This is a genomic window from Candidatus Ruthia endofausta, assembly GCF_013342985.1.
Lineage (GTDB): Bacteria > Pseudomonadota > Gammaproteobacteria > PS1 > Pseudothioglobaceae > Ruthia > Ruthia endofausta.
The window spans coordinates 629889-740950 of the sequence record NZ_CP054490.1; the positions used below are offsets into that span (position 1 = coordinate 629889).

Annotated in this window: 139 protein-coding genes, 4 tRNA genes, 10 pseudogenes and 1 riboswitch (2 of these 154 cut by a window edge); of the genes and pseudogenes, 52 read left to right on the forward strand and 101 right to left on the reverse strand. The window is 36.4% G+C overall.

From position 1 onward, the window contains the following. Nucleotides 1-359, forward strand: the end of a protein-coding gene (gene moaA / locus HUE58_RS03430) for a GTP 3',8-cyclase MoaA (RefSeq protein ID WP_174605641.1). 637 nt of this gene lie to the left of the window's left edge; only the last 359 of its 996 coding nucleotides appear in the window; its start codon lies off the left edge, out of view; its stop codon occupies nt 357-359. Nucleotides 360-393: 34 nt separating this feature from the next. Then, entirely contained in the window at nt 394-630 is a 237-nt protein-coding gene (gene moaD / locus HUE58_RS03435; protein ID WP_174605642.1) for a molybdopterin converting factor subunit 1, read from the forward strand. A gap of 533 nt (nt 631-1163) precedes the next feature. On the opposite strand, the pseudogene HUE58_RS03440 reads toward moaD, so the two are convergent. From HUE58_RS03440 to HUE58_RS03455, 3 pseudogenes are all read right to left on the reverse strand, one after another. Then, nucleotides 1164-2602: pseudogene (locus HUE58_RS03440) on the reverse strand (molybdopterin dinucleotide binding domain-containing protein); the annotation flags it as partial. Between the two features lie 205 nt (nt 2603-2807). Next, nucleotides 2808-3078, reverse strand: a pseudogene (locus tag HUE58_RS06860) (hypothetical protein); the annotation flags it as partial. A 123-nt stretch (nt 3079-3201) separates the two neighbouring features. Then, nucleotides 3202-3493, reverse strand: a pseudogene (locus HUE58_RS03455) (MFS transporter); the annotation flags it as partial. Nucleotides 3494-4148: 655 nt separating this feature from the next. On the opposite strand from HUE58_RS03455, the gene mog reads away from it, so the two are divergent. Further along, complete coding sequence (mog, locus tag HUE58_RS03460) at nt 4149-4679, forward strand: molybdopterin adenylyltransferase (protein WP_174605644.1); 531 nt, start codon at nt 4149-4151, stop codon at nt 4677-4679. Between the two features lie 3 nt (nt 4680-4682). Here mog and HUE58_RS03465 read toward each other — a convergent pair whose 3' ends face one another. The 4 genes from HUE58_RS03465 to HUE58_RS03480 form a co-directional block, all read right to left on the reverse strand. Then, entirely contained in the window at nt 4683-5084 is a 402-nt protein-coding gene (locus tag HUE58_RS03465) for a hypothetical protein (RefSeq protein ID WP_174605645.1), read from the reverse strand. Beyond that, the gene (locus tag HUE58_RS03470) at nt 5084-7330 is read right to left on the reverse strand and encodes a nitric oxide reductase activation protein NorD (RefSeq protein WP_174605646.1); all 2247 of its coding nucleotides are present in this window, start codon (nt 7328-7330) and stop codon (nt 5084-5086) included. Before HUE58_RS03470 ends, HUE58_RS03465 begins: the two co-directional genes overlap by 1 nt. 15 nt (nt 7331-7345) lie before the next feature. Beyond that, entirely contained in the window at nt 7346-8155 is an 810-nt protein-coding gene (locus HUE58_RS03475; protein WP_174605647.1) for a CbbQ/NirQ/NorQ/GpvN family protein, read from the reverse strand. 103 nt (nt 8156-8258) lie between these two features. Then, nucleotides 8259-9641, reverse strand: a complete 1383-nt coding sequence (locus HUE58_RS03480; protein ID WP_174605648.1) for a ribulose-bisphosphate carboxylase — start codon at nt 9639-9641, stop codon at nt 8259-8261. 332 nt (nt 9642-9973) lie between these two features. Between HUE58_RS03480 and HUE58_RS03485 the strand changes: the two genes are divergently transcribed. After that, nucleotides 9974-10183, forward strand: a complete 210-nt coding sequence (locus HUE58_RS03485) for a hypothetical protein (RefSeq protein WP_174605649.1) — start codon at nt 9974-9976, stop codon at nt 10181-10183. Between the two features lie 478 nt (nt 10184-10661). Here the strand turns inward: HUE58_RS03485 and HUE58_RS07460 are convergent, their stop codons facing one another. From HUE58_RS07460 to HUE58_RS06865, 6 genes are all read right to left on the reverse strand, one after another. Further along, the gene (locus HUE58_RS07460; protein ID WP_479722972.1) at nt 10662-10778 is read right to left on the reverse strand and encodes an ACT domain-containing protein; all 117 of its coding nucleotides are present in this window, start codon (nt 10776-10778) and stop codon (nt 10662-10664) included. A gap of 127 nt (nt 10779-10905) precedes the next feature. Continuing rightward, the gene (argJ, locus tag HUE58_RS03490; protein WP_174605650.1) at nt 10906-12135 is read right to left on the reverse strand and encodes a bifunctional glutamate N-acetyltransferase/amino-acid acetyltransferase ArgJ; all 1230 of its coding nucleotides are present in this window, start codon (nt 12133-12135) and stop codon (nt 10906-10908) included. Nucleotides 12136-12232: 97 nt separating this feature from the next. Beyond that, the gene (locus HUE58_RS03495; protein ID WP_174605651.1) at nt 12233-13840 is read right to left on the reverse strand and encodes an ABC transporter permease; all 1608 of its coding nucleotides are present in this window, start codon (nt 13838-13840) and stop codon (nt 12233-12235) included. Nucleotides 13841-13932: 92 nt separating this feature from the next. Next, on the reverse strand, nt 13933-14949 hold the full coding sequence (locus tag HUE58_RS03500) for an extracellular solute-binding protein (RefSeq protein WP_174605652.1): 1017 nt from the start codon (nt 14947-14949) through the stop codon (nt 13933-13935). 44 nt (nt 14950-14993) lie between these two features. After that, nucleotides 14994-15644, reverse strand: a complete 651-nt coding sequence (locus HUE58_RS03505; RefSeq protein WP_174605653.1) for an ABC transporter ATP-binding protein — start codon at nt 15642-15644, stop codon at nt 14994-14996. Between the two features lie 129 nt (nt 15645-15773). Further along, entirely contained in the window at nt 15774-15851 is a 78-nt protein-coding gene (locus HUE58_RS06865; protein ID WP_246260863.1) for a multicopper oxidase domain-containing protein, read from the reverse strand. Between the two features lie 1404 nt (nt 15852-17255). Here HUE58_RS06865 and HUE58_RS03515 point away from each other — a divergent pair. After that, on the forward strand, nt 17256-18410 hold the full coding sequence (locus HUE58_RS03515; protein WP_174605654.1) for a cation diffusion facilitator family transporter: 1155 nt from the start codon (nt 17256-17258) through the stop codon (nt 18408-18410). Here the strand turns inward: HUE58_RS03515 and ruvC are convergent. Beyond that, on the reverse strand, nt 18407-18877 hold the full coding sequence (ruvC, locus tag HUE58_RS03520) for a crossover junction endodeoxyribonuclease RuvC (protein ID WP_174605655.1): 471 nt from the start codon (nt 18875-18877) through the stop codon (nt 18407-18409). The two genes, HUE58_RS03515 and ruvC, sit on opposite strands and share 4 nt — an antisense overlap. A gap of 91 nt (nt 18878-18968) precedes the next feature. Here ruvC and HUE58_RS03525 point away from each other — a divergent pair. After that, nucleotides 18969-19331, forward strand: a pseudogene (locus tag HUE58_RS03525) (thioredoxin family protein). Nucleotides 19332-19334: 3 nt separating this feature from the next. Here HUE58_RS03525 and HUE58_RS03530 read toward each other — a convergent pair. The 13 genes and pseudogenes from HUE58_RS03530 to HUE58_RS03590 form a co-directional block, all read right to left on the reverse strand. After that, complete coding sequence (locus HUE58_RS03530) at nt 19335-19667, reverse strand: Spx/MgsR family RNA polymerase-binding regulatory protein (protein WP_174605656.1); 333 nt, start codon at nt 19665-19667, stop codon at nt 19335-19337. Further along, nucleotides 19664-20296, reverse strand: a complete 633-nt coding sequence (locus HUE58_RS03535; protein ID WP_174605657.1) for a hypothetical protein — start codon at nt 20294-20296, stop codon at nt 19664-19666. Before HUE58_RS03535 ends, HUE58_RS03530 begins: the two co-directional genes overlap by 4 nt. Before the next feature lie 3 nt (nt 20297-20299). Further along, nucleotides 20300-20710 carry a PGPGW domain-containing protein gene (locus tag HUE58_RS03540; protein ID WP_174605658.1) on the reverse strand — a complete coding sequence of 137 codons (411 nt, stop codon included), beginning with the start codon at nt 20708-20710 and terminating at the stop codon, nt 20300-20302. Between the two features lie 31 nt (nt 20711-20741). Next, nucleotides 20742-21098: pseudogene (locus HUE58_RS03545) on the reverse strand (D-aminoacyl-tRNA deacylase). Nucleotides 21099-21140: 42 nt separating this feature from the next. Beyond that, nucleotides 21141-23219 (reverse strand): glycine--tRNA ligase subunit beta, encoded by a 2079-nt coding sequence (gene glyS / locus HUE58_RS03550; RefSeq protein ID WP_174605659.1) that lies wholly within the window; start codon nt 23217-23219, stop codon nt 21141-21143. 25 nt (nt 23220-23244) lie between these two features. Next, complete coding sequence (locus HUE58_RS03555) at nt 23245-23757, reverse strand: septum site-determining protein MinC (RefSeq protein ID WP_174605660.1); 513 nt, start codon at nt 23755-23757, stop codon at nt 23245-23247. After that, the gene (locus tag HUE58_RS03560; RefSeq protein WP_174605661.1) at nt 23754-24146 is read right to left on the reverse strand and encodes an antitoxin Xre/MbcA/ParS toxin-binding domain-containing protein; all 393 of its coding nucleotides are present in this window, start codon (nt 24144-24146) and stop codon (nt 23754-23756) included. Before HUE58_RS03560 ends, HUE58_RS03555 begins: the two co-directional genes overlap by 4 nt. Further along, the gene (locus HUE58_RS03565) at nt 24146-25027 is read right to left on the reverse strand and encodes a TonB C-terminal domain-containing protein (RefSeq protein WP_174605662.1); all 882 of its coding nucleotides are present in this window, start codon (nt 25025-25027) and stop codon (nt 24146-24148) included. Before HUE58_RS03565 ends, HUE58_RS03560 begins: the two co-directional genes overlap by 1 nt. After that, on the reverse strand, nt 25027-25479 hold the full coding sequence (tolR, locus tag HUE58_RS03570) for a protein TolR (RefSeq protein ID WP_174605663.1): 453 nt from the start codon (nt 25477-25479) through the stop codon (nt 25027-25029). The genes HUE58_RS03565 and tolR overlap by 1 nt, the downstream gene beginning before the upstream one ends. Before the next feature lie 3 nt (nt 25480-25482). Beyond that, complete coding sequence (gene tolQ, locus HUE58_RS03575) at nt 25483-26151, reverse strand: protein TolQ (protein ID WP_174605664.1); 669 nt, start codon at nt 26149-26151, stop codon at nt 25483-25485. Next, entirely contained in the window at nt 26144-26542 is a 399-nt protein-coding gene (locus HUE58_RS03580; RefSeq protein WP_174605665.1) for a YbgC/FadM family acyl-CoA thioesterase, read from the reverse strand. Before HUE58_RS03580 ends, tolQ begins: the two co-directional genes overlap by 8 nt. After that, nucleotides 26539-27567 carry a Holliday junction branch migration DNA helicase RuvB gene (gene ruvB, locus HUE58_RS03585; protein ID WP_174605666.1) on the reverse strand — a complete coding sequence of 343 codons (1029 nt, stop codon included), beginning with the start codon at nt 27565-27567 and terminating at the stop codon, nt 26539-26541. The genes HUE58_RS03580 and ruvB overlap by 4 nt, the downstream gene beginning before the upstream one ends. Before the next feature lie 22 nt (nt 27568-27589). Further along, a complete protein-coding gene (locus tag HUE58_RS03590; protein ID WP_174605667.1) occupies nt 27590-28102 on the reverse strand; it encodes a lipoprotein insertase outer membrane protein LolB in 513 nt (170 codons plus the stop codon). A 77-nt stretch (nt 28103-28179) separates the two neighbouring features. Here HUE58_RS03590 and hemA point away from each other — a divergent pair, with 77 nt between their 5' ends. Both hemA and prfA read left to right on the forward strand, forming a co-directional pair. Beyond that, nucleotides 28180-29430, forward strand: coding sequence for a glutamyl-tRNA reductase (gene hemA, locus HUE58_RS03595; protein ID WP_174605668.1), 1251 nt, complete (start codon nt 28180-28182; stop codon nt 29428-29430). Beyond that, nucleotides 29430-30521, forward strand: coding sequence for a peptide chain release factor 1 (prfA, locus tag HUE58_RS03600; RefSeq protein WP_174605669.1), 1092 nt, complete (start codon nt 29430-29432; stop codon nt 30519-30521). The genes hemA and prfA overlap by 1 nt, the downstream gene beginning before the upstream one ends. On the opposite strand, the gene HUE58_RS03605 is transcribed toward prfA, so the two are convergent. Together HUE58_RS03605 and fur are read right to left on the reverse strand one after the other, a co-directional pair. After that, nucleotides 30513-31301 (reverse strand): metal ABC transporter permease, encoded by a 789-nt coding sequence (locus tag HUE58_RS03605; protein ID WP_174605670.1) that lies wholly within the window; start codon nt 31299-31301, stop codon nt 30513-30515. The genes prfA and HUE58_RS03605 overlap by 9 nt on opposite strands. A gap of 6 nt (nt 31302-31307) precedes the next feature. After that, complete coding sequence (gene fur / locus HUE58_RS03610) at nt 31308-31715, reverse strand: ferric iron uptake transcriptional regulator (RefSeq protein ID WP_174605671.1); 408 nt, start codon at nt 31713-31715, stop codon at nt 31308-31310. A gap of 54 nt (nt 31716-31769) precedes the next feature. On the opposite strand from fur, the gene HUE58_RS03615 reads away from it, so the two are divergent. Continuing rightward, a complete protein-coding gene (locus tag HUE58_RS03615) occupies nt 31770-32195 on the forward strand; it encodes an outer membrane protein assembly factor BamE (RefSeq protein ID WP_174605672.1) in 426 nt (141 codons plus the stop codon). Between the two features lie 154 nt (nt 32196-32349). Here HUE58_RS03615 and HUE58_RS03620 read toward each other — a convergent pair whose 3' ends face one another. Then, a complete protein-coding gene (locus tag HUE58_RS03620; protein ID WP_174605673.1) occupies nt 32350-33297 on the reverse strand; it encodes a S49 family peptidase in 948 nt (315 codons plus the stop codon). A gap of 15 nt (nt 33298-33312) precedes the next feature. On the opposite strand from HUE58_RS03620, the gene ccmA reads away from it, so the two are divergent. From ccmA to miaB, 9 genes are all read left to right on the forward strand, one after another. Continuing rightward, nucleotides 33313-33909 (forward strand): cytochrome c biogenesis heme-transporting ATPase CcmA, encoded by a 597-nt coding sequence (gene ccmA / locus HUE58_RS03625; RefSeq protein ID WP_174605674.1) that lies wholly within the window; start codon nt 33313-33315, stop codon nt 33907-33909. After that, a complete protein-coding gene (gene ccmB, locus HUE58_RS03630; RefSeq protein WP_174605675.1) occupies nt 33906-34571 on the forward strand; it encodes a heme exporter protein CcmB in 666 nt (221 codons plus the stop codon). The genes ccmA and ccmB overlap by 4 nt, the downstream gene beginning before the upstream one ends. Before the next feature lie 155 nt (nt 34572-34726). Continuing rightward, entirely contained in the window at nt 34727-35860 is a 1134-nt protein-coding gene (gene metK / locus HUE58_RS03635; protein WP_174605676.1) for a methionine adenosyltransferase, read from the forward strand. 23 nt (nt 35861-35883) lie between these two features. Continuing rightward, a riboswitch (S-adenosyl-L-homocysteine riboswitch) is annotated at nt 35884-35955 on the forward strand. A 26-nt stretch (nt 35956-35981) separates the two neighbouring features. Next, nucleotides 35982-37352 (forward strand): adenosylhomocysteinase, encoded by a 1371-nt coding sequence (gene ahcY, locus HUE58_RS03640; RefSeq protein WP_174605677.1) that lies wholly within the window; start codon nt 35982-35984, stop codon nt 37350-37352. A gap of 96 nt (nt 37353-37448) precedes the next feature. After that, the gene (glyQ, locus tag HUE58_RS03645) at nt 37449-38342 is read left to right on the forward strand and encodes a glycine--tRNA ligase subunit alpha (protein ID WP_174605678.1); all 894 of its coding nucleotides are present in this window, start codon (nt 37449-37451) and stop codon (nt 38340-38342) included. 29 nt (nt 38343-38371) lie between these two features. Then, entirely contained in the window at nt 38372-38944 is a 573-nt protein-coding gene (locus HUE58_RS03650) for a YqaA family protein (protein WP_174605679.1), read from the forward strand. Next, entirely contained in the window at nt 38934-39470 is a 537-nt protein-coding gene (locus HUE58_RS03655) for a murein hydrolase activator EnvC family protein (RefSeq protein WP_174605680.1), read from the forward strand. Before HUE58_RS03650 ends, HUE58_RS03655 begins: the two co-directional genes overlap by 11 nt. Nucleotides 39471-39499: 29 nt before the next feature. Next, entirely contained in the window at nt 39500-40525 is a 1026-nt protein-coding gene (locus tag HUE58_RS03660; protein WP_174605681.1) for a mechanosensitive ion channel family protein, read from the forward strand. Nucleotides 40526-40531: 6 nt separating this feature from the next. After that, the gene (gene miaB / locus HUE58_RS03665) at nt 40532-41851 is read left to right on the forward strand and encodes a tRNA (N6-isopentenyl adenosine(37)-C2)-methylthiotransferase MiaB (RefSeq protein WP_174605682.1); all 1320 of its coding nucleotides are present in this window, start codon (nt 40532-40534) and stop codon (nt 41849-41851) included. 528 nt (nt 41852-42379) lie between these two features. Here miaB and HUE58_RS03670 read toward each other — a convergent pair. From HUE58_RS03670 to HUE58_RS03685, 4 genes are all read right to left on the reverse strand, one after another. Continuing rightward, nucleotides 42380-43060 carry an SCO family protein gene (locus HUE58_RS03670; RefSeq protein ID WP_174605683.1) on the reverse strand — a complete coding sequence of 227 codons (681 nt, stop codon included), beginning with the start codon at nt 43058-43060 and terminating at the stop codon, nt 42380-42382. A gap of 204 nt (nt 43061-43264) precedes the next feature. After that, the gene (locus HUE58_RS03675; protein ID WP_174605684.1) at nt 43265-43426 is read right to left on the reverse strand and encodes a hypothetical protein; all 162 of its coding nucleotides are present in this window, start codon (nt 43424-43426) and stop codon (nt 43265-43267) included. A 197-nt stretch (nt 43427-43623) separates the two neighbouring features. After that, nucleotides 43624-44121 (reverse strand): copper chaperone PCu(A)C, encoded by a 498-nt coding sequence (locus tag HUE58_RS03680; RefSeq protein ID WP_174605685.1) that lies wholly within the window; start codon nt 44119-44121, stop codon nt 43624-43626. A gap of 116 nt (nt 44122-44237) precedes the next feature. Beyond that, nucleotides 44238-44582, reverse strand: coding sequence for a hypothetical protein (locus HUE58_RS03685; protein ID WP_174605686.1), 345 nt, complete (start codon nt 44580-44582; stop codon nt 44238-44240). A gap of 230 nt (nt 44583-44812) precedes the next feature. Here HUE58_RS03685 and HUE58_RS07345 point away from each other — a divergent pair, with 230 nt between their 5' ends. The 13 genes and pseudogenes from HUE58_RS07345 (at nt 44813) to ispD (ending at nt 52127) form a co-directional block, all read left to right on the forward strand. Then, nucleotides 44813-44977 (forward strand): hypothetical protein, encoded by a 165-nt coding sequence (locus tag HUE58_RS07345; RefSeq protein ID WP_174605687.1) that lies wholly within the window; start codon nt 44813-44815, stop codon nt 44975-44977. 84 nt (nt 44978-45061) lie between these two features. After that, nucleotides 45062-45124, forward strand: a pseudogene (locus HUE58_RS07350) (hypothetical protein); the annotation flags it as partial. A 95-nt stretch (nt 45125-45219) separates the two neighbouring features. After that, nucleotides 45220-45288 (forward strand): hypothetical protein, encoded by a 69-nt coding sequence (locus HUE58_RS07355; protein WP_422851485.1) that lies wholly within the window; start codon nt 45220-45222, stop codon nt 45286-45288. A 93-nt stretch (nt 45289-45381) separates the two neighbouring features. Then, nucleotides 45382-46473 carry a tRNA 2-thiouridine(34) synthase MnmA gene (mnmA, locus tag HUE58_RS03700; protein WP_174605688.1) on the forward strand — a complete coding sequence of 364 codons (1092 nt, stop codon included), beginning with the start codon at nt 45382-45384 and terminating at the stop codon, nt 46471-46473. Continuing rightward, a complete protein-coding gene (hflD, locus tag HUE58_RS03705; RefSeq protein WP_174605689.1) occupies nt 46474-47088 on the forward strand; it encodes a high frequency lysogenization protein HflD in 615 nt (204 codons plus the stop codon). Nucleotides 47089-47163: 75 nt separating this feature from the next. After that, a complete protein-coding gene (gene rpsT / locus HUE58_RS03710) occupies nt 47164-47424 on the forward strand; it encodes a 30S ribosomal protein S20 (protein ID WP_174605690.1) in 261 nt (86 codons plus the stop codon). A gap of 154 nt (nt 47425-47578) precedes the next feature. After that, nucleotides 47579-48061, forward strand: coding sequence for a Smr/MutS family protein (locus tag HUE58_RS03715; RefSeq protein WP_174605691.1), 483 nt, complete (start codon nt 47579-47581; stop codon nt 48059-48061). Between the two features lie 3 nt (nt 48062-48064). Next, on the forward strand, nt 48065-49465 hold the full coding sequence (gene xseA / locus HUE58_RS03720) for an exodeoxyribonuclease VII large subunit (RefSeq protein ID WP_174605692.1): 1401 nt from the start codon (nt 48065-48067) through the stop codon (nt 49463-49465). Then, nucleotides 49452-50282, forward strand: coding sequence for a peptidoglycan DD-metalloendopeptidase family protein (locus HUE58_RS03725; RefSeq protein WP_246260728.1), 831 nt, complete (start codon nt 49452-49454; stop codon nt 50280-50282). Before xseA ends, HUE58_RS03725 begins: the two co-directional genes overlap by 14 nt. Next, nucleotides 50272-50679, forward strand: coding sequence for an RDD family protein (locus tag HUE58_RS03730; protein WP_174605694.1), 408 nt, complete (start codon nt 50272-50274; stop codon nt 50677-50679). Before HUE58_RS03725 ends, HUE58_RS03730 begins: the two co-directional genes overlap by 11 nt. A gap of 76 nt (nt 50680-50755) precedes the next feature. Continuing rightward, nucleotides 50756-50995, forward strand: a complete 240-nt coding sequence (locus tag HUE58_RS03735; protein WP_174605695.1) for a hypothetical protein — start codon at nt 50756-50758, stop codon at nt 50993-50995. 17 nt (nt 50996-51012) lie between these two features. After that, nucleotides 51013-51366, forward strand: a complete 354-nt coding sequence (locus HUE58_RS03740; RefSeq protein ID WP_174605696.1) for an FtsB/FtsL family cell division protein — start codon at nt 51013-51015, stop codon at nt 51364-51366. A gap of 14 nt (nt 51367-51380) precedes the next feature. After that, entirely contained in the window at nt 51381-52127 is a 747-nt protein-coding gene (ispD, locus tag HUE58_RS03745; protein ID WP_174605697.1) for a 2-C-methyl-D-erythritol 4-phosphate cytidylyltransferase, read from the forward strand. A gap of 568 nt (nt 52128-52695) precedes the next feature. Here ispD and lon read toward each other — a convergent pair. The 7 genes from lon to HUE58_RS03780 form a co-directional block, all read right to left on the reverse strand. After that, nucleotides 52696-55032, reverse strand: a complete 2337-nt coding sequence (lon, locus tag HUE58_RS03750) for an endopeptidase La (protein ID WP_174605698.1) — start codon at nt 55030-55032, stop codon at nt 52696-52698. Next, the gene (gene hflX, locus HUE58_RS03755) at nt 54996-56321 is read right to left on the reverse strand and encodes a ribosome rescue GTPase HflX (protein WP_174605699.1); all 1326 of its coding nucleotides are present in this window, start codon (nt 56319-56321) and stop codon (nt 54996-54998) included. The genes lon and hflX overlap by 37 nt, the downstream gene beginning before the upstream one ends. A gap of 14 nt (nt 56322-56335) precedes the next feature. After that, a complete protein-coding gene (gene clpX, locus HUE58_RS03760) occupies nt 56336-57601 on the reverse strand; it encodes an ATP-dependent Clp protease ATP-binding subunit ClpX (protein ID WP_174605700.1) in 1266 nt (421 codons plus the stop codon). Nucleotides 57602-57605: 4 nt separating this feature from the next. Continuing rightward, nucleotides 57606-58202, reverse strand: coding sequence for an ATP-dependent Clp endopeptidase proteolytic subunit ClpP (clpP, locus tag HUE58_RS03765; protein ID WP_174605701.1), 597 nt, complete (start codon nt 58200-58202; stop codon nt 57606-57608). A 4-nt stretch (nt 58203-58206) separates the two neighbouring features. Continuing rightward, nucleotides 58207-59496: a trigger factor gene (gene tig, locus HUE58_RS03770; protein ID WP_174605702.1), complete on the reverse strand. Its 1290-nt coding sequence runs from the start codon at nt 59494-59496 to the stop codon at nt 58207-58209. A gap of 125 nt (nt 59497-59621) precedes the next feature. After that, the gene (locus HUE58_RS03775) at nt 59622-60266 is read right to left on the reverse strand and encodes a c-type cytochrome (protein WP_174605703.1); all 645 of its coding nucleotides are present in this window, start codon (nt 60264-60266) and stop codon (nt 59622-59624) included. A 289-nt stretch (nt 60267-60555) separates the two neighbouring features. Next, entirely contained in the window at nt 60556-60846 is a 291-nt protein-coding gene (locus tag HUE58_RS03780) for a c-type cytochrome (protein WP_174605704.1), read from the reverse strand. 75 nt (nt 60847-60921) lie between these two features. On the opposite strand from HUE58_RS03780, the gene yihA reads away from it, so the two are divergent. The 3 genes from yihA (at nt 60922) to HUE58_RS03795 (ending at nt 65370) form a co-directional block, all read left to right on the forward strand. Further along, a complete protein-coding gene (gene yihA, locus HUE58_RS03785) occupies nt 60922-61521 on the forward strand; it encodes a ribosome biogenesis GTP-binding protein YihA/YsxC (RefSeq protein WP_174605705.1) in 600 nt (199 codons plus the stop codon). Beyond that, complete coding sequence (locus HUE58_RS03790; protein WP_174605706.1) at nt 61511-63988, forward strand: PD-(D/E)XK nuclease family protein; 2478 nt, start codon at nt 61511-61513, stop codon at nt 63986-63988. Before yihA ends, HUE58_RS03790 begins: the two co-directional genes overlap by 11 nt. A 1064-nt stretch (nt 63989-65052) precedes the next feature. Then, complete coding sequence (locus HUE58_RS03795; RefSeq protein WP_174605707.1) at nt 65053-65370, forward strand: HEPN domain-containing protein; 318 nt, start codon at nt 65053-65055, stop codon at nt 65368-65370. Between the two features lie 130 nt (nt 65371-65500). On the opposite strand, the gene HUE58_RS03800 is transcribed toward HUE58_RS03795, so the two are convergent. Further along, nucleotides 65501-65725 carry a type II toxin-antitoxin system RelE family toxin gene (locus HUE58_RS03800; RefSeq protein ID WP_174605708.1) on the reverse strand — a complete coding sequence of 75 codons (225 nt, stop codon included), beginning with the start codon at nt 65723-65725 and terminating at the stop codon, nt 65501-65503. A 44-nt stretch (nt 65726-65769) separates the two neighbouring features. Further along, complete coding sequence (locus HUE58_RS03805) at nt 65770-66858, reverse strand: tRNA nucleotidyltransferase/poly(A) polymerase-related protein (protein WP_174605709.1); 1089 nt, start codon at nt 66856-66858, stop codon at nt 65770-65772. Nucleotides 66859-66900: 42 nt separating this feature from the next. Here HUE58_RS03805 and msrB point away from each other — a divergent pair, with 42 nt between their 5' ends. From msrB to HUE58_RS03820, 4 genes are read left to right on the forward strand one after another with little or no spacing between them, the layout of a single operon-like run. Further along, nucleotides 66901-67266, forward strand: coding sequence for a peptide-methionine (R)-S-oxide reductase MsrB (msrB, locus tag HUE58_RS03810; RefSeq protein WP_174605710.1), 366 nt, complete (start codon nt 66901-66903; stop codon nt 67264-67266). Beyond that, a complete protein-coding gene (locus tag HUE58_RS06875) occupies nt 67266-67553 on the forward strand; it encodes a Mur ligase domain-containing protein (RefSeq protein WP_246260730.1) in 288 nt (95 codons plus the stop codon). Before msrB ends, HUE58_RS06875 begins: the two co-directional genes overlap by 1 nt. Before the next feature lie 18 nt (nt 67554-67571). Further along, complete coding sequence (locus tag HUE58_RS06880; RefSeq protein WP_246260732.1) at nt 67572-68099, forward strand: Mur ligase family protein; 528 nt, start codon at nt 67572-67574, stop codon at nt 68097-68099. Further along, on the forward strand, nt 68096-68695 hold the full coding sequence (locus HUE58_RS03820; RefSeq protein ID WP_174605711.1) for a flavin prenyltransferase UbiX: 600 nt from the start codon (nt 68096-68098) through the stop codon (nt 68693-68695). Before HUE58_RS06880 ends, HUE58_RS03820 begins: the two co-directional genes overlap by 4 nt. Before the next feature lie 66 nt (nt 68696-68761). Here HUE58_RS03820 and HUE58_RS06885 read toward each other — a convergent pair whose 3' ends face one another. The 47 genes and pseudogenes from HUE58_RS06885 to HUE58_RS04050 all read right to left on the reverse strand — a co-directional run bounded on the left by HUE58_RS06885 (nt 68762) and on the right by HUE58_RS04050 (nt 95366). Further along, a complete protein-coding gene (locus tag HUE58_RS06885) occupies nt 68762-68917 on the reverse strand; it encodes a hypothetical protein (protein ID WP_246260734.1) in 156 nt (51 codons plus the stop codon). Between the two features lie 9 nt (nt 68918-68926). Continuing rightward, the gene (locus HUE58_RS06890; RefSeq protein WP_340689637.1) at nt 68927-69103 is read right to left on the reverse strand and encodes a hypothetical protein; all 177 of its coding nucleotides are present in this window, start codon (nt 69101-69103) and stop codon (nt 68927-68929) included. Between the two features lie 210 nt (nt 69104-69313). After that, entirely contained in the window at nt 69314-69487 is a 174-nt protein-coding gene (locus tag HUE58_RS03830; RefSeq protein ID WP_174605712.1) for a hypothetical protein, read from the reverse strand. 351 nt (nt 69488-69838) lie between these two features. Further along, nucleotides 69839-70306: a LuxR C-terminal-related transcriptional regulator gene (locus tag HUE58_RS03835; protein ID WP_174605713.1), complete on the reverse strand. Its 468-nt coding sequence runs from the start codon at nt 70304-70306 to the stop codon at nt 69839-69841. A 314-nt stretch (nt 70307-70620) separates the two neighbouring features. Continuing rightward, the gene (locus HUE58_RS03840) at nt 70621-71067 is read right to left on the reverse strand and encodes a GatB/YqeY domain-containing protein (protein ID WP_174605714.1); all 447 of its coding nucleotides are present in this window, start codon (nt 71065-71067) and stop codon (nt 70621-70623) included. Nucleotides 71068-71098: 31 nt separating this feature from the next. Continuing rightward, nucleotides 71099-71314: a 30S ribosomal protein S21 gene (gene rpsU, locus HUE58_RS03845; RefSeq protein WP_174605715.1), complete on the reverse strand. Its 216-nt coding sequence runs from the start codon at nt 71312-71314 to the stop codon at nt 71099-71101. An 11-nt stretch (nt 71315-71325) separates the two neighbouring features. Continuing rightward, a complete protein-coding gene (gene rplQ / locus HUE58_RS03850) occupies nt 71326-71721 on the reverse strand; it encodes a 50S ribosomal protein L17 (RefSeq protein WP_174605716.1) in 396 nt (131 codons plus the stop codon). Nucleotides 71722-71731: 10 nt separating this feature from the next. Further along, nucleotides 71732-72712: a DNA-directed RNA polymerase subunit alpha gene (locus HUE58_RS03855; RefSeq protein WP_174605717.1), complete on the reverse strand. Its 981-nt coding sequence runs from the start codon at nt 72710-72712 to the stop codon at nt 71732-71734. 10 nt (nt 72713-72722) lie between these two features. After that, nucleotides 72723-73349: a 30S ribosomal protein S4 gene (gene rpsD / locus HUE58_RS03860; RefSeq protein WP_174605718.1), complete on the reverse strand. Its 627-nt coding sequence runs from the start codon at nt 73347-73349 to the stop codon at nt 72723-72725. A gap of 9 nt (nt 73350-73358) precedes the next feature. Continuing rightward, nucleotides 73359-73742 carry a 30S ribosomal protein S11 gene (gene rpsK / locus HUE58_RS03865; protein WP_277997988.1) on the reverse strand — a complete coding sequence of 128 codons (384 nt, stop codon included), beginning with the start codon at nt 73740-73742 and terminating at the stop codon, nt 73359-73361. A 15-nt stretch (nt 73743-73757) separates the two neighbouring features. After that, on the reverse strand, nt 73758-74111 hold the full coding sequence (gene rpsM / locus HUE58_RS03870) for a 30S ribosomal protein S13 (protein ID WP_174605719.1): 354 nt from the start codon (nt 74109-74111) through the stop codon (nt 73758-73760). 167 nt (nt 74112-74278) lie between these two features. Continuing rightward, nucleotides 74279-74392, reverse strand: coding sequence for a 50S ribosomal protein L36 (rpmJ, locus tag HUE58_RS03875; protein WP_174605720.1), 114 nt, complete (start codon nt 74390-74392; stop codon nt 74279-74281). Nucleotides 74393-74406: 14 nt separating this feature from the next. After that, nucleotides 74407-75705: a preprotein translocase subunit SecY gene (secY, locus tag HUE58_RS03880; protein WP_174605721.1), complete on the reverse strand. Its 1299-nt coding sequence runs from the start codon at nt 75703-75705 to the stop codon at nt 74407-74409. Between the two features lie 3 nt (nt 75706-75708). Next, the gene (rplO, locus tag HUE58_RS03885; protein ID WP_174606232.1) at nt 75709-76143 is read right to left on the reverse strand and encodes a 50S ribosomal protein L15; all 435 of its coding nucleotides are present in this window, start codon (nt 76141-76143) and stop codon (nt 75709-75711) included. A 13-nt stretch (nt 76144-76156) separates the two neighbouring features. After that, nucleotides 76157-76513, reverse strand: a complete 357-nt coding sequence (gene rpmD / locus HUE58_RS03890; RefSeq protein WP_174605722.1) for a 50S ribosomal protein L30 — start codon at nt 76511-76513, stop codon at nt 76157-76159. Next, entirely contained in the window at nt 76513-77031 is a 519-nt protein-coding gene (gene rpsE, locus HUE58_RS03895; protein WP_174605723.1) for a 30S ribosomal protein S5, read from the reverse strand. Before rpsE ends, rpmD begins: the two co-directional genes overlap by 1 nt. Nucleotides 77032-77074: 43 nt before the next feature. Beyond that, complete coding sequence (gene rplR, locus HUE58_RS03900) at nt 77075-77422, reverse strand: 50S ribosomal protein L18 (protein WP_174605724.1); 348 nt, start codon at nt 77420-77422, stop codon at nt 77075-77077. Between the two features lie 17 nt (nt 77423-77439). Further along, nucleotides 77440-77985, reverse strand: coding sequence for a 50S ribosomal protein L6 (gene rplF, locus HUE58_RS03905; RefSeq protein WP_174605725.1), 546 nt, complete (start codon nt 77983-77985; stop codon nt 77440-77442). A gap of 15 nt (nt 77986-78000) precedes the next feature. Further along, nucleotides 78001-78396, reverse strand: coding sequence for a 30S ribosomal protein S8 (gene rpsH, locus HUE58_RS03910; protein WP_174605726.1), 396 nt, complete (start codon nt 78394-78396; stop codon nt 78001-78003). Between the two features lie 11 nt (nt 78397-78407). Next, nucleotides 78408-78713 (reverse strand): 30S ribosomal protein S14, encoded by a 306-nt coding sequence (gene rpsN / locus HUE58_RS03915; protein ID WP_174605727.1) that lies wholly within the window; start codon nt 78711-78713, stop codon nt 78408-78410. A gap of 5 nt (nt 78714-78718) precedes the next feature. Then, the gene (rplE, locus tag HUE58_RS03920) at nt 78719-79258 is read right to left on the reverse strand and encodes a 50S ribosomal protein L5 (protein ID WP_174605728.1); all 540 of its coding nucleotides are present in this window, start codon (nt 79256-79258) and stop codon (nt 78719-78721) included. A 22-nt stretch (nt 79259-79280) separates the two neighbouring features. Then, nucleotides 79281-79592 (reverse strand): 50S ribosomal protein L24, encoded by a 312-nt coding sequence (rplX, locus tag HUE58_RS03925; protein ID WP_174605729.1) that lies wholly within the window; start codon nt 79590-79592, stop codon nt 79281-79283. Continuing rightward, on the reverse strand, nt 79592-79960 hold the full coding sequence (gene rplN, locus HUE58_RS03930; protein ID WP_174605730.1) for a 50S ribosomal protein L14: 369 nt from the start codon (nt 79958-79960) through the stop codon (nt 79592-79594). Before rplN ends, rplX begins: the two co-directional genes overlap by 1 nt. 28 nt (nt 79961-79988) lie before the next feature. After that, complete coding sequence (rpsQ, locus tag HUE58_RS03935) at nt 79989-80255, reverse strand: 30S ribosomal protein S17 (protein WP_174605731.1); 267 nt, start codon at nt 80253-80255, stop codon at nt 79989-79991. Further along, nucleotides 80252-80440: a 50S ribosomal protein L29 gene (rpmC, locus tag HUE58_RS03940; RefSeq protein ID WP_174605732.1), complete on the reverse strand. Its 189-nt coding sequence runs from the start codon at nt 80438-80440 to the stop codon at nt 80252-80254. Before rpmC ends, rpsQ begins: the two co-directional genes overlap by 4 nt. After that, the gene (rplP, locus tag HUE58_RS03945) at nt 80440-80850 is read right to left on the reverse strand and encodes a 50S ribosomal protein L16 (protein WP_174605733.1); all 411 of its coding nucleotides are present in this window, start codon (nt 80848-80850) and stop codon (nt 80440-80442) included. Before rplP ends, rpmC begins: the two co-directional genes overlap by 1 nt. A gap of 16 nt (nt 80851-80866) precedes the next feature. Then, nucleotides 80867-81559, reverse strand: coding sequence for a 30S ribosomal protein S3 (rpsC, locus tag HUE58_RS03950; RefSeq protein ID WP_174605734.1), 693 nt, complete (start codon nt 81557-81559; stop codon nt 80867-80869). 7 nt (nt 81560-81566) lie between these two features. Beyond that, nucleotides 81567-81899, reverse strand: a complete 333-nt coding sequence (gene rplV / locus HUE58_RS03955) for a 50S ribosomal protein L22 (RefSeq protein ID WP_174605735.1) — start codon at nt 81897-81899, stop codon at nt 81567-81569. A gap of 14 nt (nt 81900-81913) precedes the next feature. Then, nucleotides 81914-82183 (reverse strand): 30S ribosomal protein S19, encoded by a 270-nt coding sequence (gene rpsS, locus HUE58_RS03960; protein ID WP_174605736.1) that lies wholly within the window; start codon nt 82181-82183, stop codon nt 81914-81916. A 9-nt stretch (nt 82184-82192) separates the two neighbouring features. After that, the gene (gene rplB / locus HUE58_RS03965; protein WP_174605737.1) at nt 82193-83017 is read right to left on the reverse strand and encodes a 50S ribosomal protein L2; all 825 of its coding nucleotides are present in this window, start codon (nt 83015-83017) and stop codon (nt 82193-82195) included. 10 nt (nt 83018-83027) lie between these two features. After that, nucleotides 83028-83318: a 50S ribosomal protein L23 gene (gene rplW / locus HUE58_RS03970; RefSeq protein WP_174605738.1), complete on the reverse strand. Its 291-nt coding sequence runs from the start codon at nt 83316-83318 to the stop codon at nt 83028-83030. Further along, nucleotides 83315-83929, reverse strand: coding sequence for a 50S ribosomal protein L4 (gene rplD / locus HUE58_RS03975; protein ID WP_174605739.1), 615 nt, complete (start codon nt 83927-83929; stop codon nt 83315-83317). The genes rplW and rplD overlap by 4 nt, the downstream gene beginning before the upstream one ends. Before the next feature lies 1 nt (nt 83930). After that, a complete protein-coding gene (gene rplC / locus HUE58_RS03980) occupies nt 83931-84665 on the reverse strand; it encodes a 50S ribosomal protein L3 (protein ID WP_174605740.1) in 735 nt (244 codons plus the stop codon). 36 nt (nt 84666-84701) lie between these two features. After that, nucleotides 84702-85013 (reverse strand): 30S ribosomal protein S10, encoded by a 312-nt coding sequence (rpsJ, locus tag HUE58_RS03985; protein ID WP_174605741.1) that lies wholly within the window; start codon nt 85011-85013, stop codon nt 84702-84704. Nucleotides 85014-85103: 90 nt separating this feature from the next. Continuing rightward, nucleotides 85104-86294, reverse strand: coding sequence for an elongation factor Tu (gene tuf, locus HUE58_RS03990; RefSeq protein ID WP_174605066.1), 1191 nt, complete (start codon nt 86292-86294; stop codon nt 85104-85106). Between the two features lie 40 nt (nt 86295-86334). After that, nucleotides 86335-86412: transfer RNA gene (locus HUE58_RS03995), tRNA-Thr, on the reverse strand. Between the two features lie 22 nt (nt 86413-86434). After that, nucleotides 86435-86508, reverse strand: a tRNA-Gly gene (locus HUE58_RS04000). A gap of 17 nt (nt 86509-86525) precedes the next feature. Further along, nucleotides 86526-86610, reverse strand: a tRNA-Tyr gene (locus HUE58_RS04005). Between the two features lie 96 nt (nt 86611-86706). Further along, the gene (locus tag HUE58_RS04010; protein ID WP_174605742.1) at nt 86707-87927 is read right to left on the reverse strand and encodes a malic enzyme-like NAD(P)-binding protein; all 1221 of its coding nucleotides are present in this window, start codon (nt 87925-87927) and stop codon (nt 86707-86709) included. Between the two features lie 151 nt (nt 87928-88078). Further along, nucleotides 88079-88336, reverse strand: a complete 258-nt coding sequence (locus HUE58_RS04015; RefSeq protein ID WP_422851464.1) for a hypothetical protein — start codon at nt 88334-88336, stop codon at nt 88079-88081. A gap of 53 nt (nt 88337-88389) precedes the next feature. Beyond that, a pseudogene (locus tag HUE58_RS07360) lies at nt 88390-89380 on the reverse strand (fumarate reductase/succinate dehydrogenase flavoprotein subunit); the annotation flags it as partial. An 879-nt stretch (nt 89381-90259) separates the two neighbouring features. Then, nucleotides 90260-93074, reverse strand: a pseudogene (gene gcvP / locus HUE58_RS04025) (aminomethyl-transferring glycine dehydrogenase). 502 nt (nt 93075-93576) lie between these two features. Then, entirely contained in the window at nt 93577-93786 is a 210-nt protein-coding gene (locus HUE58_RS04030) for an MvaI/BcnI family restriction endonuclease (RefSeq protein ID WP_174605743.1), read from the reverse strand. Continuing rightward, nucleotides 93779-94162, reverse strand: coding sequence for a hypothetical protein (locus HUE58_RS04035; protein ID WP_174605744.1), 384 nt, complete (start codon nt 94160-94162; stop codon nt 93779-93781). The genes HUE58_RS04030 and HUE58_RS04035 overlap by 8 nt, the downstream gene beginning before the upstream one ends. 296 nt (nt 94163-94458) lie before the next feature. After that, nucleotides 94459-94563, reverse strand: coding sequence for a hypothetical protein (locus HUE58_RS07365; RefSeq protein ID WP_422851465.1), 105 nt, complete (start codon nt 94561-94563; stop codon nt 94459-94461). Between the two features lie 192 nt (nt 94564-94755). Next, on the reverse strand, nt 94756-94923 hold the full coding sequence (locus HUE58_RS04045) for a DNA cytosine methyltransferase (protein WP_174605746.1): 168 nt from the start codon (nt 94921-94923) through the stop codon (nt 94756-94758). Nucleotides 94924-95027: 104 nt separating this feature from the next. Then, entirely contained in the window at nt 95028-95366 is a 339-nt protein-coding gene (locus HUE58_RS04050) for a histidine triad nucleotide-binding protein (RefSeq protein WP_174605747.1), read from the reverse strand. Nucleotides 95367-95682: 316 nt separating this feature from the next. Here HUE58_RS04050 and HUE58_RS07370 point away from each other — a divergent pair. After that, nucleotides 95683-95980 (forward strand): annotated as a pseudogene (locus tag HUE58_RS07370) (molybdopterin dinucleotide binding domain-containing protein); the annotation flags it as partial. A 332-nt stretch (nt 95981-96312) separates the two neighbouring features. Here the strand turns inward: HUE58_RS07370 and HUE58_RS04055 are convergent. The 3 genes from HUE58_RS04055 to HUE58_RS04065 form a co-directional block, all read right to left on the reverse strand. Beyond that, on the reverse strand, nt 96313-97443 hold the full coding sequence (locus tag HUE58_RS04055; protein ID WP_174605748.1) for an NAD(P)/FAD-dependent oxidoreductase: 1131 nt from the start codon (nt 97441-97443) through the stop codon (nt 96313-96315). Between the two features lie 138 nt (nt 97444-97581). Further along, the gene (locus tag HUE58_RS04060; protein ID WP_174605749.1) at nt 97582-97749 is read right to left on the reverse strand and encodes a hypothetical protein; all 168 of its coding nucleotides are present in this window, start codon (nt 97747-97749) and stop codon (nt 97582-97584) included. 2 nt (nt 97750-97751) lie between these two features. Beyond that, nucleotides 97752-98180, reverse strand: a complete 429-nt coding sequence (locus tag HUE58_RS04065; protein WP_174605750.1) for a hypothetical protein — start codon at nt 98178-98180, stop codon at nt 97752-97754. A gap of 32 nt (nt 98181-98212) precedes the next feature. Between HUE58_RS04065 and HUE58_RS04070 the strand changes: the two genes are divergently transcribed. After that, entirely contained in the window at nt 98213-98794 is a 582-nt protein-coding gene (locus tag HUE58_RS04070) for a malonic semialdehyde reductase (RefSeq protein ID WP_174605751.1), read from the forward strand. A gap of 353 nt (nt 98795-99147) precedes the next feature. Here the strand turns inward: HUE58_RS04070 and HUE58_RS04075 are convergent, their stop codons facing one another. From HUE58_RS04075 to HUE58_RS04100, 6 genes and pseudogenes are all read right to left on the reverse strand, one after another. Beyond that, nucleotides 99148-99396, reverse strand: coding sequence for a hypothetical protein (locus HUE58_RS04075; protein WP_174605752.1), 249 nt, complete (start codon nt 99394-99396; stop codon nt 99148-99150). A 6-nt stretch (nt 99397-99402) separates the two neighbouring features. Continuing rightward, nucleotides 99403-99531, reverse strand: a complete 129-nt coding sequence (locus tag HUE58_RS07145) for a hypothetical protein (protein ID WP_277997990.1) — start codon at nt 99529-99531, stop codon at nt 99403-99405. A gap of 90 nt (nt 99532-99621) precedes the next feature. Beyond that, nucleotides 99622-99858: an MBL fold metallo-hydrolase gene (locus HUE58_RS06920; protein ID WP_246260744.1), complete on the reverse strand. Its 237-nt coding sequence runs from the start codon at nt 99856-99858 to the stop codon at nt 99622-99624. A 51-nt stretch (nt 99859-99909) separates the two neighbouring features. Beyond that, nucleotides 99910-100210, reverse strand: a pseudogene (locus tag HUE58_RS04085) (YciI family protein). 259 nt (nt 100211-100469) lie between these two features. Next, nucleotides 100470-101213: a 4-hydroxy-tetrahydrodipicolinate reductase gene (gene dapB / locus HUE58_RS04090; RefSeq protein WP_174605753.1), complete on the reverse strand. Its 744-nt coding sequence runs from the start codon at nt 101211-101213 to the stop codon at nt 100470-100472. Between the two features lie 1254 nt (nt 101214-102467). After that, nucleotides 102468-102665, reverse strand: a complete 198-nt coding sequence (locus HUE58_RS04100; protein ID WP_174605755.1) for an HRDC domain-containing protein — start codon at nt 102663-102665, stop codon at nt 102468-102470. Between the two features lie 154 nt (nt 102666-102819). Here HUE58_RS04100 and HUE58_RS07240 point away from each other — a divergent pair, with 154 nt between their 5' ends. The 5 genes from HUE58_RS07240 to HUE58_RS04125 all read left to right on the forward strand — a co-directional run bounded on the left by HUE58_RS07240 (nt 102820) and on the right by HUE58_RS04125 (nt 104776). Continuing rightward, nucleotides 102820-102954, forward strand: a complete 135-nt coding sequence (locus HUE58_RS07240; RefSeq protein ID WP_340689638.1) for a hypothetical protein — start codon at nt 102820-102822, stop codon at nt 102952-102954. Between the two features lie 193 nt (nt 102955-103147). After that, nucleotides 103148-103483: an EF-hand domain-containing protein gene (locus HUE58_RS04110; protein ID WP_174605756.1), complete on the forward strand. Its 336-nt coding sequence runs from the start codon at nt 103148-103150 to the stop codon at nt 103481-103483. A 32-nt stretch (nt 103484-103515) separates the two neighbouring features. Beyond that, nucleotides 103516-104055 (forward strand): sigma-70 family RNA polymerase sigma factor, encoded by a 540-nt coding sequence (locus HUE58_RS04115; RefSeq protein ID WP_174605757.1) that lies wholly within the window; start codon nt 103516-103518, stop codon nt 104053-104055. Between the two features lie 9 nt (nt 104056-104064). Then, on the forward strand, nt 104065-104349 hold the full coding sequence (locus HUE58_RS04120) for a hypothetical protein (protein ID WP_174605758.1): 285 nt from the start codon (nt 104065-104067) through the stop codon (nt 104347-104349). Beyond that, entirely contained in the window at nt 104342-104776 is a 435-nt protein-coding gene (locus HUE58_RS04125; RefSeq protein WP_174605759.1) for a hypothetical protein, read from the forward strand. The genes HUE58_RS04120 and HUE58_RS04125 overlap by 8 nt, the downstream gene beginning before the upstream one ends. Nucleotides 104777-104798: 22 nt before the next feature. Here HUE58_RS04125 and kdsA read toward each other — a convergent pair whose 3' ends face one another. After that, a complete protein-coding gene (gene kdsA, locus HUE58_RS04130; protein WP_174605760.1) occupies nt 104799-105632 on the reverse strand; it encodes a 3-deoxy-8-phosphooctulonate synthase in 834 nt (277 codons plus the stop codon). Nucleotides 105633-105700: 68 nt separating this feature from the next. On the opposite strand from kdsA, the gene trpC reads away from it, so the two are divergent. The 6 genes from trpC (at nt 105701) to HUE58_RS04160 (ending at nt 108441) form a co-directional block, all read left to right on the forward strand. Continuing rightward, nucleotides 105701-106498 (forward strand): indole-3-glycerol phosphate synthase TrpC, encoded by a 798-nt coding sequence (gene trpC / locus HUE58_RS04135; RefSeq protein WP_174605761.1) that lies wholly within the window; start codon nt 105701-105703, stop codon nt 106496-106498. Then, entirely contained in the window at nt 106495-106908 is a 414-nt protein-coding gene (locus HUE58_RS04140) for an OsmC family protein (protein WP_174605762.1), read from the forward strand. The genes trpC and HUE58_RS04140 overlap by 4 nt, the downstream gene beginning before the upstream one ends. Beyond that, nucleotides 106901-107122, forward strand: a complete 222-nt coding sequence (locus tag HUE58_RS04145) for a hypothetical protein (RefSeq protein WP_174605763.1) — start codon at nt 106901-106903, stop codon at nt 107120-107122. Before HUE58_RS04140 ends, HUE58_RS04145 begins: the two co-directional genes overlap by 8 nt. Beyond that, nucleotides 107110-107496: a hypothetical protein gene (locus HUE58_RS04150; RefSeq protein WP_174605764.1), complete on the forward strand. Its 387-nt coding sequence runs from the start codon at nt 107110-107112 to the stop codon at nt 107494-107496. The genes HUE58_RS04145 and HUE58_RS04150 overlap by 13 nt, the downstream gene beginning before the upstream one ends. Before the next feature lie 49 nt (nt 107497-107545). Continuing rightward, nucleotides 107546-107638 (forward strand) — tRNA-Ser (locus HUE58_RS04155). A gap of 23 nt (nt 107639-107661) precedes the next feature. After that, a complete protein-coding gene (locus HUE58_RS04160) occupies nt 107662-108441 on the forward strand; it encodes a thiazole synthase (protein ID WP_174606233.1) in 780 nt (259 codons plus the stop codon). Nucleotides 108442-109847: 1406 nt separating this feature from the next. Here the strand turns inward: HUE58_RS04160 and HUE58_RS04165 are convergent. Then, nucleotides 109848-110168 (reverse strand): DUF6172 family protein, encoded by a 321-nt coding sequence (locus HUE58_RS04165; RefSeq protein WP_174605765.1) that lies wholly within the window; start codon nt 110166-110168, stop codon nt 109848-109850. A 74-nt stretch (nt 110169-110242) separates the two neighbouring features. On the opposite strand from HUE58_RS04165, the gene HUE58_RS04170 reads away from it, so the two are divergent. Continuing rightward, nucleotides 110243-111062, forward strand: partial view of an aminotransferase class I/II-fold pyridoxal phosphate-dependent enzyme gene (locus tag HUE58_RS04170; RefSeq protein WP_174605766.1) — the 5' portion only. 290 nt of this gene lie beyond the right edge of the window; the window shows 820 of its 1110 coding nt (coding positions 1-820); it begins with the start codon at nt 110243-110245; the stop codon falls past the right edge of the window.

Consider the following 111062-nt stretch of genomic DNA (forward strand, 5'->3'; position numbering starts at 1 on the left):
CTAAAATCAACAAACACCTAAACAATCAATTAACCCCTATTGCATCTAATAAAAATTCCGGTCCTGCTCATAATTTTAAAATTAAATGCACAAACTCTACAGTAGGTATAATTAGCGCTGTATCGAACCATTTTTGCCAAACTTGTAATCGTATTAGGCTGACTGCCAAGGGAGATTTAATCTTATGCCTAGGGCAAGAAGACTCAATTTCTTTAAAAGATGCTATACGTTCAAATTTAACAGATGATGAAATTAAACGCATAATTCTAAATGCAATTAATAAAAAACCTGAAAAGCATGAGTTTAACTCTATTATTGACAATATTAGCAACCAACAAATGGTAGAAATTGGTGGATAAAATAGTACTTAAAGAAATTTATTATAAACAAATTATGAAAATTTTATATTTTGCTTCACTTAAAGAGTCCCTTAAACTGTCTAGTGAAGAGATTACTCTTGCTACCGACAGCACAACAGCACAATTAAAAAAACAACTTATTGACAGGCACGGCGAGCATCATTTTCCAAATAATATTCTTTGTGCAGTTAATCAAGAAATTGCCAATGATACGGTTATTATCAGTGAAACAGATGAAGTGGCCTTTTATCCACCAGTAACTGGCGGATAAAACAATACCCTTAGTTTCTTACGAATAACCCGATTACAAAAAAATACAAATAATCTTCAAATGAATTTTTATCTCTAAAACTGCCTACCACAATAGCGACAACAAGTAATATTAAATTAAAGAATTAAAAAAAATGAGCGTGATAATAAAGGCGTAACCCAACTGATGTATTGCCTCACCGCCAATAATGGCAGTCACTACTGTTGCAACCACCAGGTGGATGCATACATTTTAAAAAATGCATGGTAGTAAGTGCAAGTGAGATGGCAATTGAAGTCTCGCTAACAACATATCAGCAATTAAATAAAAACAAACAACACCCGCTGCAACAGAAACACTATACACTATACCCCACCAATTAAGTTCCACGGACGAGAAACTAAAGCTTGTGGCAAACCAAATGCCAACATTGTGAAGCACCAGTTGGAGTGATAATTAAAGGGAAGTCGATACTTTGTAGAGTAACATTAGAGAAAAATCTAGCCGTAACAACTGCTATGAACGCACCTATGGCTGATATTAATAATTCTTTATTGTGCATAGCCACCAATCATATGGGCTGGGCTGGTAATTATTCTAGTTACTGAATTATGAATACCACCTCTAAAGCCTAATTTTTCTGCCACAGGCGTGGTAGTGATTTTTTCTTGAGCGTAATACATAAGTGACATACCTTCTGGCACCCTTTGTGATACTACAGCTCTTGTTACAATCATGCCATTAACATTGTATAATTCAATCCAATCATTGTCTATCACATCAATCTTTCTGGCATCAATTTCACTTATCCATACTACTGACCAGCATGATTAAGTGTAAGCATTAATAAATTATCAGAATAAGTAGGATGAATACCCCATTTTTGATGCAGTGTAATCCAGTTTAGGACAATTTGAGAACGTCCATTATTATTTTCATTGATAATAGGTGCAACTGTTTTGGTATTAATAGGCGGCTTATAAGTACATAAATTTTCACCAAAATCTACCATCCATTTATGGTTTTGATAAAACTGCTGCCTACCTGTTATTGTCCGCCAAGAAATGTATTCATGTACATTGGTATAACCTACATTATAACTAACATGTTCATCTTCAAGTCCTGACTAAGTCGGTGACGAGATGATTCTTCTAGGCTATACTTGTATATCTCTAAACCTAATTTTCTCATCTTCTTTAAGTTTTGCTAAGTGAGTATGGATCTCTACTTATTATTTTCCCCAATACCTCCCAAGCTTTAACAGCAACCTGTCCATTGATTTCAGACGCTAAAAATAAAATAACTTCAGTTGCATCAATATCAGTTTCTATTTTTAGGCGATCCTTTAGAAACATCTTCTTCCCTAACAATTTGATTCAAACCACCCAATAACATAACCTCATCTTCGGTATTCCAAGCGATATCTTTGCCACCATTGTCTATCTTAGACATTAGCGAGTCCTAGTGAGGTAAACTTTTTATAAGTATCTGGATACAAACAAGTGGTTGACATTCTAAAATCAAGCGTTACAAAGCAAATCAACCTTGCCTTCTGCGCCTTCACGCCATTTAACTTTAAATGCCTTCTTATCTGTTTCGTTGTCTAGTGCTGCATTTTGCGCACCCAGTAAATATTTTAATAAATACTCATGACCTTTACCACTAGAATCTAATAAACTAGAACACCAAATAAACATGTTATGAGGAAAAAAATTGGATTATCAGGATCTTCATAAGAAAACTTCAAGTCTTTAGATTTGAGTTGCTAAACAATATAATCCTTAACTCCATGTCTGCTTTTTCTGCTTGCTTAGTAATTTCTAATGGATTTTCTTCAAACTGTGGCGCAGAAGGCAACCAGCCCATTCTTTCACTGCGAACATTACAACCTATCATAGAATAGCTTTCCCAGTGTTTTTTATCAGCTAATGGAGACAAAATATCATCAACCTCTAGTTTTTTTATAATGCCACTGACTAGAATGATTATAAAAGAATGAAGTGCCATTCATATGGCGGGGTTGGACCCCGATGCCAATTCAGCACAAATGTCAATGGCTGCCATCCTGTTTGTGGACGAAACTTTTCTTGACCCACATGATGAGACAAATCACCACCTAATTTACTAATGCAACCACACATCATTAGCTATTAATAATGCCACGATAAATCATATCCATATGGTAGCAATGGTTAACAGCAACCCTTAGGCTCATGTGGTCTGGTAAATCTGGACGACTCCTTGGGTAATTAGTTTGTTGCGTTTTCCAAGTCACCAAGCCATTTTTTACATAAATTTTCCAACTACATGAGCTCGTGCAGTTAACACTATACGTTGAACGAACAACTTTATCATGCCCCAGCAATTGCGATAAGCCCTTTCCCAATCTCTATTTTCATGTACCCATTTCCCGTGGCCATTAGAAAAACCTTCAGGCTTTAATTGGGTAAAAATGTTACTATATCTAATAAATGACTCATTCTTATCTCCTATTTCTATCTTACTTTTTTGTTAGTTACTAAATCTTAATCGTTGAAATATTATTCTACTCAGCACTTTTGATAAAACCTTGATGTAAGTCAATAAATCAAATACTTTAGGGATAATAAACGCACCATACGCCGCTATTGCAGATGTCCAATCCAGTACAGGGCCTGCTTCTTCTTTATTAAACACTTGTGAAATGGTTCTAAAAGTAGAGCTATTACCCAAGCCAGTCATTGCAAATAACACTAAAAATAATTTGTGTTACTTTAGCACCGCTGATCTTATCAGCAATCATCCCACCAAGAGATCGAATAGAAGCATCAACAAAAACACCCATCCAAGCATAAGTGAGTGCTGATGAAGCATTTGGATTAGGAACATCGTGAACCCAGCCGTCGTTATTTAAAGTAGCAATAGCTACCGCATAAATTTCAGGTTTCATTAATGCCTTCGCACTTTCTAAGGCAATCAAACCATCAGACCCAAAAAAGATGTTGAAAACCAAAAATAACTTTTATTGATAAAGCTAGCGTAAATAACTGAGATTTATCAGAATCATCATAACTTGTGTTTAGCATTTGGTACGGTGATAATACCCCAGATTAACCATGTGGCAAAACTTTGGTACTCTTTATCAAACCATTTGGCAGTATAGGCAATACCCACAAACAAGCCCAATACTAAAAATTACCAATACTGAGTTGCATCACCAATAACTCTTTAATTGGAATGCCAATAATTGAAAACATTACCTACACAGCAAAACATGCTGTAAATGCAATAGTGTTAGCCGTTAAGAGTGAATTAGCTTGTGATTTTTGACTACTAATCATTGACAAACTCATAACCTTTCTCCTTGATTTAATTTAAAATAATTAGGGTAATTTTGCACCCAATCTAATTAAAAACCTTGGCTTAGATCAAGAAAATACAAGTTTTTTATATTAAAACAATTTGAATTTGGTTAAAATAGACTAATTAATCTATTTTTTAACAATCTCTTAAATGGTAGAATTAATCAAAAAATTAACTAACTGGTGATCTTTACATATATGAGCAAAACAAACATTAAAATTGGCTTTATTACTATATCTGATCGCGCTGCTCGCGGTGAATATGAGGATATTGGTGGTCCTGCTATGCAAGATTGGATTAAAAATACCGTACTGTCTCCTTATGAGATGGAAGCCATTATTATTGAAGACGAACAATCTTTAATTGAAAAAACCATGATTGATTTTGCTGATAATAAGTGTTGCAACCTAATTTTAACCACTGGTGGCACTGGACCTACAACACGTGATGTGACGCCCGAAGCAACGCACACTGTATGTGAACGTATCTTTGATGGCTTTGCGCAGCAAATGCGTAACGTATCATTGCGTACGGTTCCTACGGCTATTTTATCCCGCCAAACGGCAGGCACACGTGGCAGTAGCTTAATTATCAACCTGCCAGGTAAGCCAGCTGCAATTGCGGTATGTTTAGGTGCAGTATTTTTGGCAGTGCCCAAATGTTTAGAATTGCTTGATCAGTCTAATATTCAGATTGATTTGGATTTTGTAGAACAAGAGTTTGAGTAAAAACTAACTGGCATTTTTTCCTAAAATATAGGCGTCTACCAACGCCTTAGTGATATTGTCACTACACTCTAGTTTGGGAATGTGCTGCTGGATAATACGCTCAATGACTGGTAAACATTCTACCTTTTGGTATGCTTTTTTTAATAATACTAAATCCAAAACACCTTGACTAACACATCCTTGAACACATCCTTTTTCATTGGAAAAAACAATAGTTTGGTCCATCATTATTTCTAATTGATAAGAGTGTAAATCAATATTGTTGGATTGTGCAATGGATAAATAAACACAATGATAAAAATCCTCATGGTAAATAATATGGTCAATATCTATCACATCTTTTAATTCGTAATGCTGACCTTGATAATCAAAATCAATATTAACAGTAACCGTATTAATAAACATTATTTGGTCAATGATAAAAACAATTTTGGCAACTCTTGAGGCAAAGACTCAATACGATCAATCACCGAGTAATGCGAGCCAAAAATATCAGCAATATATTCATCTGCTTTTTTATCCAAACTAATACAATAAGGATACATGCCTTTTTGTTGGGCTTCTTGCACAGCTTTGTGTGTATCTTGAATTAGGATTTTTGGATCATAAACATCAATATCAGCAGGCTCTCCATCGGTCAAAATCAACATTAATTTTTTATCGCTTTGCTGTAAATCTAAATAATGTGCACCGTGACGAATAGCAGCACCCATTCTAGTAGAAAATTCGGCTTTCAAATCAGCCAAACGTGCTTTAACTGCATCGTCCCAATGCTCGTTATAGCCTTTAATATGATAATACATAACTTTTTGCCGAGTGTCAGAATTAAAACCAGCAATGGCAAAATTATCACCCAACTGCTCCACTGCCCAAGCCAACAAAGACACTGCCTCTTGTGAGAGTTCTAAAATAGTTTGTCCAAATTGCCCTACAACTTCATTTAACGACTCTGATAAATCTAACAATAATAACACTGACACGCTGCGAGAATCGTGTTCAAAATCAACATTTATTCTGGTATCGGGTTGAGAGCTATTTTTAATATCAATCACGCTACGCAATGCAATATCAAGGTCTAATTCAGCACCTTCTTCTTGAAAACGTAGGCGTTTTTTATTTTGTGGTTTAAGCAAGTCTAGCACTTTTTTAAGTTGTTTAACCAAAGTTGAATGTTTGTCTAAAATTTGCTCAATTTTTGAAGCATTAGTATGTGAATGTAATCTCTCATACACAGCCGCCCAATCAGGCTTATAAGACTCATAGGCATAATCCCATTCGTCATAATAATGTGGCGGTATTACTTCAATGCCTTCTTCATCATCTTCTTCAGATTTTTTTTGATGTTCAAAGATGTTATCCTCTTCATCAAACTCTTCGATAAACAACCACATTGAACGATTATCATCTCGATAAGTCACCTCGGTATTTTCAAAATAAATACTAGCCAATGCATCTGAAGCACTTCTTGTTTTAATTAAATACCCCAAACCAAGGCTTAAACTGTCTAATGTTCTTGTTTCCTCTGCACTCATTAACGCCTTAAATTTTTCAACATAATCTATGATAATTTGATTTTTATAAGGATGATTCTTATCAAGTAGCGCACGTGTGAGCATAATAGCGCGGTGCCTCAAGCAAGATTGATGCTTATCGTCACAATCAAACTCATCAACAATTGGAATTAGGCTTAACCATAAATTTTTCAAACCAGGGTAAATTTGAATAGCCAAATACTCGACCCGAGCATCTTCAAAAATCTCGGTAAAAAATCGTTGCTGTGGCGAAACATTGTCAGCCACAATCTTGGTGGTAAACTGATGATGTACAATCAAGTGTGCTACTAAAGCCATATAACGCTTACAAGCATTAACACCGTTTAATGGCTCATAAATATCAGGCAAACGAATAACATTGTCTTCTAAATAAGGGTGTAAATGTTCTAACTTTTCAAAATTTGGAGAGTATGGTGCGTACATGAAGTCCGTTTTCCAAAGTGCACGCTGAAACAAATTAATCTCTCGCTCAACATCACTAAACAACAAGCCTTTTCTTTGTCGTTGAAATACAGCTTTTGAATCCGCACTTGATAATGAAAAGTATTCCTCTTGCCGCTCAGGATGGTCTTGAAAATATCTTAAACCGTAATTAATCCACTCATAAATACCTTCAAATTCTAGTTGCTCCAATAAGAAATACATATTGGTAAGTATGGCTATTAATGATGGAGAGGTGTGCGTATCATGAATGCCATGTACTGAAAATGTGGTTTTACTTAAATGATATTCAATTAAATTCAGATACTCATCAAGTTGACCATTGTTTGTATGCTCAACAACATCAATAAAGCTGTTTAAAAATGGCTCAACTGCTCCTTTGTTGGGCGTTCTAGATATCTTTTGATAGGCAAAATCCACAATTTTTTGAATACTACCATCACCATAAAATTCACCTACCCAAGGCATGGTTTTCAAAAAAGCAATAGACAAAGCATCACCTTGCCCAATTTTTGCTAAAAATTCAGCGCCTTTGTAGTACTCGATTAAACTTTGTTCTGAGAGTTTTTTAGTGGCTTGTTCAATATTTGCAGCAAACACTCTTTGAACTGTATTAAAAGCACAGTTTAAGGGTTGATATTGACTTACTTCAGCCATACTATTAAAAAGCTTTTAATCAAAGATTGCATCAATTGCACCATTCATGGTGGTGCGAATTTCTGCGTCATCAGTAATTGGGCATACCAGCGCCATGTTACAGGCATCTTTCACGCCAACACCTAAGGCAATTAGTGTGCCCGCATAATTAAGTAGTCGCGTTGATGCGCCTTCATCAAGCCCGTGACCAACCAAATTACGAGTTGCATGAGCAAGCTTGACTAATTTAGTTGCAATATTAGCATCAACGCTTGACTCTTTAACAACAATACTGGCTTCTAATTCAGCGTTAGCATAATCAAAATCCATGCCAGTAAAACGTTGCTTGGTTGATTGTTTAAGATCCTTCATCAATGATTGATAACCTGGATTATATGAAATCACCAATTGGAAGTCTGGGTGTGCTTTAACAAGTTCACCCTTTTTATCCAACATTAACTCACGCCTATGGTCAGTCAGGGAGTGAATAACCACCATTGTATCTTGGCGTGCTTCTACAATTTCATCCAAATAACAGATTGCACCATGACGTGCTGCTAGTGTTAGTGGACCATCTACCCAGCGAGTACCGTTAGTGTCTAACAAAAAACGACCAATCAAGTCCGAAGCGGTAATATCTTCGTTACAAGATACAGTGATAATAGGCTTGTCTAGTTTATGAGCCATGTGTTCAATAAAACGAGATTTACCACAACCTGTCGGCCCTTTGACCATCACTGGTAATTTTGCATTATATGCTGCAGTGTATAGCTCTACTTCATTTGATTGAGTTTCATAAAAAGGCTCTAATTTAATCTTAAATTGGTTGATATCAAAATCTGACATAGCTCCATCCTAAATTTATAATGTTTATATTTTAATGCTTTATATAAAAAACCCCTGCATGTGCATGTGGCAGAGGCTTTTTATGAATTATTTGCTACAAACTTTACTTGTGAACACCTAGCTTCTCTCTCCAACCAGGATATAAAGAATCAGCATCGCTCGGGAATGACTCAAATGCACGAGCAAATTCGTTATGGTCTTTAGCAAACTCGATTGGATCTGCTTTCGCCATCCAACACTCATAAGCTTGACGTAGTGACTTAGCACCTGCCGAAGGAGAATCGATATGGCCATAAGAACCACCGCCAGAAGTATTGATTACATTGCCATGACCTAGGTTTTCAAAGAAACCTGGTAAGCGTAGCGCGTTCATACCGCCAGAAATAATTGGTGTTGTTGGCTTCATACCAAACCACTCTTGATGATAGACCGGACCATCAACACTATCACGCTCAATCATGTATGCGATGTTTCTATCATCAGCACCACCTTCCATCTTACCATAGCCCATTGTACCCACATGGATACCAGACGCACCCATAAGGCGAGAAAGTTTAGCTAAAACAAAAGCAGTGTAACCACGAACTGAAGATGGCGATGTAATCGCACCATGACCCGCTCTATGATAATGCAAGTACTGACTAGGGAAGTTACGACGTGCAGTTGTTATCATGCCACAACCACCCACATAACCATCAACTAGAAAAGCAACATGATGCGCATTTTCACCAAAAGCCTCTAAAATATATTCACCACGAGCAATCATTTCATGATAATCATCAGCGGTAATATTAGCAGAGAAAATCTTAGCTTCGCCAGTCTCATCTTGAGCACGCTTCATAGCATCAGAAACTAAAGGCATTACATCCTTCATACGAGCATAAACTTGGTTACCTTGAGGCTCATCATTCTTAATAAAGTCGCCACCTAACCAAAATTGGTATGCCGCTTCAGCAAAAGGCTTAGGGCGCAAGCCCAACTTAGGTTTAATAATTGTACCAGCAATATAACCACCTTCAGTACGTGAACGACCTAAAATATTCCATAAATCCCTAATATCAACAGAAGGACCATCAAAAATATCTAACATGGCTTTAGGCACATGAAAGTCAATCATTTGTGCACACTGAACATCACCCATGCCTTGGTTATTACCAATAGCAAGCGTCAAGAAAGACACAACCATTGCACGACCGTCAATTAAATTACGGTCAAACAAGTCATTAGGGTATGCAAGCTTCATAATGCCTTTAGCTTCATCAATTTCATACACCATACAATCCAAGTCTTTAGTAAAATCATCTGTGGTTGATACTTCAACATTTGTACCTGTGGATGATTCTGCTGCAAAGTGAGCAGCAGTTTCTAAATAACCACCAAAACCAAGCATGGGGGTCATGGTATAGGCAACAAGAATATGCTTGCCTTCAGCTAATAGCGTGTCTTCGTCTAATGACAAATCCGCGTATCTATTCGATTGATCCATGATGGACTCCTATCTATTAAAAAATGTTCATGATACAAGACACTATCAATAATGTAAAATAATATTTACTTTTGATTTTTCCAGAAATAAATTCTATCAATATGGTTAAACTACACATTGAAACGGTTATATATACAGTTTTGAAGCGATAATACGTCTATCCAGTTTTACCAAAGCTAGCAAAGAGCTTAATATTACACAACCTGTGTGTGTAAATTCAACAACTACAAAAAAAATATTGGCTCTAATTTGGTCAATATTAAAGGCAAATATTAAGCAAAAGTATCCATTCTACTTTTATTGGAAATAAACTATATCAAACCTGTTTGGAAGTGATTAACAGACTAGAACAAAGCAAATCTGATATTGAGCAAACACTAGATCCTAACTCTGGAGATCTGCAGATTGCAGTTGCCAGCACAACCAACTTATTCATTAGCCATATCTTGGTAAGATTTGAACAGCAATATTCAAAAATGACTTTTCATTTAGAAGTAACTAATCGCAAAAGCCCAGCACTTTTTCCATGGCTTTTGGGCTAAACCTAAATGAGCCCATACTAAGAACCCAAAAAGTCGCCAATAATAACTGCCACAATAAGTGACGTTAATAATGCCCATAAAAATACAGTTTTTGATAAGTGCAATCTACCCACCCAAGTAGGCAAAAGGTATAGTAGATATCAAAAATAGCAAAGTTTATTACGCAAAAAATTATAACCTCCCAAAGTGCTAACAAACAAATTAAGCGATAAAAACATCATAGGAACAACCAGTGTTGTATAAGACGAACCACCGCCCAAGCCCACGGATGAGTATACAAATGCCAGAATAAAAAATATCACTGGTAAAACAAACTCAAAATAAGGGGTTAATACCAGTTGTTATCAACTTCAATTAACCACTAACCTTACCTTCTAACTCGAACTCCTGTCTGCAGTGCAATAAATCTGCCACACAATGAGAAGAATTAGAACCCATAATTAATACTCTTTCTTAACTGAACCGTATCGCTTAATCGCTAAACCATATTATATTGATTGGCAACTAAGATAAAGGCATTTTTAAATTCACTTAAGGAATAAAACAAAGAGCTTGATTCAATTTCAATACGCATAAAAATGTTGGTTTTGTTCATCAAGATAATGGTGAGCCTCCTTAATATTATACCCTGATGCTTAAAAATAAATTGACTGACTACACAGCCACCACCAAGCCATACGCATCTGGAGATGAAATTAAAAATCTATAAACGCTCATGATAGTTAAGTCCTATATTCTGCATTAATTTTTATATAGTCATAAGAAAGATCAGTTGTCCATACACTTTCTTTTGATGCACCTTTGCCAATTTCAATGGTGATAACAATTTCAGATTTTGCCATTTGTACCTCACCTTGCGCTTCAGTGTAATGGACATTCAATTCCCCTGCTTTAATCAAACACACGTCACCTAAATAAATACTCACTTCTTCAACTTTTAAATGCGCAATATTGGCACGCCCTACCGCTGCTAAAATTCTCCCCCAATTTGCATCGGAAGCAAATAAAGCAGTTTTAACCAAAGGTGAATGTGCAACCGTATAGGCCACTTCAAGACAGTCCTTGGTGCTCACTCCACCCTTAACACACACTTCGACAAACTTAGTTGCACCTTCACCATCTTTAATAATTTTATGTGCTAACGTTTTGGTGACAATATTTAGTGATTGTTGAAACTCATCCATACAATCATTAATTTTAACGCCAGATGTGCCAGTCGCACTTAACGTGCAAGCATCATTAGTAGAGGTGTCACCATCAACAGTAATGCGATTAAAGGATTGATTAACGGCTTGAGTTAAACAATTTTGTAGTTCAGATTGAGTGGCTTCAATATCGGTAAAAATAAAACCAAGCATGGTTGCCATGTCAGGGCGAATCATGCCTGAACCTTTAGCAATACCAGTGATGGTAATCAAATTACCACCTATTTTAAATTGTTCAGAATGCACTTTATCGACCAAATCAGTGGTCATAATGGTTTGCGCCACTTGGGATAAATTGTCTTTTACTAAGCTAGAAACCAATGTAGATATATTGTCCTCAAAACAAGCCATGGGCAATGCTTGCCCAATCACGCCTGTTGAAAATGGCAATACTTCTTCAGTCTTAATGCCCAACTCTTTTGCCACCAATTCACAAACCTTATAAGAGTTTTTAAGCCCTACGCTAGCACTGCCCAAGCCCGTGCCTGCATTGGCGTTACCACTATTAATGACCAACGCTTTAATAGTATGATTAAGATGATTTTTAGCCACCAATACAGGCGCAGCACAAAATACATTCTGCGTAAAAACAGCTGCAGTTTGTGTACCTTTTTTCAAGCTAACAATAGATAAATCTAGTTTTTCAGTGTCCTGAGTGCTTGAGTTTACCGATGAATTTTGTGCACATTTAATTCCAGCATTGATTGCTGCACAAGTAACGCCGTTAATGTTTAATAAACCATCCATCTCGTATAAAAGTTTTAGCCAATTAAGACTTGTTTTTTGAATGCTATTATAAATGTATAAAGAAATAACATCATGAATTATTGTTTATAACTTTATTTTAGAGATTTTTTGAAGATTTTTGATCCAATAACTGAAATATCAACATTAGCACTGCACCAAATAGTACCATTATAAGTGCCGGTATAGCGGCTCGTTCAAACAAACCTTCAGCACTTAATTCATACACCTGAACTGCTAATGTATCCCAGCCAAATGGGCGCAATAAATAAGTGGCTGGCAATTCTTTCATCACATCAACAGCAACCAACAGACCACCTGCTAAAATTCCTGGCGTCATCATGGGTAAGTATATTTGCCAAATAAGCCGTAAGCATGACGCACCAAGCAGACGTGCGTTTTGGATAAACACGGGCTTGATTTGCTCAGCACTGGCTTTAATGGAACTATAACCAATTGCCATAAAACGAGATACATAAGCAAATAACAACAAAGCAATGGAGCCAAAAATAATATGATTAATACTTTGACCGCCAAAATATACACTGATTACTGACACTTGATTAATGCCATATAATAGCCCAACAGCCATAATTGAGCCTGGTAATGCATATCCTAACGTTGCCATACTAATCAAACCTTTAAGCCAAGGACTGTTCCTTTTACAACGACTGGGTAATGCCAATATAGTAGCAATACTCACCGTTATTAAAGCTGCTGATGTGGTTAACACCGAAGTTGAAATAATCAAATCAACATACTTAACACTCCATTCCTCACCCATAGATCCCCAACCCCAAATGATTAATTGCAACACAGGCATAGCAAAAGAAAGCATAAACACACAAAACACAAACAAACTAATCAGCCAGCCAACAAAGCCTAAAACATAGTAAGGCTTTTTATTAGACATCTCATTTGAATAATATTTTGCTTGACCACGTGCTTTTTTTTCAAAAAAAATTAAGAAGAATGCCACTAACACTAATAATGATGCTAATTGTGCTGCCACTTCAATGGAACGAAAATCACCCCAAGCCGAATAAATTGCCGTAGTAAAAGTATCAAAATTAAACAAACTAACCACGCCAAAATCAGCCAGTGTTTCCATTAACGTTACTAGTAATCCAGCAGCAGCAGCTGGGCGTGCCATGGGCAGAGATATTTTTAAAAACACACGTAAAGGACTAGCACCTAATAATTGACCAGCTTCGATTATATTAATTTTTTGACACTTAAATGAAGCGCGTACCATCATGTATACATAGGGGTAAAATCCCAATACAAAAGTAAGAATAATCGCCCATGGCCCGGTGCGAATATCAAATCCTGGCAAGCCCAACACTTCGCGCATCCACACTTGCACATAACCAGAATAATCAAACACGCCTAAATATACAAAAGCCAATACGTATGCAGGAATGGCAAAAGGCAAAAACAACGCCCACTCTAGCCATCGTCTACCGGGAAATTCTACCATCACCACCAAATATGCCAAAATTGTACCCAAAAGTGTAACACCCAGCCCTACACCAATAAGCAAAACCATAGTAGCACTGATTAAATTTGGCAATAAAACAGTAGAAAAATGTGCCCACAATTCACGCTCTGTAAACAACCACGACAAAGCCACAACAAAAATTGGCATAGCCACTAATAGTGCTAACACACTAACCCAAATTTTGGATTTAAGACAGTTTTTTTCCAAAATAATTCTTTTTAATTTCTACTAATACTATTTTAAGATAGAAAAACCTAAGACTTTCCTAAGTCTTAGGTTTTTAACATATAAAAAAGGGCCTACCTGTAACCTTTTATTTGCATTAACTTCACTGCATCGGCTTGCAATATACCCGTTTGTGCCAAATTCATTTTATCTTGTTTGAACAAGCCCCAACTTGATACCACTTCATCTGAAGCAACATTTGGATTGGCTGGATATTCTTTATTAAGCGACGCGTAAATGGCTTGCGCTTTAGCACTTGACAACCACTCTAATAATTTAATAGCACCCTTAGCATTGGTGGCATATTTTATCACGCCAGCACCTGATACATTTACATGCACTCCTGTGGTATCCTGATTTGCCCAAAATAGCTTCAATGGTACATTAGGATTTTGAGCAATTAAACGACCAAAATAATAAGTGTTTACCAAGCCAACATCACATTGGCCTGAAACAATTGCATTCATAATATGAGAATCTTTAGCGTTGGGTATGGCTGCCAAATTATTCACCCAACCACTAATAATATCACCCGCTTTATTTTTGCTATGATGATAAATCATCGATGCCACCAGTGATTTAGTGTAAATCTTTTTACTGGTTCTTAGACACAATCTACCTGTCCATTTAGCATCTGCCAAATTCTCATAGGTTGATAAGTCAGTTGGATTGACGCGCTCAGTGCTATAAACAATAGTTCTTGCACGCACTGACAAACCTGTCCATAAACCTTTAGGATCTCTCAAGTGGCTTGGAATATTATTTTCTAATGTTTGCGTTTGTACTACTTGAAATAAATCTTGTGTGGCCGCATACCAAAGGTTGCCTGCATCTACAGTCATGAACATATCGGCTTTGGTATTTTTACCTTCCAATTTCAAGCGTTCAATCAATGCACCACCCTTACCCGTTAAATACATAACTTTAATACCTGTGTCTTTTGTAAAAGACTCAAATAATGGTTTAATTAAATGCTCTTTTCTGGAGCTATACACAGTAACTGAATCTTCACTTTTTGCTTGTACTACGCCAATACTGCTTACCGCCAATGTCAATGCCAATGTTGATGGCACCCATGTTTTTATATTCATTCTTATTTTTCTCCTTATGAAAAATTGACTACGTTATGTAATTGTTAATTAATAGTCAACTGCTTATTCTTAATCATCCCTACTTTGTCAGCAAAAATAGTTGCTTCATGCTTGTCATGTGTTACTAAAATTGAAGTGACATTGGTTTTCTTTAAAATATCCCTGACCTGTAATACTAGTTGTTCTTGAAGGCTTTTATCTAAACTAGAAAACGGCTCATCTAATAATAACAATTTTGGTGAAGGTGCTAATGCACGAGCCAAGGCAACACGCTGTTGCTCGCCACCTGAAAGCTGGTGTGGATACTTTTTTTCGATGCCTTCCAACCCAATCATCAAAAGTAATTCTTCAACTCTTGCTTTTTGTTTGTTGTTTGATAAATGGTGAATACCAAAAGCAATATTTTTTTTAATATTCATATGTGGAAATAACGCATAATCTTGGAACACCATGCCTATTTCTCTTAACTCTGGCGCTATATTATGTACGCCATTGTTAGATAATTGCTTGCCATCTAAAATAACCCGTCCACTCTCTACCTCATCAAGACCTGCAATAAACCTAAGTGCTGAACTTTTGCCACTGCCACTATCACCTGTTAATGCAAAAATATCACCTGTAGCAAGACTTAAATCAAATTCACTTAAAACTTGAGTGGTCTGATAAGCAATTGATAAATGATTAACTGATAGCATTTAATAATAAAAATGATAATGATTCGTATCATTATATAAGATAACCAAAGAGAACGTCATGATTAACTAACTTTGCAAAAAGACTTTGATAGGATTCTTTTATTGTCGTCAATATCAGCCATGACAGTGTCAAAATTTTCTGATTCTACTACCAAAAAGCCCCATCATTGCCACATCTTCATGCTCTAATATGTGGCAATGATACATAAAAGGGGTATTGAGTATCAGCGTAGTGGTTAAATTTAGCAATCATCCTGACGATTTCTTCTGGCATAAGTAGCATAGTGTCTTTCCAACCACGTTCGTTTTCATTGGATGGCGTTGGATCTGAGCCATCGCCTTACTCTCTGTCAAGAATTCGAAACTGAATATCATGAATATGGAAATGATGTACAGTGTGTGCCGTTGGTAATTCGCCAAATTTCAACATCGCTTTTTTACCACTTCATTAATCACACTCATGTCCATTTGCATGCCATTAATCAAATACAACATATGCTTACCTTCAAGCGCAATGCCATTGAGTTTTTGTTTATCATAATATTCAGAACTGAAACTTTTGAGTCGTAAAATTTTATCCTTACTATTGCTTAAATCAAGTAAGATTTCTACACGTGTCTGTCGGACTTAGCAACACTCGTGTTAATGCCACAGATTTTTCTAAAAAATCGCCATCACTGGCAATTTGATAAAATGGCATATCGCCTTCAAAGCCCAAGTTATAAATTCTTGCGTTAGCACCATATAGGTACTCTTAATTTAATCACTTGGACATGAATATTTAAATAGGTACAGGTTCCTGCCATTGAGCAGAATTGTATGACCCTTCATGCCACCTGATTTATCAAAATCACCCTTGTTTAAATAAAGCAATTGGGTGTTTTCATCAAACCGCTTATCTTGAATCACTAGGGGTAAATCACCAACACCTAAAAACTGGGGCTAGCCAGCACAACAAATTTACCCATTGAGTTTGAGAGATTTAATGATAAACCCGTCATACATTTTTAGTTTGCCTCACACTTGAACCAAGAGCATGAGGCAGTGTTGAAATAATTGCTATCAGAGATAATTAACGAAGAGAGATAAGCAATACATTTCTAACCCATGTTGATTAACTTAGCCAACTTATCAAAATAAGCTAAATAATCTTTCAATTCTTTTTGTGACAATATTAAATATTCTTTTTGCATTGCATTTCTCCATCAGGTTATATTTTTTTGTTAGTAAGCATCTTCTCGTGGAGAACTCAAACACAAATGATACTCATTATTATTTGTAATTACAAGTCATCATATATACGTGAATATTGGTCACGAGCTGCTAGCTCACTTTTTAATAAATCTTGCATTAAAAATTAGCATTAAAAAAGGATTTAATTTCAACAATAAGGGCTAATCACAAGAAAAACTTACCTGATATTTTTCCCAAGAAACAATTATGCAACAACACAGATAGGCTATTAATTAGATTACCCATTATTAGCAACACACTTAATTACACCTTTCCTTGGCGGCAAAAAGAAATCTCTAATAAGCTACTATCGCCATTAGATATGGCTTAATAATTGCATATTTGCACAGAGATAACATAAAATAAGGCGATTCATTCATGATTTTTACCACTTTGGATTTAGCTAAACGCACACAAGTCAGTCAAAAAGTTACCCTTGTGGGTGCTGTTGTTGATTTTTTATTGGCGGTATTTAAAATTATTGCAGGTTTTATTGGCAATTCTGGTGCTTTAATTGCGGATGGCATTCATTCGTTTTCTGACTTATTGTCCGATGGCTTGGTTTTGTATGCCACCAAACATTCAGCCCTTGATGCTGATGAAGAACACCCTTATGGGCATAAACGCTTTGAAACGGTTGCCACGCTAGGTCTTGCGGTTATTTTAACCATTGTTGGCTTGGGTGTTATCTTTGATGCCATGACTAATTTAGCCAACCCTGTCTCACTTTCACATAGTGCGCTGCTTTTAAGCATTACCACCTTGTCAATTTTTTCTAAAGAGACTTTATATTGGTATACCTTAAAGGTGGCTAATGCTTATAAATCTGACTTATTAAAAGCCAATGCTTGGCATCACCGCTCAGATGCATTATCTTCAATTGTAGTGCTAATTGGTATTTTTGGTAGTTTAAATGGCTATCTATATTTAGATAACATTGCAACTATTGTTGTAGGTTTGATGGTTATCTACATTGCTTGGAAGTTGGGTTTAGATGCAACCAAAGAACTGGTAGACACTTCCATTGATGCGCAACAGGTGGCGCAATTAAAACATGCATTAGGGCAAATTAGTGCTGTTAACAATGTTCATTCTCTACGCACTCGAAAAATTGGACACACCATTTCTTGTGATGTACACGTGCAGGTTGATCCATTTTTAAGTGTTAGTGAGGGGCATATTATTAGTGTTAGTGTTGAGCGTGTAGCCAAAAAATGCCTAAAAGATTTAGGCGATGTAACGATACATATTGACGTAGAGAATGATGAAATTAATACGCCTTATGAAGCTTTGCCAGAACGTGCGCAAGCATTGGGAATTTTAAACAAGGCCTTGTTTAATAACGAGTGCGATAGTGAAATTAGCCGTATTCAATTACACTATTTAGAGGGTAGAATTCATGTGGATTTTTACCTGCCACTTAAATGCCTCCAGCCTGATAATAGTGCCGATAAAATACTAGAAAAATTACAAGAAACCGTTAACGAACTTAAGAGTTTTGGCAAAACTAAGGTTTATTTTAGCCAAGATTAAAAACAATGATAAGCATGGCAAATAGCACCTGCTAGCGCATCTGCTGCATCTGCTTGAGGTACTTTGTTAAGTTTTAATAGCTCCTGCACCATAAACGATACTTGCTCTTTAGTGGCGTGCCCCTTCCCAACAACAGATTTTTTGATTTGATTAGGACTGTACTCAATCATCAGCCTGTGATTTGAACCTGCTGCTGAAATAATAGCACCTCGCGCATGTCCAAGTTTAATTGCTGCATCAGGATTTGGGCGATCAGAGCGCATAAAAGCACGCTCAATTACCACAACATCAGGCTGATATTTTTGAATGATTTGCTCGATTTCTATAAAAATAGTCGTAATGCGCTCAGGCAACGCACCTTGCGTACGGATACAACCACTAGATAAATAATTAAATTTAAGCTTATTGGCCTCAATTAAGCCAAAGCCTGTTACTCTTAATCCGGGATCAATCCCTAAAATTTTCATAAAAATATTTTATCAAAAGCTTAGGGATTGCTCAACACATATTACACCCTTATGATATACTTCTATTTTTTAAGTTTTAGGGATTGAACTAATGGCAGTATTAGAATTAAACCAAAGTAATTTTGACGAAACCATTCAAAATAACGATATTGTTGTGCTAGATTTTGAGCACCATGGTGTGTCCTTGTAAGCAATTTTCGCCTACTTATGATGAAGTATCTGAGACAAGGTGAATGATGTGATTTTTGCCAAAGTAAACACTAAAGATGAGCAAGAATTAGCAGGTAACTTTCAAATTCGCTTCATTCCTACTTTGATGATTTTTAGAGAAAAAATTGCAATCTTCTCTCAATTAGGTAGTACAATGTCAGGCGCTGGCTTAAAAGCCGTTATTGACAAAGCCAAAGCACTTGGTATGGATAAAGTGCGTGAAGAGATTAAAGAGCAAAAATAATAGTTAGCATATCTTTAGATAAGATTTTTCACTAAATCCAACCATAATATCATTATTATTCATTACCAGCACTGGGCGTTTGATAAGGGTTGGATTTTTTAATACCAATTCTAAGGTAATATTATTTTTTTCTTTATTATTTAAATTTCGAAAAGTAGTAGAACGCTTGTTGATTAGTTTTTCCCAAGTGAGCTTATCTACAAATGTTTGTAACTTAGTTTTATTAATCGGATTGTCACGCAAATCAATAAATTCAAAATCAACTTGATGATTAATCAAGAATTTTTGTGCTTTTTTAATGGTGTCGCAGTTTTTAATACCATACATTTTAATCATTGAATTTCCTCATTATAAAACTCTAAAATTTCTTTATTTTCATCATCAATAATAATGCGCAAACCCTTGGTTGGATAATACCAATACGATACGCCCTGACTAGCCAACTTCACTCTACTAGGCTCACCAAATAGATTAATAATCGTCTCTTTTAATAAATCTGCTTTGGGTATAAAGGTTAATGACTTAATTTTTATACCAAACATTGAAGCCTCAGCAGTTAAATTAAACGTTGTTTTTCTAACACCTGAAGGCATAATCATTGATTCTTTAATGTTGTTGTTTAAACGTTTAATGCTTTTTTGATCAAGTATTAAATTTAAAATAACATCAGCACTAATGCCACCCACTTTGGTGCTGGAAAAAAACGCTTCTAGCTCTGGTATTTTACCCTTACTTTCAAAGAAAGAAGCGTCAACCTCAGAGCCGAATAAATGTATTGCATCGGTAAGATTGCTACTACCCATGGTTAAATTAAACACAACTGTATTGCCTTGGTTATTGATAAAACTTTGCCATGGCATAGATTGGTTTTGTGGCATTTGTATGTCACGAGTCAGTAGGTAAAACAGTATAAATATCACCACTGCTGCTAATAATACTATTGATATTATTTTGCTTTCTTTCATGAATTATCGCTTAAATGGAGGTTTGCTAGCTTTAGAGCGTAGCCAGTTGAGTGTTTTAAAGGTTGGATTGTGATTGATTAATTTAAGCTCCAATTGTCGCTTGCCTGGAAATTCCATTAAAAATAAACCTAATAAAATTGATACCAGTCCTTGACCTGGCGTTACCAGCATAATAATGCCAGCAATCAATAATATAAAACCAATCAATGTTTTAAGTATCAATTTTATTAAGTCAAAGAGTTTGTTGATTTTTGACTTATTTTCTGAATTCTTTAGAAAATAATTTGATGGTATTAACCCTAATAAATAAGGCATCAATAATAAACTAATAATAAAAACCACGCCAGAAACGATACCAATCATCATTAGCGCATCTTCAAATTGACTTAGGATTGCTACGATGTCATCTAACATGATAATAAAAATGTCACAGGCCCGTCATTGGTTAAAGATACCTGCATATCGCACCAAAAACACCACTAGCAATCTTGTGATAACCATCTCTCATTTGGATCAAAAAATAATCAAACAACACTTTGGCTTGTTCTGGTAGCTTAGCGGTAGAAAAATCAGCTCTTGTGCCTGAATTGATATCAGTTGCTAAGGTAAATTGAGAAACAAGCAATATATCATCCAATACCTTTTTAACTGATAAATTCATTTTTTTCTTGCTCATCAGCAAATACTCGATAAACTAATAACTTCTTAATCATTTTATCAACTTGTGGTTTTTCATCATTTTTCTCAAACCCTAAAAAACCAAAATTCCTTGCTTAATTTCACCTGTTGTTTTTCCATCCACTTCAACTTTAGCATTAGATATTCGTTGGATTAGAGAGGGCTTTCATTTAGATAAATAAGTAAAATCAGCAATAAATTGAAACTGATGCAATACTAGATTAGTTAGAGCTACTCTATGTCTTCTAACTTCTAAATTATCATCAAGAATCATCACATTATCAAAAAAATCATCAATTACAGGCTTGAGTTGTAAAAGCCCTTCTACAATAGACAAATAATCCTCTTCGTCTTTTTGTATTGTTTTGTTAATTCTAACAAGTGCTGCTAAAAGTTTTTCATCAAATTCATTGGAAAAATTTACATTTTTATCATTAATTGTTATTTTGCCTTCTGAGTACGAATAACCACCAAGTATGTCCTCAGACTTAAACTCTTTATGTATATTTCTAAGGCGTTTATTAGCTTCAATTAAGGGTTTAGCATCATCACTTTGCATAAAAGTATTTAATGCTTTAACACGTAAATGCCAATCATAAACAATAGAGTCACTACTTTTTATTGCTAATACTGCTTTTACCAGCATTTTATCAATATCTTGTTCTTGGTAGTACATCTCTAAACGGCTAACAGTAAAATCATAAACTTCTTGAATAATTTCTTCGTCAAGTTCATACAACTTAACTGATTGCCCAATTAATTTAAATAGATCCAGCTGTGATTTTGACTCAATCATCATGCGTAACAAGCCCAATGCCGCACGTTTTAGTGCATAAGGGTCTTTTGAACCAGTTGGTTTGTGTCCAATACCGTAAATACCCACAATACTATCAACTTTATCGGCAATTGAAACACATAAACCCTCTTTTGTAGAGGGTAATGTGTCGCCTGAAAATCTTGGATGGTAATGCTCACTGATAGCACTTGCAACTACTGGGTCTTCGCCATCATTAAGTGCATAGTATCCACCCATCACTCCTTGTAAATCGGCAAACTCACCCACCATATCAGTGATTAAATCCGTTTTCGATAGTAGCCCTGCGCGTGTACTGTGTTTTGTATTTGCACCAATAATATCAGTAATATAGCCCGATAATGTTTCAATACGCCTGGCTTTCTCACCCATTGAACCAAGTCCATCCATGAATAACACGCTGTCTAATTTTGGAATTTTAGATTCTAAAGTAGTTGATTTATCTTGCTCCCAGAAAAATTCTGAGTCGCTTAAACGTGGGCGAATAACGCGCTCATTGCCATCAATAATAACTGATAAATCGCTAGACTCAATATTGGCAACTGAAATAAATGCTGGCATCAAATTGCCGTTCATATCCAACATATGAAAATACTTCTGATGCGATTTCATCGCAGAAATAAGCGCCTCTTCTGGCACATCTAAAAATTTAGATGAAAAACTACCCGAAAATGCACGTGGGTACTCAACCAATGCACAAACTTCATCAAGCAAAGATTCATCAATAACTGCCGTGGCACTATTATTATTTGCCACCTGAATCACTTGCTTGCGAATCATCTCTTTGCGTGTATTAAAATTAGCCTCAATTTGTGCTTTTTCAAGAAGGATTTTTTGATAATCCTTAGCGCAAGTAATATCGAATGTTCGCTCACCCGTAAAGCGTAAACCTCTGGTTGTACTACCGGAAGTCAAACCCATAATTGAAGCTGGCACAACATTAAAACCTAGCATCATAATCAACCAATGTGTTGGGCGTACAAAATACGTATTCAAACTACTCCAGCGCATGGGCTTAGCAATAGGGATATTTTGAATAGCAGTGTCAACAACAGATTCAAGTAAATCTATCGCTTTTAAGCCACTTTGTTGCTTAGTAAAAAAATAGTATTCCGTATTGCCAAATGCTTTTTGAACTAACACATTCTTAGCAACACCACAAGATTTAGCAAAGCCTTCAATAGCTCGGTCAGGCGCACTAATTGATGGGCCTTTGCGCTCAATAGTTTGATCATTTTGTTGCAGTTGAAGGTTGCTCACTAGCACTGCTAAACGACGAGGCGTGGCAAAAGATTCAACGCTTGAATAAGACAGTTTAAGTTTATCCAGTTCAATGGTTAAATTGTGCGTAAGTGCATTAGATAATTGTTGTAAACACTTTGATGGAAGCTCTTCGCATCCAAGTTCTAATAAAAAATCTTGTGTATTCATAAGGGTGTATTTTATCTTAGATAATTCAAAATCTTAACTTACCATCTGATAAATCAATCATCACTTGACGTGCATATAATTTGACTGATACTACATCAAATCCTTTATAAATGCCAGCAATGGGTATTAATTGTGCATTAAAAGATTGCACAAAAATAGTGGCTTTTTCATCACCATTAATACCCGCAAACAAATGCTCTTGCACTTCTTTATAGGCTGAGATACTGCCAAATGACATAATTTCAGCACCCGATTTAACCTTATCCAAAAGAGCTAAATCACTATTCTTCGTAATAATTTGCTCAAACGAATTAACCTCATTAGTGACAACTTTAGGCGTTTGATAGGCTTTATCCTGAAGTAAGCTTGATGCGGTTTTGGTTGTTTTTTCTTGAATTGAGTCGAGCTTATTGGACGTGAGTGATTTACCAAACACAGCCATACTAGGAAACTTAGCAAAATCAACTAACTCTCGCTTATCTGAACGAATGCCCACTGCCGCCATATCATTTTGGGTCAAAATTTCAACCTTATTCAATTTCTCCATCCTTGAGTACAATCCAAAAAATACCAAACGCGTGTCATACCAGTATCACCACTTAGCATAAGTTCTAACGGCGTTTTATGCTTGAATTTTTTAATCGAACGCTTTAACCAAATTGCCCCGTATTCTTTATTGGTTGGAAAAGTTGTACCCAAAGACTCACTAATTCCTAAAATCATTTCAGTACGTTTTGCCAATTGCTCATCAAAATCAAACGACTTATCTGAACGCCTGTACAAGTACAAATGTCTAGACTTAATAACCTCCTCTAAGCCTAATAATTTCAATTGCTCAATATCTTCTAAATGCCAATTTTCTAAGATTTGAGACAACTGAAAAGTAAGCTTTGACTGAGCCTTATCATCTAACTTGGAAATATCCATTAATTGACCTTAAAGTGAAACAAGACTTGCGCATCAAATACACTCTTATCAGGCGCGTGTGGTAATGGCGAAGCTTTATAAACAGCACGCTCAATTGAGTCTTTAAATGATTGCGCCTTAACGCTGTTATCAACATTACAAGATTTAAGGTTGACACTTTTTACTTGTCCATTCAAATCTTGCAAGATTTCAACGTCACAACCCCAACTATCTTTAGCGCCTTGATAACGCCATCTTTCTTTTATTCTTGAAGCAATTTGATTGATATAATTAAGTTTTAGCTCATTTAAAATATCCTCTTGAGCGAGTTGTCTATCTTGATCTTCTTCAGCTTGAATTTCTTCTTTCAATAAGCGCTTGTCTTGTTCTTTTTTGAATTTTCTAGCTTCGACTTGGCGTAATTTTTCAATTATTTGTTTTTTCTTTTCAGCATCAAGGGCTTTCTTTTCAGCCAATTTCTTTTTCTTTAAGGCTTGTTTACTTTTGCTTTCAGCTTGCTTCCTTTTGGTTTGTGCAATGGCTTTAGCTTTTTTCTCCTGTTTAACTTTAGCTTTGAGTTTTTTCAAATGTTGCTGTTCTTTATAACGTTCATTCTCAACTTTTTTTTCTGCACGTTGTAATGCTTCAAGGCGCTTTTTTCGTTTTTGCTTAATATTAATTAATCGCTGTTTTTCTTTTTTAATCTCAGTCAAATCAATCGTTACTGCTTTGGGTGTTGCGCTTGATTTGGTAGTCTGTTTTGGAATTTCCCAACGTTGAACATTTGAAAATAACAAGCCAATAACCAGCCCAACATGAAGCGCAATTACCACCCAAAAAGCAAAAGGGTGTTGTCTAGCAATTTTAGGCCATTTAATTTTTTTAAAAAAATCAATGTTCATTATTTTTCATCTGGAGATTCAGTCACAATACCAACTTTATCAACTCCGTTTTTTTGTAAAAAAGACATCAGTAATACAACAGAACCATAAGCCACTTGCCTATCGCCACGAACAAACACTTTCATTTGTGGATAAATTTCAAGCCGAGCGCTAACGCGCCCTGCAATAATACCTAATGGCAATTTTTCACCTTTGGCAACATCAGAATCATCCTCATTAAGTGAATTAATGAAATATTTACCTTGTTTATCAATGGTAATAATTGTAGGCTGTTGTTGCGTGAAATCTACCATTTTCGCCTCGGCAGAGGGTAAATCAACTTCAATACCTTGCTCAATAATAGGCGTGGTCATCATAAAAATTACTAATAACACTAGCATCACATCAATATATGGCACAATATTAATTTGCGCATCTATGATAGGTCTGTGGCGTTTTTCTAGTTCAATCATTGTCTATTTTTGTCTTTGGAACATAACAAATAATTGTTCAATAAAGGTTGTATATTTATTATTAATCACTCCTACTTGAGAAATTAAACGATTGTAAGCAATGGTAGCAGGAATAGCAGCAAACAAACCAAATGCTGTTGCAATAAGCGCCTCAGCAATACCGGGAGCAACAATGGCAATAGTTGCTTGCTTAACCGATGCTAAACCAATAAACGAGTGCATAATTCCCCAAACCGTACCAAATAACCCAATATACGGACTAGATGAAGCAATCATAGCTAGAATGCTCAAACCGCCATCTAGGCGGTCAACTTCGTTATTAGCTGTAGTATTCATAACGCGATAAGCGCGCTCAGCGTCTATTATTAATCTCTGGTTAGAATCTGAGGTAGTGTGGATAAATTCTTGATAGCCTGCGCTAAAAATACGCTCTATTGGACTTTGATTAGTAGCTTTTTGAAGCGTTTGGTGTGCTAATTTTTCTAAATCAACATCGGCTGAAAACTTTTGATGAAATAATTTGATATCCTTGTTAGCATCAATCAAGATTTTCTTTTTTGACAAGATAAGCGTCCAAGAATAAATGCTCATCAATACTAAAATAAACATCACCACTTGCGCCACAAATCCGGCACTAAGAATTAAACTAAAAATTGATAAACTGTTATCCATTTATTTTCTCCAAAGTTGCACTAGGAATAGCACAAGGCTTAAAACTAATTGCATTCAGACAAGTCACGATTATTTGCGCTTTAAATAATATCTTATTTTGCTTTAAAACCACTATTTTTTGTGAAAAAATCAGACTGGCGCGCCGTAATTTTTCTATTTCAGTGTGAATAGTTAATAAATCATTAAATTTGGCTGGAAGCAAATACTCACTACTCAGTGATTCGACAGCAAAAATAATTGCCTGATAATGCATTAATTGATCTTGTTCAGAACCCAACTCTCGTAAAAATTCACTACGTCCCCTTTCGATAAATTTAAGGCAATTGGCATAATAAGTCACACCACCACTATTAGTGTCCTCGTAATAAACACGAACGTTTAATTGACTCATTGATTAAATAAATCATTCGATTTTGAGTCATTGGTAAAGTCCAAATGTGCATAAGCTAAGTCTGTAGCACTACGCCCACGTGGTGTGCGCATAATAAAACCTTGTTGAATCAGATACGGCTCTACCATGTCTTCTAAGGTGCCACGCTCTTCGCTAATAGCGCTTGCCAGTGTGTCCAAACCCACAGGACCACCAGAAAATTTATTCACCATAATAGCAAGATAATCACGGTCTAATTGCTCAAGCCCTGCTTCATCTACTTTAAGTGTTGTTAGTGCCTCTTTGGCAATAGCTTGATGAATCACACTATTGGTCTTTACATCGGCAAAATCACGAACACGGCGTAATAATCGATTGGCAATTCTAGGCGTTCCACGAGATCGCTTGGCAATTTCTAATGCACCTTTTGATTCAATTTGAATGCCCAAAATATCTGCTGAACGCTCAACAATCATTCTTAAATCTTTAACATTGTAAAACTGCAAACGCTGGACAATGCCAAAACGATCTCTAAGTGGTGAAGTTAACATGCCAGCACGAGTAGTAGCACCAATTAACGTAAAAGGTGGTAATTCAAGTTGCACGGAATGCGCAGCCACACCCTCACCCACCATAATATCTAATTTAAAATCTTCTAAAGCTGGATAAAGAATTTCCTCAACCACAGAATTAAGGCGATGAATTTCATCAATAAATAGAATATCATACGGTTCAAGTTTTGTCAAAATTGCTGCCAAATCTCCTGAACGCTCTAATACTGGACCAGAGGTTTGCTTAATACCTGTGGACATTTGATTGGCAATCACATTTGCTAGTGTGGTTTTACCCAAACCAGAAGGGCCATAAATTAAACAGTGATCCAGCACATCTTTGCGTTTTTTTGCCGCTTTAATAAACAATGCCATTTGCGACTTAACATCGTCTTGCCCAATATAACTCTCTAAAGAATTCGGACGTACTGAAGTCATTACCAAATCTTCATTGCCTTGGTCTTGCCCACCTACTAAAAAATCTTCTTCTATCATGCTAAATTACTTAATTTTTATGCTATTTTAACTGATTAATTTCATTAACCAGTAGTTTGATTTTGATGGGCTTGGTCAGATGATTAAAACGAATCACTTTCGGATATTTAATACCACCAATTAATTGATAACGGCTAATTTTAATTAGCCAATGGTGGACGCTATTTATCTCATTTTTAAACAGTATCTTTGCCAAAGTATCAATGGGCAAGTACCACCCCATCTCTCTCGTCATCCATTGATCAAACGTTAGATTGATTGACTCACCATTAATCAACAACTTTTGTTGATTAGACTCGATCGAAATTTGACCAAAACCAAAGGCTGTGCTTAATATAAGTTTATAGTCATGGTGATTAAAACTCACCTCAAAACCTGATGTTTTTGTGTCATTATTAACACTCACACTTAATCTGCCATGCGCTCCCCAAACACTCAGCAAAGTTTGTTGATGCGCTAACTTTGTAGGCTGAATGTTAAGTGTTGAGCAACTTGATAAAAACAAAGCAAAGCACGCAATCATTATTCGTTTCATATAAGTTGCTCATTGTAGCGTGAAACTTGTCCTTTGGGTATAATCAAACGTTTATTTGAGTTGACTTTACTGAATTTATGTCACGAATTGCAATTTTAAGTGTCAATCACCAACTCGCACCTGTTGAAGTGCGAGAAAAAGTTGCTTTTGCACCAGATAAATTAACTCAAGCACTAAGTAATCTTCATCATATTGATGGCATTGATGCTTGTATTATTCTTTCCACTTGCAATCGCGTAGAGATTTATGTCGCCTCTAATCATAAAAACCCTAAAGAGTTGTTGAGTGATTATCTTGCCAAAACACACGACATTAAACGTGACACAATCGATTCTTATTTGAATTATTTTGAAAACAATGAGGCACTTACACACCTATGCAACGTTGCCACAGGTCTTGATTCATTGGTGCTGGGCGAACCACAAATTCTAGGTCAATTAAAAGATGCCTATCACGCAGCAAAAGAAGCCAAAACTCTAAATAAGCTATTAGAAAAACTATCCCAACATGCATTCTCAACTGCCAAAAAAATACGTACCGACACCCAAATTGGCGCTTCACCCGTCTCAATTGCCTATTGCGCGGTAAAACTTAGTGAAAAAATTTTTGAAAAGTTATCCGAACAAACTGTTTTGCTCATCGGTGCAGGGGAGATGATTGAACTGTGTGCACAATATCTTAACCAGAAAGGGGTTAATAAGATGATTATTGCCAACAGAACCATTGAAAATGCAAAAAAAATTGCCCATTTATATCAAGCACAATCTGTTAGTTTAAAACAATTTTCATCCATTGTATACAAAGCAGATATTATCATTTCTTCAACAGCAGCTTTAGTGCCCATTATCGGCAAAGGCTTAATTGAAAGTGCTCTAAAAAAGCGCAAACACAAACCAATATTTATGCTTGATATTGCTATCCCTAGAGATATTGAGCCTGAAGTAGGTCAATTAGATGATGTATATTTATATACCATTGACGATTTGAAGCAAGTGGTTAATGACAATATCGGTAACAGAGAGAAAGAAAAAAGTTTGGCACAAGAAATTATCATTAAACAAAATCAAATCTTTAATCAGTGGTTGAATACTATGCCTAACGAGCAAATGGTACAGTCCTATCAATTTGGTGCAAACTCAATTAAAAACAAACTCTTAAAAAGAGCCATCAAACAACTAAAAAATGGTGCTGATTCTGAAGATATTATTCGTAAGCTTGCTGATCAATTAGCCAACAAACTATTACATTTACCCTTTAAAAATATCAAACAAACTTCCATTGAAAATTTACCCCAATGTGAAGGCTGTATACCTCATATTAAAAAATAATGAATGCATCTATCCTTGCCAAATTAGAGCAACTATCAATGCGCCTTGAAGAAGTGGGCACTATGTTATCCGACCCAGAAGTTGCTAGTGACGTTAAAAAATTCACAAAGCTGTCTATTGAGCATGCTCAATTAATCCCAGTTAATCAACAATTTCAGGCCTATTTATCACATCAGAAAAATCTAGAAGATGCACAGTTAATACTGTTTGAAGACGACATGGATATAAAAGCCATGGCCAAAGAGGAAATACTGGATGCTAAAAAAAATTTAGACCATCTTGATTTAGAGCTTAAAAAATCTCTCTTACCAAAAGACCCTAACAATTCTCGAAACATTATCATTGAAATTAGAGCAGGTACAGGTGGCGATGAAGCCAGTATTTTTTCAGGTGATTTGTTCAAAATGTACAGTCGCTACACCGAAAAACAGAAATGGCAAATAGAAGTTATAAACGCTAGCTTTGGCGAGCATGGTGGTTTTAAAGAAATCATTGCACGCATTAGTGGTGTGAATGTTTACTCAAAATTAAAATTTGAATCTGGCGTACATCGCGTACAACGTGTACCAGAAACTGAAAGTCAAGGTCGAATACACACTTCAGCATGTACAGTTGCTATCATGCCTGAGGTTGAAAATATTGAACAAGTCAATATTAATATGAGTGACGTCCGCGTTGATACCTTTAGAGCTAGTGGTGCAGGTGGTCAACATGTTAATAAAACTGATTCAGCTGTGCGCGTAATGCATATTCCAACTGGCACTGTGGTTGAATGCCAAGATGGTCGCTCGCAACATAAAAATAAAGCCCAGGCCTTGTCAGTATTAGCATCACGTATTCTTGACGCACAACAACAAGAGCAACACAAACAACAAGCATCAACCCGCAAGGAATTGATAGGTAGTGGCGATCGTTCACAGCGTATTCGTACCTATAATTACCCACAGGGGCGTATTACCGACCATCGTATTAATTTAACCTTATACAAACTTTCAGAAATTATGGAAGGCGATTTAAGTGTAATTATTGAGCCATTAATCCTTGAGCAACAAACCAATCAATTAACAGAATTGAATAATGCTCTAAGCTGATCTTTTATACACAAGTTGTGACAATATAAACAATCCACCCAACGCAATCACAATTGCTGGCCCTGTGGCTAAATCATAAACTATTGAAGCACTAAGACCAATACCAACTGCAACCATGGAAACAATAACTGACTGAAATGCCATGCCACTGGGGGTATTAGCAAATACTCTAGCAACAGCTGGTGGAATAATCAGCAAAGAAGTAATCAAAAGCACGCCCACAATTTGCACTGAAACAGAAACAGCCAACGCAATCATTAACATAAATAACAACTGATAAAAATCTCGATTAAGCCCTTGTGCAACTGCCAACTCTTCATTTAAGGTTAGTAATAATAAACGTTGCCAAAAAATAATAAGCAGTGAGGCAAGCACCATTAAAATTACATACACCCAAACAATATCAACGTTAGTAACAGATAAAATATCACCAAATAAGAGTGAAAAATAATCCGTATTAGCGCCACCAATAAAACTTAAAACAACAATGCCTAATGATAAAGCAATGTGTGAAAAAATACCTAAAATAGCATCATTAGACAAAAACTGCCTTCGTTGTAAGATAACAATAAGTATTGCAAATATTGCACCCACTATTACCAAACTAAAATGAATACCTAGACCACTAGCAAGCCCAAAAGATACCCCCAAAAGTGCCGAATGCGAAATCGATTCTGAAAAATAACTCATGTGTTTCCAGATAACAAAACAGCCCAATGAGCCTGAAATAATTGAAATACCAATGGCCGCTAGAACAGCCCTAAAAATAAAATCTTCCACAATGGATTAGTGACAGTCTTTACAGAGCCCGTATAAATACAAACAATGATCGGTAAGTTGATAGCTATATTTGTTAGCAATATCATGTTGGTGCTGCTCAATAATCTCATCAGAAAATTCATCAATTTTGCCGCATTTGACGCATACTAAATGATCATGATGATCCACATTGGACAACTCAAACACACTTTGGCCATTGTCAAAATTAAGTTTATTGACCATGCCCGCTTCTTCAAATTGAGTGAGTACTCGATAAATCGTTGCCACACCCACTTCTTCACCTTGCATGATTAAAGTGCGATAGATATCTTCAGCACTCATGTGATGATTTTCACTGGTTTCTAAAATTTCCAAAATCTTCAACCTTGGTAGTGTGACTTTAAGCCCTGCACTTTTTAAATCTTGAGCATCCATATTTAATATCCTTAATGTAAAATTAGCCAATCATTTTAAATCAAAAACCAGCAAATGAACAAATTAACTTTGATTGTATCCTTATTACCATTCTTATCTGCATGTCTGCCTAAAATACCAGATATGCCATTACTAACACTATATAAAGATGACATCCACCAAGGCTCGGTACTGGAAAGATTTAAAATTAATCAATTGAAATTAGGCATGTCTAAAATACAGGTGCAAGATTTAATTGGATCGCCAAGCATTATTGATTCCTTTCACAACAACCAATGGGACTACATTAACCACTCTACTTTGTATAAAAAGGATGATATCCACTATCGCTTAATATTAAAATTTAACGATACCGTACTGACGCATATCAACACAACTGGTATCGGCTCATTATCACAACTTACTAACAAAGAAAAAGAAGCAGAAAACAAACGTATTGGTGATGAAAAGAGGCAAAAAAAGCTAAAGAAAAAGCCTTAGCTGAAGCTAAAGCAGTTAGAGGGTTATGTCAAACAACCTAAAAAACCCATTCGTAAATTTGAAAATCAATTAGAAAATAATACTAGCGATGAAAAGATTGTTAATACAAAAACACCTTAATATAAGTTTTAATAGAAAACCTTTATATAATTACTTACTGTAAAGATCCAATGAGATTTTGAAATGTTAACTTATCTCCAATAGCCAATGCAGCGCCTTTAACACTTGCTTCGGTTAACTGTTCTAACAGAGTCTTTTCTTTTTCAAATAAAATTCTTGAATCAATACCAATAATATGCTTAGCGATATAATTCGCATCTGCAATACCATCTATTAACCCTAGTTTATTAGCATCTTGTCCAAGCCAGATCAAACCTGTAAATAAGTCTTTATGTTTTGACAATCTGTCACCCCTGCCCGCTTTAACGGCATCAATAAAGTTTTTATGTGATTTATCTAAGATATTGGTTTGAATGTGTATTAATGTTTTTTCATCTTCTGGAGAAAAAGAATCTAACAAGCCCTTATATTTTCCTGCGGTATAGAGTCGCCTTTTAATGCCTAGTTTTTTAATGGCATCAACCGCACCAAAACTAGACATAACCACGCCAATACTACCAATAATTGAAGATTCATCTGCATATATTTCATCAGCAGCTGAGACAATATAATAACAACCTGAAGCGCAAACATCTTCAACCACCACATAGATTTTTTTATCAAACTGCTTTTTAAAACGCACAATGGCCTTGTAAATTCTACTAGATTGTACAGGTGAGCCACCTGGTGAATTAATTCTTAGAATAACGGCTTCTGCATTTTCTGATTCAAACGCACTACGTAGTAATTCAATAGCTTCATCAGCATCAATTGAACCTGAATTTTGAATGGTGCCACTTAATACCACTTCAGCAACAAAAGGGGATTCTTTTTTGAGTACTACCTCTAGTATTCCACTTTCACTCACATTAACATAAAATATAAAAGAAAGATAACCAACAAATAATAGGCCAAATATAATACGCCAACGACGTTTGGATTTATTTTGGCGTACAAATTCTTGTGCAATATCGGCTAGTTGTTCATCAGTGGTGCGTTTCATATATAATCTTCATTTATGTTAAAAATAGATAATCTTAGTTGTCAAAAAGGCTACAACCTTTTATTCAACCGTCTTTCTTTCGAAGTCAATCCAGGTGATATTTTACGCATTACTGGCACCAATGGTAGCGGCAAAACTTCACTGCTTAAAATTTTATCAGGTCTTGACGCGCAAGAACAAAGCTGTGTTTCTTTAGACAGTCATGCAGTCAAATCAGAAGCCTACCAAGAAGAAATTTTTTATTTAGGTCACTTATCAGCACTTAGTGGAGAATTAAGTGCACTTGAAAATCTTGAATTTTTAACTGGACTTAATAAATCTACCAACCAAATACAATTAATTAAAGCATTAAGTAACATCGGTTTAAAAGGTTATGAAGATGAATACTGCGCCAAACTATCAGCAGGACAAAAGCGCCGTGTTATTTTGGCAGGATTGTTCATCTCCAATGCTAAAGTTTGGCTACTAGATGAGCCTTTTACTGCACTTGATCCTGATGGTGTAGCCATTATTGAGCGTAGAATTAACAAACACTGCGAACAAGGTGGCTTGTGCCTATTTACTACGCATCAAAGTTCAACTTTGCCTAATCAAAAGGCGTTGGCACTATGAATATTTATCTGCAAGCCTTAAAGCGTGACTTACGCATTGCTATTCGTAACCCTTCTAGCATATTAAACCCGCTGTTATTCTTTATTATATCGGTATCATTATTTCCCCTAGCCATCAGTCCTGAAACTGCCACACTTGCTCAAATTGCAGCGGGTATTATTTGGGTTGCTTCAATGCTTTCAGTACTGCTTTCACTTAACGCTTTATTCCATCACGATTTTGAAAATGGCGTTTTAGAACAAATGGTGATTTCTCACCATTCATTATCTTTGCTTATTTTGTCAAAAATTACCGCTCATTGGATTTTAACTGGTATCCCCATTATTCTACTATCACCTTTATTGGGGTTGTTTTTATTTCTTGGTGGTGATGGCATCTGGGTGCTAATGCTAACACTATTATTAGCCACACCGAGCCTGAGTCTTATTGGTGCCATTGGTGCTTCACTGATTGTTGGTATTAAAAATTCTGGCATGTTGTTATCTTTATTGATACTACCTTTGTATACTCCCATTCTTATTTTTGCCTCAAGTGCAGTATCTCAAGCACAATTTGGCTTAGAGATTACCGGTCAATTGTATTTTTTAGCCACAATTCTCATAGTAAGTTTAATGACTGCGCCATTTCTCAGTGGCATTGCCTTAAAAATAAGCCTAGAATAATTAATTACCTCTGTTATAATTTCAATTACACGCTGATTTGCCCCGATTGCTAGCGTTGTTACCTAAAAGGTAGCTAAAACAAGCTAAAGTAGGTGTTCTTCTTTATTGAAAACCCGCTTTAAGGGTTTTATTTTATTTTACAAGGAGAATAAACAATGATATTCACTTCTGAATCTGTCTCTGCCGGTCACCCTGATAAAGTTTGTGATCAAATTTCTGATGCCATCTTAGATGCAGCATTAACACAAGATAAAAATTCACGTGTTGCTGTTGAAACTTTAGTTAAAGACAATCATGTCATACTGGCAGGTGAAATTACCACAGACGCCAACATTAACTTTGAGCAAATTGTGCGCAACACTATTATTGATATTGGCTACAATTGTGATGAATATGGCTTTAATGGTCACACTTGCGACATTACTAATTTATTGGGTGAACAATCTCAAGATATCGCCTTAGGCGTTGATGAATCATCCAATCACGAACAAGGTGCAGGCGACCAAGGTTTAATGTTTGGTTATGCTTGCAATGCCACTGACGTATTGATGCCAGCACCTATTTTATATGCACACCTTTTAGTTGCACGTCAAGCAAAACTAATGAAGGACAGTACATTACCTTGGCTGCGCCCTGATGCAAAATCCCAAGTATCCATGATTTATGATGGTCATAAAATTAAAGGTATTGACGCTGTTGTTTTATCAACCCAACATGGTAATGATATTTCGCTTGCAGATTTGCGAGAGGCTATTTTGGAGGAAGTCATAAAGCCCGTACTACCTAGTGAATGGCTAAGTAATAAAACCCAGTATCACATCAACCCAACAGGTCATTTTGTCATTGGTGGTCCGGTAGGCGATGCAGGCCTTACAGGTCGTAAAATCATTGTTGACACTTATGGTGGTATGGCTCGCCACGGTGGCGGTGCATTTTCTGGCAAAGATCCATCAAAGGTTGACCGCTCTGCAGCTTATGCAACGCGTTATGTGGCTAAAAATATTGTTGCTGCTGGCTTGGCTGACAGGTGTGAGATTCAAGTTTCTTATGCCATTGGTGTGGCAGAACCCACCTCAATTAATGTGGAAACCTTTGGTACAGGAAAAATCAGCAACCAGACAATTGAGCGCTTAATACACGAACATTTTGACTTACGCCCTAAAGGCTTAATTGCGATGCTTGATCTTAAACGCCCTATTTATCAAAAAACTGCCAGTTATGGTCACTTTGGACGTACAGAAGATGACATTAGTTGGGAGAAAACTAACCGCACCCACTTACTGAAATAAATCATTGTTGGTATAATAACCAACATGCTAAGGAGCGTTGCATTGAAAAACTTCTTTCAATCAGGCTTGGCAAATCAAAACGACGCTCATTTTTTTAAACCCTTTTGTAGGAGAACAAAAAATGAGTAATTCAACCTTAAATAATCAAGATTACAAAGTTGCTGATATAGCACTAGCCAATTATGGTCGTAAAGAAATAGAACTTGCAGAAGCAGAAATGCCAGCACTAATGACACTTCGGAAAAAATATCAAAGCACACAGCCTTTAAAAAATGCCAAAATTCTTGGTTGTATTCACATGACTATTCAAACTGCTGTTTTAATGGAAACATTAATCGATTTAGGTGCACAAGTGCGTTGGTCAAGCTGTAACATCTTTTCAACTCAAGACCACGCCGCTAGCGCTATGGTAGCAGCCAATATTCCAACTTTTGCTTGGAAAGGCGAGACTGAAGAGGAATTTTTATGGTGCATTGAGCAAACTATTTTAAAAAATGGCAAGCCTTGGGCGGCCAACATGGTGCTTGATGATGGTGGTGATTTAACCCAAATGCTGCACAAAAAATATCCAGAAATGTTGGCTAACATTCATGGTATTTCTGAGGAAACCACAACAGGTGTTCATCGTTTATTAGAAATGATGAAAGAGGGCTCGCTTAAAGTACCTGCTATTAATGTAAACGACTCAGTTACCAAATCAAAAAATGACAACAAATATGGTTGTCGTCACTCGTTAAATGACGCTATTAAGCGTGGCACTGATATGCTCATGTCGGGTAAAAAAGCACTGGTCATTGGCTATGGCGATGTCGGCAAAGGCTCTGCACAATCATTACGCCAAGAAGGCATGATTATTAAAATCAGCGAAATTGACCCAATCTGTGCAATGCAAGCTTGTATGGATGGTTTTGAGATTGTTTCTCCTTATATTAATGGTATTAATACAGGTTCGGTTGATGGTATTAATAAAGATTTACTAAGCACAACTGATTTGATTGTCACCACTACAGGTAATATTAATGTTTGCGACGATGCTATGCTACAAACCCTCAAATCAGGCTCAGTAGTTTGCAATATTGGGCATTTTGATAATGAAATTGATACTCAATATATGCGTGATAATTGGTGTTGGGACGAGGTTAAACCTCAAGTTCATCGTATCTTTAGAACAAATAATAAAAATGACTATTTGATTTTATTATCCGAAGGTCGCTTGGTTAACTTAGGTAATGCAACAGGACATCCAAGTCGCATCATGGATGGCTCATTTGCCAATCAAGTCTTAGCACAAATACACTTATTTGATGCAAAATTTGCCGATAAAGGTGGTAATATCTATGTTGAGGTGCTACCTAAAAAGCTAGATGAAGAAGTGGCTTCAGGTATGGTTAGTGGTTTTGGCGGCGTACTTACGATTATGACAACTACTCAAGCTGACTACATCAACCTCCCTAAAAATGGCCCATTCAAGCCTGAGAGTTATAAGTATTAAGTAATGATATTAAAAGGTGTTTAAAAAACACTCTGATACAAGACTTTTTTATAACAATTTGCGGTAAAATTTTTGTTATTTTTTTATTGAATTAATATGTCAATTTCAGACTTGAATGCCTGTATTTCATTCCAAAATTTAATTTTAAAACTGCAAACTTTTTGGGCCTCAAAAGGGTGCGCTTTATTGCAGCCCTTTGATATGGAAATGGGTGCTGGTACCTTTCACCCCGCTACGTTTCTAAGAGCCATTGGTCCCGAACCTTGGAAGGCAGCTTATGTGCAACCTTCTCGTCGCCCCACCGATGGTCGCTATGGCAAAAATCCAAATCGTTTACAATACTATTATCAGTTCCAAGTATTGCTAAAACCTTCACCTATAGACATTCAAGATTTGTATTTAGAGTCTTTAACTGAAATTGGTATTGATTTAACCAAACATGATGTACGCTTTGTGGAAGACAATTGGGAGTCGCCAACTTTAGGGGCTTGGGGCTTGGGTTGGGAAGTTTGGTTAAATGGCATGGAGGTTTCTCAATTTACCTATTTTCAGCAAGTGGGTGGCTTGGCTTGCAAACCTGTATCAGGTGAGCTTACTTACGGCCTAGAACGTTTAGCCATGTACTTACAAGGCGTTGATAGTGTGTTTGATTTGGTTTGGGTTGAAGGTGTTAGTTATTTTGATGTGTTTCATCAAAACGAAGTTGAACAATCAAAATATAACTTTGAAATTGCCAATACCGAAGTACTATTTAGGCAATTTGATGAGGCAGAGGCCATGCATGAAAAACTAATTGAGGCTTCCTTGCCTTTCCCCGCCTACGAACAAGTAATAAAAGCGTCACATTTATTTAATTTACTTGATGCGCGCCACGCTATTAGCGTGATAGATCGTGCACGATTTATCTGTAAAATGCGTGCTATGAGCCGAAAAGTAGCGCAAACTTACTATGATTCGCGCAAAGCTTTGGGCTTTCCAATAGTTAGATAATCTACAACTCAGTTAAATAAAAAAATAATATGGATATATTTTCCAAAATTTATTTAAGAATTCTTAACTGGGCTGAAAACAGATATGCCATTTATTATTTGTCAGTGGTTAGTTTTTTAGAATCTAGCATTTTACCTTATCCCCCACCTGATGTAATACTAGCACCTATGGTATTCAAACGTCCTGACAAAGCCTACTATTTTGCTTTTATTTGTACTGTTTTTTCAGTGTTTGGTGGCTTGGCTGGGTATTTTCTAGGCGAAGTATTATTGCAATTTTTATTGGGTTTTGAGCTCATTAAGCCAGAATCAGTCGCAAACATTAAAACATTTTTTGATACTTATGGCATCTGGGTAGTTGGCATTGCAGCATTTACTCCTATTCCATACAAACTGGCCACCATTACTGCTGGCACTATGTCTATGGCATTATTGCCATTTATTATTATCTCACTCATTGCGCGTGCAGCCAGATATTATTTAGTTGCCTTACTAGTCAAGGCTTATGGTCAACAATGTGATCAGTGGCTACAAAAATACATTGACCGTTTGGGTTATGTTCTAATCGTGGTTGTTGCACTAAGTATTTGGTATGCCAGTTAAATTTTTAGTCCTTGGGTTTATCCTGCTATTAATGACAGGTTGTTTTTCTTCTCAGCAAAAAGTTATTATTGTCGAAAAATCCATCAACTTACAAAACATTAGTCAACACAAGTTGACCAACAATCCGACCAACACCAAGAGAACAAAACAAAAAATTGTTAGAAAGGTAAATAGAAAAATCAACAAATGGTCTATTCCAGTTAAAGGTAACATCAGTGAAACCTTCTCAAGAAAAAACAAGCATTTAGGCTTAACTTTTAACACCAAAACCGGGCAAAATGTACGCGCTATTCGTGATGGCGAAGTAGTATATGTTGGTAATAAAATAAAAAATCATGGTAAAATGATTATCATTCGCCATCCATTTGGCTTTTACAGTTTATACACACAAAATAAAGACTTAATAGTGGAAAATGGTGATGTTATTATCAAAGGGCAAATAATTGCCATCACTAGCAAAGTGCCGTTTTACTTTGAAATGAAAAAGTTTAAACAACCGATTAACCCGCTTAAGTATCTAAAATAACAAACCAAAAGTTAATTAAAATAAAACCCATGAATGACTTTTTACAAAACATAACACCTTATCAGTCCATTGGTGCTTTATTTGTTATTGCATTCACTGCGCACATGACACTTGGCTTTATTTTAAACAGCATTGCCAAACATACTAGCAAAACGAAAAATCAATTAGATGACCATTTAATCAAAGCAGTATCACCGCCACTTAAAGTGTTAATTTGGTTTAGTTTGGTATTTTTATCAATTAGTGTATTTAAAGACCAAGTTAAAATCTTGGTCAGTGTTATTACCTATATTGATACCATGCCCATCTTTATCATTACTTGGGGGGTTGTTCGAATGATGTCAGGCGTTGAGGCTTACTTAATTGAAAAAGATACACAAATTGATAATGATTCAGTCAGACTATTTTCAAGATTGGCTAAAATTTTAATTATCATTGCCATTGCCTTAACTGTAGTACAACACTTAGGTTTTTCAGTTTCTGGTTTGCTTACGTTTGGTGGTGTTGGCGGTATTGTGATGGGTTTTGCTGCTAAAGACATGTTGTCAAATATTTTTGGTGGATTAATGATTCAAATGGACAAGCCTTTTTCAACAGGCGATTGGATTCGCTCTGATAAATTTGAAGGCACGGTTGAAAAAATTGGCTGGCGTATGACACGCATCCGTACTTTTAGCAAAAATCCTGTTTATATCCCCAATTCAATTTTTGCCACCATTCCCATTGAAACCCCATCACGTATGACCAATCGTCGTATTAAAGAAGTGATTAGCATTCGCTATGATGACATTGAACAACTTCCTATTATTATGAGCGAAATAGAACAAATGCTCAAAAAGCATGTAGACATTGACCATTCTCAATCACTAAGGGTTTATTTTAATCATTTTAATACCTCCTCGCTCGATTTCAATGTGTATGCCTTTACTAATACCGTTAATAAAACCACCTATCAAAAAGTAAAAGAGAAAATTCTATTAAGCATTGCACAAATTATTACCAAACACAAAGCTGAGATTGCCTATCCCACCCAAACTTTGTATATTCAGAAATAAAAATTTATGCAAAAATTATACATCCGCACTTTTGGATGCCAGATGAATGAATACGATTCTAATAAAATGGCCGATGTGCTTAAACACTCTCATGGCTTAGTGCCAACTGATGATGCAACTAGTGCTGATGTACTGCTACTTAACACTTGCTCAATTCGTGAAAAAGCCCAAGAAAAACTATTCCATCAACTCGGTCGTTGGCGCAAATTAAAAGACAAAAATCCTAATTTAATCATTGGCGTAGGTGGCTGTGTTGCCTCACAAGAAGGTGAGTTAATTCTCAAACGCGCCCCTTATGTAAATATCATTTTTGGTCCACAAACCTTACATAGATTGCCAAATATGCTCAATGATGTGCTCAATAAGAAGCAAACCAATATTGATATTTCATTTCCAGAAATTGAAAAATTTGATCATCTACCAAAGCCAGAAACCAACGCCGTTACCGCTTTTGTCTCAATTATGGAAGGTTGTAGCAAATATTGTACATTTTGTGTTGTGCCTTATACGCGTGGTGAAGAAGTATCACGCCCATTTAATGATGTCATCAATGAAGTTAAAATTTTAACCAACCAAGGTGTTAGGGAAGTTAACTTACTTGGACAAAATGTCAATGCCTATCAAGGTTTGATGGATGATGGGGAGATGGCTGATTTGGCACTGTTAATTAACATTGTAGCTCAAATTAATGGCATTAAACGCATTCGCTATACCACCTCACACCCAAGCCAATTTAACGACAGTTTAATTGAGGCTTACATGGAGGTGCCAGAATTGGTTTCGCACTTACACTTGCCCATTCAAAGCGGTTCTGACAAGATTCTCAGACTGATGAAACGCGGACATACGACCATTGAATACAAATCAAAAATTAGAAAATTACGTAAAATTCGCCCAAATATTTCTATATCAAGTGATTTTATTATCGGTTTCCCGGGTGAAAATGAGCAAGATTTTCTTGACACCATGACACTAATTGATGACATTGGTTTTGATAAATCATTTAGTTTTATCTATTCTGCTCGCCCTGGAACGCCCGCTTCAAGTTATCCTGATGATGTTGATATGGGTGTTAAAAAACAACGCCTAACCTTAATACAAAAAGCAATAGACAAAAATACTGAAACCATCTCTAAATCAATGGTTGGTAGTGTGCAAAAAGTACTGGTAGAAAATATAGCCAAAAAAGGAGATCACTTATTTGGACGTACAGAAAATATGCGTAATACGCACTTCAAAGGTGACAAGTCCCTGATTGATCAAATTGTCAATATAAAAATTACCCAAGGTCGTGGTAATTCTTTAATGGGTGATTTACTCACCTAAATTTCGACTGGTTCCAAAAGGAAATAAGACTTTCCAAGTCTCTTTCCTTGTAACCACTATTACATTAGCAATCCAATGCATTTTACTAAGCAAACATAAAGTGAAAAGTCCCGCCTTTAAAGTGATTTTTTTCTTGCTTTTATAAGTGATAGGATGGTAAATGATGATTAATTTCAACCTTTTCAGAATTAACCAGTCTCATCTACATCAACACCCTCTATATAAACATCAATAACAAATGGCCTGGCTTCTAGAATACCTCGTGGCAGTATAACGAACTCTTAGAAAGAGCCATCAAACAACTAAAAAATGGTGCTGATTCTGAAGATACTATTCGTAAGCTTACTGACCAATTAACCAACAAACTTCCATTGAAAATTTACCCCAATGTGATTAAGTGCTAATATTTGTCTTTCGCCAATTGCCACTCGACATAATGACTTTTCAATTTGATAATGCTCAACTTTAATCACATGAGCGATGGGATTTTATACTAAAGCAGTAAACTACTGCTATTAACTTTATTTTTCAATAATTTTTGATGAGTAGTTCAATGTCATCTGCCATTTTAATCGGGTTATGCGGAGCAGGAAAGCCCGCAAAAATTTGCCCATCTGGATTGAGTAGATAAATCCAAGCGGTATGATTAATCAAGTAGCCAAACTCTAGAACGCCTTTTGGCAATGGCTCATCATTTTTAAGCACTGTTGGCTTGCCATTTTTTGCATAAACCACTCGTTCATAATACGCACCAAAGGGTTTGATAAGCTGATTAATTTGTACTTGGTCACCAGACACACCTAAAAAGTCTTTATCAAAATAAGTCACATAAGTTTTTAACACGCCCGGCGTGTCTCTAGCTGGGTCAAAAGTAATAGCAACAAGGTTTGGTACAATGTTTATACCTCTTTTAATCAAAGTGGATTTAAGTATTGACATATCCATTAACCCAGTAGGACATACATCTGGACAATGTGTATAAATAAAGGATAACAACGTCCATTTTCCTTTAAAGTTATTGTTATCGAATTTATTGTTGTTATGATCAACCAGCGAAAAAAAAGGCAATTTCTTATCAGGATTGTGAAGAACGTAAGAGACTTTAAGCTGTTTTTCTAAATCTTTGTAATTTTTATTAGGACTGGTAAAATAAAATGTCGCAATGACCAGTGCAACCACGCCAATACCACTAAGTAATTTATTATTCATAAGACTAAATATATGTTGATTGCTCATCATATCTCCTTAATATGTAAGATTTTGACTTTGTTGGCGTAATTACCAAGAAAGGGTTTTAACTATGAGATTAAACAATAGCCCTGAAATAAGTTCTAGGTTTCCCATTTTCGCTCCATCAATAAAATCAGCTTACTCAAAGTCCAACTGCTTTTGAGTAAGCACTATATGCAACGACTATGCCACCTCTTTGATAAAGGCTTTAAGTAAATCTTGAGTACGAGGCATTCGCTCCTTATCTGCCAAATAAATACTCCGGACATTTAACCAAATTGCCACTGGCTTATACCTACGCTTTAATACTTTTTGATGTGCAAATATAATTGCTTTGACTGCCACCCGAGTATTATCAGTAATTAAATTAACTAATAAGCCACCTTTTAGGGTTTCTGCATGAGCTGTAGTAATACGCTTGTAATAAGCGAAAATGCTATTACTTTAATAATCAAATTTAAACTTTTCATGGCATATCTCCTTGCTGTGTTATTTTTAGACCTTTGCATACTTTATGCAAAGGTCTTATTTAAATGTTTTTACTAATACATCATACGATGGTGATTGCCTGTCATTTTCTTTTCTTTTCTAACTTGAGCATACACGGTTTTTGTTAAGCCATTGTCAAAAACCAAGTCAATCATCACTGTATCGCCCTTACGTAGTACTGACTTAGGGCCAATCAACATAATATGCCAGCTACCTGGTTTTAAATGTAGCTTGCCTTTAGTTGGAATTGGCATAAATTCCTGTTTAGCCATTTTCATCATATCGCCTTGCGCTACAGTTCTGTGCAATTCAATACGCTTATAGCCGCTAGCATTGACAGAAAGCAATTTAATATCATAATTAGTGTTGTTATTAATTTGCATAAAAAGACCCAATGCTGGCGCGTTAGGCGGTGATAAACGCACCCATGGATCGTTTATCACAATTTCAGTTGTGGTATAATTCGTGTGATGATGCTCCATTGCAGTGGATACATTCAAAATTGTTAGCATAGTGAATGCTAACATAAGTTTCTTTGTTTTATTAAACATGATTTTCTTCCTTTTCTTAAGAATTAAAGCTGTCGCTGTTATTCTGTTCTCAAATTAGAAACAGAATAAAAAAATCTTCGCACTTTTGTCTATAAGACACAAAATGCAAAGATTTTTTATGACATTAACTTAAGATAAGGTGGGGCACGAATAGCCAGAAACTTTAACAGTGTTTTTGACTGAACATTGTTTTGAATAACTATAAAGCTATATACATATTCATTTACAGAATCAAAATAATATTTTACATTGGTATCTATAATATCCAATGCGCTAATATTTAATAAACAATACGGACAACTTAAGTCAACAGAACTTGGATTATGCTGTTCATCATCCGAATTAATCCAAACTTGTTTATAACCCTGCATCGTACAAATTGTGAAAAACTTACCACTTTGTTTAAAATCAGCAGTTAAGGCAAAAATTGTTGGAGAGAATAATTGAAATAGTGTAGCCAATATTAGTACATAGATAGTACACACTCTATTTTTATTAGTATTAATCATCACGTTTCATTCTACACTGCAATTTAGTAAAAAATTAAATATGTTTTTAATTATGCAAAACTTTCTATTTAATTAATGTCCATCTATACATCTACTAAAGATGATGGTTTTGGATGGTAAAATACACATTTAATGAATCTCACTCTCGAAATTAACAACACAGAACAATTAGCCAATATTTAGTGTATTTGTCAAAAGATAATGCCATTGGGATGCACGAGGTAGAAATAGCCATTAAAACTCATACACATAATGACTTGCCAGATAAGGTTGTTCATATTAAAACCAAGCGTAAATTGATTCATGTGCGTAGTAAAAATCAGAAAAACTATGTGAATGCCATTTAAGGATAAAGACTATACTTTTGGTATTGGTCCTGGCAGGGTACTGGCAAGACCTATCTTACAGTAGCACGCGTCGTTGAAGCGCTAGAAAGGTCTGATATACGTCGACTAGTTTTAGTATGTCCTGCAGTTGAAGCGGGGAAAAATTAGGGTTTATACGAGGCAGAACTTTGAATGAAGTGTTTATTATTTTAGATGAGACGTAAAACACCGCCATAGAACAAACGAAAATATTTTTAACTCGATTGGGGTTTGGTTCAAAAATGGTTATTACTGGTGATGTAACTCAAATTGATTTACATAAACCTAATTAGTCAGGTTTGTTACACGCAATAAAAGTTCTAAAAGATGAGCATAAAATTTCATTTTGTCATTTCGAATCAAAAGATAAGGTATTGTTTTGGCGTATGAAAAATTTGAATAAAAATACTAAAATTATAGTTGGCCTATCAGGTGGGGTTGATTCCTCAGTAACCATACTATTATTACTTAAACAAGGCTATCAGGTTGAAGCATTGTTTATGAAAAATTGGGAAGAAGATGATAAAAGCGAGTATTGTAGCGCCGAGCAAGACTTATCTGATACACAAAAAGTTGCTGATAAACTTGACGTAAAATTGCACACTGTTAACTTTTCAGCAGACTATTGGGATGATGTGTTTGCCCATTTTCTCAAAGAGCATAAAAAAGGTCGTACGCCCAATCCCGATGTTTTATGCAATCAAAAAATCAAATTTAGAACGTTTTTAGAACATGCGCTATCATTAGGTGCAGATAAAATTGCCACGGGGCATTATGCTCGCATTGCTGAAAAAAATGGCACTTATCAACTCAAAACGGGTTTGGATGATAGCAAAGATCAAAGTTATTTTTTGCATCTCTTAAACCAGTATCAACTCTCAAAAAGCCTTTTTCCCTTAGGTGAAATTAATAAAATTGATGTACGCAACATTGCCACAGAAAATAGCCTTGTCACTGCTGACAAGAAAGACTCAACAGGTATTTGTTTTATTGGTGAGCGTAATTTTTCTGAGTTCTTGGCAACCTATCTACCAAAACAACAAGGTGATATTGTGGATGAACGAGGACAATTTATCAAACACCATCAAGGTTTGGCTTTTTATACAATGGGTCAACGCAAAGGTTTAGAAATTGGTGGTGGTTTTGGCAGCTCAGGTGAGCCTTGGTTTGTGGCAAATAAGTGTATTGAGCGTAATGAACTGATGGTTGTACAAGGTGACCATGCGTTGCTATATCACCAAACCTTAAATGCCTCCAATCCCCATTGGATTAACACACTGCCAACATTACCACTGACGTGTAGCGCCAAAATACGCTACCGCCAACAATCACAATCTTGTATGATTAGCCAACATGATAACAAGCAATTAAAGGTTGTTTTTAAGCAATCTCAACGTGCAATCACCCCAGGGCAATCTATTGTTTTTTATGATCATGAGACTTGTCTTGGTGGTGCAATTATTGAGTGCAGACTATAAATGAATAAATTACGCGACCAAACCTTGGCTCTGGCCAGTATATTACAAACCACAACATTGGTTGACCAACTTGCTTCAACGGGTACTTGTGATGCAAATAGCAACCAAGCTAGCTTAAAAAGTATTATCACCAGTAGTACCAAACTTGAAGAGGTGTTTAATCCCAAGCAAGATTTATTAGTTGGTATTGCTGCGTTAAAAGTTGTATTGGACAATAAAACCAAACGTATACAACAAATCATCCTTTATGCATTGGCTTTAATTAATCTTGAAAAGAAATTAATGAAAAATCAAGCACTACTCAATCAAATCACTTTAGAAATTGACTTGATTAAAAATCAAGACTTCTTTGAGATTTCTCATACAAATTCAGTAGCACGCTTAGCTCAACTTTATAAGTCAACCTTGGGTGGTTTAAATCCCAGAATCATGGTCAATGGCGAACAAATCTACTTATCTAATAAACATACTGCAAACCACATTAGAGCGTTATTACTAGCAGGTATTCGGGCGGTATCTTTATGGAAGTCCCAAGGTGGTAAAACTTGGCATTTACTATTTAGTAAGAAAAAGATACTTAATTTGATTAACTCATTAGAAGGGTTGAATAAATAATCCTTATACCCTATAGACTTTTGGCGTTTAAGACTTTATAATTACGTCTTTAATTATTTTTATACTTCTTTCATAATGGCTAATTCAGCAGGTTCTAGGAAACGCGCAAGACAAGCAGTTAAACGTAACAAACACAATTCAAAAATTCGCGCTAAAGTTCGTACTTTTATTAAAAAAGTTACTTATGCTTTAGAAGTAGGCGACAAAGAACAAGCACAAGGTGGTTTTACCATCATGCAAAAGATGATTGACCAAGCAGTTAACAAAGGCCTAATGCATAAAAGCCAAGCGGCTAGAAAAAAATCACGCTTAAATGCACAAATTAAGGCATTATAAAATTAGCATTTAAATTATTAAAAACTTTTTTGAGGATTTTTTGTATTACACACTTTTACAACAATTCAAGGATTTTTTTAAAAGAGCGTGGTTTTTCACTAGATTGGTTATATATACTAACCTCTCATAATCATCTATTTTCTTAAATAGCGACATGATAAGCGAGTCTGACAAAATATTATTTAGAAGTGTTGTTGAAAATAGCACCCCTGTTAATAAAGAGAAAGCCACGTTTCAAGAGCCGACCAAGAAAAAAGCCTTTAAAGCTTATATCTACATTACTCACGGCAGTTTATCTGGCTCAGATATAATCAGTTATGCTCGAAATGGGGTTTCACTAAAAATTATCAAAAAAATGAGACAAGGCAACATTAGTCGCGCACCCACCTTAGATTTACACGGCCAAACCACTATTGAAGCTTGCCAGTCATTGTCTGAGTTTATGCATTACCATCAACATCAGCGATTTATCCATATTATCCATGGCAAAGGTTACAATTCTGATCAGGGTAATAGTATTTTAAAAAGCCAAGTGGCTAGTTTTTTGCGTCAACATCCTGAAGTGTTGGCCTTTAATTCCTGCCCGCCCAAAGATGGCGGCACAGGTGCAGTATTTGCCCTCTTAAAGCAAAACTAGATCATGTTCAATATTGATGAAATTTACACCATCTCTAGTTTTTTGTCCTTGTGCAATAAAACCATTGAGAATAAGATTCCTACTTGTTGGCTACAAGGGGAAATATCCAATTTAGTACGCTCAGCATCAGGTCATTGGTATTTTTCCCTCAAAGACAGTAAAACCCAAGTGCGTTGCGCTTTATTTCGGCTCAATCAGCGCCATATTAAGTTTGACCCTGAAAATGGCATGGAGGTTTTGGTTCAAGCCGCACCTACCTTATACGAGGTACGGAGTTATTTTCAACTCATCATCCAACATCTTGAGCCCGTAGGTGTTGGTAATTTAAATCTTGCCTTTGAGCAACTAAAAAATAAACTTGCTAGCGAGGGTTTGTTTGATAATGCTCACAAAAAACCATTGCCTAATACTATTAATACTATTGGTGTTATTTCTTCATCAACAGGTGCGGTTATTCGAGATATTATTAAAGTATTGAATCACCGCTACCCCTTTGCTGATATTTTATTATTTGATTCAATAGCTCAAGGTCAAGGCTCAGTGCAAAAACTCACAAATGCTTTAAATGCAGCTGACCAATCAGGCAAGTGTGACGTTATTATTATTGCCAGAGGTGGTGGCTCATTAGAAGACTTATGGGCGTTTAATGAAGAAGTATTGGCAAGAGCAATCTTTAAAGCTAGAACGCCAATTATTAGTGCAATTGGTCATGAAACGGATACCACAATTGCTGATTTTGTTGCTGATATTCGCGCACCCACACCAAGTGCTGCTGCCATATTGGTCGTACCTGATCGGCTAGAATTACTCACCAATACGGATAAGTTATACACACAACTACATCGATCTTATCAGCAAACTTTGCATGATTATCAATCTGGCCTTAATCAGCTTAAATTGAGAATACCAAGCCCAAATAGGCAAATTGCTTTTTTTAGTCAAAAACTTGACCATACAAACATCAATCTTAACAGTCATGCAAAATCAATACTGACTTTAAATAATGCCAAACTTATTTCACTATTTTCTGCCTTAAAGCAACACTCACCTATTGAAACCATCAAACATTCTAAGGTTTTAAACCAAGTTTCTTTTACTCAGCTTAAAGATAAAATTAAACAAATAATTAACACCAATAATAATGCTCTACATTTAGCAAATGAAAAACTTCAAAAGATAATTACTACTTTGACTGATAAACAAAAAACCACATTATCTATCCAAGCCAACTCGCTTCATCACTTATCACCACTTAATACGCTTTCACGAGGTTTTAGTATTACCACTAATGCAAAAAATCAAGTATTATCCTCAACAACTAACATTAAAACCAACCAAACCATTACCACTCAATTAGCCGATGGAAAACTATATTCTAAAATTGAAAAAATTGAAAAAAATTAACGTCATCATCTTGTTATTGTTATCCAATATTGCATTGGCTAATATCGACATTGAAGACACACCCATACCTGGTGGCATTGCTGTGGTTGATTTTCAAAGTAACCATTCAAATCCAAAGGCTTTTTATGGCATTGTTCCTGTCTATATTCAGCATATCAAAGACCAATACTGGCAAGCGTTGATAGGCATACCACTACTTGCAAAAGTAGGGGAAAAATATATCACTATTAAAGATTTTTCCACCCAAAAAATCACTTTTACAGTGCATGAACATCACTATAAAGAACAGCACATCGCTCTCACTGGCAAGAAAAAAAAATACGTCAATCCAAGCCTTAAACACATGAATCGAATTAAGCGTGAACGCACTATTTTATCAAAAACTAGAAAGCTATTTTCTGAGAAATCTTTATTTAACGGTCAATTTATTCGACCTGTTAAAGGTGTTATTACTAGTCCCTTTGGGCTTAAACGCTTTTATAATGAGCAAGCACGCCGAGCACACACAGGAGTAGATTTTGCAGGCAATATAGGCACGCTAATACACGCACCAGCAGATGGCAAAGTGATACTCATAGGACATTTTTTCTTTAATGGCAATACCATATTCATTGACCACGGACAAGGGTTAATCAGTGTTTATATTCACATGAATAAACACTTAGTTAAACAAGGTCAGCTGGTTAAGAAAGGGGATAAGATTGGTACTATTGGTCAAACTGGACGTGCCACAGGCGCTCATCTACACTGGGGTATTTATCTTAATCAAACCACGATTAATCCAAATTTATTATTCGGTGTGTCTGATGAAATCTGATGTGTCTTTATTGCGTAGGCTCGGTGCTATATCGTATGATATTTTCTTAACATTTTCTTTGGTGTTCTTTGTTACTGGTGTTGTTATTATTGTTTTTTTCAAGGAAGAAGTGCCAAATGGTGATACTTTCTTTTATGTAATAACAATACCAATGACTTATCTATATTTTGCCTGGTCGTGGGTTAAAGGTAGGCAAACACTAGGTATGAAGGCTTGGAAGTTTCAAATTAAACAAATAAATAGTAATAATATTACCCACAAGCAAGCATTTATTCGACTCATTAGCGTAATATTCTCTTTTGCCTTTTTTGGCTTGGGGTTTTTATATCAACTACTTGATAAAGATAATAGAGCAATACACGACAAAATTTCCAACACCATTTTAATAAAAAATTGACTTGTATCAATATTACCAATAAAAGACCTGTGCTATAATATCACTACTTATTATTTAAAGTATTGGAAATAAGAAAATGAGTTCAACAGTTGATAACAGCGACGTAAGAGGTAATATTCTTATGCTAAGCACTTTGGTTGTAACTTTGGTATTGCCACTGGCATTAATCATCTTATCCTACATTGGGATCATCTCTGGCACGGCTGAATATGTTTCAGCATTTGCAGTTATTGCGTCTATGATTTATATTGTTGGTGGCACTATTTGGATGTTTACCCAAGATTCAAAAGATGGCGAACAACTCTCTGATGGCTAACACCATCACTTATTAACTTGAGCGTCAAAGCATTTATACAGTCTGCCAAAGGGCAGAAAAAAAAGCCAAATAATTTATTTGGCTTTTTTTATAACTATCAAATAACAATTATTCTTTTAGTGTTGTTAATCACCCTTATTCGTCAAAGCTTTTTGGTTAATAATTTTCCTTTCATACTGTATGATAAACAGAAAATCATTAACCAAAATATTTCAGTCAATCAAACACTTGATGAAAAAAATAAACAACTGTCAATTGAGCTTAAAGCTGAATCAGAAGCCAATATGGAAATTTTGGAATCTATTGCTAGATACAAATTTGGATTGCTTAAAGAGGGTGAAAGATACTATCAAATTAGCCAATCAAAATAAGCCTTAGTTAAGGAATGCCTAACCATTATTATTTAATCATTCCTGCTAGTGGTGTAGGTACACGTATGCACTCTGAAAAGGACGGTCTTGATTGGCAAGCCAAAATTCCCAAACAATATCTAAAATTAGATAACAGATTAACCATACTTGACCAAACATTAAAAACCTTACTTAGTATTGATCAAATCAAGGGTTACGTCATTGCTATTGCAAAAGAAGATCGTCTATTTGCCAAATCAACATTTAACAACCACCCCAAATTATTAACCACAGTCATCGGTGGCAAAGAGCGCATGAATTCTGTTATCAATGCGCTTAAAGAACTCATAAATTTCGCCAAAAACGATGATTGGATATTGGTTCACGACAGTGCCCGCCCCTGTGTGAAGACATCAGAAATAATCAATTTAATGAATCAACTCAAATACCACGCAACTGGTGGATTACTTGCAACTAAGGTTGTTGACACCATTAAACAAGCTAATAATAATATTGTCAACACCACCATTGACAGATCAAATCTTTGGCAAGCCCAAACGCCACAAATGTATCGCTTTGGTATATTATTAAAAGCCTTTAATACTGCCATCAAGGATGGTATTAACACCACCGATGAGGCTAGTGCCATTGAGCACTTGGGGCTTGAGTCAATTTTGGTTAAGTCTAGCAGAAGCAATATCAAAATTACCAATCCAGAAGATTTGGCACTGGCAAATTTTTACTTAACTCGGTATCAAAAAACTTTTAATCCTAGGCACTGAACACTAAAGCCGAAATCCTTACTACGCGAATTAGGAAGCACTTGAGCATTGCCACTAAATAGAAGACGGTAACTGAGCATTAACCTCAACCTCAATAGAGCTTCACAAGTACGCACCCGAGTCTCGATATAAAGAACCACCAGCGTCGCGGCGGCCCCGCTAAGTGTACCTCGAATCATTGCCAGTAGTAACCGCATGTTTCATATTTTCAGCAGTCTAGGTTTGGCTGTCAATGGTGACAATACTGCAAGTAATACCACCTGCGACCAGAACCAAACTGATTAAAAAACTCATTGGCTTTGTCATTCATCAAGTTTTCGGCTTTATTAATGGCTTAAATCACTAGCATTGTCTGAGTTTGTAGAGCCTAGGGCGTTGCGTAGTGTGCTACCCTCTTCTTTGAGTAAGGTGGTTGTTTTGGGGTTTTTTTTGTTAACAACGGTTTAACTGTACTTAGTGTTTAAATCTAGGTAAGTGGGTTTATCGAAAGTATCAGTGGTTTGTGCACCAATGAAAAATGAAAGACTAAAAAGAGTGCTCATTGAGTGCTCTTTTTATAAATTAAATATTATTTTTCTAAAGCAATATCCAGCACTTCATCAATCCATTTCACTTGAATAACCTTAAGGTTGCCTTTGATTTTTTCAGGTACTTCGGACAATTCACGCTCGTTATCATCAGGGATAATCACCGTTTTAATACCACCACGCAGTGCGGCTAACATTTTCTCCTTTAGTCCACCAATTGGGGTGACTTCACCTCGAAGAGTAATCTCGCCTGTCATAGCAACATCGGCTTTAACTTTTCTACCTGTGAGTACTGATACCAGTGCCGTAGTCATCGCTGCACCTGCACTAGGTCCATCTTTTGGTGTTGCGCCATCAGGCACATGAATATGGATATCCAGTTTCTCGTCAAAATTCTCATCAATACCAAATTTCTTGGCTCTGCTTTTAACCACAGATTTTGCTGCTTGGATTGATTCTTGCATGACATTACCTAACTGACCTGTGTAGTTAAGCTTGCCCTTGCCTTTATAAGCAGTGGCTTCAATGGTGAATAAATCCCCACCTACCGAAGTCCAAGCAAGTCCTGTTACTTCGCCCACTTGATTATTTTGTTCAGCCAGTCCAAAACGAAATTTCCTCACGCCTAAATATTTCGCTAAACTCTTGACATCAATATTGGCTTTGGTTTTACGTTTTTTTAACACCACTTCTTTAACCACCTTTCGACAAATGGTGCTAATCCTCCTACTCAAACTGCGCACACCTGCTTCACGCGTGTAATAACGAATAATATCTAAAATAGCACCATCTTGAAACTTAATTTCACTGTCCTTAATGCCATTGCCATCCATTGCCTTTTTAATTAAATGGCGCTTAGCAATTTCAACTTTTTCATCTTCGGTATAGCCAGACAATTCAATAATTTCCATTCTGTCTAAAAGTGGCTGTGGCAAATCAAGTGAGTTAGCAGTTGCTACAAACATGACTTGTGATAAGTCATAATCGACTTCTAAATAATGGTCATTAAAAGTGTGATTTTGCTCTGGATCTAACACTTCTAACATCGCCGAAGAAGGATCGCTACGATAGTCACTTGCCATTTTTTCAATTTCATCTAACAAGAAAAGTGGATTTTTAACCTTCGCTTTTTGCATTTTTTGTATGATTGAGCCTGGCATGGCACCAATATAAGTACGCCTATGGCCACGAATTTCTGCCTCATCTCGAACACCGCCAAGTGCCATGCGAACGTATTTACGATTAACTGCTCCAGCAATAGATTCACCTAAAGAGGTTTTACCCACACCTGGAGGACCCACCAAGCACAAAATATTAGCCTTGTTATGAGTCATACGTGTTTGTACTGCTAAATGCTCTAAGATGCGCTCTTTAACTTTGTTCAAGCCATAATGGTCATCATCAAGAATTTTTTGCGCCTTATTAAGGTCTTTGTTAATAACGGTTTTCTTTTTCCATGGTGTATCACACAAGTTTTCAATATAAGTGCGAATAATAGAGGCATCAGATGAGTGTGATGACATCCGCGAAAGTTTTTTTAACTCGCTTTGTGCTTTTTCCTTAGCCTCTTTTGACATCTTAGCCTTGTTAATACTGGCTTGCAATTCCTCAATTTCATTTTCATCTTCAGCCTGACCCAGTTCTTTTTGAATGGACTTCATTTGTTCATTCAAATAATAATCACGTTGATTGGATTCCATTTGCTTACGAACGCGTGATTGAATTTTCTTCTCAGTACCTAATACATCAATCTCGCCTTGAATGACCGATAAGATTTTATTAAGCCTATCTTGGGCATTATCATCACCTAACAAGGCTTGTTTTTCAGACACCTTAAGGTTTAGATTGGCAATAATCACATCACTAAAACGCTCAACATCGCTCACTTTTTGTAACACCTTGAGTACCTCTTCTGGCACTCTTTTATTTAACTTAATATAATTCTCGAAACCATCTAACGCCAAGCGCATCATTGCTTTTATTTCAGTATCATTATTTGACTTTAAGCTAAATTCACTTAAACTCACCTCAGAAAAACCATCAACTTGTACAATTTGTTCAATCTTAGCACGCCTGACTCCTTCAACTAAAATCTTGATGGTGCCATCGGGTAATTTTAATATTTGTAGAATAATCGCTAACGTGCCTACTTGATGCAAATCATCATTCAAAGGCTCTTCTACTTTATCATCTTTTTGAGTCACTAAAAAAATGTATTTATTGGTACCCATTGCTTGAGTAATCGCATTAACAGAGGTTTTTCTGCCAACAAATAATGGCATAACGGTATGAGGGAAAACCACCACATCTCTTAAGGGCAATAATGGAATATTACCTTTGCTTAAATCAATTTGTTCGTTGGTGAGCTCTGTTCCCATAGCAATGTAACGCCTTTGAAGTTTAGTAATCTAGATAGATAGTGCTTAGTAACAAAAATTTCAAGTAGCCAAGCCCCAGAATCATCCACTTTTTCATGATAAATATGTCCAATATCATGAATATTACTACGAATATAGGCACTATTAACATTCAAGTGAATCTTTGCACGAGTCATCATGCCACTAACCTGTTCGGCTAGGGCTTGATAAAGAAAATCAACACCTTTTCCTGTTTGTGCTGAAAGCCAAACTCGATAAATATGTCCATGTTCATCACAATCTATGCGTGGTGCAAAATTATCCAAACAATCAATTTTGTTCATCACCAATATACTTGGGATGTTGTTTGCACCAATTTCAAAAATAATGTCTTCAACTTGGGCAATTTTCTCAATATTGTATTCATCAGCCGCGTCAACAATGTGCAATAAAACATTAGCACGCTTAGTTTCCTCTAATGTGGATTTAAACGCATCAATAAGGTCATGAGGCAAGTCTTGAATAAAACCTACGGTATCAGCAATCATTGCCTCCCCAGACGCAGGCAATATCACACGTCTAATGGTTAAATCAAGGGTTGCAAAAAGCTGATCATTGGCAAATACTTGCGCATTGGTTAGGGTATTAAACAAAGTTGATTTACCTGCATTGGTATAACCCGCTAAAGCAATCATGGGTAATTCATTTTTAGTGCGTGATTTTCTACCCAAATCACGTTGCTTGTGCACTTTATCTAATCGCTTGGTAATATTTTTAATGCGCACAGCAATCAATCGCTTATCAGTTTCTAGCTGAGTTTCGCCAGGACCACGCAGCCCAATACCGCCTTTTTGACGTTCAAGATGCGTCCAGCCACGAACCAAGCGTGTTGATAAATGCCTAAGTTGTGCCAATTCTACTTGCAACTTACCTTCAAAGGAGCTGGCACGCAAGGCAAAAATATCTAAAATTAGTCCTGTTCTATCCATCACTTGGCAATTTAGAGATTTTTCTAAATTGCGTTCTTGCGAAGGTGATAATTCAGAAGAAAAAATCACCAAATCCAATGCCAAATCCTCTACCATTATTGCAATCTCTTCAACCTTACCTGTGCCAATAAAAAACCGAGCTAAGGCTGAATTGCGACTTACTTTAATGGTTTTAACAATATCCAGACCTGATGACTTAGCCAGTTCTTTAAATTCAGCTTGGGCATTGTGCGATTGTCTATTACTTAGTAATTCAACATACACCAAAAGTGTTCTTTCGCCTTTACCAACGACGCCTTTTTGTTGTTCAAATAATGCCAATTAAAGCCTTCGTGTTAGCCAACTTTTTTGAACTTGTTGGGAGGTTTTTGGGATTGATAAATAATCAATGGTGCTTTTTTCTTCTCCACCACTGCTTTGTCAATAATCACTTCTGTAACATCTTTAAGAGATGGTAATTCAAACATCGTATCTAATAACAAATCTTCTAAAATAGAACGCAAGCCTCTAGCCCCTGTTTTTCGTTTAATGGCCAATTTTGCAATTGCCAGTAAGGATGGCTTTCTAAAAATAAGTCTAACACCTTCCATGGAAAATATTTCTTGGAACTGCTTAGTCACTGAATTTTTAGGCTGCGTTAAAATTTGCACCAAGGCAGTTTCGTCCAATTCACCTAGTGCTGTTTGTACTGGCAAACGACCAACAAGCTCTGGAATTAAGCCAAATTTAATTAAATCTTCTGGTTGAATCAGTGCAAATAAATCGCTCAATGTTTTTTCTTCTTTTTGGTCTTTTACATTTGCAGAAAAACCAATGCCTGTTACTTTTTCAACACGTCTATTAATAATTTTATCCAAACCATCAAAAGCACCGCCACAAATAAATAAAATCTTCGAAGTATCCACATCAATAGTTTCTTGATTAGGGTGCTTGCGGCCACCTTGAGGTGGCACACTTGCCACAGTGCCTTCAATCAGCTTAAGCATGGCTTGCTGTACACCCTCGCCTGAGACGTCACGAGTAATAGAAGGTGAGTCAGAACGACGAGAAATTTTATCAATTTCATCAATAAAAATAATGCCGCGTTGAGCGCGTTTTAGATCAAAATCACATTTTGATAATAAATTTTTAATCACATTTTCAACATCATCACCCACATAACCCGCCTCAGTTAATGTCGTTGCATCAGCCACTGTGAAAGGAACATCTAAGATACGTGCTAATGTTTGTGCTAATAGCGTCTTACCTGAGCCTGTAGGTCCAACCATTAAAATATTGGACTTATCCAATTCTACTTTATTAGATACATAACCGCTTCGAAGACGTTTGTAATGATTGCAAACTGCAACAGATAGTACTTTCTTGGCATGGTCTTGACCAATCACATAATCATTTAGAAAGTTGTTTAACTGTTTGGGTGTGTAATTCCAATCCTTAAACTCATTAACCTCTTCTTGTGATGCTTGTTCTTCAATTAAATCATGGCACGATTCAATACATTCATTGCAAATATAAATACCAGGGCCTTTAATTAAACGTTCAATCTCAGATTTACCTTTGCCACAAAATGAACAAACCAATTCTTGATTATCGTCTTTCATAAATTTAACGTTTTGTCAATACTTTGTCAATTAAGCCGTATTTAGCGGCCTCATCTGCTGACATAAAATTATCTCTATCGGTGTCCTTTTGGATGGTTTTAATCGTTTGACCCGTATGGAGTTTTAAAATTTGATTGAGTTTTTCTCTCACTTTTAAAATTTCTTGTGCATGGATATCAATATCGCTCGCCTGACCAGAAAACCCGCCCAAAGGCTGATGAATCATACACCGAACATTAGGCAGTGCAAAACGCTTACCTTTAGCCCCTGCTGTTAATAGCAAAGCACCCATACTTGCCGCCTGACCAATACACAAAGTAGACACATCAGGTTTGATAAATTGCATGGTGTCATAAATCGCCAAACCAGCAGAAACTAACCCACCAGGAGAGTTAATATATAAGTGAATATCTTTATCAGAATTTTCTGATTCTAAAAAAAGTAATTGCGCCACAATCACATTTGCCATGTAGTCTTCAACGGGGCCCACTAAAAAAATAATACGTTCTTTTAAAAGACGTGAATAAATATCATAAGCTCTTTCACCTCGAGCAGATTGCTCCACTACCATCGGGATTTGATTTAAATTTTCAATATCCATTTAACTACTGTGTAATTTCTTGAAATTTTTTCTGCTTGAAAGTTACTTTGGCCTTGTCTAAGATTAAATCTTGTACCATTTTTTCGACCACTAATAACTCAATACTTGATTTTCTCCTTGGGTTTTGATTGTAAAAATCAATCATTTTCTGAGTGTCTTCACCATATGTCTGAGACATTTCTTGTAATTTTGCATCAATTTGTTTCATGCTGGCACTTAATTTATTATCACTAGAAATTTGATTAACCAACAAACCTAATTTAACACGACGTTGCGCTTCATCATTAAAGGCAGAAGCAAATATCTCGTCTTGTGCTGACAAACCTTGCTGTTGCATACGCTCTTTCATCTCTTTAAGTAAGTTTTGCGCTTCATTGTCGATGCTAGACTGTGGCACGTCAAATTGATTAGCTTCAGAAAGTGCGTCAAAAATAGCATTTTTATTTAAATGACCAATACGGCCATCAATTTCGACCTTCATTTGCGCTTTCATACTCACTTTTAAAGCCTCCATGTCTTTTTCGCCAAACTTTTTAGCAAATACTTCATCTAATTTTGGCTCTTTGGGCGAGGCCACTTCATTAATATTGATCTTAAAAGTAACGGCTTTGCCTGCTAATTTATCCATATGATAATCTTTAGGGAATGTCAAATTTAATACCAGTTCACTGCTAGGAGTTGCATCCATTAAACCTTCTTCAAAGCCTTTAATCATTGAACCTTTGCCAAGTACTATTTTGGAGCCTTTGGCTTCACCACCCTCAAAGGTTTCTCCATCAATCAAGCCTTTAAAGTCAATTGATAATCTATCGCCCGTTTTAGAGTTGCGTTTAACGGCTTTATACTCAGTTAATTGTTCTTTTAATCCATCCAGTGTTTTTTGCTCGTCAGCTTTGGTAATCTCTACTTTGGTTTGTCCAATAGCAAGTTCTGAAAAATCAGCTACTTTAATCTCAGGAAACACTTCAAACTCCACCGTATAAGAAAAAATTTTCTCATCTTCTGAGTCAACTTTGCTAATAACTGGCTGTGCAACAGGCGTTGCTTTGACTTGTGTCAATGCATTAGTTAAGGTTTCGTTCACAATCTCATTAATGGCATCTGAACTGGCATTACCACCAAAACGCTTACGCACAACAGAAACGGGAACTTTACCTTTTCTAAAGCCGTCAATATTCACTTGCGATGCCATTTTTTGTAAAATTTTATCCGTTTTTTGGTTAAAAGTATCAATAGGCAAGTCTACTGTTAACAATCTGGCTAGACCTTCTAATGTTTCTAGTGAAGTTTTCATTGCGTTCAAATCCATTTTTATACTTGAAAAGAAGAACCAATTATACCTAAAACACGGGTAATAAAAAAGGTAGTATAACTACCTCTTAATGTTAATTAAAGCTTGTCCCAGCCTTGACTCATCTTTTAATTTTGCAACCCAGCAATATATTGAGAAACTGCCTCAATCTCTTTATTACTTAAATATTTGGTGATGTTTCTCATCATCCCTTCATAGTCATTATTACGCTCAGCCGCATTGGTATCCATTTGTACATTATGCGCATCTTGGCGAAAAGCGATGAGTTGTTTGGTTATATAAGCCGCATGCTGAGAGACTAAAGCTGGAAACTTAGCAGAAGGAATGCCAGTTCCTATAGGGCCATGACAGGCAATACAAGCCGTTACACCTTTCTCTTTATTACCACCTCTATAAAGCCGCTCACCCAAAGCAATATTGGCATTTTTACTGGCAACACCTTGAGTGATGGTTTGCTTGGAAAAATAAGCAGCTAAATTCTCCATATCGCTCTCAGTTAATGGTGCAACCGTGCCTTTCATAATCGCATCTTGACGAACGTTTGATTTAAAATCTTGCAACTGTTTTAGTAAATAGCCTTCGCCCTGTCCAGCTAATTTAGGAAATGTAGCCACTACCGAATTACCCTGAACACCGTGACAAGCAACACAAGTTACCGCAGTAACTTTGCCTTTGACAACATCGCCAGATGCAAAAACATTGATTGAAGTAAAAGCGATTGCAATAATAAAAATTGAGGCTAATTTATTCATAATATATGCGTTTTTTTGAAAACAAATAAGTCAACATTATACATTAATTCTGGTCTATTAAAATAGTGAAATAAAGAGTGGTTTTTATTGTTTGGATAAATAATCAGCAATTGATTGTTCATGACCAACAACCATTGGCGCCATTGCATTCATAGTTGGGTCTTTACGTGCGCCTAAAATAGTATTTAGCGTTATCATGACCATGTATAGTGTAGTATTTTTTTTTCATTATTATGTTGTTTAAAAAAATCCCTAATAAATTAGGGATTTTTCAGTTCAAAAACAAGGGTTATTTTTGTGTTGCCAAGAAATCAGCAATTGATTGTTCTTTGCCGGCAATAATTGCCGCCATTGCATTCATAGTTGGATCTTTACGTGCGCCTGTTTGAAAATCTTTTAGTTGTTTAACGGTATAAACCGCATTTTGTCCAGCAAGGTTAGGATAAGTTGGAATGGCTGATACACCTGCGACACCATGACAACTAGCGCAACCACCAGCAGCATAATCTGCTGCGCCATCTGCTTGAGCAAAACCCATTATAAATATAGCGGCAGTTACTGCTAATAGAATTCTCTTCATTACTCTCTCTCCTTATCATTAAAATTAATGGTCCATAAATAACCACGAGTTTTTGATTATACACCGTTTTTAACAATGCGTAAACACTACCACCAAGCCAAATTTCTGCTCTCTTCTCCCTCTTTAAAAGGCTGTCCGCCAGACGAGGGATATGAAGTTATTTTTGCTGGTCGATCAAATGCGGGCAAGTCAAGTGCCATTAATACACTCACACTACAAAATAAACTTGCCAAAGTATCGCGCACTCCTGGTAGGACTCAGTACTTGGTTTTCTTTGAGCTTGACAAAGACCGTCGCCTGGTTGATTTGCCTGGCTATGGCTATGCCAAAGTGCCAGAACGTGTCAAAGCTAAATGGCATAAAGACATGAACGAATACTTTAACAAGCGTGACTGCCTGCGCGGTGCAGTGCTGGTTATGGATGTTCGCCATCCACTTAAACCTTTCGACCAAATGATGCTTGACTGGTGCCATAGTATTAATTTACCCACACAAATCATACTCACCAAATCTGATAAACTAAAAAAAGGTGCCGCCAGCAACACCTACCTTAAAGTTCGTAATCAAATTAAAAAATATCCTTATGTTGATGTGCAGTTATTCTCTAGCCTAAAAAAACAAGGTTTAGAAGCGTTGTGGGCTCGATTAGACACCTTTTTTGGCTATGTTGATTAATGCCAATCTAGCTAAGCTTAACGCTAAAGATATAGTTGTTTTAGCCAATAATCGACAAGTACTGGCTTTTAAAAAAACCTTTGCCATTCAACATAGCAATACCCAACTGCCAAAAGCCTTATCTTGGGGACAATATTTGCGCCACACTTGGTACCGAATTAGTCTTAATTCAAACTTACGCTTTATTGACCAGATTGAATCAAGAGACCTTATCAAGCAATCCATGCAAAAACTGAAGCAAAGCACAGATCAACGCCTACTGGATGAAGTGGTTAAAAATAATGATTATTGTGCCAATCATTTAATTGATTTGAACGAGTTAACTCGTTCAAAAATACGTTCATCTGAATTATTTAGTACTTGGATTGACGCCTATAAAAATACCAAATCAACCCTAGGTTTGGTTGATTTACACGACCTGCCAAGTTTAATTATTAAAGCCAATGTATCAATCACTAAACCTCATATATACGGCTTTAAAGCCCTAACTCCTCAACAACAACTTTTGTTCGATACAATTGGATATCAACAAATTAATGCCGTCAACACCCACAATATATCAGCCCTCACTTTTGATACCAGCACAAATGAAATACTCAAAGCCGCTCAATGGGCAAAAGCACACTTTGATAATAATCCTGATAAATCAGTCGTCATCGTTAGCCCACAACTTAATGATATACAACATCAGTTGAGTTCTATTTTTGATCAAGTGTTTGATGATTTTCTTACTGAGATTGGGCAAAAATCCTACAATATATCCTTAGGGCTGCGCTTAAATCAATACCCTCTTATTCAAGATTTATTATCAATTTTGACACTATCCACGCAACTACAACGCAACAAAATCCAAAGCACGTTATTTAACCAAGTCGTTACTTGTGTTTATGTCTCTGGCTATCAACAAGAAAGATCAGCCAGAAGTTTGTTAATGAACCAGATTTTATCTTTATCGACTGATGAATTCAGTTTAGATAAAATTGATGAAGCTCTATCCAAATGCCCAATCTTAAAAACTATTATTGACAATATTAAGTGTGAACAACTAACCAATAATACGCTCGAATCACACCTTTTAGCCTTTAATAGTACGCTTAAAACTTGGGGCTTTGCCACTGATAGAAACCTAAGCAGTACCGAATATCAACTATTTAAGAAATACTTACAAACCAGTTTAGGGCTTAATCGGCTCTCACTTTATTTTGACAGAGTTAGCACCCAATCTGCCATCAAACAGTTAAACAATTTAACCACGCAAGTTATTTTTCAAGCACAAGCAAGCAAAACTAACATCCAAATTCTGGGCGCTTTAGAAGCACAAAGCTTATATTTTGACGAGGCTTGGGTGTTGGGTATGACCAACCAATTCCTACCCGAACGACTCAACTTAACTCGCTTTATTGCACATGATATCAGTGTAACACACCAAATTCCGCACACAGATTACGAACTGATTGCAACTGACGCTAAAAACACACTGGAAAGTTTAAGCTCACTTGCCAGCAAAGTTGTTTTCTCCTATGCATTAACACACCTTGAAAGCGAGCAATTACCCTCACCATTGGTAGAATTTGGCCCAGCCATTAACACAAATTATATTCAAGAAATATTGCCCATTACACTAGAGTCTATTGTTGACACTCACACAACCCATTTAGAAAAACCCCAAGTCAAATCAGGTGTTCGCATTTTAAAAGACCAAATGGCTTGTGCTTTTAAAGGCTTTGCGCATCGACTCAATACCTCAAGTTTTGATGCACCACACATCGGTATCAATCGATTAGAACAAGGCAGTATTATCCACAACGCCTTGCAATATATTTATCAAGAAATTACCTCAAAAGAACAACTTCTAGCCCTTAATACTAAAGAACTTGATAGTCTTATTTTTAACAAAATAAACGTCGCCCTTAAACGCTATCCAAGCTCAGGTTTTAAAAAAATAGAGAAACTCAGGCTCTCTCGCCTTATTCACTCCTTCATTGAAACCGATAAACAAAGAGAAGATTTTTGTGTACTAGCAACTGAGCAAAACATCACCGCCAATATTGCCAATTTAGAATTTGAAACCCGACTAGATAGACTCGACCAAATGAACAATGGCGACCAAATCATCTTCGATTATAAAACAGGTACGACCTCAATCGCCAGCTGGTGTGGCAAGGCCATTAGTGAGCCACAACTCCCCATTTACACCCTCATCAATAACGTTCAAGGCGCTGCTTTTATTGAGCTAGCCTCAAACAAAATAAACTTCAAAGGCTTGTCAAAAGACCCAGACTCTCTACCCAAGCAGTCCAAATACAAAGGAAAATGCCAAGATTGGGACGCACAACTTAAAATCTGGCAACACACTCTAAACACTGCCAGTCTTGATTTTCAAAATGGCATCGCCACCGTCTTACCCAACAAAAATGCCTGTGATTATTGTGAGTTTGATTTACTTTGTCGTATTGACTCTGTTTAGCGCCTTTAGGGAGTAAAAATAACCATCTAATCTTGTATTTTCCTCAATCACATACTCGCCTACTAACTAACTGATTTTTTTATATAGCTTCATTTTGATATTATAATATAAGGAAATAATCCCCTCATATTAACAGTTAGATACGCCTCAGAGTGGTCGTATCTAATGGGCGGCAAGAACAAATTGATTCGTTATACAACTATTAAAAAAATTAAAAAAAGCACCTGTTTAGGTGCTTTTTTGAGGCGCAGACATTCTAGATAGTCAATGAGGATAAGTTACTTTATACGCTAAAAAGGATTAACCTACCCTGTATTAATGACTCAGAAAATGCAAATATTTTCAAAAAATCATCTACCTTTTTATGCGAATTTTCTGGTGAGCAGATTGTGGAATCTTTTAAATGTAAGATGTCAGATAAACTTAAAAAATACCCAACAATGGTAGTGCAATTATTGGTTTTGTTTTAATAAGGAGACAATAATGGAAATCTTAATATTGTTTGCAACAATGTCTGTTTTGAGGTTAGTGGCTTTATTTAGTATTTTGTGGTATCAACACAAACACCATAAAACTACCTAACAAATCATTCCAGTCGGGGAAGAGCCCCGACGCATCGACTGAATTCAAGCATTAAAATGCTTATAGTTATGTACAAAGGGTTAAAAAGCCTTTCAAAATAAAGACATAAACATTAATTAAAAACACCTAGTAAGATGTTGCGTCTTATCACCTAAAATTAAAGAATAAAAAATTCAAAACCTATCCTCTACCTTACACCTATCATTGTATCTGTATAATCCTTATTAACAGATAAAGACCCAACACTCACTTAACTAACGAGCATTTTCAAGCAAACCAAATGAAAGACTCTTTAAGCCATTTACCCAGCAACAAGCAAACTCACGTAAGGCAAATTATCCAAGTAATTCGAGGAGTTTGATGGGGTTGTGAAGCACACTTCGAGCGAGAGAAAACGGGTAAATTGGTTAAAGTTATTCTTTATGGTTTACATGCGACAGGCAAATGGATAAATAAGCCACATATTGATTATATTAGTGATTATGATAAATGATTTAATAGTGCAAATGATTTTTTTTGAAGGGTTTGTGTTTCATAAAAATAATAAACAGTATTATAAAAAAGTAGCCTTTATACTTCACCAAGTAACTGAACACTATTATTCTTGCCTTTCTTTAGTGCTAACTCAATACAAACCTTATACCTGTAACTTACAACAACTCAAACAAGCCTATGTTAAAACACGTTACTCGGAGTATTATAAAATCATCGAAAAGGAAAGCTATTTAAGTGAAAGAGTGACTTACTTACAAACTTTAACCAAGCAACTTTGTGAGGAAAAGATTAAGTCGTCTGGCTAGTGTGGGAATGTAGAGATACAAACATTAATCACTCAATAAATTGGCGTGGTATTAATTTATATTCATCCATAAGGATGATGGCGTATTCAGTGTTGTTGTTATCTAGTGTCAATATTTGCATAATGTCTCCTTATTTATAAGCATCGCTTCTGGGTTTAACGGTATGAATAATGATGTGCGTACTGTCCATACTAAACAACTCTCGATACCTGCCAACCTTTAATCTAAAATCATTATCTTGATTTTTCATTTTTTTAACATCGCCCTTTGATAAATCAATAATTGCTTGTTCTATTTGTTGCCTATAACGCCGATCAATTTTTTTTAAATCTTTAATCGTTATTTTGATAATCACATGACTATTATAATTAATTCAAAATGAATTTAGTTTTCTTGATATTACTTCTTTGTTGTTTTAAGGAACAAGTCAATGATTAATCTTCTCTCTATTTGAATGGCTTTGCCAATGTCTAACTTATCCAGTTTAGATATATCAATATCTTTAAGTAAATCTTTTAGATGTTTAATGGGTGCAATATCAATCGCTAGTAGTTGAAACACAGTGAGTAAATCTTCAAATCTATCTTTGCGCCTAAGGGCATCAGTTTTGATAAAGAAATCAAATATTTCATTGCTTGATTGATTAGTGAAACCTTGTGCAAATTGGCAAAACTGACTACTAAGCTCAGATAGTTGCTGATATTGTTTAGGGCATTTAATAGTGTTACATAAGGCTTTAATATTACGCCTCTTCTCATCTTTAAGCCAAATGGAGAATTTAATATGCGCCTTATTAGTATTGAGATTATCTAAAAACTCAAACGAATTACTGTGATTTTGGTGTGCTTGATTATCAAGGCTGGGGAAAACTTTTTGATAGGCGCCACAAGCGGTTAATACTTTAAAAAAAGCTGATGGTGTTTCGTACGACAAGGCTTTGTTAAGTTCTTTAAACACACGTTCAGGGGTAAGGGCATCTACTTCGCCTGAGGTAACCATTTGGCTCATTAATTGGTGAGTTTGGTGCGCTACTTTAAAGCCAAACTTTTTAAAGCGTGCTGCAAATCGAGCTACGCGTAACGCCCGTACTGGATCTTCGTTAAAGGCGTCAGATACGTGACGTAAAATGCCATTATTTAAGTCATCTTGACCATCAAATGGGTCAAATAATTCATCCGCTTCTTGTGCGATTGCATTGATGGTTAAGTCACGGCGAGACAAGTCTTGTTCTAACGTAACTTGGTTTGATGTGTCAAACTCAAACCCTTTATATCCAACACTTGTTTTGCGCTCTAACCTTGCCAGGGCATACTCTTCTTGTGTGCCTGGGTGTAAAAATACAGGAAAATCTTTACCAACTTGCCGATAGCCTAAATCCAGCATTTCAGCACTGGATGAACCAACCACAATCCAATCTTTTTCAGTGTTGTTATCTGCAATGCCTAATAACTGGTCTCGCACTGCACCACCGACTAAATAAACTTTCATACTTAATGGGAAAAATTTTATTAATTCTCATATAATACACGAATGGATTTAAATAAACTAACCCCAGAACAGTTTAGAATCACGCAACAAGCAGATACTGAAACACCGTTCACTGGCAAATATTACAACCATCATGACCAAGGGGATTATCTTTGTGTGTGTTGCAATCAGATTTTATTTTCATCTAATACTAAATTTGACTCAGGCACGGGTTGGCCGAGTTTTTCTGATATTTCAAACGCTGATAATATTAAATTAATCACTGATAATTCACACGACATGAGCCGAGTTGAAGCGAGGTGTGCTAATTGTAATGCCCACCTCGGGCATGTTTTCCCTGATGGTCCTACCTCAAGTGGCAACCGCTATTGCATTAACTCTGCCTCACTTGATTTTAAGTCCTCATAATGCACATTCATATTCTTGGTATTGCTGGTATGTTTATGGGCTCACTTGCCTTGACTGCTAAACAAATGGGGCATCAAGTTATTGGGATAAATCAAGGTGTATATCCGCCAATGAGCACCCAGCTTGACGAACAAAATATTAGTTATACGCGAAACTACAAAACTAAAGATTTACCCAAGGTTGATTTATTTATTATTGGCAATGCCCTGTCTCGTGGTAATGCTTGCGTGGAGGAGGTACTCGCCAGCAATATTCGTATACTTCAGGCGCGCGCAGTAGCTAAGTGAAAACGTATTGCATGATAAATGAGTGCTGCGCGCGTGTGCCCCAGCATTCATGGCAAAACTACCACGGCTAGTATGCTAACTTGGATACTTAAATTTACTGGTTACAATCCTAGTTTTTTAATTGGTGGTGTTGCGCAAAATTTTGGGTTGTCATCGCGTTTAACTGACTCTAACTTTTTTGTGATTGAGGCTGATGAGCACGATACGGCTTTTTTTGACAAACACTCTAAGTTTGTTCATTACCACCCAAGAACATTGGTGATTAATAATTTAGAATTTGACCAGGCGGATATTTTTGATTCACTTAAAGACATCCAAAAACAATTTCACCATTTAATTCACACCATGCCTAACAATGGCTTGGTTATTTATCCACAAAATAATGCAAATATTAAGGCTTTGTTTAAAAACAATCACTCAGCTTATTTGTTTGACTCTGTTGATGACATTGTCAACCACCTTAGCCATATTAATCATGGCCACTTTGTGATGATGTCCAATGGTAGTTTTGATGATATTTTTAACAAAATAATACCCAAGCTATGAAACCTATTGCCATTGCATTAACTGGTGCTTCAGGCATGCCATATGCCATTACCTTACTTAAAGAATTGGTCAAAATCCAGTCGTTAGTTTATGTGATGATTTCCCGTGCTGCCAATACTGTCATTGCCATGGAAACTGATCTTAATTTAGGTGCTGATACTGCTGCAATTGAAAAAAACCTTACCAAATACTTAAATGCAAAAAATGGTCAGATTAAGGTTTTTTCAAAAAATCAATGGACTGCACCAGTTGCCTCAGGCTCTAATCCGCCGCGTGCTATGGTTATTTGCCCATGCACCATGAGCACACTTAGTGCTATTGCCAATGGTTATGCAGATAATCTTATGCACCGCGCTGCTGATGTGGTGATTAAAGAGCAGAAAAAACTCATTTTAGTGCCTAGGGAAACACCCTATTCAGCCATCCATTTAGGAAATATGCTTAAACTTTCACGCCTTGGTGTGGTAATCATGGATGCTAATCCTGCATTTTATCAAGCTCCTAAATCTATTCAAGACTTAGTGAATTTTGTTGTGGCTAGAATACTTGACCATTTAGAAGTAGAGCACAATCTAACACCACCATGGCAAGGTTAGTTAACAATAAGATTAAAAAGCAATCACTAAAAATCCTAAAAAAACCAGAAATAAAGCAAAGCTTTTTTAGGATTTTTTACCGTCAACGCTGTTTGCAACCTTATCACCTAATGGTGCAAACAGGAAGCTGGTAATAACAATACTTAGTAACGCTTTCATATGGATAAAATCTAAGCCACTAGTAACACTCTCAGCCTCAATGCCTGTTATTATAAAATCCACCTGCTTAAATTATCCACATGCCCAGAGATTGCTTATACCAAACCACATAATCAGTGCCACAATGATTTTAAAAATTGCAAAGAAAATTCTCAAAGAATCAAAACTCAAATACTTTGCAACAATCGCTCCACAAAATACCCCTAATAAAATAGTAGGCGTGAGTTTTATAAAGTTATGCCAATGAATTGTCCTATGACAGTGGTACGCCTAAACACTGGAAATAGAAGTAAAAACAATCACAGAAAGTGCGGTGCCAATTGCTGTGTGCGTTAGAACTACTTCATGAACTTCGGTTGCTAATACATACAGCAGAAGCTGGCACGATAATTAAACCGCCGCCAACACCCAACAAACCTGCTACAAAACCAGAAAACACTCCAAGTAATAATAGTTGAACTAATTCAACCAAGTGCTGACCGTATCAATTAACAAGCCATCTTTTTCATTAAAAAAGTAATCTGCATTCACCATTTTTTGATGGTAATTTTTATTCTTACTTGATGCGTTAGCGCGCGCCTTTACAGAGCTTAATACCGGCTCAATATCATCCACACTATACAAATCAAGCATGGGAATATCAATCTTAAATATTTAACTTGTGTGCTGCCCAACTCGTTTCTTTAGCATAATCAGGTGTCGTTTTTTCAGATACAACCTAAACAATAACAATAGATAGTATTAATAATAACTTCATAAATCCTCTCCAAATATAATTACCATTATATATAAAGAAAAAAACAGTGATACTTTTAAGAACAAGTAAGGCGTAGTAAAATATAATTAATATGCACTTATCACAACATTTCAAAAATGCTACAACAAATGTAGTTACATCAAGATATTTTCTTGGGAAAAAATATAATGAATGCAAAGTGTATTATATTAAGTTGGTTAGCTGATTAATATAGTAGTATTTTGTACTTATTGGTAAATTTGGTAGTTGATATCTAAATCACACCATAATGGATTTAAATTAACACTTAAAGGTCTTAGCGTTGGTAGCATTTTAACCAAATATGGCAAGGTGTGCCAGCTTTCCATCTTTTTTATCATTAAAGTCCTATGTTTTTCAACGCTTGATCGTGAAATATATAACTTTTCAGTCATTTGCTGATTAGTAGCATCAAGTACAATGCAAGCAAATATTTGTTTTTCTTTATCAGTTAGTAATTTATAACGAGTAATAATATCAATATTCTTTTGAAACTCATTAATAGCACCAATCACTTTTTGTAAAAGCGCTTCTTCTGGCAATGGCTTTTCAATAAAATCAAGTGCTCTTAATTTAATCGTATCAACCACAAAGATTGTTTCACGAATAACCGAACTAGTCAGTTCTACTTTGCCCCAAAAGATAATAATACTTAGAGAATATTGGCAACATCGCATTATTAATTATATAAATGCCAACACTGCAGCAATTTTGAGAAGAATGAAGGCTTGGTTAAACATGAAGATTAAGACCAAACCCTTTGTCATATTAGTAACTCTAGTGATGAACAGTGATGAACAGTGATGAATTATAATGACGATGTGCGGCTGTCGATATAGAGGAGAGGTATTCCTTATTTATTTAAAATAATAATAATTTTATTATGTCCTAATATACCTATAAAGAGTAACAAGACGTAACAATGGGAATTATTAACAATGTGTATTAATTAGTTATTTTAATCACATAGAAAAGGCGATGGTATCTTGCTTTAAGAAAATTTAGACCGAATTAAACCAGACACAACACCCATATCAGTTTTGCCACCCAATTGGCTTTTTAACAAACCCATTAACTTGCCCATGTCTTGCATAGAAGACGCGCCGATATCAGCAATTACTTTATTAATGGCAGCATTCACTTCAACATCTGATAATTGTTCTGGCATATAATTATTAATAACAACCAACACTGCCTCTTCAACATTAACTAAATCGATACGGCCTGCTTCTTTAAATTGTGAAATTGAATCTTTACCCTGTTTGACCATTTTTTGTACAACGCTAAGCACCTGCATATCATCCAATTCAATGCGTTCGTCAACTTCTCTTTGTTTGATTACCCCTAAAATCATGCGTATTGCTTTAAGGGTGGCTTTGTCTTTGGCTTTCATTGCTGATTTCATATCAGCAATAATGCGCGCCTTTAACTCAGACATAATAGCGAATTATAATACTTAGAATATAGGTCTAGTACATGCGCTTACGATGAACGCGATTTTTAGCCATTTCTTTGTGTGTTCTTTTAACAGCAGCGGCTTTCATGCGCTTATTAACCCAAGTTGGTTTTTCATAGAATTCTTTTTTTCTTACATCAATGATAACATCAGCTCTGTCACAGGTGCGACGAAAACGTCTAAGTGCGATGTCAAAAGGTTCGTTTTCTTTTACTTTAATTGAAGGCATATATTTTTCCTTTATGAGGCGGTAGTTTCAGCAGCTGCATCTGTCGTGGTTTCAAAGTCAACCAATTGGACAATTGCCATTGGGGCTTTATCACCAGTACGAAAACCAGCCTTCAAAATACGAATATAACCACCAGGACAATCTTTATAAAATGGTGCTAATTCGGTGAATAATTTAGCAACCATTGCATCGTCACGCAATTTTGAAAATGCATTACGACGATTGGCAACACTGTCAACTTTGGCTTTAGTAATTAAGGGCTCAACAACACGTCTAAGCTCTTTTGCTTTTGGCAAAGTTGTGCGAATGGTCTCATGTAAAAATAATGAGTTTGCCATATTTTTAAACATAGCCTTACGATGAGATGAGTTACGATTTAATCGTCTACCTGACTTTCTATGTCTCATGTCTTATTCCTTATTCACTCATTAAATCAACTGGCGGCCAATTTTCAATACTGGTACCTAAGTCAAGCTCTTTTTCAGTTAACACTTCTTTAATTTCATTAAGTGATTTACGACCTAAATTAGGGGTTCTTAGTAAATCTTGCTCAGATTTTTGAATTAAATCACCAATATAATAGATTTGTTCTGCCTTTAAACAGTTTGCACTACGCACGGTTAATTCTAACTCATCCACTGCTGCTAATAATTGTGGATCAAAATCTTCTGATGTTGGTAATGCCGTTTCTTCTTCTACTAGCTCTAACTCAACAAATGAAGACAATTGCTCTTGTAAGATTGTTGCTGCACGTTTAATGGCAACTTCTGCATTGACTGAACCATTAGTCTCAATCGTAATGTTTAATTTATCAAGATTAACTTTCTGCTTAACACGCGCCGCATCCACCGTGAAACTAACACGCCTAATGGGTGAAAAACTTGCATCTAACTGCATACCACCAATACTTGACGCTTCGTCAGTGCGTGACGTGGCAGTATCATAGCCAATACCAGTACTAATCTTAAGTGTCATACGCATATGACCTTCATCATTAATTGTTGCAATCACTTTATCAGGGTTAAATACCGTAATATCAACACCATTAGCCTCAATATCAGCCACTATAATTTCACACGGGCCTTTTTTGTCAATAACAACTTGCGCAGTTTCAGCTGTATTTAATGCAACCGACACTTCTTTAAGGTTAAGCAAGATATCTAATACATCTTCTTGCACACCATCAATTGTAGAAAACTCATGCATAACTCCATCAATGACAACTTCGGTCACAGCAGAGCCTGTCATAGAAGATAACAATGTTCTTCTTAGGGCATTGCCCAAAGTATGACCAAAACCTCGCTCAAGAGGCTCAAGAATTACTTTGAATTCATTAAGACCAGTTTGAGAAGACTCAACCAGCTTTGGCTTTAAAAAATTTCTTGCACTACCTTGCATAATTAATTCCTTATTTAGAATACAGTTCAACGATTAAATGTTCTTGAATATCTGATGGTAACTCATCACGAGCAGGAACATTTTTAAACACACCCTTAAGTGCTTTGTTATCAATATCAAGCCATTGTGGTTGAGTTGATTGTTCAGCCAATTCAAGTGCCAATTGAATACGGCTCTGCTTTTTAGCTTTTTCTCTAATTGAAATTTCATCATTAATGCTCACTTGGTAAGAAGGAATGTTAACAACCAAACCATTCACTAAAATAGATTTATGCGAAACCAGTTGTCTTGCCTCAGCACGTGTAGAACCAAAACCCATGCGATAAACAATATTATCCAAACGACACTCAAGTAGTGATAATAAATTTTCACCTGTAGAGCCTTTCTTTTGCGAAGCCTTTTTATAATATAGACGAAATTGCTTTTCTAAAATGCCATAGATACGTCTTACTTTTTGTTTTTCACGTAACTGTAACCCATACTCTGTACCCTTCTGACGACGTGCATTAGCACCGTGCATACCAGGAAGTTGAGTCACCTTACATTTAGAATCCAGTGATCTAATACCACTTTTAAGAAATAAGTCCGTGCCCTCGCGACGCGCTAATTTACAAGTAGGTCCAGTATATCTAGCCATAATTTATCCTTATACTCTACGTTTCTTAGAAGGACGACAGCCGTTATGAGGGAGTGGTGTCACATCTGTGATTGATTGAATTTTTAAACCTTGTGCGTTAAGACCGCGAATTGCTGGGTCTCTGCCAGGGCCTGGGCCTTTAACACGAACCTCTAAGTTTCTCATACCAAAAGCCAATGCTTTCTCACCACAACTGCCTGCAGCTACTTGTGCAGCAAACGGTGTGGACTTTCTTGAACCTCTAAAACCAGAGCCGCCTGAGGTCGCCCAACAAATTGCATTACCATGACGATCTGTAATCATTACAATGGTGTTATTAAACGTTGCATGAATGTGTGCAATACCATCAGTAATTACTTTTTTGGACTTCTTTTTTGTAGGTGTTTTAGCCATAATATCTGCCTATGATTATTTAATTAAACGACGAGGACCCTTGCGAGTTCTTGCGTTTGTTTTTGTTCTTTGACCACGTAGTGGCAGTGATTTTCTATGACGAACACCACGATAACAACCTAAGTCTTTAAGGCGTTTAATATCCATAACAACTTGACGACGAAGATCACCTTCAACTTCATACTTAGCAACTTCTGCACGAATTAATTCCAATTGATCTTCAGTAATATCAATAACTTTGGTAGCTGGGTCTAATTTAAGAGTCATGCAAATCGCTTTCGCTGTTGTATCGCCAATACCAAGAATTGACTGTAAACCAATCACAATATGTTTATGTATCGGGATGTTTATTCCTGCTATTCTAGCCATTTATCTTATACCTCTAATATGTTTTGTTCTGTTTCATAGACTTTATTTCCTTATATTCTTTGCTTTTTTATCTCTTATTATGCAATTTTTATCTTAGTAAAAAGTCGCATAATACTAAATTTAAAACCCCCTATTTTACGCTTACAGCTTTCCAATGTCAATCCTAATTAACCTTGTCTTTGCTTATGACGAGGCTCTTTACAAATAACACGAACCACGCTATGGCGCTTGATAATTTTACATTTGTTACAAATTTTCTTAACCGATGCTCTTACTTTCATAATAATGACCTTTTTTAGTTTAAACCTGCCTTTTTCATTAATGACTCATACTGATTAGACATTAAGTGAGATTGGGCTTGTGCAATAAAATCCATCACCACAACAACGATGATTAGCAAACTGGTACCACCAAAGTAAAATGGCACATTCCAATATAAAATTAAAAACTCTGGCAACAAGCAAACAGCAGTGATATAAACCGCGCCCGATGCTGTTAGCCTAGACATAACCAAATCAATATAATCTGCCGAGTGCTTGCCTGGTCGAATACCTGGAATAAAACCACCTGACTTACGTAAATTATCAGCTGTGTCTTTTGAATCAAATGTTAGTGCCGTGTAGAAGAAGGTAAAAAACACAATGGCAAGTCCATAAAACAACACATATAAAGGTTGTCCTGGGGAAATACTAGCAGTTATATCTGCCAACCAGTCCATGCCCTCACTTTGCGAAAACCAGCCTCCCAAGGTTGCTGGAAATAAAATAATTGATGAGGCAAAAATTGGTGGAATGACACCTGCCATATTGATTTTTAATGGTAAATATGAACTTTGACCACCAACCATTTTACGACCTTGTTGACGCTTGGCATAATTAACCGTGATACGACGTTGTCCTCGTTCCATAAAGACCACAAAAGCTGTCACTAGCAGTGTCATAATTAATAAAATTGCCACCAAAATAATAGTTAACTCGCCTGTAGATACCAATGATAAAGTTGAGCCTAATGCCGAAGGCAAGCCTGAAACGATACCAGCAAAAATAATCATTGAAATGCCATTGCCAATGCCTTTTTCTGTAATTTGCTCACCCAGCCACATTAAAAATAAAGTGCCTGTGCTTAATGTCACTACAGTCACCATGCTAAAAGTAAAGCCATCTTGAGTAACCAAAGCAACACCACCAGCACTTTGTGATTGCAAAGCAATAGAAATACCATAGGATTGAAACACTGCTAATACCACTGTACCTATACGTGTGTATTGTGTAATTTTACGTTTACCTGTTTCGCCTTCTTTCTTCAATTGTTCTAACTTTAGCACAACAGAGGTCATCAACTGAATAATAATTGATGCCGAAATATAAGGCATAATACCCAAAGTAAAAATAGATAATCTTTCTAACGCGCCACCTGAAAACATATTAAACATATCCAAAATCGTACCTTGTTGATCTTGTACGAGTGAGGCAAGCGCTGCACTTGAGATAAATGGAATGGTAATATGCGTACCCAACCTAAAAATGATTAACGCACCCAATAAAAAAAGGATGCGCTTTGATAAATCTTGAGAGAGGCCTAAGGGTTGGTTCATAATTTACTCGTTCACTGAGCCTTTAACAGCTTCAATCGCCAACTTTGCGCCTTTAGTTGCTTTGATACCAGTCAATGTAACTGCTCTGGTAATTTCACCAGAAAGCATGACTTTAACACGTTTGATATTTTTAGTCACTAAATTGTGTACTTTTAAAACGTCAATGGTAATGTCAGTCTCAGTCAGTTTATCAACTTCAGATAATGTTACTTGTGAGGTAATAATGGACACTCTTGATGAGAATCCAACCTTCGGAAGACGATGTTGTAAAGGCATTTGACCACCTTCAAAACCAATCTTGCTGAAACCGCCAGAACGTGCTTTTTGACCCTTATGGCCACGACCACAAGTCTTACCAAAGCCACTGCCAATGCCACGACCCACACGTTTTCTTGATTGCTTCTCGCCTTCGGCGGGTGACAATGTGTTTAATTGCATAATGTTCATTTTCTTAATCCTCTACTTTTAGTAAGTAAGCTACTTTATTAATCATGCCTCTGATTTCAGGCGTATCTTTAAGCTCTTTTGTGTGGTTAATGCGCTTTAAGCTAAGCCCTGTAATGGTTGCACGGTGAGATGGCAAGCGACCATGAAAACTTTTAACCAGAGTAACACTCACTGTATTGTGCTTACTAGATGCTTGTGTGTTTTTAGTTGTTGTCGGTTTTTTAGCCGCTGCTATTCTTTTAGACACAACTTTAACTGGTGTTTTTTTTTCTGGTGTTTTTACTTGTTTAACGCGTGCTTTCTTAGCAGTCGGTTTTTTAGTTGCTGCTATTCTTTTAACTACTTTGCTTTCTTCAGCCATTATCTTTCTCCAGTAATTTGATCAGCAGTCTTACCACGCTTGGCAGCAACCAGTTGTGGAGATGACATAGAAGTCAAACCTTCAACTGTTGCACGCACCACACTAATTGGATTACGAGTACCGTTACATTTCGCCAAAATATTATGTACACCTACCGCTTCCAATACGCTACGCATTGGACCGCCAGCAATAACACCTGTACCTTCTGAAGCTGGTTGCATATAAACTTTAGCTGCACCAACACTTGAGGTAATTGGATAATGAAGTGTGCCATTTACCAGTGGTACAGACTTCATTGCCTTGCGTGCTTTATTCATTGCTTTTTGAATAGCAGCAGGCACTTCACGTGCTTTTCCTGTGCCATAGCCAACCTTACCATTACCATCACCAACAACAACCAGTGCTGAAAAACCAAAGATACGCCCACCTTTAACTACTTTTACAACACGACGGATATTAACCAATTTTTCAATATAATCATTATCATCGTTGTTGTTATTTTTCTTATATTCAGCCATTATTTATGCCTTTTTAATTTTTTAAATTAATCTTATTAATAACTTAGAAGTCTAGACCACCTTCTCTTGCTGCATCAGCCAATGCCTTGACACGACCATGATATTTAAATCCAGAACGATCAAAAGCCACCTTTGTTACTTTTACACTGGTAGCAGCTTTAGCAATTGCCTCACCAATCTTAGTTGCTGCATCTAGATTACCACCATTTTTAAGTTTAGCTGCCAATGTTGAAGCAGAAGCCAAAGTTTTAGTGCCACAAGGACTAATAATCTGAGCATAAATATGCTGTGCAGTTTTGTGAACGCACAAGCGTTCAACACTTCTTTGTACGTGCTTGGCCCTAAATTTGGCTGCTCTTCTTAAGCGAGCTTGTTTTTTAGAAAGTTTCATATTAATACCTTGGTCAATTATTTCTTCTTAGCTTCTTTGCGAACCACTTGTTCATCAGCATAACGAACACCCTTACCCTTGTAAGGTTCTGGTGGACGATAAGCTCTAATTTCAGCGGCCACTTGACCTACTTTTTGCTTGTCCATGCCTTTGATAACAATTTCAGTTTGAGAGGGTGTTTCAACTGTAATGTCTTCTGGGAGTTTGTAATTAATTGGGTGTGAAAAACCCAACGTCAAATCCAACACTTTCCCCATTATTTTGGCACGATAACCAACCCCAATTAGGGTTAACTTCTTTTCCCAGCCTTCTGTTACACCTTGAATAAGGTTTGCAGTATTGGTTCTTACTGTACCGGCTTGAGCCCAAGTTTTCTTTTGCTCTTTTTTTTCAGAAATAGTAATATCAAAACTAAGTTCATTATCAGTGTTTGTAACTACTACACAAGAATGGATATTCATACTCAACTGGCCCAATTTACCCTTGGCAGACATTAAATTACCAGTAATGGTAACTTCAACACCAGTTGGTATGGTAATGGGTGATTTTGCAACTCTAGACATTCTAACTCTCCAATATTAGTAAATGCCGCACAAAACTTCGCCACCAACATTTTGGGTGTGCGCTGCTTGTCCAGTCATCACACCCTTGGGCGTGGAAACAATAACAATACCTAAACCATTCATCACACTTGGCATTTGCGAACTGCCAACATAAACTCTTAAACTTGGCTTTGATATGCGCTGTAATTTTTCAATAACTGGCTTGTTGTTATAATATTTTAATTTGATGTTTAATGTTTTGCTAGCAGCAATACCATCAACACTAAAAGATTCAATATAGCCTTCTTGTTGCATTACACTTGCAATGGCAAATTTTAGATTTGATGCTGGAACATTAACTTCTTTTTTCTCAACCATTTGTGCATTGCGAATGCGCGTTAACATGTCAGCAATAGGATCAGACATACTCATATTATTTCTCCTTACCAGCTTGCTTTAGATAAACCTGACACTTCACCATTCATAGTGCGCTCTCTAAGTTTGGTTCTAGCAAGACCAAACTTACGGTAAAAACCATGTGGGCGACCTGTCAAAGCGCAACGACTACGCTGACGTGTTGGCGAAGCATCACGTGGCAGAGCTTGCAATTTAATGGTTGCTTGAAAACGCTCTTCATCAGATGCGTTAATACTCTTAATAATTTTCTTAAGCTCAAGGCGTTTTGCTTTGTATTTTTCAACCAGCTTTGTACGCTTGATGTCTCTATTTATCATAGACTTTTTAGCCATTTTTCCTATCCTCTAAATGGAAATTTAAACATTGCCAATAGTTTCTTAGCGTCTTCGTCACTTTTTGTAGTGGTGGTAATAGCAATATCCATCCCATGCACCCTTGTTACTTTTTCAAAATCAATTTCAGCAAATGTAATCTGTTCAGTAATGCCCATATTGTAATTACCACGACCATCAAACGCAGTGGCTTTTAAACCACGAAAATCACGAATACGAGGAATAGCAACATTGAGCAAACGATCAAGGAATTCATACATTCTTTCCTTGCGTAAAGTGACCTTACAGCCAATTGGGTTTCCTTCTCTTAGCTTAAAACTTGCCACTGATTTACGCGCATTACAAGTGAGTGGCTTCTGACCAGAAATAAGACTCATTTCTTCTAAAGCGCTTTGTAGTAGCTTTTTATCACCCAATGCACTACCCAATCCCATATTGATTGTAATCTTTTCAATCTTAGGTACTTGCATAGGATTAGACATACCTAACTCTTTTTGCAAAATTGGTAAAATTTCATTTTTGTATTGTTCCTGTAATCTAGACACGCTTATATTTCCTTATACTTAATCAAACGATTGCTTCATCATTTGATTTAAAAAATCTTTCTTTAATACCATCTTTATTAGTGCGGATGCCCACTCTATCAGCCTTTTTACTTGCTGGATTATAAATAGCAATATTAGAAATCGCCAAAGGCATTTCTATCTCTTTAATACCACCCGTAACACCTGCATTTGGGTTGGGTCTCACATGCTTCTTGGCAAGATTTAAACCTTCAAGCAGCACTTTGGCATTTAATACCTTGGTTACTGTGCCTGTAGAGCCTTTGTCTTTACCAGCAATAACAACAACCTCATCATTTAATTTAATCTTTTGCATTATAAAACCTCTGGTGCAAGTGAAACAATTTTCATAAATTGTGCATTGCGTAATTCGCGAGTGACTGGGCCAAAAATACGAGTACCGATTGGCTCAAGCTTTGTATTTAGAAGTACAATTGCATTATTATCAAAACGAATACGAGATCCATCGCTACGACGAACACCATGAGCAGTACGCACAACAACTGCGTCATACACATCGCCTTTTTTAACTTTGCCACGCGGTGCGGCTTCTTTAATACTAACCTTGATGACATCGCCGATATTAGCATAACGACGCTTAGAACCACCCAGCACTTTAATACACATTGCTTTAACGCCACCACTATTATCTGCGACCTTAAGTTTTGTTTGCATTTGAATCATGATTTACTCTCTTTTAATAAACTTAATATTAATCAACAGAAATTGATTTTTCAACCACTTCCAATAATGCCCAATGCTTAGTTTTTGAAAATGGTTTTGCTTCAACCACTCGAACTAAATCACCACGTGTGCATTCATTCTTTTCATCATGTGCATGCACCTTGGTACTGCGTTTGATGTATTTTTTATAAATAGGATGTCTCACTTTGCGTTCAATTAAAACAGCAATTGTCTTGTCACGATTGCTACTCACAACCGTGCCTGTTAATACGCGTTCTACTTTTTTATCACTCATGCTTGTTTCTGCCTAATAATAGTTTTAACTTGTGCAATGAATCTTTTAGTTTTGCCTAACTTTGAAGCATCATCCAATTGTGCGCTTTTATGTTGCATACGCAACTCAAAATGTTCCTTTAGAAGTTTAATTAGCGTTTCATTAAGTGTTGAAACGTCTTGATCTCTTAATTCTTTAACATTCATTACATTACCGTTCGTTTAATTACTGTCGTTTTAACTGGCAGCTTTGCTGCCGCTAACGCAAACGCCTCTCTAGCAATTGTCTCTTCAACGCCTTGCATTTCAAATAACATTTGACCAGGTTTAATTTGTGCAACCCAATACTCAACACTACCTTTACCTTTGCCCATTCTAACTTCTAGTGGTTTTTTAGTAATAGGCTTGTCTGGAAATACACGAATCCAAATTTTTCCTTGACGCTTAACATGGCGTGTCATTGCACGACGTGCAGATTCAATTTGTCTAGCAGTCATACGACATCTGCCTGTTGCCTGAAGTCCGATTTCACCAAAACTAACCTTATGACTCGTTGCAAGGCCACGATTATGGCCTTTCATCATTTTTCTAAATTTTGTTCTCTTAGGTTGTAACATTTATCAATCCTTCACTTTATTTTTTGGCAATTTGATTCGTTGCACCACGACGAGCAACCTCATCTAGTGTGCCTTTTTTGTGATCTAAAATCTCACCCTTGAAAATCCAAACCTTAATACCAATAACACCGTATTGTGTATTTGCACCATAAGAAGAGTAATCAACATCAGCTCTAAAAGTATGCAGGGGCACTCGACCTTCACGATACCACTCAGAACGCGCAATTTCTGCACCATTTAAACGGCCACTGACCATCACTTTAATACCTTGGGCACCCAAACGAGTTGCATTGCCTAGTACACGCTTAACAGCACGACGATACATCACACGTTTTTCTAATTGTTGGGCAATATTTTCAGCCACCAAACGCGCATCAAGCTCAGGTTTTTTAATTTCTTCAATGTTAATATGAACAGGAATACCCATCATTTCTGAAACAATTGACTTTAACTGCTCAATATCAGCACCTTTCTTGCCAATAACAATGCCTGGACGTGCCGTATGAATAGTAACTTTGGCATTATTTACCAAACGCTCAATCTGAATACGACTAACAGAAGCATTCGTTAATTTATCGAACAGATAATCTCTAACTCCAATATCAGATAATAAATACTTAGAATAATCTTGACTATTGGCATACCATTTAGAATCCCAATCTTTGACAATACCTAATCTAATACCTTTTGGATTTACTTTTTGACCCATATTAAACCTACTTGCTTACGCCAACTGTAATGTGGCTTGTTCTTTTTAAAATTCTATTCGCCTTACCTTTTGCTCTTGGGCGAATTCTTTTCATGGTTGAACCTTCGTCAATATAAATACTGGTAACGAATAATTCATCAATATCTAGTCCATCATTGTGCTCAGCATTGGAAATGGCCGAGTTCAACACTTTTTTGACTAAAATCGCTGCCTTTTTATTACTGAATGATAAAATATTTAAGGCTTCTTCTACTGATTTAAGACGAATCTGATCCACCACCAATCTTGCCTTAAAAGCGGATGTTTTTGCATATTTATGTATTGCTTTAACTTCTTTCATTGTCATCTACCTATTTAAGCTTTGCGATCACCAGAGTGGCCCTTGAAAGTTCTAGTAATAGCAAACTCGCCCAATTTATGACCAATCATATTTTCATTGATAGATACAGGAACATGCGCTCTGCCGTTATGAACTGCAATCGTAAGACCGATCATTTCAGGTACGACAACACTACGACGCGACCATGTTCTAATCGGTTTTCTGTCATTTTTTTCTTGAGCCACTAATACTTTTCTAATTAAGTGCTCGTCTACAAATGGTCCTTTTCTTAATGATCTAGCCATGATTAACCCTTATTTCCTATGACGCACGATAAGCTTATCTGTGCGTTTATTACTACGTGTTTTATAACCCTTGGTTGGTGTGCCCCAAGGAGAAACTGGGTGTCTACCACCACTAGTTTTACCTTCACCGCCCCCATGCGGGTGATCAACTGGATTCATAACAACACCACGAACAGTTGGACGAACACCTCGCCAACGAGTAGCACCCGCTTTACCTAATTTTCTTAGATTGTGTTCAGACCTAGAAACTTCTCCAATCGTTGCGCGACAATCTGCTAAAACCTTGCGCACCTCACCAGAGCGAAGTCTCAAAGTAACATAGTTACCTTCTTTAGCAATCAACTGAGCAGAAGTACCAGCACTACGGGCAATTTCTGCCCCCTTCATGGGTTTTAATTCAATACAATGAACCACACTACCTAATGGGATGTTGCTTAATGGCATTACATTACCCGCTTGAATGGCAACGGAATTACCTGACACAATCGTATCGCCAACGCTCAAACCACGAGGTGCAATAATATAACGACGCTCACCATCAGCATATAAAACCAAGGCAATGTTAGGACTACGATTTGGATCATACTCTAAACGCTCAACACGTGCAGTAATATCATCTTTGTTACGTTTAAAATCAATAATACGATAACGACGCTTATGCCCGCCACCCTTATGACGTATGGTAATACGTCCTGCGTTATTACGACCACTAATTCTATTTTTGCTCTGTGTTAATGGCGCATAAGGTGCACCCTTATGTAGCTCTTCATCTACAATACTAACAACAAATCTTCTACCTGGTGAGGTTGGTTTTCTTTTAATTACTTGTGCCATAATAATCTCTTTAAGTGCTGCTCACATCAATCATTTGGCCTTCAGACACTTTTACCATTGCCTTTTTCCAATTTGGACGCGATCCAACCCTGCCTTTAAACATTTTTTTCTTACCTTTGACAATTGAGGTTGTTACATTTTCAACATTAACGCCGAATAACATTTCAACTGCCGCTTTAATCTCTCTTTTAGTACTGTCAACACGAATCTTAAATACATATTGATTATGTGCTGATAACATGATCGTTTTCTCAGAAACGATTGGTGCTAATAAGGTTTTTAATACTTTCTCTTGATTCATAACATTGCCTCAATTTTTTTGAGTGCCGCCTCAGTTACCACAACATTGTCATAGCTAATCAAACTAACTGGGTCAATACTTTGTGTATCGCAAACACCAACATGATATAAATTACGAGAAGATAAATATAAATTTTTATCTAATTCATCAGTCATTAATAAAGCATCTTTAACATTAAGCGCTTTGAGCAATGCAGTGACATTTTTAGTTTTAATCTCTTTAATGTAAAACTCTGACACCACCTTTAAACGCTCAGATTGAGCAAGTTCAGAAAAAATAACACTGATTGCACCCTTGTACATTTTCTTATTAACCTTTTGCGCATAACTTCTTGGCGCAGCTGCAAATGTCACACCACCTGAACGCCAAATAGGACCACGAGTAGTACCAGCACGGGCACGACCTGTACCTTTTTGTGCCCAAGGCCGCTTGCCACCACCACTAACAGCGGAACGATTTTTTTGTGCTTTGGAGCCTTGACGACCACCAGACATATAGGCTGTAGTCACTTGGTGAACCAATGATTGGTTAAAATCTCTTGCAAAAACAGTATCAGCCACCTCAATCGTGCTTGACTTGTTTGTACTTATATTTAATACTTTTAATTTCATTTTAAACCCTTAACGCTTCTTCAGTTTGGGCAACTTCATCAGTTACTTGATTTTGAATATTTTTGCTAACTTCTTGATTAATCTTATCTTTCTTAGGTGATAAAGAAACTTTAACAAAGCCCTTGGTTGCACCAGGAATTGAGCCTTTAACAAGAATGATGCTTCTTTCACTGTCCACTTTAATAACCTTGAGACATTCTTGAGTTACTTGTTCATCACCCATATGTCCAGCCATTTTCTTGCCTTTAAATACACGACCTGGCTCTTGACATTGTCCTGTAGAACCAATAGCACGATGAGAAATTGAGTTACCATGAGTGGCGTCTTGCATTTGGAAATTATGGCGCTTTACACCACCTTGAAACCCTTTACCTTTAGATCTGCCAATAACATCAACATAATGACCAGCACCAAATAATGAAATATCAACACTTGTTGCATCGGTTATTTCATCAGCCTCTAGTCTAAATTCCCAAAGTCCCAAGCCAATTCCTTGAGAGGCTTTAGCATAATGACCTTTAATCGCAGCGGATACGCGACGCACTTTGGCTTCGCCTTTTTTATTTATTTTCGCCCCTGTCGTTACTTGAATAGCACTATAGCCATCTGTATCAATCGTTCTTGTTTGAACAATACGATTGGGCTCAATTTTAATTACACTCACTGGTGTGATAGAGCCGTCATCGCTTATCAAGCGTGTCATTCCTATTTTTTGTCCTACTAAACCCATTGCCATGATCTTATTCCTAAATTATTTATTTGCTTTTGTTGCTTAATTAAGCTTAATTGCAACATCAACGCCTGCTGCTAAATCTAACTTCATCAGCGCATCTACTGTTTTGTCTGTTGGGCTAATAATATCCATTAATCTGACGTAAGTTCTTAATTCGTATTGATCTCTTGCTTTCTTGTTAACATGAGGAGAAGTCAATACAGTGAAACGCTCTTTCTTGGTAGGTAGAGGAATTGGACCTCTAACACTGGCACCTGTGCGCTTAGCTGTTTCTACAATTTCAAGCGCTGATTTATCGATTAAACGATGATCAAATGCTTTTAATTTAATTCTAATATTTTGATTGCTCATGTGCCTTTATACCCTATCTATTTGCGTCGCAAATTTCTCAAACAAAAAACGCAAAATTATACAATAAACTTTGCGCTTTAATCAACTACTCTAATCCGTCACCTTAGAAACCACACCCGCACCCACCGTACGACCACCCTCTCTAATAGCAAATCTTAAACCATCTTCCATAGCGACTGGTGACAATAATTCTACTTGCATTTTCACGTTGTCACCTGGCATCACCATCTCTACACCATCAGGAAGCTGACAAGCACCTGTCACATCTGTTGTTCTAAAATAGAACTGTGGACGGTAGTTGTTAAAGAATGGGGTATGACGACCACCTTCATCTTTGGTTAAAATATAAACTTCGGCTTCAAACTTTGAATGTGGCTTGATTGAACCTGGCTTAGCCAATACTTGACCGCGCTCAACTTCTTCACGCTTGGTACCACGAAGTAACACACCGACATTGTCACCTGCCTCGCCTGAATCAAGTAACTTTCTAAATATTTCAACACCTGTACAAGTGGTGGTTTGAGTATCTTTAATGCCAACGATTTCTAACTCGTCACCGACATTAACAATGCCTGCTTCAATACGACCTGTTACCACAGTACCACGACCTGAAATTGAGAATACGTCCTCAATTGGCATGATGAAGGATTTATCTGTGTCACGCTTAGGGGTTGGAATGTAGGTGTCTAGTGCTTCTACTAATTTAATAATGGAAGGCACGCCAATATCTGAGGTGTCGCCTTCTAAAGCTTTCAGTGCTGAACCGAAGATAACCGGGGTGTCATCACCTGAGAAATCGTATTCGTCTAATAGCTCACGGATTTCCATTTCAACCAATTCAACCAATTCATCATCATCAACCATATCGGCTTTGTTCATGTAAACAACGATGTAAGGTACGCCTACTTGCTTAGATAATAGAATGTGTTCACGGGTTTGAGCCATTGGACCGTCTGTGGCAGCAATGACAATAATAGCACCGTCCATTTGAGCAGCACCTGTGATCATGTTCTTAACGTAGTCGGCGTGTCCTGGACAGTCAACGTGTGCGTAGTGACGAACTTCAGACTCATACTCTACATGGGCTGTTGAGATAGTAATACCGCGTTCTCTTTCTTCAGGGGCATTATCAATATCTGCATAATCTTTGAATTCACCGCCGCGCGCTTCCGCCATGACTTTAGTGATGGCGGCTGTGAGTGTGGTTTTGCCGTGGTCAACGTGACCGATTGTGCCGACGTTGACGTGTGGTTTGGTTCTTTTGAATTTTTCTTTTGACATTTTATTCCCCTACGTTTAACAATTAAATTTAAAAAAAAATTGGGGCTCACCAGCGGGTTTGAACCGCCGACCTCTTCCTTACCAAGGAAGTGCTCTACCAACTCTGAGCTAGGTGAGCACAACCCCCTCCCCTCCCATCTTGGAGCGGGTAACGAGAATCGAACTCGTCTCATTGGCTTGGAAGGCCAAGGTAATACCAATATACGATACCCGCAAACCTATTATGTTTTATGGTGGAGGGGGAAGGATTTGAACCTTCGAAGGCAGAGCCGACAGATTTACAGTCTGCTCCCTTTGACCACTCGGGAACCCCTCCAAAAAACAATCAGGCATTATCCCATAGCTATCTTTAGAGCGCAAGCGCTAATTTAACGTTTTTTATTGTTTTTTAAAAGTTTGTATTCTTGCTATATTACAAACGTGAAACGCCACTTGAAACAGCGGCATCAAATACCGCTTTTGGCACTATACCTATCAACCTTGGATCAAAAGGTTTGGGGATGATATAATCCTTACCAAACACCATGGACTTTGCAGCATAAGCTTTTAAAACACTGTCTGGTACTTCAAGTTTTGCCAAGTCCTTAAGCGCATGAACCGCTGCTATTTTCATTTTTGAATTGATTTCACTGGCTTTTGCATCTAGCGCACCTCTGAAAATAAAAGGAAAACCTAATACATTGTTAACTTGATTTGGATAATCACTTCGACCTGTTGCCATGATTAAATCATCACGTACTGAATTGACATCTTTGGGTGAAATTTCAGGGTCTGGATTTGACAAAGCGAACACAATAGGCTTATCTGCCATGGATTGAATCATCTGTTTTGATACCAAGTTAGCAGCAGCAACACCAATAAACACATCTGCGCCTTGCATGGCATCTACCAAGGTTTTTTTATCCGTTTTTGCGCTATATTGTGCTTTAATTTGACTAACATTTTCCATGTCTTGAGAAATAACACCTTCTCTATCAACCAATAGAATATTGTCCTTTGACAAACCTAATTCACACAATAAGTTTAAAGTAGCAACACCTGCCGAGCCAGCACCCAAACAAACCAACTTGGCAGTTTCAATATATTTGCCTTGGATTTCAAGCGAATTTAACAACCCTGCTGCGATAATAATGGCTGTTCCGTGCTGGTCATCGTGAAAAACAGGAATATCAAGCATCTCAATTAAACGTTTTTCAATTTCAAAACAACGAGGCGCTGAAATGTCCTCAAGATTAATGCCACCAAACGTTGGCGCAATATTTTTAACCGTTTGTACAAATTCATCAATATCTTGAGTATCAATCTCAATGTCAAAGACATCAATATCTGCAAAATATTTAAACAATACTGCCTTGCCTTCCATCACAGGTTTAGATGCTAGCGGCCCCACATTGCCAAGCCCTAAGACTGCCGAACCATCAGAAATAACAGCAACCAAATTACGTTTAATGGTAAAGTCATAAACTTTGTTTGCATCTTGCGCAATCTCACGAACAGGTGCGGCAACCCCAGGTGTATATGCCAAACTAAGGTCTTCACACGTTGCTAGTGGCTTGTGTGATGAAACAATGATTTTTCCTGGGCGCTCGCCTTGGTGATATTCTAGTGCTGATTGATGAAATTTTGAGCTCATTAGTAGTTTTTATGTAAAGTTAAAAGGTAATATTGTTATTATCCAAGAATCTTATTCATCCTTATAATATTTTGTAATGATACGTCTTTAGGAGAAGCACACGTACAATGCCTGTGATTTGAACAACTACCGAAGCCTTCAGGTTGCATTTTTAAAATGAGTCTTTTGCCCTGTTTTTGGACTCAATTTTACCTTGGGGTAATAATGCTAAATGGGTTATTTTTGCTGCCACAAACAGTGTTGCATTTTCATTTGGGCAAACCGCCACACAAGCACCACAAATACCTTCACGATAATCATAATCAAACAGAATACAATCTCCACCTTGTGTGATTAACCGTTCATTTAGCTGATCTAACATTTCTAAAGATGACGTATCACTATCAACATTGTCAACCTCATAAACCACAAATCCACCTTGAGTATTTACGTTCTTTTATCGCCAAATATGCAATACAAAAATCATTTATAGTTTCTAATACTGAGCTTAATAAATTCAAAATGTAAGTGCTCTTCATGAAGTTTAGCCCCCTTTTGTTGATCCCACGCCGCAACAAAACTATAATTTTTATCATCACGCTTTGCTTCATCTTCTGAGGATAAATACTCCACTCGAGCATGTACATCACAAGATTCTTCTCTATAAAGGGTATCTTTACACGTCAGATAAAGTCAGCCATTTCTCTCTACACGCTCTAAAGTTTGATTTAAATCTTGGTTAATACCCGTGACCTTAATGATTTTACAAAACTCTAATTGCAATGTTTCAATTTCATTAATTGCTCAATTCTAACTTTAGCGGCATTTAAAGCTTGTTGAAGTTTTTCATGATTAGGCTTAATTTTATCAAACTTCTTTCTAGCTAAATAATTAGCAATAGTTTGTGGCAAAATAAAATAACCATCTGCCAAACCTTGCATGAGCGCAGAAACGCCAAATCGATTAGCATCGTGGTCTGAAAAATTAGCCTCGCCAGAAACAAACAAGCCATCAAACGTGGTCATTAAATTATAATCCACTCATGGAATAATGCGGTGCTGGGTATATTTTCATCGGCGTTAAATAAGGGTTATCGTCTGTAATGCGTTGATACATTTCAAACAAATTACCATATTTTTTCTCAACCTGTGCCAAGCCTATTTTTTTAATAACATCACTAAAATCTAAATATACGCCGAAGCGCCTGCCATGAATCTTAACACCAACCACGACCTTCATCACAAATGTGTTCAACAGAACGTGAAGCTACATCACGTGGTACTAAGTTAGCAAAAGTAGGATACGGCCTTTCAAGAAAATAATCTCGATTTTCTTCTTTGATGTCTTTTGGATTTTTCTCGCAATCTTTGGCTTGTTTTAGCTCCCAAATACGTCCATCATTTCTAAGCGACTCACTCATTAAAGTCAGTTTTGATTGATTTTCAAGTATTGGTGGAATGCAGTTTGGATGGATTTAATTGGCTCATAAAACCACACTCATTGGAATAGAAATAAAACCAACCAGCAAAATTAATGCAAGCAAGACAAGCAGTAAATGGTAAGGTTTGCTTGAAATGTCTAACGTAATAGGATTAGATAACGCATGATGTAAGTGTACACTAAGCGTTATCACACCTAGTGTGTAAATTATTAGCATTATGGGCTGGGAAGTCGTTTTGTCTTTTAAGACTGATATCTGAGCTAATCTGAGCAAAGAAAGAACTGTCTCCTCCAAACTCGCCTTAATCGCCTTTTTCTCCTTGTAATCCTAAAGCACCATCTTGTCCAACTTCACCTGTATCTCCCTTGGCACCTTGCAAACCAGTTAATCCTTTGCTAGAGATGAATACTTGTTATCTAACAATTGGACTTTAACATAACGACCCATTACAACACTCGTGTCAATACTATTACTTGGGTTGGGATAAGTATGAAAATCTTGTTGATAAGTAACACTATTAAAGTCAGCATCGGTGGAACACTAACTTAGTAGTTACTGAATCTGTCTTTACAGCAGCTACTGCGATTGTAAACAATGATTTGGTTGTTTTGTAAGTCAACACGCTACCAAGCGCCTTGTTGTTTTTGGCTATAGGTGGTGCTTTTGTAGTTGTAATTACTACTAGTGTTGCCATCAACGGCTCTTGAGGAAACAACCACCCCAGCCTGTGGAAGACTGTGTGGTGGGTTTATTGAGGGCTAGGTTGGTAGTAGTTGCGTGAACAGTAGTGGTTAATAAGGTGAAAGTCTTGAAGCCAATCAGTGTCTAATTAAACCATCAATATTGGAAGGTAGTTTTGTTTGTGGTAGGGCGGCAATGAAATGAAAGTATCAAAATAAGGCGCAAAGCCATTTACTCAAAATCCTTAATGTCTGGACACGAGCAGAATAAATTTCGATCGCCATACACATTATCGATCCGTTTAACAGGTGGAAAGTATTTATTTTGTTTTAGTGAATCTACTGGGTATAACGCTTCTTCCCGTGAATAAGGGTATTGCCATTTTCCAGCCATTTCAATTGCTGAATGTGGGGCATTTTTAAGAAGATTGTTGTTCCTATCCCACTCGCCTTTAATTATTTTTTGAATCTCGGTATAAATACTAATCATTGCTTTAATAAAACGATTAATTTCACGCAGTGATTCACTTTCTGTGGGTTCAATCATGAGTGTGCCCTGCCACTGGAAATGACATAGTTGGCGAATGAAAACCATAGTCCATCAAACGCTTGGCAATGTCTTCCTCAGAGATACCACTTTGTTCTTTTAAAGGACGAATATCAATAATACACTCATGTGCGACCATATTGTGCTCACCTTGATACAGAATCAGAAAATAATTTTTCAATTCGTTAGCAATATAGTTAGCACTCACAATTGCAACTTCGGTGGACTTTTGCATACCGTATTTACCTAGTAGCTTAATATATGACCAAGAAATTGGCAAGATTGAAGCGCTACCATACATAGCTGCGGATACAGCGTTAGAATTTTTAATTAGTGGATTTCCTGGTAAAAACTCTTTCAAGTGCGCTTTAACGCCAATCGGTCCCATACCGGGACCACCGCCACCGTGCGGAATGGCAAACGTTTTATGTAAATTAATATGTGACACATCTGCACCAAATTCACCCATACGAGTAATACCGACCATGGCATTTAGATTTGCACCGTCTAAATATACTTGAGCGCCATGGGTGTGAATAATCTCGCATATTTGTTTAATTTTAACCTCAAATACGCCGTGGGTAGAAGGGTAAGTCACCATAATAGCTGATAATTTATCTGCGTATTTCTCAGCCTTTGTTGTTAAATCTTGAATATCAATATTACCAGATTCATCACATTTGACAATCACTACTTTCATGCCTGCCATGACTGCACTGGCAGGATTAGTACCGTGTGCTGATTGAGGGATTAGACAAATATTGCGCCCTTCTTCATCTCTAGACTGATGATACGACTTAATTGCTAAAAGACCTGAAAATTCACCTTGAGAGCCCGCATTGGGTTGCAGAGAAGCTGCATCGTAGCCTCTAACTTCTACTAATACCCGCTCTAAATCTTGAAACAATTGCTGATAGCCTTTGGTTTGATTTTCTGGTGCATACGGATGCAAATCAGAAAAACCAGGTAGTGTAATTGGATACATTTGCGTCGCAGCATTAAGCTTCATAATGCAAGAGCCTAGTGCAATCATTGAATGATTAAGCGCGATGTCTTTATTTTCCAAACGCTTCAAGTAGCGTAACATTTCAGTCTCACAGTGGTAGTTGCTAAACACAGGGTGAGTCAAATAATCTGAAGTACGTAAATTATTTTTAGTAATATTTAAAAGCAAATTTTCTGACTGATAATAAGCAGTTTTATCTCTTGATAGGATTGACACAAGGCATGATAATTCATTAATTGTTGTAGTTTCATCAAGTGCGATGCTTAATTGGTTATCATTAATTAAACGTAAATTAATGTTGTTTGATTGTGCTGTATTAAACAAACTAATAGCATTAGTCGTATTAATAGTGATTGTGTCAAAAAATTGTTCTGTAACTAATTCAAAGCCCGCACTAGTCAAGCTTTTAGCAAGATTATTGGCTTTAGCATGCACACTTAACGCAATTTTTTTCAAGCCTTTAGCACCATGATAAATGCCATAAGCGGCAGCAAGCACTGCTAATAAAACTTGGGCAGTGCAAATATTACTGGTGGCTTTATCTCGACGAATGTGTTGCTCACGAGTTTGTAATGACATGCGCATTGCTGGATTACCTAAAACATCTTGAGACATGCCAATAATCCGACCTGGTATCATGTGTTTAAATTCATCACGCGTACTTAAAAATGCGGCGTGTGGTCCACCAAAACCCATTGGCACACCAAAGCGTTGAGAGCTTCCCACTGCAATATCAGCCCCCATTTCTGCAGGGGTTTTAATCAATGTTAGTGCTAAAAGGTCACAAGTAACAATGCTTAACACATCATTACCTTTTGCCCTAGTAATATCAGCAGTTAAATCTCGAACTTCACCATTTGTGCCTGGATATTGCATCAAACAAGCAAAACAACCACTAAAATCATCATGTTGAATGTCTTTAATAATCAACTCAATGCCTAACGGCTTGGCACGAGTTTGCAAAATGGTGATGGTTTGTGGATGGATGTTAATATCAATCAAAAAACAATTGGATTTGTTTTTCCTATTAGCGCGCTTGGCCATCATCATCGCTTCAGCACAAGCAGTTGGCTCGTCTAATAATGACGCATTGGAAATATCCATGCCCGTTAAATCAATAATCATTTGCTGAAAATTAAGCAGCATTTCCAAACGACCTTGAGAAATCTCAGCCTGATAAGGTGTATAAGCTGTGTACCAACCCGGATTTTCTAAAATATTGCGTTGAATGAGGACTGGCATCAACGTGCCATAATAACCTTGACCAATAAAATTAGTTGCCAAAATGTTCTTAGCAGCAAGGCTTGAAGCTAAAGCCAAAGTGTCTCGTTCAGTCATACCTTCATCAAGTGCCATTCGATTGCCAAATAAAATATCTTTAGACACTATTTTTGACACCACTTCATCAACAGATAAGCAACCAATACTGCTTAGCATAGCCTCAATATCATCTGCACTCGGGCCAAGATGTCTGGCTAAAAATTCGTTACTCATGATGGGAGATAATTACAAAATATAAGATGCAGATTTTAGGCTTAAATGAAAAAAATACCATCTAAAAAGAATAGGGCTTTAATTAAGCATTTGTCCTTTTTTATAATGTTTCAAACTTATCTATAAATGGATTTGCAGAATGTACAACCTCAATATAATAAAAATTTATGGATAAGTTATCTTTATTATATCTTGCTTTAACCCAAAATGTTTTTTATACTTTCTAAGCAAAGCTCCCTTTAAATCCTTTAAATAATCAAGTTGTACCATGCTCAATATTTACATCTTCACAAGAGTAATCAGAAAACACTTGCCTTAAATATTCATTTGCATAATTAATATCAAGAAGCGACCCTAATGAATTTGGTTTTTAACCAGTAAGTCAGTATGTCTTAATGTCTGAAACCCATTATTATCAAAATACCCACGTTTGACAAGCAACTCTTTAGCAGATTTTATAGGGCTTAATTTCCAATTAGGTACTTTTGAAAATAATTGATCTTTACTCACGCTTCTTTTTATTCTCAGAAACTCGGGAGCTTTTTGATTCAATCCCTTTATAATTTGGTTCTTTATTAGAATTGGCCTTGATTCCCAATCCTGTTTCTAGTGTCATCCTCACATCTGTATCACCCACAATTACAGTAGGAATAAATCCTTTACTTGAAACTAAAATAAGTTTGTTAAGTAATTCTTCTGCTGTTTCACTCAATGACAAGCCTAACTTTGGAAGAAATTGAGAGAGTTTCACCTATTGATTTTAACTGAGGACAATTCATTATAAACAACTTTCTCTTTACTGCTATTAAAGCCAATAAATTATTAGGATTCGCCAATTTATTTAACCCACTAATCCATATTCTAGAGTCGCCACCCTTGCCTTTAGCTTCTGGTTTATAAAGAGATACTTTTCTTCCTTCAATGCCATTATTAGTAATAAATATAGCTGTGATATACCTTTTAACACCTGGTGTTTGTCCTTCAAACCCATGTATTCCATTTCTTGAAAGAAATACCCTTAAAGAGGTATGTGATCCAAAATATATTTCCCAAACCAGTGCTAGTTGGAACCAAGAAACCCACATCATATCCTCTATTGTTTACTGCCTTGTTTATAAAAAGTTCTTGATTTATTTGCTCAACATATGCATTTTTTGCCACCATTTAGTCTAAGATCATCAATAGCATCACAAACCCTTCTCCATTGAGTTCTCTGATACTTAAACAATGGCGACAAAAACGAATTAGAAAATATATTTTTAGAGCTTTTAATTTCATAACACTCTAAATCGCCATACTTAACGCTATCCCTACCTTTAATACTTTTACAAAAGCTTTCTGAGTTGAAAAAAATATCTAAACTAATATCATCCTTTGTATTATTTTAGATATTTTTAAATTCACACTTTTTTATTGCAATCATAATAAAACGTGGTCGGTTCTGAGCAACACCTGAATATTTAGCATTAACATGAACACACACTGGCATATAACCTATACTTGAAAATGCTTTTACCACTTCAAACCACGTATAATATTTTTTATATTTGCATTGTCCAAAGTTAAATCGTTAAACCCTTTACCCAAATCTAGCACCTCCTTAAGGTTTCTCTCAATCTGCTATCCATTTGTGAAACATCAAATTTACTATTCAGCCAATAAGTGTGTTTTGGTCGACTTCCTAAAAAAGGAAGCTCGTCAAGATTTTCATTAAAAAAATTATATACATATATACATAGGTCTTACTAGCTATTGACGACAATTCATTTACGAACAGCAGCTTAAATTCTGCAGATTCTAGACCCAAAGAAAGTCCACCACAACCTGCGAATAACTCAATATAATCCATTAATAAATTTATCTATTATCTGATGTTCATCATGAAGATATATAACAGTAATTTTTTGGCGAGTATTTTTTTAACACAGAAGAAAGAAAATACAAAACTAAAAATTAGCCTGGTGGCCAAGTCAATGCTCGCCCACCTAGGCAATGAAGATGAATATGGTAAACCGTTTGCCCACCTTGTTCATTACAATTCATTACCACGCGATAACCCTCATCAGCAAAGCCCAAATCTTGAGCAATATTGCTTACTGTTAGTGTTAGTTTGCCTAATAACTTCGCATCATCAATATCATTTAAAGTTTTAATGTGTGCTTTTGGAATGACTAAAAAATGATGGGGTGCTTGTGGATTAATATCATGAAAAGCAAGAACATCTTCATCTTCATAGATTTTATTGACTGGAGTGTCACCATTAACCATTTTACAAAATAAACAATCAGTCATAAATTACACCATAAAAAGTAAAGATAAATTTTATTTTATCCTTATCTAATAAATGCACAAACCGCTTTTCTTACTAATCTATATTAATAAATATTAATATAGATTAGTAAGAAAAGAAGGTGAGCAACGTGGCGAGTCACAATTTAGAGCATACAAGAATTTTTTGATCCCTTACCTTTATACTACGGCCCGATTGAATTTCAACATACAGACATTAATAAATTTTCTTTAAATACAACCACCCAACGCCCCATGACAATGTATTACTCGCATTTAATTATGCACAAAAGCCGTTGGTAAGGCAGGTAGTTTTAATGATGGTGATTGGGTTGTGGATAGAATCTCCACACGGAAAAGTTCGCTGCATGTGTCGCTTTAGTGAAGCTGTAGAGCCAAGAAGTGTATGGATTTGAAATGCAATTGGCAGGTCAAAAGGTGCTTGGAATTTATCAAACAAAGCCAATGAATCCAATCAAGGTTTTTTAATGAATCACCTAATTGCTGAAGATTTATCCTTTAGTAACAAAGAGCAAAATGGCAGACTCATTTCTAATTCTGATCCAGTAACAGGTCAAGCTGGCTGGTTTGAAGTGCGTGTTAAAGTTTATAAAGCATAAATGCAAAACTCAAACCGAAATCAACCCTACAAAGTGTCATTAGTGTGCGTCATGATAAAATCAAGTGTCAATGAGTGCCTATGGGTGGCTCGTATAATACACGCGAATATCCTCACAGTAAAAGTGCTATTTTCCTAAAAAGCATCAAATGGATTTTTATACTGATGGTTTTTGTTGTGCCATTATCCCTACTAAGTAGTACAATGATCAACGCCCACTATAAACTACTCTTCATTTGCACAATCAGTCAATACATTGATCTTATCGCCGAATTCTGGTTCTTTTTTTGCACAAGCAAATCATCCGAAAAACATCTATTATCAAACAGTTTAATTTCTATATTGACGCAAATACCACCAAGCAAAAACCTGCTTGGCATAATGCATCAAACGACAATTTGGTAGCATTAATCCACCTTTGAGTGTGCGTGATATATACATACCTTTATTATTTGAATCAACAATACACATCAATTCAATCTTAAAGGTATGACTAGCAGGCTTGTCATCCAACACGTCCAATACATTTTTTGCAGCAGCGACAGCTTGTAAATCTGCCATATGTGCTTGCTTTGGTATCCACTCTGGTCCTGGAAAAGAACCTGAATCACCTGCCACAAACACCCTTTCAGCACCTTGAACTTGGCAAAACTTATCTGCTTTAAGTAAGCCACCTTCACTACGCTCAAGATCGGTGTTGTCAAACCACTGATTGCCTGTCATTCCTGGCATAAACAAAATCAAATCTGCGGCAAACTCACCGCCTTCAGTAATGACCTTGTCAGCCTCAAAAGCCTTCATCTTATATCCAAGATGCGTCTTGATGTTGCGCTTTTTCATCTCACTTAATAAACCCTTAACTGCCTTTTCACCTAAGCGAGCACCTGGCTTTTTTGCAGGAGTAAAAAAGGTTAGATTAAACTTATCACGCCGCCCTTCTTGTCGTAATTGCGTATCCAAACCAAATAAAAATTCAAACATCGGACCGCCACGCATAGCACTTGGTTCCTTAGGGTTGCTCGTAAAACCAATGGCAATATTACCGCTATTCATAGCCTGAATTCTATCACGTATCTGTTCAACAGCACTCAGCCCCTCATACGGCATAATGGCGTGCTCAATGCCAGACAACTTCTTAAGAAACTGTCCACCTGAGGCGATAATAAGGGCATCATTTTCATACTCACCTGTTAGGGTAAATACGGTTCTAGCATGGTTCGCTAAACCTGTGACTTCACTAGCAATATAGCGAATATTCATACGCTTAAAAAAACGATCAAGTGGCACAACAATGTCTTTTTTACTAACTATGCCTGATGGTACCCAAATCAAACTTGGCATATAAACCAGCTCTGCCCTGGGCGATATTAAGGTAATTTGTGCGTGTCTATCACTTTTTCTAAGGGTTCTAACAGCCGTTAATCCTGCAAAGCCTGATCCAATAATGGTAATTTTTTTCATCCTTAAAAAATCTCCAATATTTGAGTTGTGCTTGTTTCCATATTAGCAATACGACAAAAATGTGCCATCATCTGTGGCCATTGTTCTCTCGCTTCAAGTAATTTGATGAAATTTGCATGATACACCTTACTTTGCCATTTAACCAAACAAATACACACGCCCATCTTCATCAACCCCAGAATCACGTGAAATAAACCCATCAGCCTTGGCAATATCCTCATCAATTTTTTTTGATAAAGTCTTCCAGTCATTGACTAAATCTTGATTGTTTAACTCAAATGACATAATCACAAAATGTTCACTCATTTTTATTCTCCTAATTTGTTATGACAAAAATGTTCATCATCTGGTTTTTCTACGCTTTTTGCAATATTATCAACAAACGCCTGCAGCTCATCAAACTCTAATACGGTTAATATACGCGCTACAATATCTGGTGCAACCCTAAGTGTGCATAATCTATCATCTTTTAGTTTAACTTCCATGCCTGCCGCACTCATGGCTAAGCCTTCATCATTTTGTTCTAATAATTTTTCTAGCTCGCTCTGTAATTTATCGTATAAATTTTGCAATTCCTCCAATAGGTTCTCACTGGTTTCATCAGAAATTGAAACAATTGCACCCTGCACAGAGCCAAACGCACTGTCTTGTTCGCATTTAAATTTTATATCCACCTTTGTTAAATGGTCTTTAAATTTGTTTGATAGTTTGGCATCAAAAAATATATAATCTAGCATATTATTATTTATGAACAGTTGAGGGTATTTTAATGCTTGATAAGGACACACTAGATACTTTATTTTGTCATGCAAGAAGTCACAATGGCTGGTTGAAGCAAGATGTATCTGAGACGCAAATCCATCAAATTTATGAGCTGATGAAATTTGCCCCCACTGCAGCTAACAATTGCCCTGCACGCATTACTTTTATTAAATCAGATGATGCTAAACAACGTTTAAAACCACATCTTGATGAAGGTAATATTGACAAAAGTATGAACGCACCAGCTGTTGCTATTATTAGCTATGACACGGAATTTTACGAAAAATTGCCGTTTTTATTTACTCATACTGATGCCAAAAGTTGGTACCAAGGTAAACCTGAAAAAATAAAATCAGCAGGAGAAATGAACGCCACTTTACAAGGTGCTTATTTCATCATGGCAACCCGTGCTGTCGGGCTAGATTGTGGACCAATGAGTGGATTTAACAACGAAACTCTAGATAATGGGTTTTTCCCAAATGGTAAAACCAAATCTATTTTCTTATGTGGCATTGGCTATGGCGATCATAGTAAAATTTTTCCAAGATTGCCGCGTTTAAGTTTTGATAAGGCTTGCAAAATTATTTAGGCACCTTTATTTTATGCAAAAACAATTTATATTACTTCCAAGAGAAGGTCGGTAAATTTTTAGAAGTAATGATTATGCCTTCAACCTCAGATGATATGTCAGTTATTTCAGCAGTACTACAATTATAGCTTCCAAAAATAATAAATCACCACCACAGGTCTTTGTTGTATTACACCTTCCATGTCCATAATCAATGATTGTATCATTTTTCTTAACTAAATGTAACTGATGTAACTGGTCTAGATGACACCAATAAGGATGTTGATCTTGATTTTTCTTTAACTCATCAGTCTTTTATGCGCCCCTACCTAAGGTTCAAAAAAATAAAATCAACAGTAAACTAAACGACTTCATTAAGTGTTATACATTTCTAAAATATAATACAAAGTCATGCCTTCAGATGACCTAGATGGGCCCAGTGCTTTTGCAGCGTATAAATGATTACTAGGGTCTGATTTTTCCATAGCGACATCTAAATCTTCAACCACTTCTACATTATTAGCCGGTACACGTTCACGCTTAATTCTTGGGATTCTAACCACGGCAAATACTTCTTTAACAACGCTAATGCTTGGATGCGGATCTAGCGAATAACCTCTCATAACGTTTTAATCATAATTTTTTGTACCATAAACTTGATTAGCAGGCACTGCAACATGGATTTTTTTAGGCAAATCTAGTTCCATTACATTGACTCGATGGATAAATGTTTGTTTGTCTGCATTCGCATCAATCATTTCGTTAAATTGCTTTTCTTCCCAAATTGAATCACTGTTCTACCGCCATAATCATGGGCAGGAGATAAACTAACTAAAGTATCACCATCATTAAGAAAAACACCTGCACAAGTAACTGCATTGGCGCCCCGGGGTACCCCCAGCCGATTTTAGCCTGACTAAATGCTGCTTTAATGGACAAGAACTGGTAATGTGATCGGCATGCACATGTGTTTCAAGAATATATTTAAGATTCAAGCCTAATTCTTCAATCAAACCAATATCTCGTTGCTTGGTTTCATCCACTGTGTCAGTGATAATAGCATCCAGAGTTTGTACGTCTGCCAAAAGATAGGTATAAGTTGAACTAATTTTTTCATAAAGGACGTAGTAATAAACTCATAGCAATACCTTTTTAAATGGTTTAATAATAACGCTTGCATAAGCACCAGACTTAATATAAGGGTCTGTATCTGCCCAAACTTTTGCAACTTCTAAAGAATCAAATTCTGCCACCACCAATGAGCCTGTAAAACCTGCTTCACCAGGTTCATTGGTATCAATAGCAGGATGAGGTTCCTGCCAAAATTAAATGTCCTTGATTTTTTAAAACCTCTAATCGCTTAATATGTGCTGGACGTGCTAGCATTCTTTTTTCTAGTGAATCGTCAACATCTTGTAAAATAATAGCATATAACATAACTTTTTTAATATTTCTCCCGCCAATTACGCCAATTGAACAACGCCAATAGTGTGGTAACACAAAAAAATCCATAAGTACACACGCAAATTTGAAACTAACATAAGCACTAAAATACCAACAACAATCAAAACTGGGATATTTATCCGTTCACCAAGTAGCTCTATTATAAGGGCTAATTGCCAATACAGTAAACAAAGTTATATAAATTACCAATAAAATGAGCGGCACTTTATGCGTATATGTGGTCGCATTTTTTTTAAGTAATCTCCAATACGTCTTTCATTGAATAAACGCAACCTTTGTCAAAGGGTGCTTTATCCAACCAAATTGCTGCACGGAGCGCCCCAAGTGCAAAGGTCATTCTTGATGAGGCCTTATGAGTAATTTCTACACGCTCGCCTTGCATAAAAAAACTCACTGTATGTTCACCCACTACGTCACCACCACGGATTGTAGAGAATCCAATTGTATTTTTATCTCTCACCTGCTCAATACCTTCTCGCCCATAAATAGCACACATCTTTAAATCCCTGCCCAGTGTATCAGCAATCACCTCGCCCATCTTTAATGCAGTGCCGCTAGGGGCGTCTACCTTAAAACGATGATGCGTCTCAACAATTTCAATATCGCTATCTTCCCCTACTACTTTTGCTGCCATTTCCAAAAGTTTTAAAGTTAAATTAACCCCTACGCTCATATTGGGTGCAAACACAATAGATACATTCTGCACAAGGCGGGTTAGTTGACTCAGTTCATCATCATTAAAACCTGTCGTACCAATGACCATTTTCTTACCTGCTTTAGCACAAATTGATAGGTAACCAAGTGTAGCTGTTGGGCAAGTAAAATCAATAAGCACATCAAACTGGTTTAATACCACACTTAAATCATCACTCTTATCTAACGCAACGCCTAACGCAACACTATCGTTTTGATTGATTGCTTCAATAATGATTTGACCCATACGCCCTGATGCACCAGTCACTGCAATTTTTATCATTTTTTCAGTTCTCCAATATTATATAGGATAACGATATCTTGCTGATTTTTTGAAAAATCTTTAGAATTTCGGGTGACTAAAATAGCCTTATTTTGTCTTGCTGTGGCCAGAATAATCGCATCTGGCAACTTTACCTTTTTTGAAAACTTTTTAACATTTTTTTATGCACATCTTTGACACCAAGGATTACTTTTTATATAGGCAATAACACTAATTGCAATCTGATCATATTGCTCAATATGTATTTTTTGCTTTAAAAACCGATCAAATTATACCAAAACTGGTCTAGTTAGTCAATTTTGGTATAATTCTTTAAAATACTGGGTATTTATGCTTTTTATTTTTAGTTAGCCCGTAATATTTAAAGGTAATCTCACTGTCAACAGTAAGTAGGCGGATGTGCTCGCTCAATATCTATAAGCCCAGAGCCGATCTTAACAATCATCCTTTTTTTAGTTTTGCATTTAACCGAGCCCATTTGTCTTTATATTGACCTTTTCCGCTCAATATTTCAATAACGATACATTCCTTTTCAACCTTTAAAGCACTTGATAAACGTCCAGTTTAATAAGGCGTTTTAGGATTGCGCACCACAACACCCTCCCCCTTATTATCAATCACTTTTTCTAGGAAATTATCCAGTTGTTGCTTGGACTTAATAGGTGTTTGTCTGATAATTTTTAAAATTCTATTAGGATGTTACTTAAGATACGTTTATAAAACTTCTAAATCTTACAACAACCCACCTTTTTGATTAGGCACTTCAAAAATATTAAAACTCACAACTTTCCAACGATTGTCAGGCATTTTTTGTCTAACAATTGATGAGAAATGCTCAAAATCACCACGTCTTGTTCAAAGTTTGCCATCAATTTCAAAATCTGGGAAATTCATCGTTCAAAACTTTGGCGGATTAAGTGTCTTTCCACCTCAGCTGATTAGTTTTTTTCCGTCCCAAAATCCTTTAATACCGTCTAATTTTTCACTCATTATCCAATCAATAACATCAAGATTTTTATTATATGTCTTAAGTAAAAAATAAATCAGGTTTGTTTGCAAGAGTTAAACAAGGCAATATTAATAAGAATAATAATTTGCTATTTATTTTTTAATCTATTTGATTAAGTTACTTAAAAGTCGTTAATATAGTGTTGCATTTTTTCAATACGGTGGTTAATGCTAAAAAACGAACACCATATTTTTCAAGTTTAACCTGCCCCACACTATTTAATTTGCAATAATCTTTCTTCATTATTAGACAAAAAAATGCGCCATTTCTGTTAGCGCCTTATTGTCAAAAATAATATAAGCTGGCATACCTTCTTCTTTGGCAATTTCTCGTCTTAGCACTTGTAATGCTTCTAAAATTTTCTCATCTACCGCTTCTTGCAATAGAGGAAACTCATCAAACCCGAAAGTATTTTGTAATATTTGATGCTTGCTTTTAAGCATGGGTTATTTTATCTAAGTGTTTAAAAAAATATCGTGCAATCTTTAAATAATTCAAAGGAATGAAAAATGATAAAAGACAACAAGCAAAAAACTCTCTCCAATTACTATTTCATTACATTGGCTTGTTGCCATTGTTTTTATTGCATTGATTGTAGTGGATATATACATGGAGGAAAACAAGGTATGTTCTCTATACCCAATACACAAATCAATTGGAATACTGGTTTTTGGTGTTATTTTAATGCGTGTTATTTGTCGCATTAAAAATGGCTGGCCTGTATCTATTTAGTCAATATAAAGTTGCATATTATCGGGGCATCAAAACACCATTGTATTGACAAAGATAGCACCTTACGTAGAATATTTGGTAAAAAATAAATATTTAAGATTTTATAATCGAAGACTTTAAGTAAATATCTCGTATCAACTTAGTATCAATAAAAAATTTTATTGATACTAACCAAAAATATAAGGAAATAATTATGAAAAAACAACCATTAATATTAACCCTAACAACAACTTTATTATTAACAACAAGTAGTTATGTTTTTAGCGATAATAGCAGAGCGTATGATCAAGATAATCATGAACATCAATCATACAATCAACACCACACGTCATACTACGCTAACAAAAATCACAAGTTTGAAAGACATAATATGAATAATACTGGTAAAAGAATCACCTTGGATGAATTCATCACACTTAAAAAAGCAAAATTCTCTCAAATGGATACGAATGGTGATGGCGTATTAACTCAAAATGAAATGAGAAATCATAGACGAAATCAACACCAATCAATGAAAGGAATGTTCTAATTTTTCTTGCTAATAACCCTCTAACAAACCTAATGAGCGTTATTAGCAAGAAAAATGACGAATGCTTGATGATTATGATTCAAAAACACCATCATCAGGCATTTGATATTTTGGTTCAAAGACATCATCAGCGTTTTTATACTATGTCTTATCGCATGTTGTTCAATCAAAACGATGCTCAGGATATTGTCCAAGAAGCCTTTTTAAAGCTTTGGAACAATCCTAATAGTTACCAATCTGAAAAAAGTCTTTTTACCACTTGGTTTTACAAAGTGGTTGCTAATTTGTGTCTAGATCATAAGAAAAAAATTAAAACACAATCGATTGAACATATTGACCATGTCGCAGACCCATCCGATTTGACAGAAAATTTAGAACAAGAACAAGCACAATTTAATCTTAAACAAACCATTATTTCACTACCCAAACGGCAACGTTTAGCAATTGTTTTATGCTTTTATGAGAATATGAGCAATAAGCAAGCCGCTCAAATTATGAACATTCGACTTAAAGCTTTGCAATCACTATTAATGCGTGGCAAAGCACAACTCAAACAAAAACTTAATCTATAATAAAAAAATATGCTTAATAACGACAAAGAACTCCAATTACAACTCAACAAGCTAAAGATTCAAGCGCCCTCCGCTTATGCCATTCAAAGTATTATTAAAAAAAGCAAAGCCCAGATGAACGCCTACATACCTTCAGAAACTATAGCATTAAGTCTATTAACACTACCTAAAAAAATGATACTACTATTTATCTTAATTTTAGGAATTGCTATTGGATGGGGTTTGACCAATGAGATAGCAGACCAAGATTCTTATTTATTTTCCGATTACCAACAAGGTGTTTTTTATGAGTAAAAAAATTAAAATTATCTTAACCATTTCACTATTGTTAAACATTTTACTAATCGGTTTTCACATTGGCATGATTGCTAAAAAGCAATGGCATGGTCATTATAAAAAGCCATTACATATAAAATTCTCAAACAGCTTGGCGCATTTACCCAATGCACAACAACAATTAGAAGAAAAATTACAAACGTTTCAACAACAAGAAATGACCAATCATAAGAAAATGAAGCTCTTATATTTAGATATTTTTAATTTATTATTAGCGCCTGTGTTTGAGCCAAGTTTGTACGAGGAAAAAAGCCAACAACTAGCGCAATTAAAACAACGAAAGGATAAATTGATAAAAAACTTTATTAAAGAAACAGCACTATCATTAGACCAACAACAACGCAAAAGATTTTTTCGCGCCTTAAGAAAAAGCAATAGACATTAATCACATAAATAACTAGGTATTTTTACAAACCATCTTCTAAAAAGCCATTTTTCTTAGTTATATTATCTAATTCTTGCAAGGTTTTAAGTAATTCTTCTATTTTATCAATCGGCATAGAATTAAGACCATCGCTCTTGGCATTCTCAGGATTTGGATGGGTTTCCATAAAAATACCACTGATGCCAACAGCAACAGCCGCTCTTGCCAAAACTGGCACCATTTCTTGTTGCCCACCTGAGGTTGTGCCTTGTCCGCCAGGTTGTTGTACTGAATGCGTGGCATCAAAGACCACAGGGCAATTTGTACTGCGCATACTTGCCAAACCGCGCATATCAGAAACCAAAGTATTGTAACCAAACGAAGTACCACGGTCGCACACAGTAATTTGTTGATTGCCTGTAGCATAAGCCTTCTCAACAACATTATTCATATCCCAAGGGGCTTGAAATTGGCCTTTTTTAATATTAACAGGCAAACCTTGTTTGCAAACATTTTGAATAAAATTAGTTTGGCGTACTAAAAAAGCAGGCGTTTGCATCATGTCAACCACACTCGCCACTTCATCAAGTGGCGTGTCTCCATGAACATCGGTTAAAACAGGCACGCTAACCTCGTCTTTAACCTTTTGCAAAATTCTTAGACCTTGCTCCAACCCCAAGCCTCTAAAACTATTAGCACTGGTACGATTTGCCTTGTCATAGGATGACTTATAAACAAAGTTGATGCCCAAATCATTAGTGACTTTTGCCAAATAAGTCGCCGTTTCCATTGCCAAGGTTTCAGATTCAATAACGCAAGGACCTGCTATTAAAAAAAATGGTTGATCAATGCCTACTTCAAAATCTAGTAATTTCATGGCTTGACTCTTGCTTAAAAATTTAAAGTTTAATTATAAGTTATACAATTCATTTAAAATACTTAATCATGACAAATACCCCCGACATTTTAAAAAAAATTATTGCTAGAAAGCAGCAAGAAATTGCGCAATGTATAAAAACCATGCCTTTGGTAGAGATTATTGAGCAATCAAAAAACGCATCAAAAACACGTGGCTTTTACCAAGCGCTTAAAACCAAAGTAGATGCCAAGCAAAATGCTGTGATTGCTGAAATTAAAAAAGCCTCCCCTTCAAAAGGGATTTTACGCAAAGATTTTAACCCAAAAGAAATCGCCAAAAGTTATGAACTAGGGGGTGCTACTTGCTTGTCTATTCTTACTGATAAAGATTTTTTTCAAGGTGATAATCAATACTTAATTGATGCAAGAGCGGTTGTATCACTACCTATTTTACGTAAAGAATTTATTATTGATGCTTACCAAGTTTATGAAGCACGCGCAATGGATTCAGACTGTATTTTGCTCATCGCTGCTTGTTTAACTGATACTCAAATGAATGAGCTTTCATCATTAGCAATATCCTTAACGATGAATGTATTAATCGAAGTGCACAACTTAAGAGAACTCAAACGCGCACTTAAACTTAACCTGCCAATGATAGGCATTAACAATCGAAATCTACGTACATTTGAAGTGTCTTTACAAACCACAATAGATTTATTAAAAGAAATTAAAGAAGGTACTTTGGTAATTACCGAAAGCGGCATTTTAAACACTGAAGATGTAACACTCATGAAATCAAACAATATTCATAGTTATCTGGTGGGCGAAGCCTTTATGCGCCAACCCAACCCAGGCCAAGCATTACAGGAGATTTTTGCATGAAAACAACCGTTAAATGGGTTGATAATATGATGATGGTCGGCGAATCAGCCAGTGGTCATGCTCTGGTTATAGATGGTCCTGAGGAATTAGGTGGCAAAAATTTAGGCATTCGCCCTATGGAAATGCTACTACTTGGTATGGGTAGCTGCACGACTATTGATGTTATTTCAACTTTAAAAAAAATGCGTGCAGAAGTGCGAGATTGCCATGCAAAAATTACCGCCAAACGCGCAGACGAACACCCAAAAGTATTTACTGACATTCACATCCATTTTGTCATTAAAGGCAATAACCTAAATGAAAAAAAAGTAGCCAAAGCAGTCAGTTTATCTGCAGATAAATATTGCTCTGCCTCTATCATGCTAGGAAAAACTGCCATCATTACACACGATTTTGAAGTTCATGAATAACACTTGGGGGTGGTTTGGCACGATTACCGGCATTACAGGTGGCTTATTAATAGCACTTAACTTTGAATGGTCTAAATTTGGTTATTTTTTTTTTATGGCATCGGCCATCAGCTGGATTATCCAAGGCACTAAAAATAATGACAATTCTCTAGTATTGCTTAATACGGCCCTTATTTGCGTTAATACATTAGGGATTTATCATTGGTTTTTCTAAAATTATTACTCATTTTAGCCTTTAGCTTTAGCGCTTTAGTCAATCACAGTTTAGCGCAAACAGTCAAAGCATTAGATATTAAAGTGCTTAACCTTGAAATTAGTTACAAGTTAGGCGAAAACGTCTTTGATATTAAAAATCAAGCAAAAGACATTAAAAACCAACTATTTTATCATGAGTACCAACTAGGCACACCCATCAGCTATGACGAGCAATGGAGCAAGTCAGAACAAGCCATTCTCAATGTCAAAATGAAGCTCAAAGCATTAGAAGAAAAAGTCAAATTCGAAGGCGACTGGGGCAAAATACGACTCAAACTTGATCCTAAAGAACACTATCGAAAAATCAACCTAAAATACCAGTATGGTTTCTAAAATTCGGCATTTAAATTTTAACAACTTAGCGTATAATATTTTTCTCAACGGAGAGTTGGCCGAGTGGCTGAAGGCGCGCCCCTGCTAAGGGTGTATAGGGTTTTATTCCCTATCGAGGGTTCAAATCCCTCACTCTCCGCCATTACTTAAAAAATCCTTATGATGATGACTGACACACTACTGGTAATTGCAGGAAAAACTTACCACTCTCGCTTGCTGGTTGGCTCAGGAAAATACAAAGATTTAACACAAACAAAACTAGCAACTGAGGCTGCTGAGGCTGATATTATTACTGTTGCCATTCGGCGAATCAATATCGGGCAGGATAAGAACGAGCCAAATTTATTAGACGTTATCAGCCCCGATAAATACACCATTTTACCCAACACTGCAGGTTGCTATAGCGCCAAAGATGCTGTACGAATTTGTCAATTAGCACGTGAACTTTTGGGCGGGCATAATTTGGTTAAATTAGAAGTGTTGGGCGATGAAAGAACCTTATACCCCAATATTGTTGAAACCCTATCTGCTGCACAAGCCTTGGTTAATGATGATTTTGATGTCATGGTTTATACCAGTGATGACCTAATCATTGCTAAAGAATTAGAACGCATCGGCTGTTGCGCCATCATGCCCCTTGCCTCACTCATCGGCTCAGGCCAAGGCATTGCCAACCCAGCAAATATCAAACTCATTAAAGAACACGCCAATGTACCCGTACTGGTTGATGCAGGCATTGGTTGCGCCTCAGATGCCGCCAAAGCTATGGAGCTAGGCTGCGATGGCGTACTGATGAACTCAGCCATTGCCAATGCCACCAATCCAGTCCTAATGGCAAGCGCCATGAAACACGCCGTCATTGCAGGGCGTGAATCTTTCCTTGCAGGCAGAATGATGAAAAAAACTTACGCCTCAGCCTCATCCCCGATGGAAAATTTAATTTAATAAGTTGCTTAACAACTTAGAGAAAACAACATACAAACCAACGAAAATAAAATTTCTTAATTAAATATTTTTTTAATACTTGTGCCACTTTATTTTTGTTTTTTGCTAAACTCTTTATTTTTCCCCACCCGGCGTGCGTTATTTCTTAGGTAGGTATATTCAATAGTTTAAAAATAAAATTTTGAATATACCTCTCAATCAGAAACGAAACAAACCCTGCTAAAAATACAATTAACAAAACTGCATTTCCCAAAAAAGCTCCACCCATTGTTTATATTTGTAATAATTCAGGCATATTTTTACCAGCCATACACATCACAAACAAAAACATGCCTGTCATCGCAGCAATAAAAAGCAGGTAAGTCAGAAAAACCCAAAAGCGTGTAAAACAAGTGTTGATACACTATTATACTGAAAATAAACTCAACAAATAGACTAACCTTCCAAGCCTTTCTGTATTGTGTGTAAGTACTATTAAAAGGCATTTCTTTAAACAAATAATATTTATTCTTAATTAAATTATTTTTAATTTTTTAAGTCAAAGACGAATGGTTCGATACATTTTTCATTTGTAAGCATTGATATTCATGGAATCTAACTTAGCAAGCACTTCGCCTTGCAAATTAGCAGGAAGAGTGAATTTGTTCAAAATATCTTACCCATTTCCAGTTTTTTCAAATGCTTCTTCATGGCTTGAATAATACAACTCGTCATTCTTTTCCTTTTTGCAGTAGTTGTATTCAGCTTGTTGAAGATAATGTCGCTTGTGAGTTTTTATAGTAGAGCCAGGAGTAACAATATAAGAATTACTAGGGGTCCCTCCCCCCTTGGTATTACCTGCATATTCTCTGTAAGAACAGATTGCTACTTTATCATCTGTTTCACAAGGATATTGAAACGCAAAAATGCAACGATGTATGGTGATCTACTTCAATCAAACAAACAAACAAAGGTGTAGGATATCCATGATGTCGTAGATAGAGCATAAATTCATAGTATTCAGGTGGAGATGGCACTTCAGTAATTACAAACTTAGTTTCGGTTGGCCGGCTAACTCCAAAACATGACTCAAAAGCATATTTTGTGCTTTTTATCTCTTTTGAAAATTCTCCCATGGTTAGGAATTTTGTTGTATTTCGTTCTAAATTGATTTTAACTCCCAACTTGCACATTTTTGACCCCCTAAAAAGGAGGTTAGAAACACCTTCTTCAGTACCTTCACGCAAAGTTTCTTCTTCCTTTGGTAAATTTGAAACAAAATCTTCCCAATCCGATCAACTTGTAAGAGGGATAGTTTTAATTGTATTTTCTTTTTCCGCCATTATCTTATATCCTAAAAAAATATGATTATATAACAATTAAATAAAAAAAAATTTATATAATTTCACGTTTGACAAATTCAGAACTTAATCTAGAAAATTTTCTTCCTCTTTTTCCTCTTCAGGTTTTTTAGTTCGTACACCAGGCTTGGACAGGACTTCTAAGAAAAAAGAATCCAAACCCTCTGCATTAGCCTCTGAAATTACTTTGTTAATTTCAGAAACATGAATCACGCCACAAGAAGTTTCGTCGGTACCATAGCGACAATCAAAATCCCAAAAATCTACTTCTTCAGGTAGTTTTTTATTACGCTCACGTTTAATATATTTTTTAAGCTCGTATTTAATGGCTTCAACCACTCTGGGTCTTTGTTTTTTAGGGTGTGAAAAGCTGAATATTTTTTTCATAATGTATTTAGGTAATAGCAAGAGGTCGATTATATTGTATTATCAAATTGCCTTACAAACTATAAAATAGATTTATGGATTTTTCAAAAAAATTATCAAGTCTTAAACAGAGCCATCTTTATCGCTCAAGAAAAACATCTGAAAATATACAAGATACTCAGATAATTATCAATGGAAAATCGTTGATAAATTTTTGTTCAAATGATTATCTATCGCTTGCCCGACATCCACAAGTTAAAGAGGCGTTCAAACAAGGGGTTGATAAATTTGGGGTTGGTGCTGGTGCATCACACTTGATTAGCGGGCACACACCAGCGCATCAGGCGTTAGAAGAGGCACTGGCTGATTATACCGGGCAAGAGGAAGCCTTGTTATTTTCAACGGGTTATATGGCGAACATAGGGGTGTTTTCTGCACTTAAAGATGAGCTTGATTGGGTATTGCAAGACAAGCTTAACCACGCCTCACTCATTGATGCTAATCATTTAATTGGCTTGCCACTTCAGCGTTATTTGCATAATGATATTGAATCATTAAAGAAAAAAATAGGCAAACAATCTGGGTGTGGATTAATTGTGACTGATAACGTCTTTAGTATGGATGGTAATCGGGCTGATATTAGAGGCATTGAAAAAATTGTGAAAAAATCTAGTGCGCTTTTAATGCAGGATGATGCGCATGGATTTGGTGTATTTGAGCCAACCATTCCAAAAAATTCGATTTACATGGCAACACTAGGCAAGGCTGCAGGTACAATGGGGGGGTTTGTGGCTGGTGATGAGGATTTAATTGATTTTTTAATCCAAAAATCACGCTCTTATATTTACACCACAGCAATTGCATCCGCTTTGTGCGTTGCCACGCTAAAAAGCTTGGAATTGATTAAACAAGGTG

What these genes read in the sequence shown, in the direction of transcription:
- HUE58_RS03805 (WP_174605709.1), bottom strand. Translation starts at nt 66,858, where the DNA reads ATGAAAGTTTATTTAGTCGGTGGTGCAGTGCGAGACCAGTTATTAGGC.
- rplO (WP_174606232.1), bottom strand. Translation starts at nt 76,143, where the DNA reads ATGCAATTAAACACATTGTCACCCGCCGAAGGCGAGAAGCAATCAAGA.
- HUE58_RS07365 (WP_422851465.1), bottom strand. Translation starts at nt 94,563, where the DNA reads ATGCCAGTGTGTGTTCATGTTAATGCTAAATATTCAGGTGTTGCTCAG.
- HUE58_RS04070 (WP_174605751.1), top strand. Translation starts at nt 98,213, where the DNA reads ATGCTTGATAAGGACACACTAGATACTTTATTTTGTCATGCAAGAAGT.
- HUE58_RS03830 (WP_174605712.1), bottom strand. Translation starts at nt 69,487, where the DNA reads ATGCTTGATTTGTATAGTGTGGATGATATTGAGCCGGTATTAAGCTCT.
- rpsT (WP_174605690.1), top strand. Translation starts at nt 47,164, where the DNA reads ATGGCTAATTCAGCAGGTTCTAGGAAACGCGCAAGACAAGCAGTTAAA.
- clpP (WP_174605701.1), bottom strand. Translation starts at nt 58,202, where the DNA reads ATGGATATTGAAAATTTAAATCAAATCCCGATGGTAGTGGAGCAATCT.
- rplF (WP_174605725.1), bottom strand. Translation starts at nt 77,985, where the DNA reads ATGTCTAGAGTTGCAAAATCACCCATTACCATACCAACTGGTGTTGAA.
- HUE58_RS03560 (WP_174605661.1), bottom strand. Translation starts at nt 24,146, where the DNA reads ATGGATATTTCCAAGTTAGATGATAAGGCTCAGTCAAAGCTTACTTTT.
- moaD (WP_174605642.1), top strand. Translation starts at nt 394, where the DNA reads ATGAAAATTTTATATTTTGCTTCACTTAAAGAGTCCCTTAAACTGTCT.
- ruvB (WP_174605666.1), bottom strand. Translation starts at nt 27,567, where the DNA reads ATGATAGAAGAAGATTTTTTAGTAGGTGGGCAAGACCAAGGCAATGAA.
- ispD (WP_174605697.1), top strand. Translation starts at nt 51,381, where the DNA reads ATGCCTAACCATTATTATTTAATCATTCCTGCTAGTGGTGTAGGTACA.
- argJ (WP_174605650.1), bottom strand. Translation starts at nt 12,135, where the DNA reads ATGGATGGTTTATTAAACATTAACGGCGTTACTTGTGCAGCAATCAAT.
- rpsU (WP_174605715.1), bottom strand. Translation starts at nt 71,314, where the DNA reads ATGCCTTCAATTAAAGTAAAAGAAAACGAACCTTTTGACATCGCACTT.
- rplW (WP_174605738.1), bottom strand. Translation starts at nt 83,318, where the DNA reads ATGAATCAAGAGAAAGTATTAAAAACCTTATTAGCACCAATCGTTTCT.
- rpmJ (WP_174605720.1), bottom strand. Translation starts at nt 74,392, where the DNA reads ATGAAAGTAAGAGCATCGGTTAAGAAAATTTGTAACAAATGTAAAATT.
- hflD (WP_174605689.1), top strand. Translation starts at nt 46,474, where the DNA reads ATGAATAAATTACGCGACCAAACCTTGGCTCTGGCCAGTATATTACAA.
- ccmB (WP_174605675.1), top strand. Translation starts at nt 33,906, where the DNA reads ATGAATATTTATCTGCAAGCCTTAAAGCGTGACTTACGCATTGCTATT.
- HUE58_RS04060 (WP_174605749.1), bottom strand. Translation starts at nt 97,749, where the DNA reads ATGAGTGAACATTTTGTGATTATGTCATTTGAGTTAAACAATCAAGAT.
- HUE58_RS03780 (WP_174605704.1), bottom strand. Translation starts at nt 60,846, where the DNA reads ATGAAGAGAATTCTATTAGCAGTAACTGCCGCTATATTTATAATGGGT.
- HUE58_RS03540 (WP_174605658.1), bottom strand. Translation starts at nt 20,710, where the DNA reads ATGTTAGATGACATCGTAGCAATCCTAAGTCAATTTGAAGATGCGCTA.
- xseA (WP_174605692.1), top strand. Translation starts at nt 48,065, where the DNA reads ATGTTCAATATTGATGAAATTTACACCATCTCTAGTTTTTTGTCCTTG.
- HUE58_RS03470 (WP_174605646.1), bottom strand. Translation starts at nt 7,330, where the DNA reads ATGGCTGAAGTAAGTCAATATCAACCCTTAAACTGTGCTTTTAATACA.
- rplP (WP_174605733.1), bottom strand. Translation starts at nt 80,850, where the DNA reads ATGTTACAACCTAAGAGAACAAAATTTAGAAAAATGATGAAAGGCCAT.
- fur (WP_174605671.1), bottom strand. Translation starts at nt 31,715, where the DNA reads ATGGATGCTCAAGATTTAAAAAGTGCAGGGCTTAAAGTCACACTACCA.
- hemA (WP_174605668.1), top strand. Translation starts at nt 28,180, where the DNA reads ATGTCACGAATTGCAATTTTAAGTGTCAATCACCAACTCGCACCTGTT.
- rpsD (WP_174605718.1), bottom strand. Translation starts at nt 73,349, where the DNA reads ATGGCTAGATATACTGGACCTACTTGTAAATTAGCGCGTCGCGAGGGC.
- HUE58_RS03530 (WP_174605656.1), bottom strand. Translation starts at nt 19,667, where the DNA reads ATGATTAAAATGTATGGTATTAAAAACTGCGACACCATTAAAAAAGCA.
- HUE58_RS04120 (WP_174605758.1), top strand. Translation starts at nt 104,065, where the DNA reads ATGCTTAATAACGACAAAGAACTCCAATTACAACTCAACAAGCTAAAG.
- metK (WP_174605676.1), top strand. Translation starts at nt 34,727, where the DNA reads ATGATATTCACTTCTGAATCTGTCTCTGCCGGTCACCCTGATAAAGTT.
- mog (WP_174605644.1), top strand. Translation starts at nt 4,149, where the DNA reads ATGAGCAAAACAAACATTAAAATTGGCTTTATTACTATATCTGATCGC.
- HUE58_RS03505 (WP_174605653.1), bottom strand. Translation starts at nt 15,644, where the DNA reads ATGCTATCAGTTAATCATTTATCAATTGCTTATCAGACCACTCAAGTT.
- kdsA (WP_174605760.1), bottom strand. Translation starts at nt 105,632, where the DNA reads ATGAAATTACTAGATTTTGAAGTAGGCATTGATCAACCATTTTTTTTA.
- HUE58_RS03655 (WP_174605680.1), top strand. Translation starts at nt 38,934, where the DNA reads ATGCCAGTTAAATTTTTAGTCCTTGGGTTTATCCTGCTATTAATGACA.
- secY (WP_174605721.1), bottom strand. Translation starts at nt 75,705, where the DNA reads ATGAACCAACCCTTAGGCCTCTCTCAAGATTTATCAAAGCGCATCCTT.
- msrB (WP_174605710.1), top strand. Translation starts at nt 66,901, where the DNA reads ATGGATTTAAATAAACTAACCCCAGAACAGTTTAGAATCACGCAACAA.
- HUE58_RS03775 (WP_174605703.1), bottom strand. Translation starts at nt 60,266, where the DNA reads ATGAATAAATTAGCCTCAATTTTTATTATTGCAATCGCTTTTACTTCA.
- HUE58_RS04065 (WP_174605750.1), bottom strand. Translation starts at nt 98,180, where the DNA reads ATGCTAGATTATATATTTTTTGATGCCAAACTATCAAACAAATTTAAA.
- HUE58_RS04045 (WP_174605746.1), bottom strand. Translation starts at nt 94,923, where the DNA reads ATGGATTATATTGAGTTATTCGCAGGTTGTGGTGGACTTTCTTTGGGT.
- trpC (WP_174605761.1), top strand. Translation starts at nt 105,701, where the DNA reads ATGACAAATACCCCCGACATTTTAAAAAAAATTATTGCTAGAAAGCAG.
- rplR (WP_174605724.1), bottom strand. Translation starts at nt 77,422, where the DNA reads ATGAAACTTTCTAAAAAACAAGCTCGCTTAAGAAGAGCAGCCAAATTT.
- rpsJ (WP_174605741.1), bottom strand. Translation starts at nt 85,013, where the DNA reads ATGAGCAATCAAAATATTAGAATTAAATTAAAAGCATTTGATCATCGT.
- rplB (WP_174605737.1), bottom strand. Translation starts at nt 83,017, where the DNA reads ATGGCACAAGTAATTAAAAGAAAACCAACCTCACCAGGTAGAAGATTT.
- HUE58_RS04055 (WP_174605748.1), bottom strand. Translation starts at nt 97,443, where the DNA reads ATGAAAAAAATTACCATTATTGGATCAGGCTTTGCAGGATTAACGGCT.
- rplX (WP_174605729.1), bottom strand. Translation starts at nt 79,592, where the DNA reads ATGCAAAAGATTAAATTAAATGATGAGGTTGTTGTTATTGCTGGTAAA.
- HUE58_RS03795 (WP_174605707.1), top strand. Translation starts at nt 65,053, where the DNA reads ATGATAAATGATTTAATAGTGCAAATGATTTTTTTTGAAGGGTTTGTG.
- rpsK (WP_277997988.1), bottom strand. Translation starts at nt 73,742, where the DNA reads ATGGCTAAAACACCTACAAAAAAGAAGTCCAAAAAAGTAATTACTGAT.
- glyS (WP_174605659.1), bottom strand. Translation starts at nt 23,219, where the DNA reads ATGAATACACAAGATTTTTTATTAGAACTTGGATGCGAAGAGCTTCCA.
- HUE58_RS03790 (WP_174605706.1), top strand. Translation starts at nt 61,511, where the DNA reads ATGTTGATTAATGCCAATCTAGCTAAGCTTAACGCTAAAGATATAGTT.
- HUE58_RS04010 (WP_174605742.1), bottom strand. Translation starts at nt 87,927, where the DNA reads ATGAGCTCAAAATTTCATCAATCAGCACTAGAATATCACCAAGGCGAG.
- HUE58_RS04100 (WP_174605755.1), bottom strand. Translation starts at nt 102,665, where the DNA reads ATGCTTAAAAGCAAGCATCAAATATTACAAAATACTTTCGGGTTTGAT.
- prfA (WP_174605669.1), top strand. Translation starts at nt 29,430, where the DNA reads ATGAATGCATCTATCCTTGCCAAATTAGAGCAACTATCAATGCGCCTT.
- glyQ (WP_174605678.1), top strand. Translation starts at nt 37,449, where the DNA reads ATGTCAATTTCAGACTTGAATGCCTGTATTTCATTCCAAAATTTAATT.
- HUE58_RS07145 (WP_277997990.1), bottom strand. Translation starts at nt 99,531, where the DNA reads ATGATTGATGCGAATGCAGACAAACAAACATTTATCCATCGAGTCAAT.
- ruvC (WP_174605655.1), bottom strand. Translation starts at nt 18,877, where the DNA reads ATGAAAATTTTAGGGATTGATCCCGGATTAAGAGTAACAGGCTTTGGC.
- HUE58_RS03615 (WP_174605672.1), top strand. Translation starts at nt 31,770, where the DNA reads ATGAACAAATTAACTTTGATTGTATCCTTATTACCATTCTTATCTGCA.
- rplN (WP_174605730.1), bottom strand. Translation starts at nt 79,960, where the DNA reads ATGATTCAAATGCAAACAAAACTTAAGGTCGCAGATAATAGTGGTGGC.
- HUE58_RS06865 (WP_246260863.1), bottom strand. Translation starts at nt 15,851, where the DNA reads ATGTATCATTGCCACATATTAGAGCATGAAGATGTGGCAATGATGGGG.
- rpsQ (WP_174605731.1), bottom strand. Translation starts at nt 80,255, where the DNA reads ATGAGTGATAAAAAAGTAGAACGCGTATTAACAGGCACGGTTGTGAGT.
- HUE58_RS06875 (WP_246260730.1), top strand. Translation starts at nt 67,266, where the DNA reads ATGCACATTCATATTCTTGGTATTGCTGGTATGTTTATGGGCTCACTT.
- rpsN (WP_174605727.1), bottom strand. Translation starts at nt 78,713, where the DNA reads ATGGCTAAAAAGTCTATGATAAATAGAGACATCAAGCGTACAAAGCTG.
- HUE58_RS03730 (WP_174605694.1), top strand. Translation starts at nt 50,272, where the DNA reads ATGAAATCTGATGTGTCTTTATTGCGTAGGCTCGGTGCTATATCGTAT.
- rplC (WP_174605740.1), bottom strand. Translation starts at nt 84,665, where the DNA reads ATGGCAATGGGTTTAGTAGGACAAAAAATAGGAATGACACGCTTGATA.
- HUE58_RS04165 (WP_174605765.1), bottom strand. Translation starts at nt 110,168, where the DNA reads ATGAAAAAAATATTCAGCTTTTCACACCCTAAAAAACAAAGACCCAGA.
- clpX (WP_174605700.1), bottom strand. Translation starts at nt 57,601, where the DNA reads ATGAAAGACGATAATCAAGAATTGGTTTGTTCATTTTGTGGCAAAGGT.
- HUE58_RS03535 (WP_174605657.1), bottom strand. Translation starts at nt 20,296, where the DNA reads ATGAAAGAAAGCAAAATAATATCAATAGTATTATTAGCAGCAGTGGTG.
- HUE58_RS04110 (WP_174605756.1), top strand. Translation starts at nt 103,148, where the DNA reads ATGAAAAAACAACCATTAATATTAACCCTAACAACAACTTTATTATTA.
- rplQ (WP_174605716.1), bottom strand. Translation starts at nt 71,721, where the DNA reads ATGAGACATAGAAAGTCAGGTAGACGATTAAATCGTAACTCATCTCAT.
- HUE58_RS07460 (WP_479722972.1), bottom strand. Translation starts at nt 10,778, where the DNA reads ATGAACAAAACCAACATTTTTATGCGTATTGAAATTGAATCAAGCTCT.
- HUE58_RS03670 (WP_174605683.1), bottom strand. Translation starts at nt 43,060, where the DNA reads ATGAATAATAAATTACTTAGTGGTATTGGCGTGGTTGCACTGGTCATT.
- rpsH (WP_174605726.1), bottom strand. Translation starts at nt 78,396, where the DNA reads ATGAGTATGTCTGATCCTATTGCTGACATGTTAACGCGCATTCGCAAT.
- HUE58_RS03480 (WP_174605648.1), bottom strand. Translation starts at nt 9,641, where the DNA reads ATGGATCAATCGAATAGATACGCGGATTTGTCATTAGACGAAGACACG.
- tolR (WP_174605663.1), bottom strand. Translation starts at nt 25,479, where the DNA reads ATGATTGAACTAGAAAAACGCCACAGACCTATCATAGATGCGCAAATT.
- rpsS (WP_174605736.1), bottom strand. Translation starts at nt 82,183, where the DNA reads ATGGCTAGATCATTAAGAAAAGGACCATTTGTAGACGAGCACTTAATT.
- rpsC (WP_174605734.1), bottom strand. Translation starts at nt 81,559, where the DNA reads ATGGGTCAAAAAGTAAATCCAAAAGGTATTAGATTAGGTATTGTCAAA.
- HUE58_RS04075 (WP_174605752.1), bottom strand. Translation starts at nt 99,396, where the DNA reads ATGAGAGGTTATTCGCTAGATCCGCATCCAAGCATTAGCGTTGTTAAA.
- HUE58_RS03500 (WP_174605652.1), bottom strand. Translation starts at nt 14,949, where the DNA reads ATGAATATAAAAACATGGGTGCCATCAACATTGGCATTGACATTGGCG.
- HUE58_RS03475 (WP_174605647.1), bottom strand. Translation starts at nt 8,155, where the DNA reads ATGTCAGATTTTGATATCAACCAATTTAAGATTAAATTAGAGCCTTTT.
- HUE58_RS03515 (WP_174605654.1), top strand. Translation starts at nt 17,256, where the DNA reads ATGATTTTTACCACTTTGGATTTAGCTAAACGCACACAAGTCAGTCAA.
- HUE58_RS03820 (WP_174605711.1), top strand. Translation starts at nt 68,096, where the DNA reads ATGAAACCTATTGCCATTGCATTAACTGGTGCTTCAGGCATGCCATAT.
- miaB (WP_174605682.1), top strand. Translation starts at nt 40,532, where the DNA reads ATGCAAAAATTATACATCCGCACTTTTGGATGCCAGATGAATGAATAC.
- HUE58_RS04140 (WP_174605762.1), top strand. Translation starts at nt 106,495, where the DNA reads ATGAAAACAACCGTTAAATGGGTTGATAATATGATGATGGTCGGCGAA.
- HUE58_RS04160 (WP_174606233.1), top strand. Translation starts at nt 107,662, where the DNA reads ATGACTGACACACTACTGGTAATTGCAGGAAAAACTTACCACTCTCGC.
- rpmC (WP_174605732.1), bottom strand. Translation starts at nt 80,440, where the DNA reads ATGAATGTTAAAGAATTAAGAGATCAAGACGTTTCAACACTTAATGAA.
- HUE58_RS04125 (WP_174605759.1), top strand. Translation starts at nt 104,342, where the DNA reads ATGAGTAAAAAAATTAAAATTATCTTAACCATTTCACTATTGTTAAAC.
- HUE58_RS04115 (WP_174605757.1), top strand. Translation starts at nt 103,516, where the DNA reads ATGAGCGTTATTAGCAAGAAAAATGACGAATGCTTGATGATTATGATT.
- tig (WP_174605702.1), bottom strand. Translation starts at nt 59,496, where the DNA reads ATGAAAACTTCACTAGAAACATTAGAAGGTCTAGCCAGATTGTTAACA.
- HUE58_RS03660 (WP_174605681.1), top strand. Translation starts at nt 39,500, where the DNA reads ATGAATGACTTTTTACAAAACATAACACCTTATCAGTCCATTGGTGCT.
- HUE58_RS03715 (WP_174605691.1), top strand. Translation starts at nt 47,579, where the DNA reads ATGATAAGCGAGTCTGACAAAATATTATTTAGAAGTGTTGTTGAAAAT.
- HUE58_RS03680 (WP_174605685.1), bottom strand. Translation starts at nt 44,121, where the DNA reads ATGTTTAATAAAACAAAGAAACTTATGTTAGCATTCACTATGCTAACA.
- HUE58_RS03855 (WP_174605717.1), bottom strand. Translation starts at nt 72,712, where the DNA reads ATGCAAGGTAGTGCAAGAAATTTTTTAAAGCCAAAGCTGGTTGAGTCT.
- lon (WP_174605698.1), bottom strand. Translation starts at nt 55,032, where the DNA reads ATGGGAACAGAGCTCACCAACGAACAAATTGATTTAAGCAAAGGTAAT.
- HUE58_RS03650 (WP_174605679.1), top strand. Translation starts at nt 38,372, where the DNA reads ATGGATATATTTTCCAAAATTTATTTAAGAATTCTTAACTGGGCTGAA.
- HUE58_RS04145 (WP_174605763.1), top strand. Translation starts at nt 106,901, where the DNA reads ATGAATAACACTTGGGGGTGGTTTGGCACGATTACCGGCATTACAGGT.
- rplD (WP_174605739.1), bottom strand. Translation starts at nt 83,929, where the DNA reads ATGAAATTAAAAGTATTAAATATAAGTACAAACAAGTCAAGCACGATT.
- HUE58_RS03620 (WP_174605673.1), bottom strand. Translation starts at nt 33,297, where the DNA reads ATGAAACGCACCACTGATGAACAACTAGCCGATATTGCACAAGAATTT.
- HUE58_RS03840 (WP_174605714.1), bottom strand. Translation starts at nt 71,067, where the DNA reads ATGTCTGAGTTAAAGGCGCGCATTATTGCTGATATGAAATCAGCAATG.
- HUE58_RS04050 (WP_174605747.1), bottom strand. Translation starts at nt 95,366, where the DNA reads ATGACTGATTGTTTATTTTGTAAAATGGTTAATGGTGACACTCCAGTC.
- HUE58_RS06880 (WP_246260732.1), top strand. Translation starts at nt 67,572, where the DNA reads ATGAGTGCTGCGCGCGTGTGCCCCAGCATTCATGGCAAAACTACCACG.
- HUE58_RS04035 (WP_174605744.1), bottom strand. Translation starts at nt 94,162, where the DNA reads ATGATGTGGGTTTCTTGGTTCCAACTAGCACTGGTTTGGGAAATATAT.
- rpsM (WP_174605719.1), bottom strand. Translation starts at nt 74,111, where the DNA reads ATGGCTAGAATAGCAGGAATAAACATCCCGATACATAAACATATTGTG.
- ccmA (WP_174605674.1), top strand. Translation starts at nt 33,313, where the DNA reads ATGTTAAAAATAGATAATCTTAGTTGTCAAAAAGGCTACAACCTTTTA.
- rplV (WP_174605735.1), bottom strand. Translation starts at nt 81,899, where the DNA reads ATGAAAGAAGTTAAAGCAATACATAAATATGCAAAAACATCCGCTTTT.
- rpsE (WP_174605723.1), bottom strand. Translation starts at nt 77,031, where the DNA reads ATGGCTGAATATAAGAAAAATAACAACAACGATGATAATGATTATATT.
- HUE58_RS03735 (WP_174605695.1), top strand. Translation starts at nt 50,756, where the DNA reads ATGAGTTCAACAGTTGATAACAGCGACGTAAGAGGTAATATTCTTATG.
- HUE58_RS03565 (WP_174605662.1), bottom strand. Translation starts at nt 25,027, where the DNA reads ATGAACATTGATTTTTTTAAAAAAATTAAATGGCCTAAAATTGCTAGA.
- tuf (WP_174605066.1), bottom strand. Translation starts at nt 86,294, where the DNA reads ATGTCAAAAGAAAAATTCAAAAGAACCAAACCACACGTCAACGTCGGC.
- HUE58_RS03835 (WP_174605713.1), bottom strand. Translation starts at nt 70,306, where the DNA reads ATGCGATGTTGCCAATATTCTCTAAGTATTATTATCTTTTGGGGCAAA.
- tolQ (WP_174605664.1), bottom strand. Translation starts at nt 26,151, where the DNA reads ATGGATAACAGTTTATCAATTTTTAGTTTAATTCTTAGTGCCGGATTT.
- rpmD (WP_174605722.1), bottom strand. Translation starts at nt 76,513, where the DNA reads ATGGCTGAAGAAAGCAAAGTAGTTAAAAGAATAGCAGCAACTAAAAAA.
- mnmA (WP_174605688.1), top strand. Translation starts at nt 45,382, where the DNA reads ATGAAAAATTTGAATAAAAATACTAAAATTATAGTTGGCCTATCAGGT.
- dapB (WP_174605753.1), bottom strand. Translation starts at nt 101,213, where the DNA reads ATGATAAAAATTGCAGTGACTGGTGCATCAGGGCGTATGGGTCAAATC.
- HUE58_RS03590 (WP_174605667.1), bottom strand. Translation starts at nt 28,102, where the DNA reads ATGAAACGAATAATGATTGCGTGCTTTGCTTTGTTTTTATCAAGTTGC.
- ahcY (WP_174605677.1), top strand. Translation starts at nt 35,982, where the DNA reads ATGAGTAATTCAACCTTAAATAATCAAGATTACAAAGTTGCTGATATA.
- HUE58_RS03465 (WP_174605645.1), bottom strand. Translation starts at nt 5,084, where the DNA reads ATGTTTATTAATACGGTTACTGTTAATATTGATTTTGATTATCAAGGT.
- HUE58_RS03580 (WP_174605665.1), bottom strand. Translation starts at nt 26,542, where the DNA reads ATGAGTCAATTAAACGTTCGTGTTTATTACGAGGACACTAATAGTGGT.
- yihA (WP_174605705.1), top strand. Translation starts at nt 60,922, where the DNA reads ATGCGTAAACACTACCACCAAGCCAAATTTCTGCTCTCTTCTCCCTCT.